The organism is Flavobacterium terrigena, from assembly GCF_900108955.1.
Classification (GTDB): Bacteria; Bacteroidota; Bacteroidia; order Flavobacteriales; family Flavobacteriaceae; genus Flavobacterium; species Flavobacterium terrigena.
In genome coordinates, this window is the sequence record NZ_FNYA01000005.1 from 57,672 (window position 1) to 173,014 (window position 115,343).

At 31.6% G+C, this 115,343-nt stretch carries 110 protein-coding genes and 2 tRNA genes (2 of these 112 cut by a window edge); 50 read left to right on the forward strand and 62 right to left on the reverse strand.

The genetic code is table 11. The features are described 5' to 3' along the window. The 9 genes from BMX42_RS09320 to BMX42_RS09360 form a co-directional block, all read right to left on the reverse strand. A protein-coding gene (locus BMX42_RS09320; protein ID WP_091312804.1) for a cupin domain-containing protein crosses the window boundary here: on the reverse strand, positions 1-535 show its start. The gene continues 572 nt to the left of window position 1, outside the view; the window shows 535 of its 1,107 coding nt (coding positions 1-535); the start codon lies at positions 533-535; its stop codon lies off the left edge, out of view. A gap of 12 nt (positions 536-547) precedes the next feature. Continuing rightward, positions 548-1,528 carry a carbon-nitrogen hydrolase family protein gene (locus BMX42_RS09325; protein ID WP_091312807.1) on the reverse strand — a complete coding sequence of 327 codons (981 nt, stop codon included), beginning with the start codon at positions 1,526-1,528 and terminating at the stop codon, positions 548-550. Positions 1,529-1,576: 48 nt separating this feature from the next. Beyond that, complete coding sequence (locus BMX42_RS09330) at positions 1,577-2,011, reverse strand: acyl-CoA thioesterase (RefSeq protein WP_091312810.1); 435 nt, start codon at positions 2,009-2,011, stop codon at positions 1,577-1,579. 242 nt (positions 2,012-2,253) lie between these two features. After that, positions 2,254-3,837: an FMN-binding glutamate synthase family protein gene (locus BMX42_RS09335; protein WP_091312814.1), complete on the reverse strand. Its 1,584-nt coding sequence runs from the start codon at positions 3,835-3,837 to the stop codon at positions 2,254-2,256. Between the two features lie 4 nt (positions 3,838-3,841). Then, the gene (locus BMX42_RS09340; RefSeq protein ID WP_091312816.1) at positions 3,842-5,431 is read right to left on the reverse strand and encodes an AMP-binding protein; all 1,590 of its coding nucleotides are present in this window, start codon (positions 5,429-5,431) and stop codon (positions 3,842-3,844) included. Further along, positions 5,428-6,330: an alpha/beta fold hydrolase gene (locus BMX42_RS09345; RefSeq protein ID WP_091312819.1), complete on the reverse strand. Its 903-nt coding sequence runs from the start codon at positions 6,328-6,330 to the stop codon at positions 5,428-5,430. The genes BMX42_RS09340 and BMX42_RS09345 overlap by 4 nt, the downstream gene beginning before the upstream one ends. Next, complete coding sequence (locus BMX42_RS09350) at positions 6,331-8,622, reverse strand: oxidoreductase (protein ID WP_091312823.1); 2,292 nt, start codon at positions 8,620-8,622, stop codon at positions 6,331-6,333. 50 nt (positions 8,623-8,672) lie between these two features. Continuing rightward, positions 8,673-9,122 carry an SRPBCC domain-containing protein gene (locus tag BMX42_RS09355; protein WP_091312826.1) on the reverse strand — a complete coding sequence of 150 codons (450 nt, stop codon included), beginning with the start codon at positions 9,120-9,122 and terminating at the stop codon, positions 8,673-8,675. 6 nt (positions 9,123-9,128) lie between these two features. After that, positions 9,129-9,731 (reverse strand): flavin reductase family protein, encoded by a 603-nt coding sequence (locus tag BMX42_RS09360; RefSeq protein ID WP_091312829.1) that lies wholly within the window; start codon positions 9,729-9,731, stop codon positions 9,129-9,131. Positions 9,732-10,128: 397 nt separating this feature from the next. Here BMX42_RS09360 and BMX42_RS09365 point away from each other — a divergent pair, with 397 nt between their 5' ends. After that, on the forward strand, positions 10,129-11,604 hold the full coding sequence (locus BMX42_RS09365; RefSeq protein ID WP_245748282.1) for a hypothetical protein: 1,476 nt from the start codon (positions 10,129-10,131) through the stop codon (positions 11,602-11,604). On the opposite strand, the gene BMX42_RS09370 is transcribed toward BMX42_RS09365, so the two are convergent. The 4 genes from BMX42_RS09370 to rimP form a co-directional block, all read right to left on the reverse strand. Continuing rightward, positions 11,601-12,200, reverse strand: coding sequence for a murein L,D-transpeptidase catalytic domain-containing protein (locus BMX42_RS09370; RefSeq protein WP_091312838.1), 600 nt, complete (start codon positions 12,198-12,200; stop codon positions 11,601-11,603). The two genes, BMX42_RS09365 and BMX42_RS09370, sit on opposite strands and share 4 nt — an antisense overlap. Positions 12,201-12,303: 103 nt before the next feature. After that, positions 12,304-15,174, reverse strand: a complete 2,871-nt coding sequence (gene infB, locus BMX42_RS09375) for a translation initiation factor IF-2 (RefSeq protein WP_091312841.1) — start codon at positions 15,172-15,174, stop codon at positions 12,304-12,306. Positions 15,175-15,228: 54 nt separating this feature from the next. After that, positions 15,229-16,470, reverse strand: a complete 1,242-nt coding sequence (gene nusA / locus BMX42_RS09380; protein ID WP_091312844.1) for a transcription termination factor NusA — start codon at positions 16,468-16,470, stop codon at positions 15,229-15,231. A gap of 15 nt (positions 16,471-16,485) precedes the next feature. Then, positions 16,486-16,953, reverse strand: coding sequence for a ribosome assembly cofactor RimP (rimP, locus tag BMX42_RS09385; protein WP_091312848.1), 468 nt, complete (start codon positions 16,951-16,953; stop codon positions 16,486-16,488). A 182-nt stretch (positions 16,954-17,135) separates the two neighbouring features. On the opposite strand from rimP, the gene BMX42_RS09395 reads away from it, so the two are divergent. Continuing rightward, complete coding sequence (locus BMX42_RS09395; protein ID WP_091312855.1) at positions 17,136-17,960, forward strand: universal stress protein; 825 nt, start codon at positions 17,136-17,138, stop codon at positions 17,958-17,960. A gap of 118 nt (positions 17,961-18,078) precedes the next feature. Here BMX42_RS09395 and BMX42_RS09400 read toward each other — a convergent pair. Next, positions 18,079-18,149, reverse strand: a tRNA-Gln gene (locus BMX42_RS09400). 140 nt (positions 18,150-18,289) lie between these two features. Between BMX42_RS09400 and BMX42_RS09405 the strand changes: the two genes are divergently transcribed. The 3 genes from BMX42_RS09405 (at position 18,290) to BMX42_RS09415 (ending at position 22,602) form a co-directional block, all read left to right on the forward strand. Next, positions 18,290-21,517 (forward strand): DUF2723 domain-containing protein, encoded by a 3,228-nt coding sequence (locus BMX42_RS09405; protein WP_091312858.1) that lies wholly within the window; start codon positions 18,290-18,292, stop codon positions 21,515-21,517. A 191-nt stretch (positions 21,518-21,708) separates the two neighbouring features. After that, entirely contained in the window at positions 21,709-21,903 is a 195-nt protein-coding gene (locus BMX42_RS09410) for a hypothetical protein (protein WP_091312862.1), read from the forward strand. 69 nt (positions 21,904-21,972) lie between these two features. After that, positions 21,973-22,602: a polysaccharide deacetylase family protein gene (locus BMX42_RS09415; protein WP_091312865.1), complete on the forward strand. Its 630-nt coding sequence runs from the start codon at positions 21,973-21,975 to the stop codon at positions 22,600-22,602. On the opposite strand, the gene BMX42_RS09420 is transcribed toward BMX42_RS09415, so the two are convergent. Both BMX42_RS09420 and BMX42_RS09425 read right to left on the reverse strand, forming a co-directional pair. Next, positions 22,599-22,895: a thioredoxin family protein gene (locus BMX42_RS09420; protein ID WP_091312869.1), complete on the reverse strand. Its 297-nt coding sequence runs from the start codon at positions 22,893-22,895 to the stop codon at positions 22,599-22,601. The genes BMX42_RS09415 and BMX42_RS09420 overlap by 4 nt on opposite strands. A 74-nt stretch (positions 22,896-22,969) precedes the next feature. Further along, entirely contained in the window at positions 22,970-24,199 is a 1,230-nt protein-coding gene (locus BMX42_RS09425; RefSeq protein ID WP_091312872.1) for a metallophosphoesterase, read from the reverse strand. Between the two features lie 124 nt (positions 24,200-24,323). Between BMX42_RS09425 and polA the strand changes: the two genes are divergently transcribed. Continuing rightward, positions 24,324-27,158, forward strand: a complete 2,835-nt coding sequence (polA, locus tag BMX42_RS09430; RefSeq protein ID WP_091312875.1) for a DNA polymerase I — start codon at positions 24,324-24,326, stop codon at positions 27,156-27,158. Positions 27,159-27,258: 100 nt separating this feature from the next. Here polA and BMX42_RS09435 read toward each other — a convergent pair whose 3' ends face one another. The 3 genes from BMX42_RS09435 to BMX42_RS09445 are packed head-to-tail and all read right to left on the reverse strand — an operon-like array spanning position 27,259 to position 32,127. Beyond that, a complete protein-coding gene (locus BMX42_RS09435) occupies positions 27,259-28,680 on the reverse strand; it encodes a DUF5689 domain-containing protein (RefSeq protein WP_091313389.1) in 1,422 nt (473 codons plus the stop codon). A gap of 9 nt (positions 28,681-28,689) precedes the next feature. After that, positions 28,690-29,334: a choice-of-anchor J domain-containing protein gene (locus tag BMX42_RS09440; RefSeq protein WP_091312878.1), complete on the reverse strand. Its 645-nt coding sequence runs from the start codon at positions 29,332-29,334 to the stop codon at positions 28,690-28,692. A 9-nt stretch (positions 29,335-29,343) separates the two neighbouring features. After that, entirely contained in the window at positions 29,344-32,127 is a 2,784-nt protein-coding gene (locus BMX42_RS09445; RefSeq protein ID WP_091312880.1) for a TonB-dependent receptor, read from the reverse strand. 137 nt (positions 32,128-32,264) lie between these two features. Between BMX42_RS09445 and BMX42_RS09450 the strand changes: the two genes are divergently transcribed. From BMX42_RS09450 to amaB, 4 genes are all read left to right on the forward strand, one after another. Beyond that, complete coding sequence (locus BMX42_RS09450; RefSeq protein ID WP_091312882.1) at positions 32,265-33,362, forward strand: endonuclease/exonuclease/phosphatase family protein; 1,098 nt, start codon at positions 32,265-32,267, stop codon at positions 33,360-33,362. Between the two features lie 112 nt (positions 33,363-33,474). Next, positions 33,475-34,005: a 3-hydroxyanthranilate 3,4-dioxygenase gene (locus BMX42_RS09455; RefSeq protein WP_091312884.1), complete on the forward strand. Its 531-nt coding sequence runs from the start codon at positions 33,475-33,477 to the stop codon at positions 34,003-34,005. 139 nt (positions 34,006-34,144) lie between these two features. Continuing rightward, positions 34,145-35,071, forward strand: coding sequence for a magnesium transporter CorA family protein (locus BMX42_RS09460; RefSeq protein ID WP_091312887.1), 927 nt, complete (start codon positions 34,145-34,147; stop codon positions 35,069-35,071). A 77-nt stretch (positions 35,072-35,148) separates the two neighbouring features. Continuing rightward, complete coding sequence (gene amaB / locus BMX42_RS09465; protein WP_091312890.1) at positions 35,149-36,702, forward strand: L-piperidine-6-carboxylate dehydrogenase; 1,554 nt, start codon at positions 35,149-35,151, stop codon at positions 36,700-36,702. Between the two features lie 240 nt (positions 36,703-36,942). Here amaB and BMX42_RS09470 read toward each other — a convergent pair whose 3' ends face one another. From BMX42_RS09470 to BMX42_RS09490, 5 genes are all read right to left on the reverse strand, one after another. Further along, positions 36,943-37,317 (reverse strand): hypothetical protein, encoded by a 375-nt coding sequence (locus BMX42_RS09470; RefSeq protein ID WP_091312893.1) that lies wholly within the window; start codon positions 37,315-37,317, stop codon positions 36,943-36,945. Positions 37,318-37,372: 55 nt separating this feature from the next. Then, a complete protein-coding gene (locus BMX42_RS09475; RefSeq protein WP_091312896.1) occupies positions 37,373-37,834 on the reverse strand; it encodes a hypothetical protein in 462 nt (153 codons plus the stop codon). Between the two features lie 5 nt (positions 37,835-37,839). Then, positions 37,840-39,114 carry a hypothetical protein gene (locus tag BMX42_RS09480; protein WP_177169154.1) on the reverse strand — a complete coding sequence of 425 codons (1,275 nt, stop codon included), beginning with the start codon at positions 39,112-39,114 and terminating at the stop codon, positions 37,840-37,842. A gap of 354 nt (positions 39,115-39,468) precedes the next feature. Beyond that, positions 39,469-40,044 carry a PhnA domain-containing protein gene (locus tag BMX42_RS09485; protein ID WP_091312902.1) on the reverse strand — a complete coding sequence of 192 codons (576 nt, stop codon included), beginning with the start codon at positions 40,042-40,044 and terminating at the stop codon, positions 39,469-39,471. A 4-nt stretch (positions 40,045-40,048) separates the two neighbouring features. Then, positions 40,049-40,573: a DUF6646 family protein gene (locus tag BMX42_RS09490; protein ID WP_091312905.1), complete on the reverse strand. Its 525-nt coding sequence runs from the start codon at positions 40,571-40,573 to the stop codon at positions 40,049-40,051. Between the two features lie 167 nt (positions 40,574-40,740). Here BMX42_RS09490 and BMX42_RS09495 point away from each other — a divergent pair, with 167 nt between their 5' ends. From BMX42_RS09495 to BMX42_RS09510, 4 genes are all read left to right on the forward strand, one after another. Further along, positions 40,741-40,950 carry a hypothetical protein gene (locus BMX42_RS09495; RefSeq protein ID WP_091312909.1) on the forward strand — a complete coding sequence of 70 codons (210 nt, stop codon included), beginning with the start codon at positions 40,741-40,743 and terminating at the stop codon, positions 40,948-40,950. 43 nt (positions 40,951-40,993) lie between these two features. Beyond that, complete coding sequence (locus BMX42_RS09500) at positions 40,994-43,000, forward strand: ATP-binding protein (RefSeq protein ID WP_091312912.1); 2,007 nt, start codon at positions 40,994-40,996, stop codon at positions 42,998-43,000. Between the two features lie 30 nt (positions 43,001-43,030). Further along, on the forward strand, positions 43,031-43,693 hold the full coding sequence (locus tag BMX42_RS09505) for a LuxR C-terminal-related transcriptional regulator (protein WP_091312915.1): 663 nt from the start codon (positions 43,031-43,033) through the stop codon (positions 43,691-43,693). A gap of 872 nt (positions 43,694-44,565) precedes the next feature. Then, on the forward strand, positions 44,566-44,856 hold the full coding sequence (locus tag BMX42_RS09510) for a hypothetical protein (RefSeq protein WP_091312918.1): 291 nt from the start codon (positions 44,566-44,568) through the stop codon (positions 44,854-44,856). A gap of 25 nt (positions 44,857-44,881) precedes the next feature. Here the strand turns inward: BMX42_RS09510 and BMX42_RS09515 are convergent, their stop codons facing one another. Beyond that, positions 44,882-45,619 carry a metallophosphoesterase family protein gene (locus BMX42_RS09515; RefSeq protein ID WP_091312920.1) on the reverse strand — a complete coding sequence of 246 codons (738 nt, stop codon included), beginning with the start codon at positions 45,617-45,619 and terminating at the stop codon, positions 44,882-44,884. Positions 45,620-45,764: 145 nt separating this feature from the next. On the opposite strand from BMX42_RS09515, the gene BMX42_RS09520 reads away from it, so the two are divergent. Genes BMX42_RS09520 through BMX42_RS09535 form a run of 4 tightly spaced genes read left to right on the forward strand, consistent with a single transcriptional unit; the run spans position 45,765 to position 49,082 of the window. Continuing rightward, positions 45,765-45,983, forward strand: coding sequence for a FeoA family protein (locus BMX42_RS09520; RefSeq protein ID WP_091313393.1), 219 nt, complete (start codon positions 45,765-45,767; stop codon positions 45,981-45,983). After that, the gene (feoB, locus tag BMX42_RS09525) at positions 45,984-48,077 is read left to right on the forward strand and encodes a ferrous iron transport protein B (RefSeq protein WP_091312923.1); all 2,094 of its coding nucleotides are present in this window, start codon (positions 45,984-45,986) and stop codon (positions 48,075-48,077) included. A gap of 1 nt (position 48,078) precedes the next feature. Then, entirely contained in the window at positions 48,079-48,198 is a 120-nt protein-coding gene (locus BMX42_RS09530; RefSeq protein ID WP_091312926.1) for a FeoB-associated Cys-rich membrane protein, read from the forward strand. 41 nt (positions 48,199-48,239) lie between these two features. After that, positions 48,240-49,082: a hypothetical protein gene (locus BMX42_RS09535; RefSeq protein ID WP_091312930.1), complete on the forward strand. Its 843-nt coding sequence runs from the start codon at positions 48,240-48,242 to the stop codon at positions 49,080-49,082. On the opposite strand, the gene BMX42_RS09540 is transcribed toward BMX42_RS09535, so the two are convergent. The 3 genes from BMX42_RS09540 to BMX42_RS09550 are packed head-to-tail and all read right to left on the reverse strand — an operon-like array spanning position 49,083 to position 52,016. After that, complete coding sequence (locus BMX42_RS09540) at positions 49,083-49,484, reverse strand: hypothetical protein (RefSeq protein ID WP_091312933.1); 402 nt, start codon at positions 49,482-49,484, stop codon at positions 49,083-49,085. Positions 49,485-49,487: 3 nt separating this feature from the next. Beyond that, positions 49,488-51,359 (reverse strand): Nramp family divalent metal transporter, encoded by a 1,872-nt coding sequence (locus tag BMX42_RS09545; protein WP_091312937.1) that lies wholly within the window; start codon positions 51,357-51,359, stop codon positions 49,488-49,490. Positions 51,360-51,362: 3 nt separating this feature from the next. Next, a complete protein-coding gene (locus BMX42_RS09550; RefSeq protein ID WP_091312942.1) occupies positions 51,363-52,016 on the reverse strand; it encodes a metal-dependent transcriptional regulator in 654 nt (217 codons plus the stop codon). A gap of 86 nt (positions 52,017-52,102) precedes the next feature. Here BMX42_RS09550 and BMX42_RS09555 point away from each other — a divergent pair, with 86 nt between their 5' ends. Continuing rightward, positions 52,103-54,346 (forward strand): TonB-dependent receptor, encoded by a 2,244-nt coding sequence (locus BMX42_RS09555; protein WP_091312945.1) that lies wholly within the window; start codon positions 52,103-52,105, stop codon positions 54,344-54,346. 52 nt (positions 54,347-54,398) lie between these two features. Here BMX42_RS09555 and BMX42_RS09560 read toward each other — a convergent pair whose 3' ends face one another. Together BMX42_RS09560 and BMX42_RS09565 are read right to left on the reverse strand one after the other, a co-directional pair. Beyond that, positions 54,399-54,749, reverse strand: a complete 351-nt coding sequence (locus BMX42_RS09560; protein ID WP_091312949.1) for a DUF6686 family protein — start codon at positions 54,747-54,749, stop codon at positions 54,399-54,401. 7 nt (positions 54,750-54,756) lie between these two features. Beyond that, entirely contained in the window at positions 54,757-55,668 is a 912-nt protein-coding gene (locus BMX42_RS09565; RefSeq protein WP_091312952.1) for a DUF6607 family protein, read from the reverse strand. 114 nt (positions 55,669-55,782) lie between these two features. On the opposite strand from BMX42_RS09565, the gene BMX42_RS09570 reads away from it, so the two are divergent. The 4 genes from BMX42_RS09570 to BMX42_RS09585 all read left to right on the forward strand — a co-directional run bounded on the left by BMX42_RS09570 (position 55,783) and on the right by BMX42_RS09585 (position 60,239). Beyond that, positions 55,783-57,894: a TonB-dependent receptor plug domain-containing protein gene (locus BMX42_RS09570; RefSeq protein ID WP_091312955.1), complete on the forward strand. Its 2,112-nt coding sequence runs from the start codon at positions 55,783-55,785 to the stop codon at positions 57,892-57,894. An 18-nt stretch (positions 57,895-57,912) separates the two neighbouring features. Beyond that, positions 57,913-59,001 (forward strand): HmuY family protein, encoded by a 1,089-nt coding sequence (locus tag BMX42_RS09575; protein ID WP_091312958.1) that lies wholly within the window; start codon positions 57,913-57,915, stop codon positions 58,999-59,001. A gap of 348 nt (positions 59,002-59,349) precedes the next feature. Further along, on the forward strand, positions 59,350-59,832 hold the full coding sequence (locus BMX42_RS09580) for a PAS domain-containing protein (RefSeq protein ID WP_091312961.1): 483 nt from the start codon (positions 59,350-59,352) through the stop codon (positions 59,830-59,832). Between the two features lie 20 nt (positions 59,833-59,852). After that, complete coding sequence (locus tag BMX42_RS09585; RefSeq protein WP_091312964.1) at positions 59,853-60,239, forward strand: acyl-CoA thioesterase; 387 nt, start codon at positions 59,853-59,855, stop codon at positions 60,237-60,239. Between the two features lie 10 nt (positions 60,240-60,249). On the opposite strand, the gene BMX42_RS09590 is transcribed toward BMX42_RS09585, so the two are convergent. From BMX42_RS09590 to BMX42_RS09610, 6 genes are all read right to left on the reverse strand, one after another. Beyond that, positions 60,250-60,906: a hypothetical protein gene (locus tag BMX42_RS09590; protein WP_143055627.1), complete on the reverse strand. Its 657-nt coding sequence runs from the start codon at positions 60,904-60,906 to the stop codon at positions 60,250-60,252. A 180-nt stretch (positions 60,907-61,086) separates the two neighbouring features. Further along, positions 61,087-61,308 carry a YtxH domain-containing protein gene (locus tag BMX42_RS09595; protein WP_091312970.1) on the reverse strand — a complete coding sequence of 74 codons (222 nt, stop codon included), beginning with the start codon at positions 61,306-61,308 and terminating at the stop codon, positions 61,087-61,089. 4 nt (positions 61,309-61,312) lie between these two features. Continuing rightward, positions 61,313-61,465 (reverse strand): lmo0937 family membrane protein, encoded by a 153-nt coding sequence (locus BMX42_RS14470; protein ID WP_143055628.1) that lies wholly within the window; start codon positions 61,463-61,465, stop codon positions 61,313-61,315. 267 nt (positions 61,466-61,732) lie between these two features. Further along, complete coding sequence (locus BMX42_RS09600) at positions 61,733-63,445, reverse strand: ATP-binding protein (protein WP_177169155.1); 1,713 nt, start codon at positions 63,443-63,445, stop codon at positions 61,733-61,735. Between the two features lie 71 nt (positions 63,446-63,516). Then, on the reverse strand, positions 63,517-63,963 hold the full coding sequence (locus tag BMX42_RS09605) for a response regulator (RefSeq protein WP_091312977.1): 447 nt from the start codon (positions 63,961-63,963) through the stop codon (positions 63,517-63,519). A 21-nt stretch (positions 63,964-63,984) separates the two neighbouring features. Continuing rightward, positions 63,985-64,536 (reverse strand): helix-turn-helix domain-containing protein, encoded by a 552-nt coding sequence (locus BMX42_RS09610; RefSeq protein WP_091312980.1) that lies wholly within the window; start codon positions 64,534-64,536, stop codon positions 63,985-63,987. Positions 64,537-64,754: 218 nt separating this feature from the next. Here BMX42_RS09610 and BMX42_RS09615 point away from each other — a divergent pair, with 218 nt between their 5' ends. Next, positions 64,755-65,891: a lycopene cyclase family protein gene (locus BMX42_RS09615; protein WP_091313397.1), complete on the forward strand. Its 1,137-nt coding sequence runs from the start codon at positions 64,755-64,757 to the stop codon at positions 65,889-65,891. Positions 65,892-65,897: 6 nt separating this feature from the next. On the opposite strand, the gene BMX42_RS09620 is transcribed toward BMX42_RS09615, so the two are convergent. Continuing rightward, positions 65,898-66,725, reverse strand: coding sequence for a hypothetical protein (locus BMX42_RS09620; protein WP_091312983.1), 828 nt, complete (start codon positions 66,723-66,725; stop codon positions 65,898-65,900). Between the two features lie 140 nt (positions 66,726-66,865). Between BMX42_RS09620 and BMX42_RS09625 the strand changes: the two genes are divergently transcribed. From BMX42_RS09625 to BMX42_RS09640, 4 genes are all read left to right on the forward strand, one after another. Further along, entirely contained in the window at positions 66,866-67,276 is a 411-nt protein-coding gene (locus BMX42_RS09625) for a BrxA/BrxB family bacilliredoxin (protein ID WP_091312985.1), read from the forward strand. A 95-nt stretch (positions 67,277-67,371) separates the two neighbouring features. After that, positions 67,372-68,106 carry a lysophospholipid acyltransferase family protein gene (locus BMX42_RS09630; RefSeq protein WP_091312989.1) on the forward strand — a complete coding sequence of 245 codons (735 nt, stop codon included), beginning with the start codon at positions 67,372-67,374 and terminating at the stop codon, positions 68,104-68,106. A 5-nt stretch (positions 68,107-68,111) separates the two neighbouring features. After that, positions 68,112-69,101: an acyl-ACP desaturase gene (locus BMX42_RS09635; RefSeq protein WP_091312990.1), complete on the forward strand. Its 990-nt coding sequence runs from the start codon at positions 68,112-68,114 to the stop codon at positions 69,099-69,101. A gap of 75 nt (positions 69,102-69,176) precedes the next feature. Next, positions 69,177-69,821 carry an HD domain-containing protein gene (locus BMX42_RS09640; RefSeq protein WP_091312993.1) on the forward strand — a complete coding sequence of 215 codons (645 nt, stop codon included), beginning with the start codon at positions 69,177-69,179 and terminating at the stop codon, positions 69,819-69,821. Positions 69,822-69,917: 96 nt separating this feature from the next. Here BMX42_RS09640 and gdhA read toward each other — a convergent pair whose 3' ends face one another. After that, positions 69,918-71,261, reverse strand: coding sequence for an NADP-specific glutamate dehydrogenase (gdhA, locus tag BMX42_RS09645; protein ID WP_091313400.1), 1,344 nt, complete (start codon positions 71,259-71,261; stop codon positions 69,918-69,920). A gap of 219 nt (positions 71,262-71,480) precedes the next feature. Here gdhA and BMX42_RS09650 point away from each other — a divergent pair, with 219 nt between their 5' ends. From BMX42_RS09650 to BMX42_RS09695, 10 genes are all read left to right on the forward strand, one after another. After that, the gene (locus BMX42_RS09650; RefSeq protein WP_091312995.1) at positions 71,481-72,272 is read left to right on the forward strand and encodes a THC0290_0291 family protein; all 792 of its coding nucleotides are present in this window, start codon (positions 71,481-71,483) and stop codon (positions 72,270-72,272) included. 120 nt (positions 72,273-72,392) lie between these two features. After that, on the forward strand, positions 72,393-72,731 hold the full coding sequence (locus BMX42_RS09655) for a T9SS type A sorting domain-containing protein (protein ID WP_091312997.1): 339 nt from the start codon (positions 72,393-72,395) through the stop codon (positions 72,729-72,731). Between the two features lie 86 nt (positions 72,732-72,817). Continuing rightward, positions 72,818-74,500 (forward strand): T9SS type A sorting domain-containing protein, encoded by a 1,683-nt coding sequence (locus BMX42_RS09660; RefSeq protein ID WP_177169156.1) that lies wholly within the window; start codon positions 72,818-72,820, stop codon positions 74,498-74,500. Positions 74,501-74,602: 102 nt separating this feature from the next. After that, on the forward strand, positions 74,603-76,327 hold the full coding sequence (locus tag BMX42_RS09665; protein WP_091313003.1) for a T9SS type A sorting domain-containing protein: 1,725 nt from the start codon (positions 74,603-74,605) through the stop codon (positions 76,325-76,327). Between the two features lie 106 nt (positions 76,328-76,433). Then, positions 76,434-77,414 (forward strand): LuxE/PaaK family acyltransferase, encoded by a 981-nt coding sequence (locus tag BMX42_RS09670; RefSeq protein WP_091313006.1) that lies wholly within the window; start codon positions 76,434-76,436, stop codon positions 77,412-77,414. A gap of 33 nt (positions 77,415-77,447) precedes the next feature. Further along, positions 77,448-78,215 (forward strand): TatD family hydrolase, encoded by a 768-nt coding sequence (locus BMX42_RS09675; RefSeq protein WP_091313007.1) that lies wholly within the window; start codon positions 77,448-77,450, stop codon positions 78,213-78,215. Between the two features lie 57 nt (positions 78,216-78,272). Then, positions 78,273-79,418 (forward strand): 1-acyl-sn-glycerol-3-phosphate acyltransferase, encoded by a 1,146-nt coding sequence (locus tag BMX42_RS09680; RefSeq protein WP_091313009.1) that lies wholly within the window; start codon positions 78,273-78,275, stop codon positions 79,416-79,418. After that, on the forward strand, positions 79,402-80,439 hold the full coding sequence (locus BMX42_RS09685; RefSeq protein ID WP_091313012.1) for an asparaginase: 1,038 nt from the start codon (positions 79,402-79,404) through the stop codon (positions 80,437-80,439). The genes BMX42_RS09680 and BMX42_RS09685 overlap by 17 nt, the downstream gene beginning before the upstream one ends. A gap of 5 nt (positions 80,440-80,444) precedes the next feature. Beyond that, positions 80,445-80,529 (forward strand) — tRNA-Ser (locus BMX42_RS09690). 14 nt (positions 80,530-80,543) lie between these two features. Beyond that, a complete protein-coding gene (locus BMX42_RS09695) occupies positions 80,544-81,203 on the forward strand; it encodes a porin family protein (RefSeq protein WP_091313015.1) in 660 nt (219 codons plus the stop codon). On the opposite strand, the gene BMX42_RS09700 is transcribed toward BMX42_RS09695, so the two are convergent. The 3 genes from BMX42_RS09700 to asnS form a co-directional block, all read right to left on the reverse strand. Continuing rightward, positions 81,191-81,802, reverse strand: coding sequence for a hypothetical protein (locus BMX42_RS09700; RefSeq protein WP_143055629.1), 612 nt, complete (start codon positions 81,800-81,802; stop codon positions 81,191-81,193). The genes BMX42_RS09695 and BMX42_RS09700 overlap by 13 nt on opposite strands. A gap of 32 nt (positions 81,803-81,834) precedes the next feature. Then, positions 81,835-83,307 carry an RNA polymerase factor sigma-54 gene (rpoN, locus tag BMX42_RS09705; RefSeq protein WP_091313404.1) on the reverse strand — a complete coding sequence of 491 codons (1,473 nt, stop codon included), beginning with the start codon at positions 83,305-83,307 and terminating at the stop codon, positions 81,835-81,837. Positions 83,308-83,390: 83 nt separating this feature from the next. Further along, entirely contained in the window at positions 83,391-84,842 is a 1,452-nt protein-coding gene (gene asnS, locus BMX42_RS09710) for an asparagine--tRNA ligase (RefSeq protein ID WP_091313021.1), read from the reverse strand. 194 nt (positions 84,843-85,036) lie between these two features. Between asnS and BMX42_RS09715 the strand changes: the two genes are divergently transcribed. After that, a complete protein-coding gene (locus BMX42_RS09715; RefSeq protein ID WP_091313024.1) occupies positions 85,037-87,445 on the forward strand; it encodes a DUF7619 domain-containing protein in 2,409 nt (802 codons plus the stop codon). Positions 87,446-87,520: 75 nt separating this feature from the next. Beyond that, a complete protein-coding gene (locus BMX42_RS09720) occupies positions 87,521-88,534 on the forward strand; it encodes an NAD-dependent epimerase/dehydratase family protein (protein WP_091313027.1) in 1,014 nt (337 codons plus the stop codon). Positions 88,535-88,607: 73 nt separating this feature from the next. Here BMX42_RS09720 and frr read toward each other — a convergent pair whose 3' ends face one another. The 3 genes from frr to BMX42_RS09735 all read right to left on the reverse strand — a co-directional run bounded on the left by frr (position 88,608) and on the right by BMX42_RS09735 (position 90,875). Further along, positions 88,608-89,171, reverse strand: coding sequence for a ribosome recycling factor (gene frr, locus BMX42_RS09725; protein WP_091313030.1), 564 nt, complete (start codon positions 89,169-89,171; stop codon positions 88,608-88,610). 115 nt (positions 89,172-89,286) lie between these two features. Next, complete coding sequence (gene pyrH, locus BMX42_RS09730) at positions 89,287-89,994, reverse strand: UMP kinase (protein ID WP_091313032.1); 708 nt, start codon at positions 89,992-89,994, stop codon at positions 89,287-89,289. 101 nt (positions 89,995-90,095) lie between these two features. Beyond that, positions 90,096-90,875 (reverse strand): patatin-like phospholipase family protein, encoded by a 780-nt coding sequence (locus BMX42_RS09735; RefSeq protein ID WP_091313035.1) that lies wholly within the window; start codon positions 90,873-90,875, stop codon positions 90,096-90,098. A 116-nt stretch (positions 90,876-90,991) separates the two neighbouring features. Here BMX42_RS09735 and BMX42_RS09740 point away from each other — a divergent pair, with 116 nt between their 5' ends. Next, on the forward strand, positions 90,992-91,585 hold the full coding sequence (locus BMX42_RS09740; RefSeq protein WP_091313038.1) for a thioredoxin family protein: 594 nt from the start codon (positions 90,992-90,994) through the stop codon (positions 91,583-91,585). 16 nt (positions 91,586-91,601) lie between these two features. On the opposite strand, the gene BMX42_RS09745 is transcribed toward BMX42_RS09740, so the two are convergent. The 7 genes from BMX42_RS09745 to BMX42_RS09775 all read right to left on the reverse strand — a co-directional run bounded on the left by BMX42_RS09745 (position 91,602) and on the right by BMX42_RS09775 (position 96,293). Further along, on the reverse strand, positions 91,602-92,111 hold the full coding sequence (locus BMX42_RS09745; RefSeq protein ID WP_091313041.1) for a DUF6438 domain-containing protein: 510 nt from the start codon (positions 92,109-92,111) through the stop codon (positions 91,602-91,604). A 4-nt stretch (positions 92,112-92,115) separates the two neighbouring features. Further along, the gene (gene truB / locus BMX42_RS09750) at positions 92,116-92,811 is read right to left on the reverse strand and encodes a tRNA pseudouridine(55) synthase TruB (protein WP_091313045.1); all 696 of its coding nucleotides are present in this window, start codon (positions 92,809-92,811) and stop codon (positions 92,116-92,118) included. Beyond that, positions 92,811-93,620, reverse strand: a complete 810-nt coding sequence (locus BMX42_RS09755; RefSeq protein ID WP_091313048.1) for an undecaprenyl-diphosphate phosphatase — start codon at positions 93,618-93,620, stop codon at positions 92,811-92,813. Before BMX42_RS09755 ends, truB begins: the two co-directional genes overlap by 1 nt. Continuing rightward, on the reverse strand, positions 93,621-94,010 hold the full coding sequence (locus BMX42_RS09760) for a hypothetical protein (RefSeq protein ID WP_091313051.1): 390 nt from the start codon (positions 94,008-94,010) through the stop codon (positions 93,621-93,623). 99 nt (positions 94,011-94,109) lie between these two features. After that, the gene (locus BMX42_RS09765; protein WP_091313055.1) at positions 94,110-94,355 is read right to left on the reverse strand and encodes a DUF3098 domain-containing protein; all 246 of its coding nucleotides are present in this window, start codon (positions 94,353-94,355) and stop codon (positions 94,110-94,112) included. 11 nt (positions 94,356-94,366) lie between these two features. Then, on the reverse strand, positions 94,367-95,389 hold the full coding sequence (locus BMX42_RS09770; protein ID WP_091313058.1) for a hypothetical protein: 1,023 nt from the start codon (positions 95,387-95,389) through the stop codon (positions 94,367-94,369). Between the two features lie 28 nt (positions 95,390-95,417). After that, positions 95,418-96,293 (reverse strand): cell division protein FtsX, encoded by an 876-nt coding sequence (locus tag BMX42_RS09775; RefSeq protein WP_091313061.1) that lies wholly within the window; start codon positions 96,291-96,293, stop codon positions 95,418-95,420. A 187-nt stretch (positions 96,294-96,480) separates the two neighbouring features. Here BMX42_RS09775 and BMX42_RS09780 point away from each other — a divergent pair, with 187 nt between their 5' ends. The 3 genes from BMX42_RS09780 to BMX42_RS09790 all read left to right on the forward strand — a co-directional run bounded on the left by BMX42_RS09780 (position 96,481) and on the right by BMX42_RS09790 (position 100,701). Next, complete coding sequence (locus tag BMX42_RS09780; RefSeq protein ID WP_091313064.1) at positions 96,481-99,582, forward strand: leucine--tRNA ligase; 3,102 nt, start codon at positions 96,481-96,483, stop codon at positions 99,580-99,582. 137 nt (positions 99,583-99,719) lie between these two features. Beyond that, complete coding sequence (locus tag BMX42_RS09785; RefSeq protein ID WP_091313068.1) at positions 99,720-99,905, forward strand: hypothetical protein; 186 nt, start codon at positions 99,720-99,722, stop codon at positions 99,903-99,905. A 94-nt stretch (positions 99,906-99,999) separates the two neighbouring features. Beyond that, entirely contained in the window at positions 100,000-100,701 is a 702-nt protein-coding gene (locus BMX42_RS09790; protein WP_091313070.1) for a zinc metallopeptidase, read from the forward strand. A 63-nt stretch (positions 100,702-100,764) separates the two neighbouring features. On the opposite strand, the gene BMX42_RS09795 is transcribed toward BMX42_RS09790, so the two are convergent. The 6 genes from BMX42_RS09795 to BMX42_RS09820 all read right to left on the reverse strand — a co-directional run bounded on the left by BMX42_RS09795 (position 100,765) and on the right by BMX42_RS09820 (position 106,726). Beyond that, the gene (locus BMX42_RS09795) at positions 100,765-101,139 is read right to left on the reverse strand and encodes a hypothetical protein (protein ID WP_143055630.1); all 375 of its coding nucleotides are present in this window, start codon (positions 101,137-101,139) and stop codon (positions 100,765-100,767) included. A 20-nt stretch (positions 101,140-101,159) separates the two neighbouring features. Further along, the gene (locus BMX42_RS09800) at positions 101,160-101,984 is read right to left on the reverse strand and encodes an N-acetylmuramidase domain-containing protein (RefSeq protein ID WP_091313077.1); all 825 of its coding nucleotides are present in this window, start codon (positions 101,982-101,984) and stop codon (positions 101,160-101,162) included. A 21-nt stretch (positions 101,985-102,005) separates the two neighbouring features. Continuing rightward, positions 102,006-103,790 (reverse strand): hypothetical protein, encoded by a 1,785-nt coding sequence (locus BMX42_RS09805; RefSeq protein WP_143055631.1) that lies wholly within the window; start codon positions 103,788-103,790, stop codon positions 102,006-102,008. Positions 103,791-103,853: 63 nt separating this feature from the next. Further along, positions 103,854-105,401 (reverse strand): hypothetical protein, encoded by a 1,548-nt coding sequence (locus tag BMX42_RS09810; protein WP_143055632.1) that lies wholly within the window; start codon positions 105,399-105,401, stop codon positions 103,854-103,856. A 57-nt stretch (positions 105,402-105,458) separates the two neighbouring features. Next, on the reverse strand, positions 105,459-105,740 hold the full coding sequence (locus tag BMX42_RS09815; protein ID WP_091313086.1) for a protease inhibitor I42 family protein: 282 nt from the start codon (positions 105,738-105,740) through the stop codon (positions 105,459-105,461). 38 nt (positions 105,741-105,778) lie between these two features. After that, positions 105,779-106,726 carry a C1 family peptidase gene (locus tag BMX42_RS09820; protein WP_091313089.1) on the reverse strand — a complete coding sequence of 316 codons (948 nt, stop codon included), beginning with the start codon at positions 106,724-106,726 and terminating at the stop codon, positions 105,779-105,781. A 268-nt stretch (positions 106,727-106,994) separates the two neighbouring features. On the opposite strand from BMX42_RS09820, the gene BMX42_RS09825 reads away from it, so the two are divergent. From BMX42_RS09825 to BMX42_RS09840, 4 genes are read left to right on the forward strand one after another with little or no spacing between them, the layout of a single operon-like run. After that, complete coding sequence (locus BMX42_RS09825) at positions 106,995-107,432, forward strand: hypothetical protein (RefSeq protein WP_091313092.1); 438 nt, start codon at positions 106,995-106,997, stop codon at positions 107,430-107,432. Next, complete coding sequence (locus BMX42_RS09830; RefSeq protein ID WP_091313095.1) at positions 107,433-108,080, forward strand: hypothetical protein; 648 nt, start codon at positions 107,433-107,435, stop codon at positions 108,078-108,080. Beyond that, positions 108,053-108,865 carry a sensor histidine kinase gene (locus tag BMX42_RS09835; protein WP_091313098.1) on the forward strand — a complete coding sequence of 271 codons (813 nt, stop codon included), beginning with the start codon at positions 108,053-108,055 and terminating at the stop codon, positions 108,863-108,865. Before BMX42_RS09830 ends, BMX42_RS09835 begins: the two co-directional genes overlap by 28 nt. A gap of 4 nt (positions 108,866-108,869) precedes the next feature. Further along, on the forward strand, positions 108,870-109,511 hold the full coding sequence (locus BMX42_RS09840; protein WP_091313101.1) for a response regulator transcription factor: 642 nt from the start codon (positions 108,870-108,872) through the stop codon (positions 109,509-109,511). A 107-nt stretch (positions 109,512-109,618) separates the two neighbouring features. Here BMX42_RS09840 and BMX42_RS09845 read toward each other — a convergent pair whose 3' ends face one another. The 3 genes from BMX42_RS09845 to BMX42_RS09855 form a co-directional block, all read right to left on the reverse strand. Next, entirely contained in the window at positions 109,619-109,978 is a 360-nt protein-coding gene (locus tag BMX42_RS09845) for a hypothetical protein (RefSeq protein ID WP_091313104.1), read from the reverse strand. A gap of 18 nt (positions 109,979-109,996) precedes the next feature. Next, complete coding sequence (locus BMX42_RS09850; protein WP_091313107.1) at positions 109,997-110,467, reverse strand: Lrp/AsnC family transcriptional regulator; 471 nt, start codon at positions 110,465-110,467, stop codon at positions 109,997-109,999. 73 nt (positions 110,468-110,540) lie between these two features. Next, the gene (locus BMX42_RS09855) at positions 110,541-111,902 is read right to left on the reverse strand and encodes a saccharopine dehydrogenase family protein (protein WP_091313111.1); all 1,362 of its coding nucleotides are present in this window, start codon (positions 111,900-111,902) and stop codon (positions 110,541-110,543) included. Positions 111,903-112,022: 120 nt separating this feature from the next. Between BMX42_RS09855 and BMX42_RS09860 the strand changes: the two genes are divergently transcribed. Continuing rightward, positions 112,023-112,406 carry a DUF423 domain-containing protein gene (locus BMX42_RS09860; protein ID WP_091313114.1) on the forward strand — a complete coding sequence of 128 codons (384 nt, stop codon included), beginning with the start codon at positions 112,023-112,025 and terminating at the stop codon, positions 112,404-112,406. A gap of 73 nt (positions 112,407-112,479) precedes the next feature. After that, positions 112,480-114,105: a phosphoenolpyruvate carboxykinase (ATP) gene (gene pckA / locus BMX42_RS09865; protein ID WP_091313118.1), complete on the forward strand. Its 1,626-nt coding sequence runs from the start codon at positions 112,480-112,482 to the stop codon at positions 114,103-114,105. A 143-nt stretch (positions 114,106-114,248) separates the two neighbouring features. On the opposite strand, the gene BMX42_RS09870 is transcribed toward pckA, so the two are convergent. Continuing rightward, on the reverse strand, positions 114,249-114,998 hold the full coding sequence (locus BMX42_RS09870; RefSeq protein ID WP_091313406.1) for a uroporphyrinogen-III synthase: 750 nt from the start codon (positions 114,996-114,998) through the stop codon (positions 114,249-114,251). A 22-nt stretch (positions 114,999-115,020) separates the two neighbouring features. Continuing rightward, a protein-coding gene (locus tag BMX42_RS09875; RefSeq protein WP_317040034.1) for a DUF4271 domain-containing protein crosses the window boundary here: on the reverse strand, positions 115,021-115,343 show its end. It continues 337 nt past the right edge of the window; 323 of the gene's 660 nt are visible here — the last part of the coding sequence; the start codon falls outside the window, past its right edge; the stop codon is at positions 115,021-115,023.

The window sequence follows — 115,343 nt, forward strand, 5'->3', positions numbered from 1 at the left end:
CTAACGGAATATCTAATCCATCTTGCCAAATACAGGTTTTACCGCCTTCTTCTACACCATGTTCATGCCAAGTTGAATTTGGAGTAATGACAAAATCGTTGACTTCCAACATGATTTTATTTCCATCAACAACAGTATATCCTCTATCACCTTCCATAATGAAACGCAATGCAGAAGCTCGATGACGATGCGCTGATGTGCTTTCTCCAGGACGAGTCACTTGAATTCCAGTATACAACCAACCTACAGCTGCCGAAACATCTTTACGTTTGTCGTTTACCAGATATACTACACGTCTTCCAGCTTGTTCTGGTGTAACTAATTCTGATGATTTTAAAACTAATTCTCTTAAATCGTCATATTTCCAAAGCATTGGAACAGATGAACTTCTTGGCTCCCAAGGCTCAATATCGTTGGCAACTGTCCATAATGCACCAGCACCAAGCGTTTCTAATTCTTTATAATATGCGACTAATTCTGGCGAATCTTGTACTCTTGCACGACCAATTTGGTCATCTGAAAATTTATCTTCCATAGTATTTTAATGCTATCTTTTATTAAATTCCTCGTGATTGTCGATAAACGTTATTTTTCGAGTTGGCGCAATGTTTACACGTAAATCAAAAATATCAAATCTGTTATAATGTCCGAGAATATCGTGCATTTGTTTTGGTTGGATGCATTTTTCTAAATCGATATCAGCGTAAACCATTCCTTCATCGTCAATTAATGGTTCGCCAATTACAGCGCCGTTTGGACCAATAAATCCTGAAAAAGCTGAGTTTTTACGAGTTAGTAATTCTTCCACATTTGGAACATCTTCTTTTAACGCTTCCATAATTTCTTTAGAAACCGTTGAACACGAAACAATCGTAAACAATTTTCCTTCAAAAGAATGTGCTGCGGCACGAATTTTTATTGCTTCCGCCATGTTATAATCTGGTGGCGCCACTGGCAACGAAATGTAATTCGCAATATGAATTAGTTCACCTTGAGAAAGCAAAGTAAAACGCGCTAAAGTGTTGGTGTTTTCCCCACAAGCTAACGTTCCAATTGGACCAATTTCTGTATTATATACTTTTAATGAAGAACCGTCTCCAGAAGTCCACGTTAGTTTTTCAGCCCAAGTTGGTACTAACTTTCTGTGTTTTCCGATTAAGATTCCATTGTTATCGATAATTAAATTGGTGTTGTAAATTTCACCATACGAATCACCACGTTCGTTAATTCCGATTACGATGTGAATATTATGGTCTTTTGCAGCTTGAAACAACGGTTGCATCGCATCATCGTCCGTTTTTACAGAACATTTATATAGTTTTTCGTACCATTTACTACCTAGAACTGGCGTCATGATCCAATTCCAGTACGGATAACCCGCAACAAAAACTTCCGGAAAAGCAATCAATTGCGCGCCATTTTGACTCGCTTCTTTGATAAATGTAATTGCTTTTTCAACTGTTTTTTCTACGTTTAGAAAAACGGGTGACGTTTGCACGGTGGCTGCTTTGATTTTTTTAAAGTCCATATTTTAATTACGATTTTGGATTTACGATTTAAGAATAAATTACAATTGTTATTTCGTAATTTGTAATTCGTAAATCTTAATTTTTTGTTTCATTTCCTCGTTAAAAGGTTCTGCTTTGATATCGTTTTTATTTTCTTGAAAGGCAACGTTTACTAAAGTTACTTCACCTTCTAAACATGTTTTACCTTGTTCGTCTTCAAATGAAAATCCGCATACAATAGAAGCACTTCCCAAGTTTTTAACCCAAAGTTTTTTAGTTAGGATTTCTCCTAAACGAGCCGCTTTTTTAAACTGCACTTTCAAATCTACAGTTGGAATTCCGTTGGTTTCGTGCATTTTTGAAAACGGTCTGTCTAAAGCTTCTTCGAACCAATCTTCTACTAAGCCATTTAGCATTTCTAGAAATCTTGGATAGAATACAATTCCAGCATAATCAATATGTTGGAAACGGATTTTTTCTTGTTTTATAAAAGGTTGATTCATGTTTTTATTTTATGTCGCGATGTTTTCTTGTTGCCACGAAGACACTAAGACGCTAAGTTTTTTATTTGTTATTTTGTTTGTCTAAATATTTCTCTTTTGTACTTATTTTAGCCCCGATTACCTCACTTGACTACAATTTACAATTGTGTTCGGTGAACACTTCGTGTTTGTAGTGGAAATCCTTTGGTTTTTTTTCAAAAAGCAAAGATTGCAATGGATAGCGGGATTAGCTTCTAAAAAAATTAAAAACTTTCAGCTGTTGCTTTTTTCCAGAAAAACTGATATTCTTTTGGAACTGTATTTTCATCTAACAAGCAGCCTGGCTCAATTTCAGGATACATTTCGTAATAGGTTTCTATTTTCGTACTGCTAACACGTGCGCTGATAACCGTTCTGTCCACTTGATCTGGATGTTCTAAACCAGCTGAAGCCATTAATTCCATAGCACTTTTTACTGTTTCATGTTGGAATCGAGCAACACGTACACTTTTTTCTTCAGGAACTAACCCTTTTGTTAATCTTGGATCTTGAGTCGCAACTCCAGTTGGACAAGTATTCGCATGACATTCCAACGCTTGAATACAACCTAAAGCGAACATCATTCCACGAGCTGAATTACAAACATCGGCACCAATGGAAAGGCATTTAATAATATCAAAACCAGTGATTACTTTTCCACTGGCAATAATTTTAATTTCATTTTTGATTCCGAAACCGTTTAGCGCATCGTATACAAAAGCTAAAGCTTCGCGTAATGGCATTCCAACGTGATCAGAATATTCTTGTGGCGCTGCACCCGTTCCGCCTTCGCCACCATCAACCGTTATAAAATCGAAGTAAGTTTTAGTTTGAACCATCGCTTTACAGATGGATAAAAATTCTGATTTATTTCCGATACAGATTTTCATTCCAATTGGTTTCCCGCCTGAACCTTTTCTTAGCAATTTAACGAAATCCATTAATTCTAAAGGATTTGAAAACGCTGAATGTCTTGGTGGAGAAATAATATCGTTTCCTTTTTCTACTAATCGAATAGCCGCGATTTCATCTGTCACTTTTTGCTTTGGTAAAATTCCTCCATGACCAGGTTTTGCACCTTGAGAAAACTTAATTTCAATCATTTTTACGTTATCCAATGTCGCTCTTTTTACGAATTCGTCATAAGAAAACTTTCCATTACTATCACGACAACTAAAATATCCGGTTCCGATATTCCAAACTACATCTCCGCCAGGTTCTAGATGATATGGCGAAAGTCCACCTTCACCTGTATTATGGAAAAATCCACCTTGTTTTGCGCCTGAATTTAAGGCTAAAATGGCATTTTTACTTAATGATCCAAAACTCATGGCGCTAATATTGAATAAACTCGCATAGTATGGTTTTTCACATTGAGAAGAACCAATTTTAACTTTTGGATTGGAATTTACTTCCGAAAAAGGAATGGCTTTGATACTATGATTGATCCATTTATAACCTGGTTCGTAAACATTTAATTGCGTTCCGAAAGGCATAGAATCTGTTTCTTTTTTACTTCGTTGATACACCAAACTTCGTTGTAATCTATTGAAAGGTTTTCCTTCTGTATCATTTTCAATAAAATACTGACGAGCTCCTGGCCCGAGTGCTTCCAAAATGTAACGCATTCTTCCAACTAATGGAAAATTTCTACGAATGGTTTTTTTGGATTGCAACATATCGTATAATCCCATCATAATTAATGGAATAAATATCAAAAGTAGAAAACCGAATTTCCAATTGATATAAATTAGAATTCCTGTTAAAGAAAGGATTGTAATACTTATTATTAGAAAAACTTTTCTCATTTGCTTACTTCAATTTAAATCGTTGAATTTTTCCTGTTTCTGTTTTTGGTAAATTTTCAACAAAATTAATGATTCTTGGATATTTATATGGTGCTGCTGTATTTTTAAACCAATTTTGAATTTCAGTTTTCAAATCATCAGCCGCTTTTTCTTGTTCTCTTAAAACGATATGTGCACAAACTAGCATACCGCGTTCTTCATCAGGTAAACCGACTACGGCACATTCTAAAATGTCTTCGTGAGTTAAAAGTACGGATTCTACTTCAATTGCCGCAATATTATAACCAGAAGAAATAATCATATCATCGCCACGCGCTACAAAAAAGAAATAACCGTCTTCATCTTGACGGAAAACATCACCAGTAATATTCCAGCCGTTTTCAACATATTCACGTTGTTTTTCTTCTCTATTTAAATATTTACAACCCGTGATTCCTTTAACGGCTAATCTTCCAGGTTCATTTTTTGGTACTTCATTTCCGTTGGCATCAATAATTTTAGCTTCGTAACCTGTCACGGCTAAACCAGTTGCGCCAGGTTTCATGTTTTCTTCATTGGAGGAAATGAAAATATGTAACATTTCTGTTGCACCGATTCCATCAATGATTTTTAATCCCGTTGCCTCGTACCAATCTTGCCATACTTTTAATGGTAAGGTTTCACCAGCAGAAACACATTTTCTTAAACTTGAAACATCAAAATCGTTCACTTTTGTAGTGATGATTCTCCAAGCTGTTGGTGCGGTAAAACAAATCGTAATTTTATAATCTTGTATTGCTTTTAATAGTAAATCGGGGCTTGGTTTTTCGATTAAGAATGTTGAAGCGCCAAAATACATTGGAAACAAAACCAATCCGCCTAAACCGAATGTAAATCCAAGTGGCGGACTTCCAGTAAAAACATCTGTTGAAGTCGGTTGTAAAGCGTATTGTGGAAAAGCTTCGCAAATATTTAAAATATCTTTATGATAATGCGCAGTCATTTTTGGCAAACCTGTCGTTCCAGAAGTAAAACCAATTAAAGCTACTGAATCTGCTTTGGTATGAAAATTATGAAAGGTTTTTGGTTTGTTTTCCATTAACTTTTCTAAATCGGCATTTCTGTAGAAACTCACTTTTTTTAGAAAATCAGATTTCACTAAATTCATTTCTTCGGCTAAATCGCTATCGCAAAAAGCATGAGAAATTTCCGCACAATCAATTACTGTTGTTAATTCTTTAGAACGTAATAATGGCATTGTGGCTACTACAATTCCGCCCGCTTTTAACACGGCAAACCAACAAGCCACCATCATTGGATTATTTGCAGAACGAATCAATACTCTGTTTCCAGATTTCAATCCTAAATCGTCTACTAAAACATGTGCAATTTGATTGGCTTTTTCGAACAAATCATGATATGTCCAAGTTTCTTCAAAAGTTCTGATGCAAATATTATTTCCACGACCTTCAGCAATATGATTGTCGAGTAATTTCTCCACACAATTAAGCATTTCTGGTCGATTGAATTGTGGTAAATCCAAGAATTTATATTCTGGTTGAAGTTCCAGATTTGGTAAGTTTATGTGTGCGAAATTGTCTTCGTAATGTTTCATTCGGATTTCAAAAAATTATTAATCGAATTAAAATAGATTTCATTGGCATCTAACCAACCGTAATGTCCGCAATTATTCATCAAAATTAATTTAGAATTTGGAAATGCATTTGAAATTTCCGTTGCGGTTTCGGTTGTAATGATATCGTTTTTTCCTTGTAAAACCAAAACAGGTTGTTTGAAATTTTTAAACGAATTGGTACAATCAAATTTGATTTTTCGTAAACTTTCAAAAACTAATGAATTGATTTCAAATTTAGTTTGTGTTAATCGTTCAGCTATTATTGGTGCTTTCGATTTATCAAACACATAAGCGTTGGCTAAATATTTTGCTCTTAATTGTAAGGTTTCTTTTGAAGAGTCACCGCTATCTAATTTCTTTTGATAATAAGATAAACTATCTCTTTGCACTTTCGTTAAATTATTGTTCAAACGTTGTTGCACGTAAGAAGTGAACTTCATATTAAGTCCGCCAGAAGAAGAAAAAATTAGTTTTTCAATCCTTTCTGGATGTTTTGTTGCGTAATAAGAAGCCATAATTCCACCAAAAGAATGTCCGAGAAGTATCCATTTATCAATTTTAAGATGCTTTCTCAAGTTTTCCATATCTTCAACCATTACATCCATCGTAATAGTTTCATTATTTACTTTTTCTACATCCGATTTTCCCGTTCCTCTTTGATCGTAAATAATGGTTTGAAAATTCTGTTTTGCCAATTCTTTTGCCAGATAACTAAAACCATCACAATTCATTCCCGGCCCGCCATTAATAATAAGAATTGGTTTTCCAGCACCAAATGTTTTATAATGCAAATTAGAATTCCCACTACGGATGATTTCTTCAGTTTGAGCAAAACTAAAACTGAAAACAAAAAGCAGTATGAAGGAAACTAATTTCATTTACTTCTTATTACTTTTTGGTTTTAACGCTATTTTCATTCCTTCCGCTTGTTTTCTTTCCGAAGCTTTTAGCGGATACAAATGTGAAATTCCCATTTTGTATGGATTTGGAATATCGGTTGATTGGAATTGCTCGTAAGCTTGAGCGTTTCTTACAAAATTCGCATCTAATAATAATGGTCTTCCTAAAGCGACTAAATCAGCACGACCGTTTAGAATTATCGTATTAATTTGATCAATATCTTGAATGTAACCTGTAGTTATCGTTGGAATATGAACCGTATTTCTCACAGCATCTGAAAATGGTGTTTGCCACATTCTTCCCGTTTGTGGTTTTTGATTGGCTACTGTATTTCCTGTCGAAACATTGATAATATCCGCACCAGCGTTTTTGAAAGCCGTTGCGATTGTGATGACATCTTGTTCAGAAATTCCGTTTTGTGCCCAATCTGTTGCTGAAATTCGAACTGACATTGGTTTTTCTTTTGGGAACGTATTTCGCATTTCGGTAAAAACTCGTAATGGAAATTTCAATCGATTTTCGATGCTTCCTCCGAATTCATCTGTTCTAGTATTCGTTAATGGAGATAAGAAAGAAGCTAGTAAAAATCCGTGATGCGCTTGCAATTCAATCATGTCGAAATCGGCTTCATCTGCATTTTTTGTAGCTTGAACGAATTGAGAAGTTACTAAATCCATATCGGCTAAAGTCATTGCTTTTGGCGTTTTTGAATTTTCATTAAAAGGAATCGCAGAAGCGGAAAGTAATTCCCAACTTGTTCCTGTAAAACTTTCTTCCCAAGGTTTTTTCGTCGCACCTTTTCGACCAGAATGTCCTAATTGAATTCCGATTTTAGTTTGAGTATGTTGATGAATGAAATCGTTAATTCGTTTCCATTCTGATATTTGCTTTTCATTATAAATTCCGGCGCAACCTTCTGTGATTCTACCTGTTTCGGAAACCGCAGTCATTTCGGTTAAAATTAAACCTAAACCACCGATTGCTCTTGACGTGTAATGTTGAAAATGCCAATCGTTAACTATGCCATTTTCCGCAGAATATTGTCCCATTGGCGACATCACAATTCGGTTTTGTAATTCTAAATTTCTTAATTTGAAAGTTGAAAAAGCTGCAGGCACTTCGACAAGCTCAGTGTGATATTTCTCATTAAACTCTTTCAGAACTTTATCTGTAAATGATTTATCGCGCAAGCGTAAGTTTTCGAAAGTTACTTTTTTAGCGCGCGTCATACATCCGAAAGCGAATTGATAAAAAGGATGTTGGTTGTGACGATTCATGTTTTCGAACCAATCTAACGACACTAAAGCCGCGTATTGAATCATTTCAACTGTATTTCTACGAGTCTTATCATATTGTTGAAAAGCCGCTTGTACATCTGTTGGATTCGCGATTACTGCATCCGATAATCCGATAGCAGAATCCATGGCTAATTTCGTTCCAGAACCAATTGAATAATGCGCGGTAGCTTTCGCATCGCCTAATAAAACGATATTTTTATGATACCAATTTTCGTTAGTTACGTGAGGAAATTGTCGCCAATGAGATTTATTTGAAATTAGTGAATGACCGTCTAATTCTGCTGCGAATATTTCAGCTATTTTAGCAATAGTATCTTCTTCGTTAGTCACTTCAAAACCATGTTTTTGCCAGGTTTCATCTGAACATTCGAAAATCCACGTACTCATTCCTTCTTGATACTGGTAGGAATGCGCGACGATTAAACCGTGTTCTGTATTTCTGAAAAAATAAGTAAAAGCGTCTAATGGTTTTGTGGAACCCAACCAAACGAAACGGTTTTGTTTCATTACGATTTTAGTACCGAATTCCTTTTCATATTTGGTACGAACTCCACTTGCAATTCCGTCTGCGGCTATGATAATATCAGCATCCGCGAATTGTTCCATATCATCTACATTTTGTTCGAAATGCAAATTGACACCTTCTTCTCTACATCTTTGTTGTAATAATTGCAGTAAAGTTTTTCTTGAACAACCACAAAATCCATTTCCAGCAATACTGACTTCTTCACCATCACGAGCGATGATAATATCGTCCCAATAGGCAAATTTGCTACGAATTAACTCGTAAGATTGCATATCTCGTTTCAAGAATTCGCCTAAAGTTTCATCTGAAAAAACAACGCCAAAACCGAAACTATCATCTGGTTTGTTGCGTTCGTACACATCGATTTGACAATGCGGCATTGCTTTTTTGGTTAATATTGAAAAGTAAAGTCCGCCTGGACCACCACCAATTACTGCTATTTTCATATTTTAAATTTTAACCCTTCGAGGGTTTTAAACCCTCGAAGGGTTCTTGATTATTTTTTCATAAAATCAAATGCGCCTCTGCGTAAGTTGATATTGTATTCTAGATAAGCTTTTAGGCAAGTTAAAAAATTTGACCAACCGAAAGAATTTCCGGAAAGCCATTTTAAACCAGCTTCATTGTTTTCCATACTTTTTTCTGAAATAGAAACTAAAGTCGAATTGTTTTCCTTTTCTGAAAGTGTGATTTCTACTAATAAATCTGTACCAGAGTTTTCCCAATAAAACGAAATGTATTTGTCTTTTTCGACTTTTTGAACTTTAACTGGACATTCGAAATCGAATTCAGGAAATTTCCAAATTATGTTTTTTCCTTCTTCCATGATTCCAGTACTTTGAGAAATGAAATAATTTGTCATTTTTTCAGGAATGATAATCGCATCAAAAACTTCATGAATTGGTTTTTGAATTTGCATCGCACATTTTATTTCTAACTTTTCCATAAATAATTATCTTTTGATAGAGAAAATTTCCCCAAGTCTGGAATAATTGGAACCTGCTAAACGAGCTACAGGTTTGTAAGTATCTAAATTAATTCTGTGATTCTCTAGAAGAATAGAATCGTCAATATGCATGGTAATGATTTTTCCAATAATGATGCAAGCACCGCCATTTTTGTGGTTTTCGATAAAATAATGATGCACCATTTCGCATTCAAAATGCACTAAACTTTCTTTAACGCGTTTGGGTTTGATATAAACAGAATCAATTGGAGTCACTTTTGCCAATTCAAATTCATCAACATCAGAAGATACACTTTGCGAAGTCGTATTCATTTGTTCTACCACATCTTCTGTTACTAAATTGACTACAAATTGCTTGTTTAGAATAATATTATTTAACGTGTCTTTGTTTTTATTTCCTGTTCTAACGGTAGAAAACATAACGTGTGGTGGATCTTCGCTCACTACATTAAAAAATGAAAAAGGCGCTAAATTATTGGTCCCATTACTATCAACTGTAGAAATCCAGCCAATTGGGCGTGGAATAACTGTCCCTGTTAACAATTTGTATAAAGCCGAAGATTCTGTATTTTGAATATCGAATTGCATTTTTAAGTTTTTATTATCCTCAAAAATAAGTCAAAAAAATAATAAATATATTTTTTTCGAGCTTAAAATTATACGATTTTTTAACATTAATGTATTTCTATATAATTAACACAACAAAGCTAAGAAATGTTATTTTTTTTAACAGAAGATTTTAACAACAAAATAGACTAGAAAACATATTTTTCTTTGAAAAAACACTCAAAATATAGATGTTTTAACACACTATTACCAAACTTTGCTCAATTTTAAATCTTAAATAATTATAAATTACTAAAATATCAGTTTTAACATATTGTACGTAAAGTCCGTAATAGAAAAAGTCAAATAAAAACTACCTTTAAAGTAAGAAAACTCTTTTTTCTTACAAAAAATACTATTAATTAATTACGAATCAATTATGGAATTAAAAACTCAAAAAAAAATTATCACAACATGTTTGTTGATTTTTTTTATTACAACAGGTAATCTGTTTGGACAAGTTGGAATTGGAACTGTAACTCCAGATGCAAGTTCAATGTTAGATATAAGCTCAACTACTCAAGGAATGCTGACTCCTAGAATGACAACTTTACAAAGGACAGGTATTACCTCTCCTGCAAATGGATTACTTGTTTATGATACGGATGTAAAATCTTTTTATCATTATAATACAGTATCTGTTTCGTGGGTAAAAATCAGCAGTCAAGCAGATGGAAGATTAAAATATAAATTAATCAAATCAACTGATGTTTTAGCAACAGTTTTAGCAACAGAACTTACAGCAGGCGGTGGAAGTAAATATTTACTTGATTCAACCACATTGTATGAAATTAATGGCACAATTACTTTAAACTTCCCTTTAGAACTTAATAATGCCTATTTAACAGGTGGTGATTCTGGAGAAGATAAATTGATAAAAGGAACGGGCGATTTATTTACAGGCACAACAGGAGGAACATTAAGACTATTAACTCTTGTAGCGAGTTCAGGAAATATATTCAACATTGATGGAGGAAGCACTGCTAATCTTATTTTTAGAGATTGTATTGTAGCCAGTTCTGCAAATGTTGGACTAATTAAAAATTTTGCATTAGTTTTTGTTAGCGTAATTCAATACATAGGAAATACAACTGGAATTATTTATGAAAATGTATCTAAGTTACTACTAAGTAATACAGCATGGTTTAGTAACAATTTAGGTATTTATGAAAAATTAGTTGGAACATTTGGTCTAATAGATAAGCAAGGTGGTTTTAGTGAAGTTGTAGGTACAAATATTGGCTTTGACGTTTCTTCAAACCCAACCATTTCAAGTGACGCTGTTTTAGAAGGAACCGTCTTTACAGGCACACCTACAACAGGAAAATACATAAACGCTTATACAGTTGGTACCTTTGCTGGTTATAATTTCAACAACAAATGGAATGTTAGATGTGCTGGAATTCCGACAGAAAGTGATGCTGTTGCAACTGGCGATATTAACTTTGACTATCCAGTTGGTTCAGGAGCAACAACAACTTTAAGCCCAACAGGTACAAGTTTTAAATTAACTGGAACAACAACTTCTAACAATTTATTTAGATTCTCTAGAGGCTCAACTGATAACAGATTACAATATTTAGGTTCTAAGAAAAGATATTTTAGAGTGAGTGGAGCTGCTTCATTTCAAGCAAGTGCTACTAGTACGATTTATATATTCTTTATAGCTAAAAACGGAGTTGTCATCAACCAATCAAAAGTGTATTTAAACTCTAATTCAGTTAATGATATTTTAGCGCCATCTATAGAAACAACAGTAGAACTTTCAACAAATGACTACATTGAAGTTTTTGCACAACGCTTTTCTGGTACTGGAAACATTTTAACAGTATCTCTTAATGCCGTAGTAAATTAATTAATTACCCACATTAGCATCTTTTTATTTGCTTTTAAAATCACATCAATTTCATTCATGCTTTCATTTGAAACAGCTGGACAACCCCAACCTTCGGGTGTACCTTCGGGATACACTTCTTCCGTTGGGATTTTCTCCCAAGAATGTAAAACTATAGCGCGTTTAACGGCGTTTGAATTCGTTTTATCTTTACCGATTAATACGTAATTAACTTTAATTCCCCATTGACTTACACCACGAGAACTAATAATATATTTCCCAATAGAAGAACAATGCGAATCGGGTTCGTTTGAAATTGACGCTTCTTCTTTGCTTGAGGTCCAACTCCACATATGATCACCACAACCATGACTTACCATGTAAGAATTAGTCAGTTTATTATTCGTTAAATCGTAAACAAAAAAACGCTTTAAACCTGAATGTAAGTCTAAATCGATAAGTATGAATTTACTTTGATTAAGGTTGTTTTTCTTGCAGTAGGCTTTGGCTTCTTTCACATAAGAAGTATAATCTTTAGCTTTAATTTCTAATCTAGGCGTTTCTTTTTGACAAGAAAGAAATAAGATGGCTAATAAGAATATTTTTATATAATGCATTGAGGTTTTTATTTGAATAACGAAGAAATTTTGAGTTTATTGCTATTTCATAAAACAAAAAAAATCCCAATTTTCATTGGGATTTTTAATTTATCAAGATATATTATTTCAATTTCTTTTTGATTTCAATTTCGTGGAAACTTTCAATGATATCGTATTCTTTGATATCGTTGTATCCTTTAATTTGCATACCACAATCGTATCCTTTAGAAACTTCTTTTACATCGTCTTTGAAACGTTTTAAAGCAACTAATTCACCAGTGAAGATAACTACACCTTCTCTAATTAAACGAATTCTGTTGTTACGGATAATTTTACCATCAGTAACCATACATCCAGCAATTGTTCCAATTTTAGAAACTTTGAATAACTCTCTAATTTCTGCAGTTCCAGTAATTTCTTCTTTCAATTCTGGAGAAAGCATTCCTTCCATCGCGTCTTTTAAGTCGTCAATAGCAGCGTAAATAATAGAATAATTACGGATATCAATTTCTTCTTTATCTGCTAATGCTTTAGCATTTCCAGCAGGACGAACGTTAAATCCGATAATAATTGCATCTGAAGCAGAAGCTAATAATACGTCAGATTCTGTAATTGCTCCAACCCCTTTATGGATGATATTAATTTGAATTTCTTCAGTAGATAATTTAGAGAACGAATCAGATAAAGCTTCAACCGAACCATCCACATCTCCTTTAAGGATAATGTTTAATTCTTTAAATTGTCCTAAAGCAATACGACGACCAATTTCTGAAAGCGTAATATGCTTTTGCGTACGAACAGATTGCTCACGAGCTAATTGTGCACGTTTTGTAGCAATTTGTTTTGCTTCTCTTTCGTCTTCGTAAACATTAAATTTATCACCAGCTGTTGGCGCTCCGTCTAAACCTAATACTGATACTGGTGTTGATGGACCTGCTACTTTTATGTTATTACCTCTTTCATCAAACATAGCACGAATTTTACCATGATTTTTTCCAGCTAACATATAGTCACCGATTTTCAATGTTCCAGCTTGTACTAAGATTGTAGATACATAACCACGACCTTTGTCTAATTGTGCTTCTACAACGGTTCCTTGAGCCGGTTTATTTGGATTAGCTTTTAGCTCTAAAACTTCCGCTTCTAACAATACTTTTTCTAATAATTCTGGAACTCCTTGTCCGAATTTAGCCGAAATATCGTGAGATTGGTATTTTCCACCCCAATCTTCAACAAGTAAATTCATACCTGCTAATTGTTCTTTAATCTTTTCTGGATTAGCGTTTGGCTTATCCACTTTATTGATAGCGAAGATCATTGGAACTCCAGCTGCTTGAGCGTGAGAGATTGCTTCTTTCGTTTGTGGCATGATGTCATCATCAGCCGCAACAACGATAATAGCAATATCGGTAACTTGAGCACCACGAGCACGCATCGCTGTAAAGGCTTCGTGACCTGGTGTATCTAAGAAAGCGATTTTTTGACCACCATCTAAAGTTACTCCGTATGCTCCAATGTGTTGTGTAATTCCACCCGATTCTCCAGCAATAACGTTTGCTTTACGAATATAATCCAGTAAAGATGTTTTACCGTGATCTACGTGACCCATTACCGTAACAATTGGCGCTCTGAATTCTAATTCTTCGTCAGTATCTTCAACAATTACAGTATTTTCTTCAATATCTGTAGTGATAAATTGCATTTCGTAACCAAATTCGTCAGCAACAATAGTTAATGTTTCTGCATCCAAACGTTGGTTCATCGTAACCATGATTCCTAATGACATACATGTTCCGATTACTTTTGTAATTGGCACATCCATCATGATAGCAATTTCACCAACAGTAACAAATTCTGTTACTTTTAGGATTTTGCTTTCTAAATCTTGTTGAGCTAAATCGTCATCCGTACGTTGACGGTGTGTATCTCTTTTATCTCTTCTATATTTTGCCGCTTTAGATTTATTACCTTTTCCTTGTAATCTTTCTAAAGTTTCTTTAATTTGATTTTTTACTTCTTCTTCAGTTGGCTCGACTTTTACAATTGGAGTTGTTTTGTTGAAACCTGGTTTTTTGAAACCACCTCCGCCTTGTCCGCCTTGGTATGGTTTTTTTACGAAACCACCTTGACCACCGCCTTGTGTGTTTCCAGTACCTGTACCTCCAGCACCTGGAGTTCCTGGTTTTACGATTCTTTTACGTTTATTTGCTGCAGAACCGGCTGCACCTGGAGTTCCTGGCGTACCTGGTTTATTTGCAGCACCTGGTGAACCTGGTTTTTTAAACTCTTCTTTCTTTTTCTTAGGTTTGTTAAATTGAGATAAATCAATCGTTTGACCTGTGAAAGTAGCTCCTGAAAGTTTCGTGTATTGTGTATCTAACTTCACTTCAATTGGAGTTCCGTCAGGATTGAATTGTTGCGCTTGAATTGTAGGCTCCTCTGTTTTTGCAACTGGAGCTTTTTCTGCTTTTTCAAAAGATTTTTTCTCAGTTTCTGCAGGTTTGTCTGAAGTATTTTCTGCAACTACTGGTTTTTCTTCTTTTGCAACAGCATTATTTTCTTGAGCAACAACAGGTTTCTCTTGACCAACTGGAGCTGGTTTTTCAGCTTTAGGTTGTTCTTGTTTTTTAGGATTTAAATCGATTTTTCCTAAAGTAACAGGAGCAGTAACTACAGCTTTCGCTTTAATTACTTCTTGTCTTTGTCTTTCTTCTTCGGCAAGACGTTTAACTTCAAGTTCTTTTTCGATTTCACGTTTTAATGCTTCTTTCTCCTTTTTCTTTTCCTCGCCAACTTCTTTCGAAGCGACTTTGTTTCCCTTATCGGCCGAAAAAATATCGCACAAGACGTCGAATTCCACTTGAGAAACTTTTGCATTGGGACTGTGCTCAATGGTGTGACCCTTTTCTTTTAAGGTGTCAACAGCTCTATCTAGTGAAATGTTGAATTCTTTTAAAACTTTACTTATTCGTATTACTCTTTCTTCAGACATATTTGTATTTTGCTTAATTTTCTGTGTGTTGTGATGCTGTTAATATTGTATGAACTAGCTATCTAATTCTTGTTTTAAAATATTGATTACATCTAAAATGGTTTCTTCTTCTAAATCGGTTCTTTTTACTAAATCAGCTACATCTTGATCAACAATACTTCTTGCTGTATCTAAACCGATTTTTTCAAATTCTTCAATAATCCACTCTTCAATTTCATCGCTAAATTCTCTTAATTCTACATCATCTTCTTCTTGAACAACACCTTCACGAATTACATCTAATTCGTAACCAGTTAATTGACTTGCTAATTTAATGTTTTGTCCGTTTCTACCAATGGCTTTTGAAACTTCTTCAATTTTTAAGAAAACTTCTGCTTTTTTATTTTCTTCATCAATTTTTACTGTAGAAACTTTAGCTGGGCTTAAAGCTCTAGTAATAAACAATTGAATGTTTTGTGTATAATTAATAACGTCGATATTTTCGTTTCCTAATTCACGAACAATTCCGTGAATACGTGAACCTTTCATACCAACACATGCTCCTACTGGATCAATTCTGTCATCGTAAGAATCTACGGCAACTTTTGCTTTTTCACCAGGAATACGCACTACTTTTTTAATTGTAATTAAACCATCAAAAACTTCTGGAATTTCTTGTTCGAATAATTTCTCTAAGAAACTTGGTGCTGTTCTCGACATGATAATTTGAGGTTTGTTACCTTTAAGCTCTACACTTTCGATAATTCCTCTTACGTTTTCTCCTTTTTTGAAGAAATCGTTTGGTATTTGTTTTTCTTTTGGTAAAATAATTTCATTACCATCATCATCCATTAAAACTACCATTTTAGGTCTAACGTGATGTACTTCTGCTGTATAAATATCACCAATTAAATCTTTAAATTGCTTGTAAAGATTTGTATTGTCATGTTCATGAATTTTAGAAATTAAGTTTTGACGTAAAGCCAAAATTGCTCTTCTTCCTAAATCAATTAATTTAACTTCTTCAGATACTTCTTCACCGATTTCAAAATCTGGCTCAATTTTTCTTGCTTCTGTTAAAGTGATTTCTTCATTTTCAAAATCTAAATCTTCATCAGCTACAACCACACGGTTTCTCCAAATTTCCATATCTCCTTTATCAGGATTTATGATAATATCGAAATTGTCATCTGAACCATATTTCTTTTTCAACGCATTTCTAAACACATCTTCCAAAATTGCCATTAAGGTAACTCTGTCGATTAGTTTGTCGTCTTTAAATTCTGAAAATGAATCTATTAATGCAATATTCTCCATGTTATGCTTTATTTTTTAAAATGATATTATTACTACTGCTTCTTTTATATCTGTATAAGAAATCTTTAAAGTTTTCTCTACTGTAACTTTTCCTTTTCCGATTTCTTTAGGTTCTCTCGCATTCCAAGTTAAGGTTGCGCCATCCTCATCTGCTTCAGTTAAAGTTCCTTCAAAATCCCCTTGAGAAATTGTTTTTACCTTTAACGTTCTACCAATGTTTTTCTTGTATTGTCTTACCAATTTTAACGGTGTAGACAAACCTGCCGAAGCCACTTCAATAGAAAATTCTACTTCTTCTCCTTCTAATCCGTTGTCTAAAAACTTGTTCACGTTAATGCAATCTTGCAAATTAACACCTGAATCTCCATCTAAAACAACAGATATCTTATTTGTTTCTGAGAAATCTAAATCTATCAAAAACAATTGTGGGTTTTCTTCTAATGCCTTGCCAAGCAAGTCTTTTACTTTTTCTTTAAATGTCATCTTTATAAAAAGAGGCACGCAATGCGTGCCTCATTATTTGGTTCATTACGAAATAACTGCGCAAATATACAACATTTTTTTTGAAATGTACAAATATTTCATTTTTCAAAAAAAGTTCAACAATTCCAAAATAATTTTGTAATTTTATATTTGTTAACAAACCGTAATTAAATTTAAACACAATGAAAACAATTTTAGTACCTACCGACTTTTCTAAACATGCCGAAAATGCTCTAAAAGTAGCCGCACAGATTGCCAAAAAAAATGATGGCGAAATTATATTATTACACATGTTAGAATTATCTACATCTGGAAATGATGCACTTCACACATCACATGATATTCCCGAATTAATGTTTTTTAAAAACAGTGCATTAGAAAAATTAGAAGAATTGGAGAATGCTAGTTTTTTAGACGATGTAAAAGTTTCAAGTTTAGTACAATTCAACAAGGCTTTTGACGGAATTATGGATAATGCAAAAAAACATAATGTAGATTTAGTTGTTATGGGTTCTCATGGCGCTAGTGGTTTCCACGAAATGTTTGTAGGTTCTAATGCAGAAAAAGTTGCTAGAAATTCTGAAATTCCAGTATTAGTAATCAAAAAAGAAGAAGAAGACTTCAAAGTAGACAAACTTACATTCGCGTCTGATTTTTCTAAAGAAATTAAAAAACCATTTGAAAAAGTAGTTGAATTTGCAAAAAGCTTTGGTTCTCATATCAACTTATTACATGTGATAACACCAAATAATTTTAGCACAACAAGAGCTGCTGAAGAAAAAGTTAAAAGTTTTATTGAAGAATTCCATTTTTCAGACTACTCAACTCATATTTACAATGACATTAATGTAGAAAAAGGAATTTTACATTTTGCCAAAGATTCAAATACTGACATTATTGGAGTTTGTACTCATGGTAGAAAAGGTTTATCTCACTTTTTAAACGGAAGTATTTCTGAAGATTTAGTAAATCATGCAAAAAGACCGGTTGTAGCTTTTAAAATATAAGCTCAACATAATAGAAATAAAAATCCCGTTCCGAATTAATCAGAACGGGATTTTTTATACAAGAAATCTAAACTTTATAAAAATAAAAAATCCCGCTTTTTTCAAAGCGGGATTTTTGTTGGTCCACAAGGACTCGAACCTTGAATGACTGCACCAAAAACAGTAGTGTTACCATTACACCATGGACCAATTATTTTGTAATTGCGAGTGCAAATGTAATATATATTTTTTTTCCTGCAAACATTTCTACAAAAATTTTTAAGAAAAATTTAATTGGTAATCTCTTCAATAAATAGTTTCTTTGTAATCTAAATTAATTTAGCATAAATATGACTTCATTTAATTACAGCAAATGGAATACCTACACAGGTTGGTTTGCTTTTATAATTGCATTAGTTACTTACACTTTAACAGTTGAGCCTACAATGAGTTTTTGGGATTGTGGTGAATATATTGCTACTGCCGCAAAACTAGAAGTTGGTCACCCACCAGGAGCACCTTTATACCAAATGATGGGTGCGTTTTTCGCAATGTTTGCAACAGACAATACACAAATCGCATTAATGATTAACATGATGTCGGTTTTTTCTAGTGCGTTTACAATTCTGTTTATGTACTGGTCACTTTCTAAAATTATTAGAAAAGTGGTAAAAGCAACTTCTGAATGGAATGACGAAACTTCAAAACTTACTTTAGGCGCTTCATTAGTAGCAGCTTTATCCTATACTTTTACAGATAGTTTTTGGTTTAATGCCGTAGAAGCTGAAGTATATTCAATGGCTTCTCTATTTATTGCTTTATTATTTTGGCTTGGATTAAAATGGGAAGAAGAACTAGAAACGGAAAGAGGAAACAAATGGTTAATCTTAATTTCTTTGGTAATTGGACTTTCATTTGGAGTACACTTTATGGCATTGTTAACCTTGCCTTCAATTGGAATGTTATACTTTTTCAAAAAGCAAAAAAATGTAACTACTAAAAATTTCATTATTGCCAATGTAGTAATTCTGGCAATTTTAATGTTCATTTTTAAATTTTTACTTCCATACACTTTATCATTTTTCGCGAAAACGGAAATTTTCGCAGTTAACTCAATGGGATTGCCTTTTAATTCAGGAACTATCATTGCATTTATATTAATTGTTACTGGATTTTATTTCGGATTATCATACACTAAGAAAAAAGGTTTAGTAGAGTATAACACCTTATTATTGTGCGTGTTATTTATTTTAATTGGATTTTCAACTTGGATCATGTTACCAGTTAGAGCCAATTCTAACATTAACATTAACGAAAACAAACCAAGTGATGCTGCCGAGGTTTTAGCATACTACAACAGAGAGCAATACGGTGAAACGAAATTATTCTATGGTCCGCAATTTTCAAATGTTTATGCTGGTGCAGATGAAGAAGATCCGTATTCTGATGACAAACCAAACTACGAAAGAGACGAAAAAACAGGTAAATATATAATTACAAATAACTATAAAGACGCCAATCATAATCCGAACTCGAAACACAATGCTTTCTTACCAAGACTTTGGAGTGAAGAACACGCAAAAAACTACATGACTTTTACAAAGCCATTAGAATTCAGCATTAATCACGATGCTTTTTATGATGAAGAAACAGGTGAAACAAATGAAGATAAATTAGGACAATTTACAGAAATTGTTTCCGATTTCAGAAGTCAATTTGCTTCAAACAAATTAGGATTAGACGAATATGAAGAATTCTTAAAAACATATGGCGATTATTTAACTATTGAAAAACCTTCGTTTTCAGACAACATGAAATTCATGTTTGAATATCAGTTTGGCTACATGTATTTCCGTTATTTAATGTGGAATTTCGTTGGAAGACAAAATGATTTACAAGGAAATTATGAAAGTTTAGAAGGAAACTGGTTAAGCGGAATTGGTTTTATTGATAATTTACACTTAGACAATCAGAGTGAATTATCTACCGACATGAAAAACAATAAAGGTAGAAACACGTATTTCTTTTTACCTTTTATTTTAGCTGTTATCGGAATGGTGTATCACGCTAAAAAAGAATGGAAATCGTTTTATGTTTTATTACTACTGTTTTTATTCACTGGTTTAGTCTTAAAAGTTTATCTTAACGAAAGACCTTTTGAACCAAGAGAAAGAGATTATGCTTTAGTTGGTTCATTCTATATTTTTGCGATGTGGATTGGTGTTGGAATTTATGCCATTTATCAATATATTTTAAAATATGTAAATCCGAAAGTGGCCTTACCAGTCGTTTTGGCAACAACGTTATTGGCTTCGCCAGTCGTTTTAGCTTCTCAAAACTGGGATGACCATGACAGAAGCTGTAAACATACAGCAGTTGCTATGGCAAGAGCATATTTAGATTCTTGTGAACCGAATGCGATTTTATTTACTATTGGTGATAATGACACCTTCCCAATGTGGTATTTACAAGAAATTGAAGGTTATAGAACCGATGTTAGAATTGTAAACACGAGTTTATTGGCTACAGATTGGTATATTGATGAAATGAAGGTGAAATCGAACAAATCTGATGCATTGCCAATTTCATTTACTCACGATCAATATGTGGGTGACAAGAGAAATTATTGCTTATTTGACGAAAGAACAACAGATACATTAGATTTAGGTTTAACGTTAGATTTCTTAAAAGACGATCGTTCTAAAAGAGAAATGAAAAACGGTCAATTTGTACATTTTTACCCAAGTGAGCATTTGAAAATTAAAGTTGACAAACAAAATATTATCAAAAATAAAGTCGTTTCTCCGAAATATTACGATTCTATTGTGCCACAAATAAATTTAAAATTAAAAGGTGGTGCGATTTATAAAAACAGAATATTAATGTTAGATATTTTTAACGAAAACAACTGGAAAAGACCAATTTACTTTTCTCCAGGAAGTTTTGGATCTGACGATTATATTTGGATGAAAGAATACCTTCAATTAGACGGAATGGTTTATAAATTGGTCCCAATTAGAACCAAATTACAAGAAGGAAACTCTTATGATATGGGCTATATTGACACAGACAAAATGTACAATATTATCAACAAATGGACTTGGGGTAACGCAGGAAGCGATAAAATTTATCACGATCCAGAAACGCGTAAAAATGCTTTATCATACAGAAACAATCTTTCTCGTTTAATGACGGCATTAATTGAAGAAAAGAAATTTGACAAAGCGGAAAAAGTGATTCAAATTGCTATGAAAAACATGCCAATTGATTACTTTGAATATTACACTACAGTAAATCCATTTGCAGAAGGATATTATAAAATTGGTAAACCAGCTGAAGCAAGAAAAATAATAACTCAGCTGATTAAAAAACACCAAGAAAAAATTACATTCTTTGATTCACAATCTGAAAAACAAAAAGCGTTTTACGGAAGAGAAATTAATGACGAAATTAAAAGATACTATATGCTGATGCTAATTGCAGAGGAAAATAACGATTTAGAATTTTACAATCAACAAATTATTAAATTCAAAAATTATAATAAGATGATGGGTGATTATGGAATCAGTATCGAATAAAAAATAATAAAAACAAACACTAAAGCCATTCATTTGAATGGCTTTTTTTATTTAATTTCACTTTGAAAACAGAATACAATTCTAATTCAACTAGTCTCTAAAGTAGCAATTTTACAATTTGTTATCATAATTCTATAACAAAGCAAAATAGTTTAAATTTTACCTTTGAATACATTTCAAAATTTAAAATCATGAACATTAAAAGACTCTTTGGGGCATTATTAACAATTCTAGGAGTTGTTGGCCTAATTTATACCGCATTTGTATTTACTGATACTTCTGGAAGCGAACGCGATATTAAATCCTTAATTATATATGGTATTTTAGGAATCGTATTTTTTATGGCTGGTATTGGACTCGTAAAAACCACAAAAGACGAATCTTAAGATTAATTGAAAATAAAAAACTACTTAAGACGATAAGGAACTCAAAACTTTATTACTTTTGGGTGATAAATGACAAAGGTTCCTAAAATACTAAAACTCCTATTTTTCAATCAGGTTTGGAACATTCCGAATACTGACAATACTATTTATTTAACTTTTGACGATGGACCAACGCCTGAAATCACAGAAAAAGTTTTAGAAATTCTAGAAAAACATCAAATTAAAGCTACATTTTTCTGTATTGGAGATAACGTAAGGAAATATCCAGAAATCGTACAGAAAATCATTTCTAAGCATCATTCTGTAGGCAACCACACCTATAGCCATTTAAAAGGTTGGAAAACAAATACAAAAACGTACATAAGCAATACTCAAGCTTGTGAAATCAAACTGAACTCGTTATTTAAAATTCGAAATTCGAAGTTATTTCGTCCGCCTTATGGCAAAATTACGCCTTGGCAATCTTATAAATTACGAAAACTGGGCTATAAAATAATTATGTGGGATGTGTTGAGTAAAGATTATGACATCAATCTTTCTCCAGAAACCTGCTATGAAAATGTAGTTTACAATGTTACTTCAGGAAGTATTGTTGTGTTTCACGATAGCGTTAAAGCACAAAAAAACATACTCAATAGTTTAGAAAAAACTATTGAAACTTTAAAAAGTAAAGGGTTTAATTTTGAAAAAATCGCCTAAGCTTGTTCTTGAATAAGAGAAATTAAAGTATTCGCATCAAATTCACCGCTTTGTCTCCAAACCATTTGACCATCTTTATAAATCATAAAAGTTGGCAAACCTTTAATACGCAGTGCTTCTGCTAATTCTTTATTTTTATCTACATCAATTTTAATCACTTTTGCTTTATCGCCTAAGGCAGCAGCAACGTGACGAATTGTTTCATTCATAGTAATAGATTGCTCATGCCATTCCGTAAAAAAATCAATTAATACGGGTACTTGTGCATCTATAAGTTCTCCAAATTTCGACATAGACCGAAGTGTTTATTAAACAAATGTAAATATTTTTTTAATATATCAAACAAATATGCAGACTTTTTAAGTGATTACGCCACTTTTTTGGTTTTTTTTAACTCTATTACCGTGATTTCTGGCATAATTCCAACTCTTCCTGGATAGGCATGAAATCCAAAACCGCGATTTACATAAATGTATCTTCCTGCATTTTCATATAAACCAGCCCATTGTTTGTAAATATATTGCACCGGACTCCATTTGAAGAAACCTGGAATTTCAATTCCAAATTGCAAACCATGTGTATGACCAGATAATGTCAAATGATAATGGTCTTCATCATGTTGCACCACTTCATCCCAATGACTAGGATCGTGACTCATTAAAATTTTGAAATCTTCAGGCTTAACATCTGTCGTAGCTTTTTTCAAATCGCCTTTTTTTCCAAACTTTCTTCCCCAATTCTCCACTCCAACTAAAACAATTTCGCTAGCACCTTTTTTAAGTTTGACGTTTTCATTCAGCATTAATTTGAAATCTATTTTTTCGTGAATCGCTTTAATATTTTCAAAATTTTGATTTTCATCTTTCTCAGAACCCCAATCAAAATAAGTCCCATAATCATGATTTCCTAATATAGAATATTTTCCTAATTTCGGGTTATATAAGCCTTTGAAAGTATCAATCCACGGATCCATTTCTTTCGCATGTGTATTCACAATATCACCTGTAAACAATAGCAAATCGGAATTTTGTTCATTAATTAAATCAACCGCATATTTAATTTTATCGGTATCTTCATCAAAACTACCACTGTGAATGTCTGAAATTTGTGTAATCGTAGTTCCATCAAATTCTTCTGGTAAATCATCAAAAAACAATTGTTGTCTAATCACTTTGAAATTATACTTTCCAATCGTCATTCCGTAAAGCAACGAACTAAAAGGGATCGCTGCAATTCCTAAAGCAATCTGACTTACGAATCTTCTTCTCGGAATAAAAAATTGTTCTCTATCATTATCTACAAAACTCATCACACAAGCTTCAACCAAACGTGAAATATCTTCAATAAATAAAACTAAAAAGACTAAAATTTTAGGAATATAAGTAATCAAAGCTAAACCAATTACAAATAATGTACCTCTGGTTTGACCTTTACCTCTATCGAAATTCATAAATGAATATACTATAAAAAGCATCAAGGCTAATGAAACAACTAAGTAAATCATCAACGCCCATTTGTTTTTCGTAATGGTTTTAATTGCTTGAAACGAATAGAATTCAACAATTAACAATATAATTAACGGTATTAAACCTTTCATGTTTTATTATTTTTTACAAATTAACTAACTAGTTCACAATTAACATAAACATTAATTCAATTTTAACAAAGATTTTTTATTTAAAGAATTGTATTTTTACCATCGAATAAATAAAAAACCATTTATGTCACAAAAACGCTTATTTCTTTTAGACGCTTACGCACTTATTTTTCGAGGGTATTATGCCTTTATAAAAAATCCAAGAATCAACTCAAAAGGTATGGACACTTCAGCCATTATGGGATTTATGAATGCCCTAATGGATGTAATCAAACGTGAAAAACCAGATCATTTAGCTGTTGCTTTTGATAAAGGCGGAAGTACGTTTCGTTTGGAAATGTTCGAACAATATAAAGCCAACCGTGATGCTACGCCAGAAGCGATAAAAATTGCCGTTCCTTATATTCAAGATTTATTACGTGCGATGCATATTCCGATTGTAGAAGTTGCCGGTTTTGAAGCAGATGATTTAATTGGAACTATCGCAAAACAAGCCGAAAAAGAAAATTATCAAGTTTTTATGGTAACGCCAGATAAGGATTTTGCACAATTGGTTTCTGAAAATATTTTTATGTATCGTCCAGCTCGAATGGGGAATGATATTGAAATTTGGGGGATTCCAGAAGTACAAGCGAAATTTGAAGTGGAACATCCATTACAAGTCATCGACTATTTAGGAATGATGGGCGATGCCGTGGATAACATTCCAGGTTTACCAGGTGTTGGAGAAAAAACAGCGAAGAAATTATTAGCTGAATTTGGTTCGATGGAAAACCTTTTAGACAATACGGATAAACTGAAAGGTGCTTTAAAAGAAAAAATTGAAGCCAATAAAGAAAAAGGAATTTTATCTAAAAAGTTAGCGACTATTCTTTTGGATTGTCCTGTAACTTTTGACGAAAAAGATTACGAATTAAATACGCCAGATGTAGAAAAAACAGATGCGTTGTTTATGGAATTAGAATTCCGTCAAATGAAAGCGCAGTTTGATAAATTATACAATCCAGCAGCAACTACTGAAGAACCAAATTCAGAAAAAACTGTTTTAAAGAAAGCGCCAGTTAAGAAAACGAATGATGAACAATATGATTTATTCGGTTTTTCTGATGCGGAAGAAACAACAGAAACACACACTTCTTATTACGCGACATTAGAAAATACAGAACATTTTTACCAAAACGTACAAGGCGATTTACCTACAAAAATGTTTATTCAGAATTTAATGAATCAGACTTCGGTTTGTTTTGATACGGAAACGACTTGTTTAGATGCTTTAAATTCAGAATTAGTTGGAATGGCATTTTCTTGGGAAAAAGGAAAAGGATTTTATGTGCCGTTTCCAGAAAATCAGGAAGAAGCACAGATCTTAGTAGATAAATTCAAGCCGTTTTTCGAAAATGAAAACATCGAAAAAGTCGGACAAAATATCAAATACGATATCAAAATATTAGCGAATTACGGAATTGAAGTCAAAGGAAACTTATTCGATACGATGATTGCACATTATTTGATTAATCCAGATATGCGTCATAATATGGATGTGTTGAGTGAAACCTATTTGAAATATTCTCCGAAATCTATTACTGAATTAATTGGTAAAAAAGGGAAAAATCAAGGTAATATGCGTGATATTCCTTTAGACGACATCAAAGAATATGCGGTGGAAGATGCTGATGTGACGATTCAATTGAAAAATCATTTCTTACCGATTTTAGAAAAAGTGGGTACGAAAAAATTATACGATGAAATTGAAATTCCGTTAGTACCCGTTTTAGCGGCGATGGAAACGGAAGGAATCAACTTAGATGTCGATTTCTTGAAGAAAATGTCAGTTGAAATGACGGCTGAAAGTAAAGCTTTAGAACAAAAAATATATGAAACCGCTGGTGAAACTTTCAATTTAGCTTCTCCAAAACAATTGGGTGATGTGTTATTTGAAAAAATGAAAATTGGTGGCGCAAAACAAAAGAAAACCAAAACGGGTCAATATGCGACTGGCGAGGAAATTCTGAGTTATTTAGCCAACGACAATCCGATTGTAAAAGACATTTTAGAATGGCGTCAAATGGTGAAATTGCAAAGTACTTACATTGATGCTTTACCAAATCAGGTTGACCCGAAAACAGGTCGTGTTCATACCGATTATATGCAAACGGTTGCGGCGACTGGTCGTTTGAGTTCTAACAATCCGAATTTACAAAATATTCCAATTCGTACCGAAAGAGGAAGACAAATTAGAAAAGCTTTTATTGCTAGAGATGAAAATCACACCTTAGTTTCTGCCGATTATTCTCAAATTGAATTGCGAATTATCGCGGCTTTATGTGGCGAAGAAAACATGATTGAAGCGTTTAAAAACAACGAAGACATTCATAAAAGTACGGCTGCGAAAGTCTTTAATGTGCCTTTAGAAGAAGTGACTAAAGAACAAAGAAGTCATGCTAAAACAGTCAACTTCGGAATTATTTATGGGGTTTCTGCATTTGGATTGAGTAATCAAACGAATTTATCTCGTAAAGAAAGTGCCGAATTGATTGATGCGTATTACAAAACCTATCCAAAGTTGAAATCGTTTATTTCTGATCAAGTGGATTTCGCAAGAGAAAATGGCTACGTAGAAACAATTTCAGGCAGAAGACGTTATTTAAAAGACATAAACTCGGCAAACGCTATAGTTCGTGGTGGCGCAGAAAGAAATGCCGTAAACGCACCAATTCAAGGTTCAGCTGCAGATATTATTAAAATTGCGATGATTAACATTCATAAAAAACTAAAATCGGAAAACTGGCAATCAAAAATGTTGTTACAAGTGCATGATGAGCTAGTTTTTGATGTACATAACAGTGAATTAGAGAAAATTCAACCGATGATTAAACACGAAATGGAAAACGCCTTTAAAATGATTGTTCCTTTAGATGTGGAAATTGGAATGGGTAAAAACTGGTTGGAAGCACATTAAAAAAGTATTCAATGTTCAGTTTTTAGTTATCAGTTAATTTCTAAAAACAAAAAAACCTTCTTAAAATTAAGAAGGTTTTTTTTATGTGTTTTATTTTTGATTAACCGATAGTTATATCATCAATTTGAACAGTAGTTGTTTGAGTATCTGTTCCGATATATTCGAAAACAAAATAACCATTACCTGTTAAACTTGCAGGAATATTAAAAGTTCCTGGTGAAGTAAACGAATTCTCTGAAGCACCAATTGCCGGATAAAGAATATTAAAACCAGATCCAGATGTGATATCAGTTAATTTTGTTCTATCAACTGCACTTCCAGGTACATAATCAGCGCTTTTAATGTAATATACTTTTAAAGCAACTTCACCTCTAAAGAATCTCATTTCTTTTTTAAAAGTCATTGTACTAGCTGCAGTAAAATTCACAGGAACCATAAAAAATGTTTTACATGGAACTCCAGGATTTCCGTTACCTGCAAAAGAAGACATTTCAATATATTTATTTCCTGTACCAGTAGGGAATTGTTTTATTTGCCAATATCTTGGTCCAAAATCTGCATCATTGATGTATTTTGGGAAATTTGCTAAGTTTAAAGCGTATGATGTAAATGGCTCATTTAATGTAGCATCAAAAACATTAGCATTTCCAACAATTGGAGGAGCGCTATCAATTCTTGTGTTCGTTAACATAATATCATTTTCTGTACGAACCATAAATTGGTATCCACCTAAATACTTCGTTAAAACTCCTCTAATCTTTCCATTTAAAGAAGAAACTGGTTTTGCAGCAAAAGTTGCAAACTCAGAAATTCTAACAATTAATGTATTTCCTAAAGCATCAGAAACGATGTTATTAGTAGCACCACCAATTTGGTTGTTACTATCATAATAAGTTTTACCAACATTTGCATCAGAGAACTGAACTCCTGAAATTTCAATCAATTTATTTAAATTGGCATCATTTAACATTGCTGGAATAGTCATAGTATTAACTAAAGTGTTTTCATCAACTTTAGTACAACTTCTTTTAACGATATCTTGATATTCAACAATTTCTAATCTTCCAACTTCATCAGCTAAAGGCTCACCATTATCGAATAAATTACCAATTTCTAATCCATTAGTTAATGGATTATTATAAAAGTATCTATTTTTCATTCTAATATATACTTTTCTTCCTGGCTCAAACTTAGTGTATAAATTATAATCATCTACAGGAACAGAAAATCCTTTAGTTCCATCCAATGAAACCATTGAAATTGATTTATAAAAATTACCGCCTTCATCACTTGAAGTTACATACGCTTCGATGATATCATCTGCACTAACTCCAGGAGGAACAGTACTATTATAAGATTTAACGGTTCCAGTTGCAAGTGTTGCTATATTTTGTACAGTCTTTGTAGCAGTTAAATCACCACATTCTCCTGATAAATCTGGATCAGCATAATTGTCATTATTAACACAACCAAATAAAGTTGCGAAAATAGCAGTTGTTAAAACTAATTTAATATTTTTCATAGTCATTTATTATAAAGTTTTATCAAATATTTTAATATCGTCTACTCTTAAAGATCCATCTAATGCAGCATTTGTACTAGATCCTTTAGCCTTAAAAGCAATATAAATATTTCCAGTGTAAGATGATAAATCAACTTGTCCAGAATTCACATTTAAAACACCATCAGCACTTCCATTTGGTAAGTTAGTTGCTAATCCTGCAATATTAGCAGTAATTGGAGTCCAAGTTGCTGCTAAAACATCTGTTCCGTCAAAATCAGTAGAAATAAGAACTTCTAAGTTGTTATTTGCATCAGTTATAAATTCTGCAGCCGTTTTAAATGTTAAAACTTCATTTGAAGAATTGTCCATATTGATAACAGGTGATATTGCCCAAGCAATGTTAGTTACATCACCAGTTGTACTACCAAAAGTAGTGAATTGGATATATCCGTTATTATCATCATTTTGTTCTGTCCATTTTACTGTACCCGTTTGAGCAAAGCTAGTCCAATCACCAAAATTTAAATACTCATCTTCATTAACAGTAAATGAATCAAAAACTTCCTTAAAAACAACAGGTTTAAATGTTGGGATTTCTGTATCTGGTTCATTACAACCTACTAATGAAATTGTAAAAGCAACCAAAACTATTTTTAAATATATATTTTTCATAGCGATTAATTAAAAGTTAACATACAAATTTACAAAATATGTTCTTCCATATCCGTAAAAATATTTTGAACCAAAAGAAGGTGTTCCGTTTGCATTATCCGTTTGAAGATCAGTAAAAGTAGCTTTTCTTGATTGTTCAAAACCACCTGTTTTATATGTTGTATCTAAAACATTATTTACAGAAGCAAAGAAACCAATTGTAGTATTGTCAATTCTCCAAGATTTTCCTCCTGTTACATTTAACAAATTAAAATCAGCAAATTTTTCTTGTTTTAATAATTTTTCAACACTTTCTTGTGTAGCACCTGGATAACCGTAACCATCACTATCTACTGCAAAATTTTCAGTTCTAGTAATGTTTGAAATATCTACGTAAGAATTAGCTAAATAGTTAATATTTGCTCCAATCCACCAGAAATGTGGATCTCTATATTCTAAACCAAATGAAGCAGCTGTTTGTGGCATACCTGCAATTCTGTAATTTTTTAAATTCGCTTTACCAAAGTCAACTACTGGTTGAGTATTTGTTAAAGACGCTTGTCCGTCATCATTTATTTTTAAATTCGGATTGTTTCCGTATAAATACTGACCATAAGAAGCTGCAACTGTTGCTTTAATTGTAGAAGTAATTTGGTATTCCATACCTAATTCAGCACCAAAATTTCTTTTTTCAATTCCTGTTAAAATTTCAGAAATAAAAGAATCTTCATCATTTCCATCTGCATCTTCACCTACATTTTCAGCATAGAAGAATGAAATTTCTGTTGCATTTTTTACTCTAGAAGCAAAACCAGTTAAACGTGCTTTGAATTTAGGTGTTCTTACTACATAAGAAGCATCTAAACTAGTTACAGTTTCACTATCTAATTCAGGAGTAATATTATTGTTGATACGTGCATTAGCAAAAGTATTTCTCATATTTGGTGCTTTTGTCATATATACACCATTGAAATCTAATAAATGCTGACCTGTAATTTTGTATGTAAATCCTCCTTTGAAACCAAAGTTTTCAAAAATTTGCTTACCGCTTTTTCCAAAAGAAGTATTAGCATAAATTCCGTTTCTATATAAACCTTCTCTTTCGTATTGACTTCTAGAGAATGATTGTGCTAAATAGAAATCTGTTTTTTTGTAAGAGAATTTAAATTGCGTAAATGCATCCATAACAATAGCATTTAAATTATAGTTATAACCGTATTGGTCACCAACTTTAACTTGTCTGTTTGGATTGTTTAAATCTGATTGTGTTTGATCACCTGAATAAAAAGGATCTACATCAGAAAAATATTGACCTCCTAATAAATCCAACATGTTTTGGAAATTATGAGATTTTAATTTTTTGAAACTAGCTCCTGCATTTAATTTTATGTTATCAGATAAATCTGAGAATAAAATTGAATTAGCAGAAATTTGTTTGTCATCTGTTCTGTCTTCGTATAAAGCATAAACACTTTTCCCTGCATTTACACTATTTTGATTTGCAGTATAAATAGCATTCCAGTCAATTTGTCCATCAGCAAGAAAATTAGCTTTTGCTTTTTCAGCTAATGGATTTGATCCATCACCCATATAGTTTGTTGGGTCATTATAAAAATAACTTGGTAAATTTTTATAGTATGTAGGATCAGGATTATTAGCACCTTGATAATCAAATCTGCTATTTCCAATAGAACCTGTTTGATAAGCTACACTCGTATTTAATGTAGTTTTCTCTGACATTTTCCAGTAGTGAGTTAACATTAAAATTGGCTCTTCTACATCTTTATCTCTAGAATTACGTTTTTTTCCGTTTTGGTATCCCCAATACGAATTGTATTTAATTCCTTTTAAGTCGTTTACTTCGTTTGTATTAGGAGAATTTTTACCTCTGCTGTTTTGAGCGTAAATACTAGTAAAGTTTAAACTATGATTTTTGTTGAATCTTTTTTCAACACTTGCAAAAAATGAATTTGCTGAATAATCTGTTCCTTCAAAATAACCTTCTTTTGCCCATCTTCTTGAACCAGAAATACTGTATGCCCAACCATTTTCCATTAATCCAGAGTTATGAGTAATCATAGATCTCCAAGAATAGTTAGTATTTGTACCCGATTGAGAAATTCTAGTTCCTTTTCTGTATAAAGAAGCTCTTGTATTTATTTCTTGAGTTCCTAAAATTCCACCAAATGTATAATCTGATGGCGCAGAACCTAAAGTAAATTCTTGATTTCTTGTGGCGTCATTTAAACCTCCCCAGTTACTCCATTGTGGTCTTCCGTCGTAGATTTTGTTCATAGAAATACCATTAATCATAGTAACTCCATACTCATTATCTAAACCTCTCATTCTAAAACGAGCTTGCCCCCAATTGAAAGCCGCAGCTTGCTGGTATGCATCTCTAGAAGATTGTAACAATCCCGCAGTACTTTCAGAACCACTGTTGTCATCACCTAAATCGTTTTCTGTAATAGTTATTAAACTTAATTGTTGTTCTGAAGTAATGTCTTCTTCCAAAAACATCATTCCAACATCTAAAGTTTGATCTGCAACTACTTCAATAGCGAAGTTTTGTGTGTTGTATCCATCTATCGAAACAACCAAAATTTGATTTCCTGCTGCAATACCTTTAATTAAGAATTCTCCTAAATTATTAGTTGTAACAAATTGTTCGTTAGATTGAATCATTACCTTTACGCTACCCAATGGGTTTTGCGATTTAGAATCAACTACTTTTCCTTTAACAGTTGATTGATTTTGAGCCATCATTATAACGGCCTGAAATAGAAATAAAAGACTTAATGCAAGTTTTTTCATACTTAATTATAAATTAATACTTTAACTAACATTTAATTTACAAAAACTAAATGCGGGCAAATGTACAACATTTAATAATATTATTTACCTTTGGCATCGATTTTGCTTTAATATTTAATCATAATTTAACCTTAGACATGAAAATTAAACCATTTTACAGCACTTTAGCAGTTATTTTGTTTGTAGCAACGAGTTTTGCACAAGAGAAAAAAAACTATATGGTTAACACAATAGCTTTCTATAATTTAGAAAACTTATTTGACACTATTAACGATCCAAAAATTAATGATGAGGATTTTATTTATACACCAGCAGACTATAAAGATAAATTACAAAAATTAGAAAGAGTAATTTCTCAAATTGGAGTAAGTGCAGAACAAAAAAATTCTCCAGTTGTATTAGGTGTTGCCGAAATTGAAAACAGACAAGTGTTAGAAGATTTATGCAAACAACCTTTATTAGCAGCAAAAGGGTATGCGATAATTCATTTTGATTCACCAGACAAAAGAGGTATTGATACGGGTTTTTTATACCAAAAAGGGCATTTTACTCCAACAAGTTACAAAAACTATCCTTTAATTGTAACAGAAGATCTTACAGACAAAAAAGCAAAAGACAAAGAAAAAATTGAAGACACAGATGATAATGTTGTGGACACAAAAACTAACAGAATTTACACACGTGATCAAATTTTGATGACTGGTATGTTAGATGGTGAAGAAATGCACTTTATTGTAAGTCACTGGCCATCACGTAGAGGTGGAGAAAAAAGAAGTAGTCCATTACGTGAAGCCGCTGCCGCTTTAAACAAAAAAATCATCGATTCATTACAAACAATCAACCCAAATGCAAAAATTTTTACAATGGGTGATTTGAATGACGGTCCTTTTAACAAAAGTGTAAAACAAGTTTTAGGCGCTAAAGGTGATGAAAAGGAAGTACAACCATTAGGCTTATACAATCCGGCTGAAAAATTAATGAACAAAGGAATTGGAACATTAGCATTCAGAGATTCTTGGGATTTTTTCGATCAAATTATTATTTCGGAATCTTTATTAAGTAAAAATAAATTATACGCAACTTGGAAATATTGGAAAGCAGGTGTTTTTAACGCACCTTTCATGATCCAACAAACTGGACAATATAAAGGTTATGCTTTAAGAAACGGAGCAACTGGCCCAGGGTATTCGGATCACTTCCCTTCTTACATTTACTTATTAAAAGAAAAAAAATAAATTCAAATTACTCATATATAAAAACCGTCTCAACAAAATTGGGGCGGTTTTTTTATTTTTTGTCTGTTTGAAAAAATCGGTGTAAATTCGTGAAACATAAAATTTCTACAACATGTCAATAGCCAAACCTTTCAACCTGAATAAATGGATAAAAGAAAATCGTTATCTTTTAGTTCCACCAGTTGCTAATAAAAACTTATATGTAGATTCTGGTGATTATATTGTTATGGTTGTGGCTGGACCAAATGCCCGAAAAGACTATCACTACAACGAAACGGAAGAATTATTTTATCAGTTAGAAGGAGAAATTACGATTTACATTCAAGAAGACGGCAAAAAGAAAGCCATGAAATTATCTGCTGGCGACATGTTTTTATTACCTGGAAAAACGCCACATTCTCCAAATAGAACAGAAAATTCTATTGGATTAGTAATTGAAAGAAAAAGAACCGAAGGCAAAGATGGTTTACTATGGTTTTGCGACAATTGCAATCATAAGCTTCATGAAGTGTATTTCGGATTAAATGATATCGAAAAAGATTTTCTTCAACATTTCGAAGATTTCTATTCTTCAGAAGAAAAAAGAACTTGTGATAAATGCGGGACAGTTATGGAAGTCAATCCGAATTTTATTAAGAAATAATTGGGAATGTTTGTATTTAAAAGTTATACTTTCGCAAAAAATTAAATCATCCACATGGATACTTATTCGAGGAAAACAGAAATTTTAACCGAGTAGCATTTGTATAATACAAACGCTATCTCAAAACGCGCTTTGTATTATGATAACTTTTTACAAAAACAACAACGGATTATTTCAAACAGATAATCAAGAAAAAAACTGCTGGACAAGTGTAGTTTGCCCAACAAAAGAAGAAACCCAATATTTACTTGAAGAATTACAAATTCCCGAAGCGTTTTATAACGATATTGAAGATATTGACGAACGTCCACGTATTGAAATTGAAAACGGTTGGTGCTTAATCATTATCCGAATTCCATTTAAAAGTAATGACGAAAAATTACCTTTTAATACGGCGCCTTTAGGATTAATTTTTAAAGATGATACTTTCGTTTCACTTTGTTTTCAACAAACTGATATATTATCTGACTTTGTTATTTATTCACAACGTAAAAAAATAGCAATAAAAGATCATTTCGATTTAGTCCTGAAATTACTTTTATCATCAAGCGTTTGGTTTCAAAAATATTTAAAGCAAATTAATCAACGTATCAAACTTGCCGAGCAAAATTTAGAAAAATCAATTAAAAACGAAGAACTACAAGCTTTATTACAAATTGAAAAATGTTTGGTTTTTTTCATCACTTCTTTAAAAGGAAACGATATTTTATTCCATAGAATGAGAAATTTAAAAAATCATAAAGACAGTTTTGATTTAGATTTACTTGAAGATGTAGAAATTGAACTACGTCAGGCGGAAGAAACCACCAATATTTACAGCAACATTTTAACCGGAATGATGGATGCTTATGCTTCGGTAATTTCAAATAATTTGAATATTATTATGAAACGACTAACTTCAATTTCCATAATTTTAATGATTCCAACACTTGTAGCTAGTTTATATGGTATGAATGTGCCGAATAATCTTCAAGAAAACAAAAATGGTTTTTTAATTATTATAGTAATTTCAATAGTCATTTCTATTCTTGGTGTTTTCTTTTTCAAGAAGAAAAAAATGTTTTAATACATTGAACTTAATTATATAAAGTAAAAAATATTACCTTTGCATAAAAATAACAAAAACACATAATAAAGTTACATATGTCAACAATAGCATCACAATTCGGAATGCAAGAAGCATTGCAAGCATTAGGAATTAAAGAAGTAAACGATGGAACTTCTACAGGTTCAAACAGTTTTTCTTCAGGAGAAATAATCGAAAGTTATTCACCAGTTGATGGTCAATTAATCGGTAAAGTAAAAACAACAACTGCAGCAGACTACGAAAAAGTAATGCAAAGTGCAACGGAAGCATTCAAAATGTTTCGCGCTATGCCAGCACCTCAACGTGGAGAAATTGTTCGTCAGTTTGGAAATAAATTAAGAGAATTAAAAGAACCTCTTGGAAAATTAGTTTCTTACGAAATGGGGAAATCTTTACAAGAAGGTTATGGTGAAGTTCAAGAAATGATTGATATTTGCGATTTCGCAGTAGGTTTATCACGTCAATTGAACGGACAAACTATTCCATCTGAACGTCCTGGTCACGTAATGAGAGAACAATGGCATTCAATTGGTGTTGTTGGTATTATTTCTGCATTCAACTTTCCAGTAGCCGTTTGGGCTTGGAATACTGCATTAGCATGGATTTGTGGAGACGTTTGTGTATGGAAAGGTTCTGAAAAAGCGCCAATTTGTACTATCGCTTGCCAGAATATTATTGCTGATGTATTAAAAGCAAATAATTTACCAGAAGGAATTTCTTGTATTATTAATGGAGATTACAAAGTAGGTGAAATGATGACTACAGATGTTAGAATTCCATTGGTATCTGCAACAGGTTCAACAAGAATGGGAAGAATTGTTGGCGCAACTGTAGCACAACGTTTCGGAAAATCATTATTAGAATTAGGTGGAAACAACGCAATCATTATCACTCCAACTGCTGATTTAAAAGTAGTAGTTCCTGGAGCGGTTTTCGGAGCGGTTGGAACAGCTGGACAAAGATGTACGTCTACTCGTAGATTAATCATTCATGAATCAGTTTACGATAAAGTAAGAGACGCAATTGTTGGTGCTTACGGACAATTAACGATTGGAAATCCATTAGATCAAAAAAATCATATCGGTCCACTTATCGATACTGATGCGGTAAACACTTATTTAGCAGCAATTGAAAAAGCTAAAGCTGAAGGTGGAAAAGTATTAGTTGAAGGTGGTGTTTTATCTGGAGAAGGTTACGAATCTGGATGTTACGTGAAACCAGCTATTATTGAAGCGGAAAATCATTTCGAAATTGTTCAACATGAAACTTTTGCTCCAATTTTATATTTAATGAAATATGAAGGTGAAGTAGAAAACGCGATTGACAAACAAAATGGTGTTGCTCAAGGATTATCTTCTGCAATTATGACAAACAGCATGAAAGAAGCAGAAAAATTCTTATCATTCGCAGGTTCTGACTGTGGAATTGCTAACGTAAACATCGGAACTTCTGGTGCGGAAATTGGTGGTGCTTTCGGTGGAGAAAAAGAAACTGGTGGTGGAAGAGAATCTGGTTCAGATGCTTGGAAAGTATACATGAGAAGACAAACAAACACAGTAAACTACTCTGATCAATTGCCTTTAGCACAAGGAATTAAATTTGATCTTTAATTTAGTGAATAGTAAAAAGTGATTAGTGAATAGTCGCTTTTAAACATAGAAAAACCCTGCAAATTATATTTGCAGGGTTTTTTGTTTGTATTTAGATTTATTTCCTATCTAAGTATTTCATTAGTTTTTTATACAATTTAATGATAAAATAAATAGCTCCAATTACTAAAACAAACAACAATGTTTGCATAATGAACAGTCCAAAACTAAATTCATTAACGATTTTTCCCATAAAATAAATTACTCTTGTTTTGTAACACTAGTCTTAGTTATTTCATCATCTTTTACATAAATGATTTCGTTACTATTACTGACATAGCTCCAATCATAAACACAATATGCAACATTATGTTCTTTATTATCTTTATATATTTTCATAAAATATTGCCCTTCTCCGTTATCAACTGGATCAATACATGGAAGTATAAATTTTAATTCTTTATTTGGAAGAATTTTGTCATTAATACTAATTTTTTCTTTCACACCATCAATAACAACTATAGAATCTATTGAAACAGTTGCCTTATTAATGATGGTTATCTCTTTGTTTGTTATTTTCTCTTGACAAAAAACAAACAATGGTATTAGTGCGAAAAATTTAATTGATTTTTTCATTATTGATTGGTTGGTAATTTCTTAAATCCCAAAGATTACTTTTAATTTTCCTTTATTACTTTAAACTATCAGTTGGAATTTCAAAAGTATCCCAATTCATATATTTAGGATATTTTGCTTTCATTATAGACCAATATAAATAATAAGGCTTACTTTCTCCTCTTTTTGTTTGTAAATATTCATTTTTTAGAACTTTATAACTTTTATTATCAAATGTTGTACAATAATCAATACCAGATTTATAATTTACTAAAACAACTTGAATTTTATCACTCTCTTCTAATATAAATAAAGAATAAAAACTTTCGTCTTTCTCTAACAACAATTTTTTAGTTGACAATAGCTTAAAAAAATTATTACTTTTTAATTTTTCATTATTGTTTGTTTTATGAATAATTAAAGGCGTTTTCAATTTATTTATTTTTATGGATTTCATCACCAAATCATTATAATTTATTTTATGATGATTACATGAAAACATAATTAAAATGACTAAGGTAGCTACTAAATATTTCATAATAATTATTTAAATTGAGTATAAAAATGACCAGCGTTTGATTTTGTAATTAAAACACCAAAAGATCCAATTTCAAACATGTTCCCCATTTCATTACCATTTGTATCAAAATCTGTAAGGTGATTTCCATAATGAACAAATTCATGTAGAATTGTTATAGCCATTAGAAAACCAGTAGCTTGAACTGTACTATCTAATTGAGCAACTTCCATTCCTAAAGCAAAATTTGCATTAATATTGATTATATTCGGAGTGTCATGATCAAAATTTCCATAATTAGGTCCGGATGGACCTGTTAAATTTGGTACAAATTTAATTAATGGACCTTGTCCAAAAGTCAATTTTTCTAGTACTTGGTTTTGAGTTAAACCTGAATATAATATAAGTTTATTGAGAATTATCGGGTTATTTTGTACGTTTGACTTAAGATTTTTTAACATTTTTGTAAACTCTGGATACTTTATTTGATCACTTTTCCGCATTTTAAAATTTGGAGATGCTATAACATAGTCATCCATACTTAAAGGATTTAAGTATGCTTCATTCATGAATTCGTTAACAAAATTCCTACTTGTTGTATTATATCCATTTTGATTTAAATAATAAACAATATTCGCTTGAAGATCTTCAAGTTGATTATAAAACCATTCTTGAATATTGAATAACAAACTTGAAAAAAACAAATTATACGGACTCGGGCTTCCTGCTCCGCCGCCTCCAGTTGGTGAGGTTACAACTCCAGTACCTAAATCACCTCCGCCTCCACCATCATCACATGGAACAGAAATTATTGCTGAAACAAATGAACCTGACTGTGCTTGTTGACCAATTGGTAATTTACAACCGCTATCACCATATGCATGCAAACCAGTAGCACATGGATGTTCTTCAAAAACAAAAACATTATCATAACAACTTTCTCCATCATATTTACCCATAACATCAGTAATTAAATTTGGGTCGTCAATGTTTATAACATTTAGTTTACCATTAACATCAACAGCTGTACCAGAAAGTAAAGCCGTTTTTTCACTTTCCGTTAAAGTATATTGTAATAATTTTGCTGTATATGTACTATCAACTTGTTGTGTAATTAATAAATTTTCAAACAATCCATTATCAATGGTTCTGTTTACTTTAAATGTAAAAGTTTTTATATTATTAATTTCCAACATTTTTACATCATTTGCTTCAACTGAAAAATCGTAAATACTACTCACTTCTGTTCTTTCTGTTGTTTTAAATTTTGTAAACGCCTTAAAACCCTCAACTTTTTTCAAAACCTTTTCGTGTTTTTTTATCGTTCTAGAATTTAAAGTCGTCAATTTCATGGAACTTGCTTCTTTTTTTTATGATAAATCATCATAATTATCTTTACTACAACTCACTATTGAAAGAATTGCAAATAAAAACAATAATGGTTTAATTTTTCTTAGGTTGTTTTTCATAAATTTTGTTTAAAACTAGTAATACTTTAATAATTCGCAAACTTAACTGAATGAAAAGACTAAACTTTACGGCTTTGCCATAAAAAAACACAAAAAAATCCTGTCGGGTTTTAAAAACCTAACAGGATTAATTTATTTTCAGAATCTGAAACAATCCCGAAGTTTCGGGACAGATTGACAAAACTCTTACTTTGTTTTCTTCACGTATTGCGTTAAAATAACAATATGTTGATTTTCTACTCTACCTTCAATTTGATTAGCATTGTCCCAAACCAATTTAATATTGTGAACGGCAGCACCACGTTTTGCGGTGAAAGTCGCACCTTTTACATCTAAATCTTTAATTAAAACAACAGAATCACCATCTAATAAAATATTTCCGTTAGAATCTTTATGGATAATTTTTCCATCTTCGTCTTCATCTTCACCTGTGGCTTTTGCCCATTCTAACGCATCTTCATCTAAATACATCATTTCTAATAAATCATGATTTTTTAAACGAGCCAACATTCTCCAAGAAACAATTTGTACAGGTAAATTTTCATTCCACATACTATCTGATAAACCTCTCCAATCGTTGGCGTTCATCAAATCTTTGTTTTCAATTTGATCTCTTAATGATTTCGTAATTAAAATACAGTTTTCAGGAATCGCATCTGTTTTAGGTTCTACGATGTAAACCACTAAGTTTTCATCGCTTCCGCTAATTTCGCAAACCGAACCACTTCTGTCTTTTAATCTTTTTTCAGTAACTATACTCATATTGCTATAAATTAAAAGATGCTCCAATTTGAAAAACAAATTGATTATTATAATGTCCGAAAGTACCTGGAGTTGAATCATATTCAGCAATTGGTAAACTCATTTCAGAATACACGCCAAAACCATCAGTAAAGAAATATCTAAAACCTAAATGACCACCGAAATTTCTTGTTCCAATGTTTAAACCTGGATAAATATCCATATTGTCTTCCAAACCGATAACGCTACCCAAATTAGCATTAAAACGAGCTTTTACATCTACTCTGTCTTGAAATTTTGGTTTAACACTTTCTGGCAAAAGTGTAGTTCCATTTATTTGGACACCGTTATCTGCACTTAACATATAACTTGCTGAAAAACCGAACGACATATTTTCACCAATTCCGTAATCATTAGTTAAAGCGATACCTGTTCCACCGTTTTGAATGGTAGCACCAATTTGTAATTTTAAGTCTTCTTTTCCTTTATATGCTTGTGCATTAGCTAAAAACCCCATTCCTAGGCATACGATAAATACTATTCTTCTCATTTTTACGTTATTAAATTATTCAGCAAAAGTAATAAAATTTAACATTTTTTACGGATATGCCGTAATAAAAATAACCGATGTGTCAATAATTTTACACTTGTATTTTACACCAAATAAATTTCAATTTATTTGGTGTAAAATTTATAAAATCACTAATTTGTTAAATTATGAAAAAAATTATTCTTTTATCAGCATTTGTTATCTCAACATTAGTTTCTTGTTCAACAGAAGATGCTCCAGTTTATAATAAAAATTCAAGCAAAACAAGTTTGAACAATAATGACCTAACAAATTTTTACATGACATTAAGAGATACTACGAGTAGAGAAACGGACTCTCTTGTTGAATCTGTAAATCCAAAACCAATAAAACCATAAACTAAGGGTATTAATTCCTCATTTTTCATATTTTTGTAATATTATGGGGAGATTAATAATTACAGTCATTTCAATATTCTTAATTTTTTCTTGTCAGGACCGGAAAAAATCAGAAAAAACAAAAGCTGATAATTTAATTTATAAAATTAAATTATCAGCAAGTTATAATGATTTAAGGTTAATTGAAGATGAAACAAATAGTTTCAAATACGATACTGTAATCAGAAATAATCTTGATGCTATTTCTGATAAATATTACGACTTAGAAAAATTTGAAGATTACCATAGAGTAAGTAATACTATTTTAGAAGAATCAAAAAAAATTGAAGACACGGTAGGTATTATTGAAGGTCTTTGTAAAAAAGGTGCATATTATTCTAATATATACAAATTAGATAGTATGTATTTTTATTATACAAAAGCCGAAAATTACTCTATAAAAACCAAAAGCAAATACCTTTTAGGAACTATATTTTTAAATAAAGCCGTAATAAATCAAAACCTAAACGATTATTATAATTCTGAGAAAAATTCATTTGAAGCCTTAAAAATTTTAAAAAACAAAAATGATTATTATCTCTTATACAATACCTATTTAAATATTGGATATGCATCATTTAATCAAAATGACGATAGAGAAGCATTAAAATATTTCCAAAAAGCATTAAATACTACTGATAAAATTAAAAACAACACAACTGTTTTATCATTAAAAGGCCAAGCTTATTATTATTACTGTTTGGTTTATAATAAAAACAACAATTACAAAGCTTCTTATATTTCTGCAGCAAAAGGATTAAGTCTAGATGATTTTAAAACAAAAGACCCTCATGTATTTTGCAATTTAAATAACTGTTTGGGGTATTCAAAATTCAAGTTAAACGATAGTAATGCAAAAACTCACTTTATAGAATCGTTAGCCATCGCCAAAAAGGCAAATAATATTTTTGCAATAAACACCTCAAATCTGTATTTAAGTGAATATTATTTGAAATATAATGATACCTCAAAAGCATTTTTACATGCCAATGAAGTTTTGCAAGCGGCAAATGAAAACAAACTATACGATGACAAACTAAAAGCATTGCTTCTTTTAGCAAAAGCTAGTCCAAATGCAGCGACAAATTATTTTGAAACTTACAAAACACTATCGGACAGCATTATAAATAACGAAAGACAAACAAGAGACAAATTTGCCAAAATCGATTATCAAACCAATGAAATTATTTCGGAAAAAGAAACCATTGAAAAACAAAAAGAATCTATATTACAACAATTATGGTCCGTTTCTACGATAGCCATATTTATAATATTAGCCGTACTTTTATTTTATTTTATAAAATCTAGAAACTTAAAAAATAAAGAACTTATTTTCATTCAAGAACAACAAAATGCGAAAGAAGAAATTTATGAATTAATGTTAAACCAACAACATCGCATTGAAGAAGGAAAATATTCTGAAAAAAACAGAATTTCTCAAGAATTGCATGATGGAGTTATGGGGAAATTAATGGGCATCAGGCTAAATTTATTTATTTTAAAGAAAAGACAAGATCCAGATACTATTGAAAAATGTTTACCGTTTATAGATGATATTCAAAATGTAGAAAAAGAAATCAGACAAATTGCACACGACTTAAATCAAAATTTATTTGACGACAATGTTACTTTTATTTCCATTGTTGAAAATTTATTTACGATGATAAAAAGCCATTCTGATATTGAATTTATTTTACAAGTTGACGAAAGAATTGATTGGGATCTGATAAACAACAACATCAAAATAAATATTTATAGAATCATTCAAGAAACATTACAAAACATTGATAAATACGCACAAGCTTCAAAGGTGAATCTTACAATGAATAAAAAAGAAAATGAAATTCATATTACTATTGCCGATAATGGAATTGGTTTTAAACCCGACACGAGTAAAAAAGGAATCGGCTTAAGCAACATGAAAAAACGTATGGAAGAAATTAATGGTAAATTCATTTTAGAATCAATTATTAATAAAGGCACCAAAATAAATTTAATATTTCAAATATAATTATTACTTATTCTGATAAATAACAAAAACATGACTTCAAACATATTATTGGTCGATGATCATCCCGCAATCTTAAACGGATACTTATCTGTTTTAGGCTTTAATGATAAAGACATTGAGCTTGTTCCTACATTTTGTTATACTTGTGAAGACGCTTATAATGCTATCACAAATCCAGAACAACAAGAATTTTTCGATTTCATTTTCTTAGATAGAAGTTTGCCTCCTTACCCAGAAATGAAAATCAGGTTTGGTGAAGATTTAGCTATCCTAGCAAGAGAACACCATAGCAAAGCCAAAATTATTATGCTAACAGCACATGCGGAGTCTTTTATTATTTACGATATTTTACACAAAGCCAGACCAAATGGATTAATTATAAAAAGTGATGCCACTGGCGATGTATTACTTGATGCATTTCATGATGTTATTGACGGCAAAACCTACTATAGCCCGACTGTAAGTGATAGCATGAAAGATTTATTAGTAAGAGAAGATTATTTAGACAGTATTAATAGACAAATAATAGTTTTATTAGCTCAAGGTTTCAAAAACAAAACCATTGCCACACAATTAGGCTTAAGCGACAGTACAGTTGAAAAAAGAAAATCAAAGATTAAAGATTTCTTTCTAATCAATAAAAGCACTGATGAAGAGCTTATCAATGAGGCTAAAAAACTAGGTTTTATTTGATTTTAACTTTTTTTACGGCAAAGCCGTAATTCAGAATACAATCAAACCCTTAATTTTGACTTATAATTATTATTTCATTGAACAAATTTGGGGTTGTTAAGTGAATTAAATCCGTCTGAAGCCTTTCAGACGGATTTTTCTTTTTATACCAAACTCAAAACAATTTTAACATTTTTTACGCTAAAGCCGTAACCTAAAGCATCAATAAATCATTTACTTTGTTTTAATAATTTTTCATTAAACAAGGGGTTGTTAAGTGAATTTAAAATCCGCCTGGCACTTTCAGGCGGATTTTTTTATTCAAAAACAATAAGTCTTTAACATTTTTTACGGCAAAGCCGTAATTCAAAATACAAACAAACCCTTAATTTTGACTTATAATTATTATTTCATTGAACAAATTTGGGGTTGTTAAGTGAATTAAATCCGTCTGAAGTCTTCAGGCGGATTTTTCTTTTTATACCAAACTCAAAACAATTTTAACATTTTTTACGCTAAAACCGTAACCCAAAGCATCAATAAATCATTTACTTTGTTTTAATAATTTTTCATTAAGCAAGGGGTTGTTAAGTGAATTTATAATCCGTCTGACACTTTCAGACGGATTTTTTTGTATCAAATCAAAGTTCGTTTTTAACATTTTTTACGAAAAATCCGTAACAAAAAAACGCTATTCAAAAGTAATTTTACACTTGAAAAAAATTAGAAATCATGATAAAATTAATTATCACAACAATTGCTTTTTTAACAGCTTTATTCGCTAGTAACTTACTACTAAAATAAAAAGCTCCCGGTTGATTTCAACAAATCAAAGAGCAATATCATTTTTTAGATTTTGTACTAAAAGATGTATTACCAACAAATAAAATAATATGCGAAAATTTAATTATACAAAAATTACTTCTACGGATTTAATTTTGGAAGTTGACATTAATAATTTATCAAAAGATGAGCAAATTTCAATGTTTGGAAAAGTTTACTCGCCTGAAACCGAAACAGAAAATGCTGCATTTGTTCAGGAAGAAGATTTTATTTTTGAAATAAATATTATGTTATACCTCGAGTTAGATCCGGCTTATAGCTTATTAAAAAAAGGAACTTATCCTTTGCGATTTAGAGAAGAAAAAGTTCAGGTTTTACTTTCGTTATCACCTCTTGAGTAATTTATATTTTACTTTATTAAACCAATTAAATTCTACCTATTTCATTTGGATATAATTCAGGTAACACATCACTTTGCCAAAATTCTTTCGTATCAATATCCATAATAGTTAATGCGCCTTTAAAAGCCGCACCTGTGTCTAAATTCCATACCGTATTTTTCAAAAGCGGCACTACTTTTTCTGTCTTCGAAACTGGTGTATGCCCAATATATATTTCAGAATAAATTTTTAATCTTTTAGGATAAAAATCTGAAGCTTTGTCCATCGTTTCATCTAAACACAAAGCCATTTCCCAAAGCGTTCTGTCCCAATACATCATTCTTGAAAAATACTCCAAAGTAACACCGTTCAAATTGGTAAATCCGGCATGTACAAACAATCTGTTTTGTGTGTCTAAATGATAATTTTGTAAGGATTTTAGAAACAGAACATGCTGTTGTTTTACTTCATCAGAAACATTTACATATGCGTCAACCGTAGCTTTTCCACCATGTTTAAACCACATTTCTTCATTCAAACTTTCATGGCGATATTCCAACCAATCCAAAAGCAATTCATCATGATTTCCTCTGATAAAAATGCAATTTTGTTTTTGAGATAAACCAATTAAAAAGTCTAATACTTCTGGCGATTGACTCCAACCATCTACATAATCTCCTAAAAAAATTAAAGTATCGTTCGTGTTTATATTGGCTCTTTCTAAAACTTGAATAACTGCTTTTAATCCTCCGTGTATGTCGCCAATAACTAATGTTCTGCTCATTTATATATCGTAAAATAGAAGTACCAATGTACAAATAAAACTTCAATTGCAAAACATGACATTTGTTAGGTTTATATTTTAAGAATTACTTATCTTTGTATTTTAATTCAATCTAAATAAGTTCGTGAGCGATTCTAATGCTTCCATGCTGAAAAAAGGGCAAAGCGCCCAAATTACCGATATTAATATTGACGAAATTCCATTGAAACTAATTGAAATGGGATGTTTGCCTGGTAATGACATTGAATTAATTCAAATTGCTCCAATGGGCGATCCTCTATTTTTTAACGTTAATGATTCGAAAGTGGCTATTAGAATAAAAACCGCGCGAGCAATCTATATCAGTCTAGAATCTATTAAATAAATGACTCCAAAAATCATAAAAGTTGCACTAATTGGTAATCCAAATGTTGGAAAGACTTCTGTATTCAACCAATTGACAGGTTTAAATCAGCAAGTTGGAAACTATCCTGGAATTACCGTTGATAAAAAAACTGGTATTTCGAAATTAAATCAGATTACCAAAGCAAAAATTATTGATTTACCTGGAACATATAGTTTAAACGCAAATTCTATTGACGAAAATGTTGTGATTGAATTGCTTTTAAACAAAAACGATGAAGATTTTCCAGATGTTGCCGTTGTAGTAACCGAAGTGGAAAACCTAAAACGAAATTTATTACTTTTTACTCAAATAAAAGACCTTGAAATTCCTACGTTACTTGTGATTAACATGAGTGACCGAATGAAACAAAAAGGGATTGAATTAGATATTCCGTTACTGGAAACTGCTTTAAAAACTAAAATCGCTTTAATTAGTTCTCGAAAAAATATCGGAATTGATACGATTAAAGAATTGATTATAAATTACAAAAAACTTTCAACAGAACCTTGTTTAAATGCGAGTTCAATTGATGAAGAATATTTCAACAGATTACGAAAAGCGTTTCCAAATCAGTTGCTTTACAAACTTTGGTTGGTAATTACACAAGACGTTAATTTCTTGAACTTACAACGTAATGAAATTGAAAATACGTTTACACGTTCGCATACCGAATTAAAAAAACTTCAACAAAAAGAAACCATAAAACGCTATCAATTTATTAATGATACGTTGAAAGTGGCTCAAAAAATTGACAAAACTAAAGCTACCGATTTTCAAAGTAGATTAGATAATATTTTAACGCATAAAGTTTTTGGTTACCTAATTTTCTTCGGAGTTTTAATGCTTATTTTTCAATCTATTTTCGATTGGAGTAGTATTCCAATGGATTTTATAGACACTACTTTTTCAAAACTAAGTGCACTTACCAAAGACAATCTTCCGCAAGGAAAATTCACCGATTTACTATCAGACGGAATCATTCCTGGAATTGGTGGAATTGTAATTTTCATTCCGCAAATCGCCTTTCTTTTCTTATTTATTTCGGTATTAGAAGAAAGCGGTTATATGAGTCGAGTTGTGTTTTTGATGGATAAAATCATGCGTAAATTCGGATTGTCAGGAAAAAGTATTGTGCCATTAATTTCTGGAACAGCTTGTGCAATTCCAGCCATTATGAGCACGAGAAATATCGAAAACTGGAAAGAACGTTTAATTACCATATTAATTACGCCTTTCATCACATGTTCGGCACGATTACCTGTTTATGCGATTTTAATTTCCTTAATCATACCGGAAAAACGCTTTTTAGGTTTTAGTTTACAAGGTTTAACCTTAATGGCTTTGTATTTATTGGCGTTTGTTGTAGCAATTGCTTCGGCTTATATTTTAAACAAATTGTTAAAACTAAAATGCAAATCGTATTTTGTAGTTGAAATGCCGAGTTATAAAGTCCCAATGTTCAAAAATGTAGCCTTAAATGTATTAGAAAAAACTAAGGCTTTCGTAACTGGTGCTGGAAAAATAATTTTAGCCATTTCAATTGTATTGTGGTTTTTAGGTTCACATGGCTCATCGAACTTTGATAATGCAGAAAAAATTATCGCAGAAAAAAACACGAACTCTCGTTTAGAAAAAGGAGTTTTTGAAAATCAGGTTAGCGCTTACAAATTAGAAAATTCGTATATGGGAATTATGGGTAAAACCATAGAACCTGTTATCAAACCTTTGGGTTACGATTGGAAAATTGGAATTGCGGTGGTGAGTTCATTTGCTGCTCGTGAAGTATTTGTAGGAACATTAGCCACCATTTATAGTGTAGGAAATCAAAGCGATGAAGAATCGACCATAAAAATGAAAATGGCAGAAGATATTGATGCAAATGGCAACAGAATTTTCAATTTTGCAACAGGAATTTCACTACTTTTATTCTACGCTTTTGCGATGCAATGTGTAAGTACGCTTGCCATTGTGAAAAAAGAAACAAACTCTTGGAAATGGCCTATAATTCAATTGGTTTTCATGAGTGGATTTGCTTATGTTGTGGCTTTAATTGCTTATCAAACACTAAAATAAAATGCAAGAAATTTTAACATACATCTGTTTAGGTTTGGCTTTAGGGTTTTTAATTAAAAAATTCTTTTGGAAGAAAAAATCCAACAAAAAAGGTTGTGGAGACAATTGCGATTGTAAATAATTTCACGGCACCATTTTTGATTGAAAAGAGAAAACCATTCTATGCTAAAAAATACTTTACTACTTATCCTTTTTACACTTTCGAGTAGTCTTTATGCTCAAAAAATTGACAAATCTAAAAACGAATTAAAATCCGCAAAAGAAGATACACGTCCGCCTTTGCCAACAGAACCTGTCAATCAGAATGCTCCTTCAGCCTTAGCTGATGACGATGACGATGATAGTCCTGGTATTGGCGCTTTTTTTGGCCGAATTATTTTTTTTGCAGCATTTTATACGACAATAGGCGATTATAAAAATGAAGATCAGTTGTATAACAAACTTTCACCTTATCCATATTTCGATAAAAAAACAGGAAATTTCATTAAACTAAATGAAGATTCAATTGCAAAAAGTCGAGTACGTTTTGATGTAGAAAATCATATTTTATACAGCAATAATGCTTCTTTTGGAAATCATTTTAAAGGAAAATTTCGTTTGTTTCAATATGTATTTGTGCAAGCAGATTATAGAGAATTAATGGAACGTGATAAATTCACAAAAACCAATTCTAGCTTATCTTTGTTTCAATTTAACTTGGGTTCAGACCGACTACGTTATGAAAAATTCAATTTAGGCTGGACGCTTGGCGCAACTTATATTGCTAACGACATCAACGAGGCAGGTTTCTCTTACGGATTAAATACCGATATTTTTGCTTTTAAAAATGTGAGTTTCCATAGTGCGATGATTTGGAGTAAAATAAACGGATTACCAGTAAATTCATTTGAATTCAGAGGAAAATACCACCGAAAAAATCACTTTTTTTCTATGGGTTATGAAAATTTAAGAATTGCTTCTCCAAGTTATAATTATGCCACTTTTGGAGCAGGTTTTTATTTTTAATTATTCTAAAATCAATTGAATTTTATAGTCCTTTAACTCAATTCGATTTTCAGTCTTAATTGGTGAAACCTTATAACTTTTTAGCTTTTTGTTTTGAGGAATATACTTTACAAACCAAGCCAAATTTTCATCTCTAGTACTTGGAGAAAAAGCTATCTGAGTGGTTTCTTTTAACACCTCATTTTGCCAAACACTTAGTTTCACAACTAACTCACCAGCCCAAACGCAAGTAACACCTTCAGGACATCTAGAATCGGAAATGATTTTATCAATTACAATTGTATAGTCGTTCACCGCTACTTCTTTTTTTGAAGTAATTGTAATTTCATTTGGATTTTCTCTTACAGATTTACAAGCTGCTAAAGAAAATAAAATAACCATAACATAAATTACATTTTTCATATCTTAATTTTTTACGATAAATAAAGGTATGGAAATTTCGTGACGTAGCTTATCAACTGTGGTTCCAAAAAGTAAATCTTTTAAACCAGTATGGCCATGAGTTCCCATTACTAAAATATCAAAGTTTCCTTCATTTACAATTTTAGGAATGGCTTTGTTTGGTTTTCCAAATCCTAATTTAATGTCGACTTTAAATCCGATTTTAGATAGCATTTCTTGATATTCTAATAATAATTTTTCGTCTATTCTGGTTTCATTATCATCCGTATTTTCGCCATACATAATAGCTCCAACCGTTTCTACAACGTGAATTAAAGTATAATTTGCAGCCTTTCCACCCAATTCAAAAGCACTATTTATGGCAATTTGATCGGCTTGAGAAAAATCTACAGAAATGGCAATATTTTTTTTATTATAAGCTAAAGATTCTGAAAAATTCAATACAAAATTATGAGGCAAATGATTTTCTGTTTGGTGTTTCATTTTTGTAACAAAAGGTTTGAAAACAATATAAAGCAACAATATCAAAAATCCGAATGCTAACGGAACAACCGTAAGCCAAAGCACAATTGGATCTTCAGATTCTTGCAACCAACCTTGAATTTCATCAAAAACTAATTTCGCATTTAAGGAAACTATAATTGAAGCGACAATCCAAGAAGCAATTTGCGTGATTTTACTAATTTCGAAACCTTTCATTTTCGATTTATCACTCACAAAATGTATCAATGGAATGATGGCAAAACCTAACTGTAAACTCAGAATTACTTGAGAAAAAATCAGCATTTTTCCCGTGACACTTTCGCCATAAACTAAGATGACAATTACTGCTGGAACAATGGCAATTAATCTGGTAATGATTCTTCGAACCCATGGTTGAATTCTTAAATTCAAATAGCCTTCCATAATAATTTGACCTGCTAAAGTTCCGGTAATTGTAGAACTTTGTCCAGCTGCAATTAAGGCAACTGCAAATAAAATAGGCGCCCATTTCGTTCCTAACATCGGTGCTAAAAGTTGGTGTGCATCCTGAATTTCGGCAACTTCAAATAATCCGTTTTTATAAAATGTAGCGGCTGCTAATATCAAAATTGCGGCATTTACGAAGAAAGCTAAGTTTAAAGCGATGGTCGAATCGATAAAATTATATTTCAAGGCTTGTTTAATTCCAGCTTTACTTCTATCAAATTTTCGGGTTTGCACCAATGATGAATGCAAGTATAAATTATGTGGCATTACGGTTGCTCCGATAATTCCGATAGCGATGTACAACGCCGCTTCATTTGGAACACTTGGAATTAATCCCGTTAAAACTTTACCCATTTCTGGTTGAGCGAAAATCATTTCGAACACAAAAGAAAAACCAATAATTGCCACTAAAGCAATAATAAAAGCTTCCATTTTTCGCATCCCTTTATTGATAAGAAAAAGCAATAAGAATGTATCTAAAACGGTAATCATTACACCTTCAATAAGTGAAATATCGAAAAGCAAATTCAACCCAATGGCCATTCCTAAAACCTCGGCTAAATCACAGGCTGCAATCGCAACTTCGGCTAAAAAATAAAGGATATAATTGATAAAAGGTGAATAGGTTTCTCTTGATGCTTGTGCTAAATCGCGCTGTGTTACAATTCCTAATCTGGCGCTTAAACTCTGCAAAAGTAACGCCATAATGTTACTCATTAATAACACCCAAAGTAGCGAATAACCAAACTGACTTCCTCCAGCCAAATCAGTTGCCCAATTTCCTGGATCCATATAGCCCACACTAATTAAATAAGCTGGTCCAAGAAATGCTAATATTTTTCTGAAACCTGTTTTTTTACCTTCTGTGGCTATCGATTGATTTACTTCTTCAAGTGATTTACTCATAACTTAATGTGTTTTTACATACAAATTGTTAGCAATTTTATCTGATATCACTAAAATGCTGCTGTTAATTTCTATTTTAATAGTTCCATCAAAAGCTTCTTTTTCTAAAACTTTAATTTTTGTACCTAACGAAATTTGTTGTTTGTTTAAATATTGTAAAAAATCTACCGAAGTATCTTTTACACCAATACAAGTAATGGTTTTATTGACATCAATTTCCGATAACAATTGCTTGTCGATATTTTGAATTTCTCCTTTTGCATTCGGAATTGGATCACCATGCGGATCAAAACTTGGATAATTTAAAAACTTATCTAACTGATTGATTAATTTTTCAGAACGAATATGTTCTAATTCTTCCGCCACTTCATGTACTTCATCCCAAGCGAAACCTAATTTTTCTACTAAAAAAACTTCCCATAAACGGTGATTTCTCACAATCATTTTGGCATTTAATTTTCCTTTTTCTGTTAAAAAAACACCTTGGTACTTTTGATAATCTACCAATTCTTTGTCCGATAATTTTTTCAGCATATCCGTTACAGATGAAGCTTTTGTATCTAACATTCCAGCAATAGCATTCGTATTCACACCTTTTGGAGATAGGTTGGACAAATGATAAATTACTTTTAAATAGTTTTCTTCGGAAGTAGTCATAAAATATATTTCAACAAAAATAGTGAATAATATTTCATTACTACAAATAATATTTTTAGTTTTGCCTAAAAATTTAATTAAACAAAGTGAAAAATATATTTTCAATATTCATTATTCTGATTTCAATTGTAGGATATTCGCAATCAAAAATTACAGGAAAAATAAAACCTTTTCAAAATAAAGCAACAACAGTTACGTTAATTGAATTGGGTAAAATAGCTACGCCCGATTCGTTAGGAACGTTTGTGTTTGACAGTATTCCGAATGGAAAACATACGATTGAAGTTGCTTTTGAAGAATACAATCAAAAGAAACAAATCAACTTAAACAATGAAACGAAAGAAATTGTTTTTAACGTTAGAACTTCAGAAAACAACATTGAACAAGTTGTAGTAACAGGAACATTAAAAGCCGTTTCAAGATTAGAAACTCCGGTTCCTGTGGAAATTTACACGTCAACTTTCTTAAAGAAAAACCCAACATCCAATATTTTTGAAGCTTTGCAAAATGTAAATGGTGTGCGACCGCAATTAAATTGCAACATTTGCAATACGGGCGACATTCACATTAATGGTTTGGAAGGTCCGTATACGATGGTTACGATTGACGGAATGCCAATTGTGAGTTCACTTTCTACAGTTTATGGTTTATCTGGAATTCCGAATTCGTTAATTGATAGAATCGAAATTGTAAAAGGTCCAGCTTCTTCTTTATATGGAAGTGAAGCCGTTGGTGGATTAATAAATATTATCACTAAAAATGCGACTCAAGCTCCGATTTTTTCTGCCGATTTTTTCTCAACTTCTTGGTTAGAAAACAATTTAGATTTGGGTTTCAAAAAAAACATAAAAGACAAAGCAAATACGTTAATTGGTTTGAATTACTTCAACTACAATTCGCCAATAGATAACAATCATGATAATTTTACAGATGTTACCTTACAAGAACGAATTTCGATTTTCAACAAATGGAATTTCATTCGAAAAGACAATAAATTATTCACTTTAGCCGGGCGTTTCTTTTATGAAGATCGTTGGGGTGGCGAAATGAATTGGAACAAATCGTATCGAGGAACCAATCAGGTTTATGGTGAAAGTATTTACACATCTCGTCAAGAATTAATTGGAAAATACCAATTGCCAGTTTCAGAAAAAATATATTTTTCTTTTTCGGCAACAAATCACGACCAGGATTCGTTTTATGGAACCACAAAATATGCTGCACAACAGCAAATTGGATTCGGACAATTAACTTGGGATAAAAAACTCGGTAGTCACGATTTATTAATTGGTGGCGCCTATCGTTATCAGTTTTATAATGACAATACAACTGGTACAATTGAGCCAGAAAGAACACATATTTTCAGTGTTTTTGGTCAAGATGAAATTAAGTTGGCGAAAATGCACAGTGTATTATTAGGAAGTCGATTGGATTATAACAACAATCACGGTTACATTTATACGCCAAGAATAGCTTACAAATGGAAGTTTACAGATTCAGATATTTTAAGAATTAATGCGGGTACAGGCTTTAGAGTAGTGAATTTATTTACAGAAGAACATGCCGCTCTAACTGGTTCTAGAGATGTAATCGTTGAAGAAAATTTGAAACCTGAAAAATCATTTAATGTGAATTTGAATTATTTAAAAAAGATACGATTTGAAAATGCTTCCTTTTTAGGTTTTGACATTTCTGCTTGGTATACGCATTTTTCAAATCAAATTATTCCAGATTATGAAACCAATCCAAACCAAATTATTTATAAAAACTTAAATGGTTTTGCGGAAACAAAAGGGGTGAGTATGAATATCGATTATATGTCGAATTTCGGATTAAAAGCCATTTTGGGTGCTAGTATTTTAAATAGTGAAAACACAAAGGACGGTGTAACGGCAACGCCAATGTTAACAGAGAAATATAGTGCCAATTGGGCCATTTCGTATGAAATATTAGAATGGAATTTATCTTTTGATTATACTGGAAATTTATATGGACCAATGCGTTTACCAGTATTAGGTAAATTAGATCCAAGAGCAGATACATCGCCAGTTTGGAGTATTCAAAACATTCAAACAACTTATAAATGGAATGATAAATTCGAAATTTATGGTGGAATTAAGAACTTATTAAATTGGACACCTAACAAAAAGAATGCTTTTTTAATTGCAAGACCAAATGATCCATTTGATGAAAATGTGGAATATTATCCCAACGGAGATGTAAAACCCACAGCTGAAAATCCATATGCTTTAACTTTTGATCCAGCGTATGTTTATGCACCAAACCAAGGAATTAGAGCTTTCTTAGGATTGCGATTTACTATAAAATAAATAAAAAAGCCTGTTTGAGAAAACAGGCTTTTTTGTACTTAACTCTAAAAAATTAATTGAAATTGATATTGTTATCAAAATCTTTAAAGGTTAAAAACCCTTTCTTTTCTGTATCAAAATCAAGTAAACTTAGAAGTTCAAACAATTCGTATCTATCAATTAGAATAATAAAGTTTTTCTGTAAAGTGGGTATGGGAATTTTTTTATTGTAAACCGAATTTTCATATTCCTTTTCCCAATAACCGATATCTACTTTTCGTAAGAAATCTTTAAACGCTTCTAATTCAAGAATATCTAAACTAAAATGTAAATTATTAAAACTCAATTGGAATTTTTTGCAATTATTCATGTAAATCAAACTTCCGTTTTTTGTTTCTTTAACTTTTGTGAAATTGCAACACATAACTCGTTTATTTAGTAATGTAACTTTCTATAATTTTAGCAACTTCTTCTTTTGAAGCATCTGGTTTTAAACCGAACAACTTCATATATAACGGCTGATTATCAACTTTTTTCTCTAAAGTAATGTCTTTCTTTTTTAAGAAAACTACTTCCCATTGCTCTCTAACTTTTTTCCAAACTGAATTGTTCTTTTTCCACCAGTCTTGAGCAATTTTACATTTAGAATCGTCCACTTTTGTATACACATCATGTCCTTTTTCTTCCGCTAACAAAGTGTTATTCCCTTTATCTTTTCTAATAATTTTAGAATTATCTTGATCGTGAATCCAACCTGTTGCGGTTATTTCGTGGAAATTAGTTCGTTGTAAAACGTTATAATCGTTACGAATAGTATGTTCTCTTCTTGGTAAAGGCGCATCTGTTGTGTTTTCCCAATAATGTCTTCCATCTGTGTGAACCCAACTTGCAGTTCCTTCATATCTTGGACTGTCATCCACTTGATAGACTTTTTGAGTCCATTGTCCTTTTACTTCTTTTGGCGATAACTGATTAAAATTCCAAGTCGTTTCTTTATTGAACGTATAAAAATTAGTGTTTTCAAACAACCAATCTTGACGCCAATGTTTCACAATTGATTCTTCCGTTTTTCCAGTAATTAATAAATGTTGTAAAGAAATTTTATTCGGTTGGTCTTCAATTAATTCTACCCATTCTAATGCAGTTTCATGCTTTACAGGCGATTTTTTATACAAACTATCTTTAGAATAGCTGAAAGTTTCCGCAAAATTGAACTGTACTTCGTAGCATCCGCACATCGATTTTATGGCTTTTACATCTTCTTTCTTTTTTAAATCTTGACTTTTTCCTGAAAAACCAACTAGCAATAATGCTGTTGAAAAAATGAATGAATTGATTTTCATAATGTTATGTTTTAAAATTAAATTTCTGATGCAAATATATTTATTTTTATTCATTCTAAATAAAAATAATATATATATTTGTCGAAATATTTTTATTAAGTCTAATTTAATATAATGCAAAATTTAAGATTTATCCTGTTTTTACTGGTGTTTAAATCCTTTTCTCAAAACGAAAAAAAAGACACGATTCAAGCAGCTTCAATTAAGGAAGTTGTAATAACCGGTCAATTTGCTCCACAAGCAATTAAAAAATCTATTTTTAATGTGCGACTAATTTCTGCAAAAGACATTCAGAATTTAGCAGCAAATAACTTATCAGATGTATTGAGTCAGTATTTGAATATTACGGTTAGACCGAGCGGAACAAATGGTCGTTCTACGGTATCTTTATTTGGATTGGATGCGCAATATTTTAAGATTTTGGTGGATAATGTTCCTTTAGTTAACGAAGCGGGATTAGGAAACAATACCGATTTATCCCAAATCAATTTAAACGATATTGAGCAAATAGAAATTGTGGAAGGTTCGATGGGCGTGACTCACGGAGCTAATGCGGTGAGTGGTGTTTTGAATATTGTAACCAAAAAGTCTTCACAAAATAAATGGAATATTTCTGCAACTGCTCAAGAAGAAACGATTAAAGATGAATATTCACTTTTTGAACGTGGAAAACACATTCAAGCTTTAAAAGTTTCTCATAATATCAATGACAATTGGTTTGTGAGTTTAGGTGCGAACAGAAATGATTTTCAAGGTTTTCTAGATGATAAAAAAGGGGAAAATTACAGCGAAAACGACAAAATGCGCGGTTTCAGATGGCTTCCAAAAGAACAACTCAATTCTACCGCATTACTCTCATACCATAAAAATAATTTCAATTTTTTCTACAAATTTGAATATTTAGATGAAACGATTGACTTCTATAATAGCACCGTGCAATCGGGTTATAACACGCAATTAGGTTCTTATCGTTATGCAAGTGACAAAAGGTATTTGGTTAACCGATATTTTCATAATTTGAATGCTACTGGGAAAATTTTATCAAAACTGAATTATAATGTTTCGCTTTCACACCAGAAACAAACTAGAAATGTAGAAGATTTTAGATATTATTTACAAAACAAATCGGAAGCAAATAATGTGATTGAAAAAGATCAATCGATGGAAGTTTTATATTCTACGGGAACTTTGAGTAATTTCTTCTCGGACAAAAAAGTCGATTTACAATTGGGTTATGAAATCGTCAACAACAAAGGATTTTCTTTGGTTCAAGAAGCAAATAACATCATCATTCCCATTCGAAAAACGCTTGAAAATTATGATTTCTTTATTTCTTCTGAAATTAAGGCTACGGAAAAATTCTCTATTCGACCTGGAATGCGATTTTCAACACAATCAAAATTTAAAGATCAATATGCTTCTTCTTTAGGATTAAGATATTTGTTCGAAAAAGGAATGGAACTTCGAGGCTCGTATGGAAATTCATTCAGAACTCCATCTTTTGAAGAATTATATTCGAAACAAATTTTTGATGGCCACTTTTTTGCTGGAAACGAAAACCTGATTCCAGAAACCAGCACTTCGTATGAAATGAGTCTGAAAAAAACCTCTTTTTTAGCCTCAGAATTGCAAATTTCAAACACTTTTTCGGGAAGTTTTTTAGATGTGAATGACAGAATTGACATGGCTTTGGTGCGATTTAATGCAGATACTGGAAATCCAGAATACGAATACATCAATATTAGTAAATACAGAATGTGGAATTTTTCTACGATGAACCAATTCAAAAAAGACAATTGGTCATTTACTATTGGCGCTTCTGTAATTGGAATTTCTCAAAAAATAGAAAATCAGGTTTTTGCATCCAATGAAAAGTATTTGTATTCGATGAATTTGAATTCAAGCGTTTCTTATTCCGTACCAAAATGGAAAACCACTTTTTCTACTTATTACAAACTAAACGGAAAATCACAACAATTTATAGAAGGCACTTCGGAATATATCATTTCAACTGTTGATTCAAGCAGTTGGTTGGATGCTTCTATCAGAAAAACATTTTTCAAAGACAAATTAGAAACGACAATTGGTGCAAGAAACTTACTAAATGTGACAAGCATCAATCAAACCAAAACCAATGAAGGAGCAGGACACGCAACCTCATCACAAATTATGCTGGCTTATGGTCGCTCCTATTTTTTAAAACTCACGTATAACCTTAATTTTTAATATTTATAATTTAATACTATGAAATCAACAATTTTAACTTTAGGCTTTGCCTTGCTAACTTTAGCATCATGTTCAAAAGATGACGAAACTGCTCCAATAGCAGGAACACCCGCTTCAACTGGAGCGATTAAACAACCTGAAGTTGGTGGAGCCAATCAACCCAATCAAGTATATTTAGATTTAAGTACAGAAACTTCAACTCCTGTTAACAGAGCTTCTTGGGATTTCGGATTTTCATCTGGTGCTGACTTTAGAGTTGCAATTAACGGAGCTGTGAAAATGGCTGTAAAACAATTAGCAACTACTGATATGTCTATCACGCAAACTTCAGATGCAAGTGTAGCAGTTGGTGCGGGTACAAATCCTGCAAGCAACGGATATTGCGATAATCCAACTGGAATTTTAGTTGGTGCTGGTGCTGGAATTGGAACAGCTATTGCAGAAGTTTCAGCAAATGATGCTGACAACAAAGTGTATTTAGTCAACTTAGGATTTGCAGTTTCAACAACTACTCCAAACGTAGGTTCTGTTAGTATTGATGGTGATGCCAGAGGTTGGAAAAAAGTTAGATTTTTAAGAAATGGTAACGGATACAAAATTCAATATGCCGATTTAGATTCAGCAACTTTTACTGAAAAAACTATTTCTAAAGATGCAGAATTCAACTTTACTTTTTTTAGCATGGCATCTGGAACTACAGTAGCTGTAGAACCACAAAAAACAAAATGGGATGTGTGTTTTACCACTTTTACAAACTATTTAAATGCGGGCACAGAAGTAACATACGGATATTCTGACTTTATTACAACAAACATGAAAGGCGGAACAAAAGCATATCAAGTTTTAACTTCTGAATTTACTTATGATGCTTTTACAAAATCAAAAATTGTGGAAGCCAACTTTACAACTTCAGCAACTGACCAAAGAATTATTGGTTCAAACTGGAGAAATGGCGGTGGTCCATCAACTTTACCAAGTGTAAAAACAGATCGTTTTTATGTGGTGAAAGATGTAGCTGGAAATTATTACAAAATTAAATTCTTAGCAATGACAAATGATGCGGGAGTTAGAGGAAATCCAACTATTCAATATGCTATCTTAAATTAATAGAAATTTCTATTTTAAAGGAAAAATCGGAGTTTCCAAATAAACTTTGAATTTTGTTTGTGTTTTGATTAAAGGCTGCTCACATTTGGGCAGTCTTTAATTTTTAAATTCATAACTTTACCAAAATATTAAAATCAATTTCGGAAAGTAAAATCACTTTCCATATGGAATCAAGTTAAATTCTTGAACTGTCGTGCAACTGTAATTTCCTTTAGGAATAAGTCAGATACATAAAATTGATTTTTGTTTACGCATCACGAAAGTGCATAAGCTACAATTCTTCGTTTCCCTATAATGAAGAAAAGTTCTGTTTTATTCGCTTTCATTAATTTTAAAAAGGAATAAAACATGTTTGACAAATACGACCAAGCCTGGGCAAAATATCAAAAAAAATTAAGAATATTGCCTTTACCATTAATTTCATGGGATGTTTTTAGCACGACAAATTTGGAAGCTTCCAATTTCAATTCGCTTCAAAAAAAATGGGTCAACAAAGAAGATTATCACAATCATATTGTCAAAAAATCTGTAGTTATTACTGATAAAAATCTCACTATATTATTCGCTACAAAAGAAATTTCAGAATTAACAGGATATCATTCTTCTGAAATTATTGGAAAATCGCCAAGAATGTTTCAAGGTATTTTGACATCGGAAAGCACAAAAAACAGCATTCGAGAAGCGATCAGCAAAAAGCATCCATTTAAAGAAGTTTTACTAAACTACAGAAAAGACGGCTCTACTTATTGGTGCGAAATTGAAGCCTATCCAAAATTTGACAAGAAAAACAACTTAGTTCACTTTATCGCATTCGAAAGAATTGCCTCATAATAATCTATATAAACCTACACATGAAAACACAAGAAGAAAAAATTAACGATTCTACCACAAGAGTTTTTAAAGCCGTATTTCCTAATACAACCAATCATTACGACACTTTATTTGGAGGAACGGCGATGCAATTTATGGATGAAGTCGCTTTTATTACAGCAACAAGATATAGTCGCCAAAAAATGGTGACAGTTAGCAGCGATCGCATTGATTTTAAAAGACCAATTCCGCATGGAACTATTATTGAATTGATAGGAAAAGTAACGTATTTAGGCACAACCAGTTTGAAAGTTAGAGTCGATATTTTTATTGAAGAAATGTATTCCAATTCTAGAGAAAAAGCCATTACAGGTGAATTTACTTTCGTAGCTATTGACGAAAATAAAAAAGCGGTTAAAGTGGAATAAAATTATTATTCTATTTAACGTTTTTATCTGATTTTGCGCCCAATCTATACATCGCGTACATTGGGCCAAATTTCATTTTTAGTAAGGCAATTTTATTATTTTTAGAATTTGATAATCCCTCTTTCTCCACCTCATTTTTTCGAGAATCTAAAGCTTCATATAATGCTTTAATTTCGTCCCAATCTTCTCTAGAATAAGAATATTTATTTTCTTGAATAGTTTCAATGAAGTCTTCATAAACAGTAAGAATATTTCTTTTGTTTACCCATTCAAACTTCATGTCATTGGTTAGAGATGCTTCTCCGAATAATGCAGTACGAATTGTATTTTTTCTTCTTAAAGCCTTTTCTTTTTGTTTTTGTGCTAAGAGATGGTTTTTATAAGCATCATACTTTGTAGAAACTTTATCTACTGATGATTGAAGTGCCTTTTTATCTGAAACTCTTTCAAGCGAAACCTCTGCTTTAGCTTTGGCTTTATCCAAATCAATCTGAATGCTTTCCCAGTTAGCCAAAGCTTCTGAATCTGCAATTCTACTAATAGAATCTACATATTTATTATACTCTTCTACTGCTCTTTTGGCATGCTCCTGCTCTTCGTTTTTACAACTTACGAAGGTTGTGCTTACAAAAGCTACTGTAAAAATTAATTTGATGTAGTTGCTCATAATTTTATTCATTATATTATTGCTAAAATAATAATTTCAAACCATAAGCCACTCTAAAAGTTATGTATCCGAATTACTCGTTTGTAGATTGCTTTTGAGTAAAGGGTTGTCAAAAAAACATTTGTACAGAACCAAACATAGGGTTTCTTGACAATATAACCAAATTCAGATTCTCTTTATTTATTGATTACCCTCAATTGTTTCTTTTGTTTCCTTTATTTTATTTGAAATTTTATTGGTCAAATAATCTAATTGTGATTTTACACCTTTCTCTAAATTACTACCTTTTTTAGCAATTTTTTTTCTCGTATTTGTACCTTTATCAGGCGCAAATAACACACCAAGTACAGCACCAATTGCCATACCACTAATTATCCCGAGAATTACTTTGTTTGTTTTCATAATTTTATAAAGTTTTTCCTTTTATCAATCTTAATAGTATTGCTATTACAGCAATCACTAATAAAATGTGAATTAAGTATCCTGCGTCGTACATAAAAAATCCAAGAGCCCAAAGTATTACCAATACTAATGCGATTGTATAAAGTAAATTTTCCATTTCATTTAGAGTTAAAAATTAATTATTATTGAATTTGAGCGCAACATAAAAGCTCACCGCTCGTTTTTATATTTGGGAATGTTTAAGCTGTTTCTAATAAAGAGTATAACATTATCTACCTTTATTAGTACAAATTTGCAAAGATTTTATATCCTAAGTATTACATTATTTTTTGAAGTTGTTACACAATTTCAACTCATTCTGTTGTAGTTAAAACGAAAAAAACGTTTCAACAAGAAACGTTTCACTTTATAATTATTGAAGTATTTAGTCTTGTGGTAAATAGATCGTAAAAGTGGCACCTTTATTTATTTCTCCATCAGCAAAAATAAATCCTTTATGATTTTCTACTATCTTTTTACAAATGGCTAAACCAATTCCAGTACCGCTGTATTCGTCTTTATTGTGAAGCCTATTAAAAAGTAAAAATATTTTTTCAGAATACTCAGAATCAAAACCAATTCCGTTGTCTTTGAAAATTATTTTATAGTATTTGTTTTTTTCATTTACTGGAATGCTATCTTCTTCTGAAGCATCAACTTTACTAATATTTATAGCAATAATTGGGGCAACATTTTCTTGGCTATATTTAAGTGAATTACTAATTAAGTTCGTAAACAATTGTTGCACTTGAAACGGAATCACATTCAAGTTTGGCAATTTATCATTAATTATTTTCGCCTTTTTTTCTTCAATTATTTGTGCCAATTCTAGTTTCGAATTATCTAATACTTCATTCAAATCCGTTTTTTCAAATATTTGTTCTGTTTTATTGGCTCTTGAAAATTTCAATAAGTCATCAATAAGCACACGCATTCTTTGTGAAGAATCTTGAATTCTCAACAAATATTGTTTCCCATTTTCTGAAAGAGAATCCAAATCTTTGTCGACTAATCTTGAAATAAAGGTTTGTATTTTTCGAAGTGGTTCTTGTAAATCGTGACTCGCGACATAATTGAACGTTTGTAATTCTTTGTTATTGGCTTCTAATTCTCTATTTCGTTCTTCAATTGCCTGATTGGTTAATACTTCATCCGTTACATCACTTGTTGTTCCAATTAATATTTTTTCTCCAGATTTGTTGGCTACTATTTTTCCATTTCCTCTTAAATATCTTAAACTACCATCGGCTCGTATCACTCTATACGTAAAAGGAACAACTTTGTCTTTGGTAATCATTTTGAGAATAATATCTTTCACATACGATAAATCATCTGGATGAATGTATTTTAAAAACCCTTCCAAAGAAGCTTCAAATGCATACGGTTTTAAACCAAGTAGTCGGTATTCATTTTCAGAGAACGTATATTCATTGGTTTCTAAATTTAAATACCACGTTCCAAAATCACCAATTTGCTCCGTTAAGTGATTCGATTCGTTGTTTAGTGCCAATTGTTCATTTTTCTGACGCATTTCCTCCAAATCTCTACTAATTTTCACAAATGCCATAGTAATTATAGCTATTGTACTAAATAAAGTAATATAAATAATTGCTGGAGTCGTATCGGTAATGTTGCTGTTTTTTGCTGTCCTTTCTGTCAATAATTTTTTTTCGTTTGCTAACATGATTCTGATAAAAATTTTAATTTTATCCATAACCATTTTACCACTGAGTAGATTCCCTTCTATATCATCAACTGTTAAAGGAACATCATGGTTGACAGTTTCATCAACAATTTTAAATTTTTCATTTACTAATACTTCTAATTTTTTTAAAAGCAACTTTTGTTTCAGATTGTCTTTAGTAAGGAATTCAATTCTAATTATATTTTTAGTAATCTCTTTTTTTAAATCTGCAATATTTTGAATTAAATTTTTATTTTTTACTAACAAATAATTTCTTCTTTCAAGTTCTAAATCTTTGATATTTGTGTAAAGTTGTTCAATTTCCACAGTAACTTTATAACTATGTGCTACTGATTTTGAAGATGAAATTAACAAATCAACATGTCTGTAAGTCAATGCTGAAACGAAAATCATAATGAAAACAGCTATTACAAATACAATTCTCAAAAAGAGCGGCGATTTATGTATTGAAAAAATTTGCATAATTACATTCTAAATAAAAAATTATCTTTATTTAAACCAGAAGTGTGATATTGCCAATTAAGTGTAACAACGTAAGACAAAACTCTTTTCAATTCATTAAAATCGCTAGGTTTTTTTATATAAATATTCGCACCGCAAATAAAAGTTTCCTCTATATGTTCTTCAGATGAAGAAGTGGAATAAATTGCAATAACAATATCGTCAAATCGTCTGTCGGCTTTTATTTCATGAAGACATTCAATCCCATTTTTCATAGGCATATTCAAATCTAGGAAAAGAACATTTGGGAGAATACTATCTTCTTTGTTTAGATAATTCATCAATTCCACACCATCATTACAGGTTTGAACTTTGGTGCTAATTTTTAATTCATCAAAAGCATCTGTGAAAAACATTCTATCGTCTTCATCATCATCAGCAAGGATAATGTGCATATACTCTTTTTCCATATTGAATTATTTTTGTTACAGTTATAAATTTCTTTCTCTTCGTGAGGCAATAATTCTAAGAAAAGCGGAAGGCGTAATTCCAGTTGTGTTTTTAAACTGTTTACTTAAATGCGCAACGCTCGAGTAGTTTAATCGGAAAGCAATTTCTGTTAATGATAATTTATCGTTCAGAAAAAGTTGTTTGGCGAATTCAATTTTCTGAAGAATCACATAATTTTCAATTGAAGTATAGGTCACATCAGAAAACAAATTAGAAAGATACCCATAACTATGATTTAGTTTTTCAGCCAAATAAACCGATACTTTTACATTCGGAACTTCTTCAGCATAAATCATTTCATGAATGATATCTTTAATTTTTTGAACTAAAACCGTTTTCTGGTTCTCAATTATAGTAATTCCATATTCATCAAAAATGTATCGCAACTCTTCCAATTTTGCTTCCGGTACTTTTTCATGAAATTCTATTTCACCAAAGCCTTGAATGGTATATTTATATCCAAAATCAGACAACTTATCTTCAAGAATCTTTTTCGTTAACAGATTATAATCAAATTTCAAAAATGCTCTCATAGAATAAAGTTTACTTGTAAATATAAGAATTATTAGAAAACTATCCTTTTTTAAAGTGTTTATTTTTCTAATTTTAGTAGGTTATTTCACAAATTTCGGAACAACTAATTCAATTTGATTATACAATTTTTGACAATTGTTATACTATTTCAATGGAAGCAAAACTGGAATTTAAAAATGACTTTTTTTTAAACTCCAAAATAGTTACTTTTGAGAACATGAACCACTATCATTATATTTTTACCGGAAACGGATTATCGGCTTTATTAACCCTTTTTGAAATGATAAAAACGGGCCGATTTTCTGATAAAAAGATATTGTTGATAGATTCCGATTCGAAAAACAAAAACGATAGAACCTGGTGCTTTTGGGATTCCGAAAAGTTGTTTGATGAAATTATTTTCAAAAAGTGGCAACACGCTTGGTTTAAAAACGAAAACTTCACCAATCAGTTAAATTTGAATCCGTATGAATATAAAATGATTCGCAGCACCGATTTTTATAAACTGATTTTTGATGAAATTGCCAAACATCCGAACATTGAGATATTAAAAGAAGAAGTTGTAGATTTTTCAGAATTAGGGAATCATTGTGTGGTGAAAATCAAAACCAAATCATTTACGTGTAATAAGGTTTTCAATAGCATTTATAATCCAGAAATTGTAAAATCGCAAAGCAAATTTCCATTAGTTCAACAACATTTTATTGGTTGGTTTATCAAAAGTAAGGAAGCAGTTTTTACAGAAAATTGTCCGACTTTCATGGATTTTTCTGTCGAACAAAAAGGAAACACGAGGTTTATGTATGTTTTACCAACTTCTCCAAATGAAGCTTTATTTGAATATACGTTGTTTTCGAAAGATTTGTTATCAAAACAAGAATACGAAACCGAGATTGAAAACTACATTCAAAAATTAGGAATCACAGCATACGAAATCATAGAAAAAGAGCAAGGAAACATTCCAATGACTTGTTTTCCGTTTTGGAAAAACAACAGTAAAAACATTACAAATATCGGTTCGGCTGGTGGTTGGAGTAAAGCCAGCACGGGTTATACTTTTAAAAATTCAGTAAAAAAATCGAAAGAATTAGTACAATTTTTACGAACTGAAAGCGACTTTACCAAATTTCATAAAACCAATAAATTTTGGTTCTACGATTTGTTGCTAATTGATATTTTGTATCAAACCAATCAACACGGAAGTGCTATTTTTTCGAGCATGTTTAAATCGGGAAAAGCGGCTTTGATTTTTAAATTTTTAGATGAAGAAACTTCTTTTTGGGAAGACTTGCAAGTGATCTGGATGTGTCCGAAAGGTTTTTTTATTAAAGCTTTTTTGAAGAGACTTTTTTAGTTTTTACTATTCTTCTTCAACAAACTTCTTATTCACCAGTTTTATATTAGTATAAAAATTATTCACATCGGTGAAAACAGCACCTTTTTCATCAAAACGTTTAAAGGTAAAATCGCGTAGTTTTTCTTCTATACTTAACGATTTCAAAACCATTTTATTTTTCACTATTTCAAAACTCATGGCTACTTTTTCTCTTTGGTAAATCCAATTGGAAGTAAATTTATGGTTTTTACCAATACTTGCTTCACTCGTATAAAAAAAAGGATAAGGTTCTTGCGTTTCGTAATTCAGTTGTAATAAATTATAATTTTTATCCACAATAAAACTTCCTTTATAAAAACCTTTCGATTCAAAAGTGACTAATAATTCATCGTTATCTAACCATTCTCTAGTAAAAACGTAACCATTTGGATGACTAAAAAAATCAAGGTCAGTCGTAGTTAAGTTTTTACGAATCGGAAAACCAGAAAGCCAGCCAATTGGCGATTCCTCTGCAGAATAGTTTTTGAAAATCTCTTTAAAATTAGTAAACCAATTGTCTTTATTTTCAATCACATTTTTTTTCGAAAACGTATTATTGAAATTGGTGATTTTTATAATTTGATCTTCTTTTCTATTGATAATTGTATCGGAATTTTTCAAGTTGACTTGACGCAAATCGAAAACAAAACTTGTAGTATCGGCTTTTTTAAGCAATTGCTTGTTTAATCTTTTTAAAATCGTAGCCACTTTTGGTTTGCTTTTCACATTTACAACCTCAATTTCTGCATCTTTGAGTTCTTGAGCAAAACTGAATGTGGTAAGACTAAAAAAAAGTAGAATATAATATCGCATAACTTATATAATTGCGGCAAATATAAATAGGATTTGAAGAAATTTATAGAACGATAACAAATCTTTATGATAAGTTTATATGTCTAAACCTAAAAACTTTGTAAATTTGTCCTTTATAAACGAATATTAAATACAAAAATATGTATCCAGAAGAAATGGTAAAACCAATGCGTGCAGAATTATCTGATGCTGGTTTTCAAGATTTATATTCAGCTGAAACAGTTGAACAAGCAATAAGCAAATCAGGAACAACGTTAGTAGTAGTAAATTCAGTTTGTGGTTGTGCAGCAAGAAATGCTCGTCCAGGCGCAAAAATGAGTTTAGAAAACGCAAAAAAACCAAGTAATTTAGTTACGGTTTTTGCTGGTGTAGACAAAGAAGCAGTTGACAAAGCAAGAGAACACATGTTTCCTTTTCCTCCATCTTCGCCATGTATGGCATTATTCAAAGATGGTGAGTTGGTTCATATGTTAGAACGTCACCATATTGAAGGTCGTCCAGCGGAACTTATTGCTGAAAACTTAAAAGACGCGTATAACGAATTTTGCTAACTACTATGCTAGCATATTATAAAAACCGCCTGTTTGGTGGTTTTTTTTATTTATAACTAGTATCTTTGGCAACGTAAAAAACAGAATAAAAAGGTATGCAAAAAATTATTTCGTATCCATTATCGGTACTTTATGCGCTAGTTTTTTTAATGTGGTTACTTATTTTTCATCCCATTCAGTTGGTATGTTATCACGTATTTGGTTACAATGCACACAGATTATCGGTCGCTTACTTAAATTTTTTCCTTTTAAGAACGTCTCATATTTTAGGCACAACGTATAACATAATTGGAAGAGAAAAATTATTAGAAAACAAACCTTTAGTTTTGGTTTGCAATCATCAAAGTATGCACGACATTATTCCAATTATTTGGTTTTTACGAAAAGTGCATCCGAAATTTATCAGTAAAAAAGAATTAGGAAAAGGCATACCAAGTGTATCATTAAATTTAAGAATTGGCGGCTCGGCTTTAATTGACAGAAAAGACGGAAAACAATCGCTAGCAGAAATAAAAAAAGTAGGAGAATTTATCAATACCAATAATTATTCGGTTGTTATTTTTCCTGAAGGAACCAGAAGTAAAACTGGCGAACCTAAAGAATTTGCAGTCAATGGATTAAAAATGTTGTACAAATTTGCGCCAGATGCGTATTTTGTACCCATTAGCATCAATAATTCATGGAAAATGAATAAATTTGGTAAATTCCCGTTAGGATTAGGCACCAATATTTCATTAGAAATTCATGAACCATTAAAAGTTTCTGATTATTCGTTTGATGAAATTTTCGAAAAAACAGAACAAGTTATAAAAAAACATATAAAAAAGTAAGCCCCATGTCATTACATAACATCAGACTTGAAGTCATGCAATTATTGGAAAGAAAAATTGATTCTTTTATGGATGAATTTTTAATTCCAGTAGAAAAGATTTGGCAACCAACCGATTTGTTACCAGATTCTAACAATGAAAATTTCTTAGAAGAAGTTAAGGAATTAAGAGAAATCTCTAAAGATTTACCATACGATTTTTGGGTAACTTTAGTAGGTGATACTATTACTGAAGAAGCACTTCCAACCTACGAATCGTGGTTAATGGATGTGGAAGGTATTGATAATGTTGAAAGAAATGGTTGGAGCAAATGGGTACGTCATTGGACAGGTGAAGAAAACCGTCATGGTGATGTGCTGAACAAATATTTATATCTTTCTGGAAGAGTAAATATGCGTGAAATTGAACAAACAACACAACATTTAATTAGTGATGGCTTTGATATTGGAACAGGAAGAGATCCTTATAAAAACTTTGTGTATACGAGTTTTCAAGAATTAGCAACTTTCGTTTCACACAATAGAGTCGCATTAATCGCTAAGAAATATGGCGAGAAAAAGCTTTTCAAAATGTGTAATCTTATTGCTGGAGACGAAATGCGTCATCACTTAGCATACAGCGAATTTGTGAATCAAATTTTCAAAGTAGATCCAAGTGAAATGATGTTGGCTTTCCAATACATGATGAAGCAAAAAATTACGATGCCAGCGCTTTTCTTACGTGAATCTGGTGATAAAATAGGAAGTGCTTTTGAAGCATTCTCCGATTCTGCACAAAGAATTGGTGTGTATACCGCTTCTGATTATGTAGATATCTTACAGAAATTAAATGAAAAATGGGACATTGGAAATATCAATGGTTTAACAGCTGAAGCTGAAAAAGCTAGAGATTATCTGATGAAATTACCAGAAAGAATGAGAAAAATTTCTGAAAGAATCATCATCCCAGAAGAAGGTCATATTTTTAAATGGGTAGAACCTGCTTTAATTAGATAAATTAAAAATTTCAATAACACAAACTCCAAATTCTAAAACTAATCTTTTGAATTTGGAGTTTTTATTTCAACACCTATGTCAGTAATAGATAACACCATAAACTTCGTAAAAAAACAATTAGAAAATGCAGAAAGCGGACACAACTGGTTTCATATGGAACGTGTGTACAACAACGCTTTATTAATTGCGAAAGATGAAGAATGCGATTTAGAAGTAGTTCAATTAGCCGCTTTATTACACGATATTGCCGATAGCAAATTCCATGATGGCGATGAAACGGTTGGCCCGAAAGTCGCTAGAGATTTCTTAACGTCTGAAAATGTTTCGGAAGCAACCATTAGTCATGTAGTGGCAATTATTGAAAATATTTCGTTTAAAGGTGGAAACTTCGAAAAGAAATTTACTTCTAAAGAATTAGAAATTGTTCAAGATGCGGACAGATTAGACGCGATTGGTGCAGTAGGAATTGCTCGTACCTTTAATTATGGTGGATTTAAAAATAGAGAAATTTACAATCCAGAAATCGCACCTAATTTAAATATGAGTAAAGAAGAATATAAAAATTCTACAGCACCAACAATTAATCATTTTTACGAAAAGTTATTACTTCTAAAAGATAAAATGAATACGGAAACCGGAAAGAAAATCGCACAACAACGTCATGATTTTATGGAAACGTTTTTGGAGCAATTTTATAACGAGTGGAACGGGAAAGTTTAGTAATCAGTTTTCAGTCTCAGTATTCAGACCAATATATTACAAACAAAAACGGCTTTCAATTTCTTGAAAGCCGTTTTTTATATTTAAGAATGTAAATTATACTACACCTTGACCTAACATAGCGTCTGCTACTTTTACGAAACCTGCAATGTTTGCGCCTTTAACGTAATCAACATAACCATTTCCGTCAGAACCATATTGTACACATGCTTCGTGAATGTCTTTCATAATTACTTTTAATCTGTCGTCAACTTCTTCAGAAGTCCAGCTTAAACGTAAAGAGTTTTGAGACATTTCTAAACCTGAAGTTGCAACACCACCAGCATTAGATGCTTTTCCTGGAGCAAATAAGATTTTTGCGTTTGTGAAAACAGTAACTGCTTCTGGAGTTGAAGGCATATTTGCTCCTTCAGCCACACAGATACATCCGTTTGCTACTAAAGTTTTAGCTTCAGCTTCGTCTAATTCATTTTGAGTTGCACATGGTAATGCGATATCACATTTAACTTCCCATGGACGTTTCCCTTCAACAAATTTTGCAGATGGATATTTTTTAACGTAATCAGAAATTCTTCCGTAGTTTACGTTTTTAATTTCCATAACGTAAGCTAATTTTTCAGCATCAATACCAGCTTCGTCATAAATATATCCAGAAGAATCTGACATAGTTACTACTTTTCCACCTAATTGAGTTGCTTTTTGAGTAGCATATTGTGCCACGTTTCCAGATCCAGAAACAACAACAGTTTGTCCGTCGAAACTTTTTCCTCTAGTTTGTAACATACTATGAGCGAAATACACATCTCCGTAACCTGTAGCTTCAGGACGAATTAATGATCCACCAAAAGAAATTCCTTTACCAGTTAATACACCTGTAAATTCGTTTCTTAATCTTTTATATTGACCAAACATGTAACCAACTTCACGTCCACCAACACCGATATCTCCGGCTGGAACGTCAGTGTTTCCACCAATATGTTTAGATAATTCAGTCATAAATGCTTGACAGAATCTCATGATTTCAATATCAGATTTTCCTTTTGGATCAAAATCAGCTCCACCTTTTCCACCACCCATTGGTAATGTAGTTAAAGAGTTTTTGAAAGTTTGCTCAAAAGCTAAGAATTTTAAAATACTTAAGTTTACAGAAGGATGGAAACGAATTCCTCCTTTGTATGGTCCAATTGCAGAGTTCATTTGAATTCTGTAACCTCTGTTCACTTGAGTAATACCTTTATCATCTATCCAAACTACTCTGAACATAATTACTCTTTCAGGCTCCACCATTCTTTCCAATAACATTTTGCCTTGGTATTTAGGGTTTTCCTCGATAAACGGAATAACTGTTTCTGCAACTTCTCTTACGGCTTGCATAAACTCTGGTTCATTTGCATTTCTTTTAGCTACTTCGCCTAAAAATGCTGTAACACTTTGACTCATAATTATGTTTTTAAAAAAATTTTCTGATGGCAAATATACACCTATTAAAAAAAATTTCGAAGAATATCTTAAAAAAAATAACCTTTTTTTAAGAAAATCAAAAACCACATCAGTCTTAACACCAAAACTTAAAAAAATCATCAATTTTTGAATAAAACAAAAAAAACATTTTAATATGAAATATGTTTTTTTATATTTGTCGGATAAAATTTCCCAGTAATGACTAAAAAAATAATTTATAGCCTATTAATTGCATTTGGAATCTCCCAATTTTCAAGCGCTCAGTTTGGTTTCTCACATGAAGTTGGTGCTTTTGTTGGACCAGTTGCGTTTCAATCTGATTTTGGAGAAAGACATGATTTAACAACAAATGCTGGAAACACAGGTTTTGGTGTTGGTCTAGTACATTACATGAACTTCTCATACAGAGCAGAATGTAACTGTTATACTCCAGAAACATACTTTAATGATCACTTCAAATTACGTACAGAACTTTCATACACAAAAACAAAGTTAGACCATTTTGGAGAATGGGCTGAAAAGCAATCTGTTGGTGGTGCGCAATTAAGAGCCATGGATGGTGAAGCTAAAGTTACTGATATTGGTATGCAATTAGAATTTTTTCCTTGGAGTATTCGTCAATTTACTGCTACAGATGGTGCTTGGGGTCCTTTCATTGGTTTAGGAGCTCACTACAACTTTTATAAACCTAACGTTCATTCATCATTAGGAAAAATTTCTCCATTAACAACAGGAGCAATAGATGATGGTCAAAAGTTTTTAAACGGAGCAGTTAATAATAACGGAGGAAGCACTTGGAGTATTGTATCAAGTGTAGGTTCAAGATATAAATTAAATGAAATGTCAGATTTATTTGTAGAATTAAGATGGCAATATTATTTTTCAAACTATGTAGATGGTTTAAGTCCAGATCAACAAAAATATCCAGAAAACAAAGTAAACGACTGGAATGTATGGTTAAACTTCGGATATATCTATTATTTAGATTAATCTACGAAACAAAAATAAATCCAAAAAAACTCGTCTAATTATTAAAATTAGACGAGTTTTTTTAGCTAATGGCACGGTAATTGATTTTTATTTTATAACTTTACCTCACAAATAGAAATTATGGCAAAAAATTACATTTATATTATACTTTTATTCTTAACATTTAGTTTAAGCGCCCAAGCCCAAGAAGGCAAGAATGGTAATGTTTCTAAATCACAAGAACCAACTATTGAAGGATTGAGTTTATACCCAAACCCTAACAATACAGGAAAAGTATATATTACTTCTCGATTAAACCTTGACAAAAAAGTAGAGGTTTTTGATGTATTAGGTAAAAAAGTAATTGATGTTACTTTATACACTAAAGAACTTAATATCTCTAATTTAAACCCTGGTGTTTATATCATCAAAATTAAAGAAGGAGACGCGTCTGCAACTAGAAAGTTAATAATCAACTAATTAAAAATAAATATATTCTTAGGTTCGTAACAAAGGATGTTATGAACCTAAGAATACTTATGTCTATTAATCCCAAAAATTCAAAAATGAAAAAAATTTACTCTTTATTACTATTCGTAATGCCTTTTATTGCCTTATCGCAAGGAACAATTAATTTTGACGACAATACTAAATGGACGCAAGGTGCGCTTGCATTTAATAGTTATTCAAACCACAGTTATGCAGATGGTGTATTTACTTTGACTAGTACAGATATTATCAGAAATGGAGTTACAACACAAGACGGATTTGCTGGTGCATTTGGAACAAATTCTTTAAGATTACAGCAAGACAACACTACAGATATAACTATGAATATAGCTAGTGGTGGTGTTGGCAATTTCACTTTTAAAGCTAGACGTTGGGCTGGAACATCTGTTGTTGACTTTGCAGTTGAATATTCTACAGATGGTGGTACCATTTGGATTCCTTCTTCTACAATTAATGCTTCAGTAACTACCGATTCAGATTGGAAAGTAATCAATGGCGTAATTAATAGCACTAACGCTAACATTAAAGTTAGAGTAAAAGCTAATACTGCTAATACTCAAAGAATTCTTATAGATGATTTTTCTTGGACAGCAGCTAGCACAAGTCCATTAGTAACTATCAACACACCTACAAACGGAACTATCTATTCTCCACTTACTACTTCTGCAACTATCGGCTTAACAGTTAGTAATTTCAACGTTGCAAACGGAACAGGCGATGGTCATATTCACTATACAGTTAACGGAGGTTCGGTAGTAATGAAATACGATACAGCTCCAATTTCTTTAACAAGTTTAACACCTGGAACTTACGTAGTTTACGTTGAATTAGTAGATAATTCTCATACGCCTATCGTACCAGCAGTAAACACAACTGTAACTTTCACAATTGCATCTTACAATGTTGTTGCCAATTTAACAGCTTTAAGAGCGGATGTAATTGCAAATGGTCCTAATAGATATTACCAAGTTTCTAGCAATCCAGTTATTACTTATGCAAGAACTACAAGAAATCAAAAATACATTCAAGATGCTACAGCAGGAATTTTAATTGACGATTTACCTGTTACTATTTCAACTCCAATGGTTGCTGGTGACGCAATTTCTGGATTAAAAGGACAAGCTTCTATATTTAGTGGTGTATTACAATTTTTACCTTTAGAAAATGCAACAGTTGCATCATCTGGAAACACAGTTACACCAGAAATTGTTACTGCTGCTGACCTTACAAATAATGTTGAAAATTACGAAAGTGAATTAGTTCAACTTAATAACGCAACATTCACTGCAGCTGACGGAATAATCACATTTGCTGTAAATACAAGTTACACTTTAAATGATGGTACAAATATAGTTTTCAGAACAATGTTTGCAGAATCAGATTATATCACACAAGTTATTCCTACTGGAGCTGGAAATAGAGCTGTTTTAGTTGCTGAATTTAATGGAGCTGTTCAAGTTGTATCAAGAAGCGCAGCTGAAGTTACTTTATCTTCTTCATCATTCTCTCAAATTGATGGATTAAAAATGTATCCAAACCCAACTAAAAACAATTTATTTATTGAAACGGCTTTAAATAGTGATATCAATGTATCAATTGTAAACATGTTAGGTAAAGAAATAATAAATACTAAAGTAACTAACAATACTGTAAATGTGTCAAACTTAACTTCTGGAATTTACATTGTAAAAATTACTGAAGAAGGTAAAATATCAACTAAAAAATTGATTATTAACTAGTTATTAAAAAACCCACATTAAGAAAACATTAATTTCCTTACAAAAAATAGTTTGGAGATTAATGTTTTTCTTATCTTTGTACTCAATTAAAAATTTAAAAACATGAAAAAAATTTACTTTTTATCATTGACACTTCTAATGTCAATCTTTTCTTTTGGTCAGGCAACTGATTTATACTTTGGCATGTATTCCGAAGGTTCTAGTAATAATAAATTTATACAAATTTACAACGGAACAAATCTTGCAGTTGACTTAAGTAATTATTCAGTTGAATTATATGCGAACGGTGCAGTTACTGCTACAAATACACAAACTTTCACTGCAGGAACAATGTTAGCTGCGGGTGATGTTTATGTTTTATATAACAGTAGTTCAAACGCAGCAATTATCGCAGCTGGTGATGCATCTTCAAGCGCTTGTAACTTTAATGGAGACGATGCAATCGCATTAAAAAAACTAGGGACTGTTATTGATGTTATTGGAAGTATTGGAGTTGACCCAGGAACAGCATGGGCTGTTGGAAGTACTGCAGACGGAACACTAAATCATACAATAATTAGAAAATTAAATGTTTGTAACCCAAACCCTGTAAACTTAAGTTCTTTCGGTACAGATGACGCAACATCTGAATGGACAGTTTATGCAATTGATGCGGAATGGGGACAAATTGGCACTCATGTTGGATGCTCAACTACTCCAAGTTTATCAGTTTCTTCACCTGCAAACAACTTAACTTTTAGCCCAGAAACAAATTCAATGTCTATATCTTTAGTAGTAAACAATTTTACAGTTGCTAACGGAACAGGTAACGGACACATACACTATACAGTTAATGGTGGTTCAGTTGTAATGAAATATGACACAACACCAATTTCATTAACAAGTTTAACTCCTGGGGTTTATACAGTTTATTTAGAATTAGTAGATAATTCACATGTTGCCGTAGTTCCTGCCGTAAACACTTCTGTTACATTCACAATTGCTTCTTACAATGTTGTAGCTGACTTAGCTGCTTTAAGAGCGGATGTAATTGCAAATGGTGCAAATAAATATTATCAAGTTTCAAGTAGCCCAGTTATTACTTACGCAAGAGCTACAAGAAATCAAAAATATGTTCAAGACGCTTCTGCGGCTATCTTAATTGACGACTTACCTGGAACAATTGCAACAGCAATGGTTGCTGGTGATGCTGTTTCTGGATTAAAAGGACAAGCATCTTTATTTAGTGGCGTATTACAATTTTTACCATCTACAAATGCAACAATTGCATCTTCTGGAAATACTGTTACGCCTCAAGTAGTAACTGCTGCAGACATTACAGCAAATATTGAAACTTATGAAAGTGAATTAGTTCAAATCAACAATTCAACATTTACAACGGCTGATGGAATAATAACTTTTACAGCTAATACAAATTACAACTTAAATGATGGTTCAGATATCGCATTTAGATCTTTATTTGCCGAAGCCAACTATATCGGACAAATTGTTCCTACTGGAGCTGCAAATAGAGGAGTTTTAGTTGCTGAATTCAATGGTGTAGCACAAGTTGTATCAAGAAGCACTGCTGATGTATTATCTTCATCTTCTTTCTCTCAAATTGATGGATTGAAAATGTATCCAAACCCAACAAAAAACAATTTATTCATTGAAACAGCTTTAAACGGTGACATCAATGTATCAATTGTAAACATGTTAGGTAAAGAAGTAGTAAATGCTAATGTAGTTAACAATACAGTTAATGTTTCTAACTTAACTTCTGGTATTTACATCGTAAAAATTACTGAAGAAGGAAAAACTTCAACTAAAAAATTAATTATTGAGTAATTAGTTTTTCAAAATATCTTAAAAGCACCACTTAGTTGGTGCTTTTTTTATGTTCAAAAATCAGAAAAGCCACCCACAACTAATAATCTTTTTCTACTTTTGCAATATGATTTCACAAGAAGACATATTCTCTATTGCCTCAAAAAAAGAATTTGAAAAAATTACTTTAAAAGTGTTTCGTTTCCAATACGAAAACAATAAAGTATACCAATCTTTTTGTAATCATTTAGGAAAAAGTCCGAGTAACGTAAAGCAAATTCCAGACATTCCATTTTTACCGATTCAGTTTTTTAAATCGGATAAAATTGTAAGTTCTACTGATGAAGCTAAAGTCATTTTTACAAGCAGTGGCACAACTGGTATGATAATGAGTAAGCATTTCGTAACAGATGTTTCACTTTACGAAAACAGTTACAACAAAGCCTTTGCTCAGTTTTACGGCAACATCGAAGATTATTGTGTCTTAGCCTTACTTCCATCCTATTTAGAACGCGATGGTTCGTCTTTGATTTACATGGTGGAAGATTTAATCAAAAGCAGTAATCATCCAGACAGTGGTTTTTACTTGAATAATTTAGAAGAACTTTCTAATAAAATTATTGAACTAGAAAACGAAGGTCAGAATATCATTTTAATTGGAGTTACTTATGCTTTATTGGATTTAATCGAATACAAAAAATTTCAATTGAAAAACACCATCATTATGGAAACTGGCGGTATGAAAGGCAAAAGAAAAGAAATCATCCGAGAAGAATTACACCAAACACTATGCGATGGATTTGGCGTTACCGCGATTCATTCAGAATATGGTATGACCGAATTATTATCGCAAGCCTATTCTTTAGGAAATGGAATTTTCGAATGCCCAATCTGGATGGATATTTTAATTCGTGACACAGAAGACGCTTTAAGTTATATTGAAAACGGAAAAACTGGTGGCATTAACGTAATTGATTTGGCCAACATCAACTCATGTTCTTTTATAGCTACACAAGATTTAGGAAAAAAATACGAAAACAAAACATTTGAAGTTTTAGGACGATTTGACAATTCCGACATTAGAGGTTGCAACTTAATGGTTTACTAATCTCGACTTCAAAAACCTTATAAAAAACAAACAATGATTTTCACAGATACTCACACGCATTTATATTCAGAAGAATTTTCAGAAGACAGAGAAATTATGCTGCAACGCGCTTTTGATGCTGGTGTTTCACGTCTTTTCGTACCAGCAATTGACAGCAGTTATACGCAAAAAATGTACGAATTGGAAGCGCAATATCCTGAAAATGTATTTCTAATGATGGGTTTACATCCATGTTATGTGAAAGAAAATTATTTGGAAGAATTAGCACACGTTGAAACCGAATTATCGAAACGAAAATTTGCCGCTATTGGCGAAATTGGTATCGATTTGTTTTGGGACAAATCATTCTTAAAACAACAACAAGAAGTCTTTACGAGACAAATTCAATTAGCCAAACACTATAAATTACCAATAAATATTCATTGTCGTGATGCTTTTGACGAAGTTTTAGAAATTTTAGAACAAGAAAAATCTCCAGAACTTTGGGGAATTTTTCATTGTTTCACGGGCGATTTCAACCAAGCTAATCAAGCTATTTCTTGCGGAATGAAATTAGGAATTGGTGGTGTGGCGACATTTAAAAACGGAAAAATAGACCAGTTTTTAAACGAAATTGACATCAAAAATATCGTTTTAGAAACCGATTCTCCGTATTTAGCACCTGTTCCATTTCGAGGAAAACGCAACGAAAGTAGTTATGTAAAATTAGTTGCCGAAAAGTTATCGGAAATTTATAACTTGCCTTTAGAGGAAATTGCTGCAATTACCACAAAAAACAGCAAAGATGTTTTCGGATTTTAATATTTGATAACGTTTAATTCCTATTTTTTTCGTTTTTTTGTAGATATAAAATAAAGTATGTCAAAATTTGATAAAATACGTCCTTATTATGATGCGGAAGTCAACGATGCTATTCGTTCTTCTATAAATCATCCTATGATGAAAGCACTGATGGATTTTGCTTATCCGAATGTTGAAGAAGCCGTTTGGAAAGAACAATTGCTTCGCACACATTCTATTAGAGATTTTCAAATCAATTTTGCCTATCATGCCATAAAAAAGATTTTAGAGAAAAGTTCTGATGGGCTTACTACATCTGGTTTTGAAAAATTAGACCCAAATACGTCATACTTTTTCATCTCGAATCATAGAGATATCATTTTAGATACTTCGTTATTAAATGTATGTTTACACGAACATGGTTTAGTAATGACAGCTTCTGCTATTGGAGATAATTTAGTAAAGAAAGATTTTTTATTGAAACTTTCGAAACTAAACAGAAACTTTTTGGTGCAAAGAAATTTGTCACCAAGAGAATTATTAGTAAGTTCGAAATTACTTTCGGAATATATGTACAGTTTGATTTCTAAAGAAAACCGTTCAGTTTGGATTGCACAACGCGAAGGAAGAACAAAGGACGGAAATGACGCTACGCATTCTGGTGTTTTAAAGATGATGGCGATGGCTTCGGACGAAAAAAACAGCATGGATTTCTTTAAGAAAGTACGAATTGTGCCTGTTTCTATTTCGTATGAATATGATCCAACAGATGCTTTGAAAATGCCACAATTAATGGCTGAAGCAAATGACCAAATTTATTTAAAAGAAAAAAACGAAGATTTTATTACACTTTTAAGTGGAATTATTGGTCAGAAAAAACGCATTCACATTCATGTCGGTGATATTTTAGAAGACGAATTAGATGCTATTTCAGCAGAAACAACCAATTCTAACAAGCAAATGTTGGCATTAGCCCAAGTTATTGACGATTCTATTTTACAATCGTATAAACTTTGGCCAACCAATTATATTGCTTACGATATGATGAATAACACTACTATTTATTCTGAAAAATATACGGAAGAAGAAAAACAACTTTTCAAACGTAGATTAGAACTAAGAATTAATGCTGGTGACGCTAAAATGAAAGAAAGTTTCCTAGCTATGTATGCCAATCCGGTAACTAACAAATTAAAATATCAGAAAATTGAAAGCAATTCATAAGCCAAATATTTTACTTATTTATACTGGCGGAACTATTGGTATGATTAAAGATGCCGATACAGGTGCGCTAAAAGCATTCAATTTTAAAAAACTAATAAAAGGTATTCCAGAACTAAAGTTATTGGATTGTAATATTGAAACTGTTTCGTTTGAAAACCCAATTGATTCTTCAAACATGCAAATTACAGATTGGCAAAAAATTGCTGTAATCATTGAAGAAAAATACAACGATTTTGACGGTTTTGTGGTGCTTCATGGTTCGGACACGATGTCTTATAGCGCTTCTGCTTTAAGCTTTATGTTTGAAAACTTAGACAAACCTGTCGTTTTTACTGGCTCACAGTTACCAATTGGAGATTTACGTACGGATGCGAAAGAAAACCTAATTACAGCTATTCAAATTGCTTCCTTACAAGACAATGGAAAGCCCGTGATTCAAGAAGTTTCCTTATACTTCGAATATAAATTATACAGAGGAAATAGAACGACAAAAATAAGTGCTGAACATTTTAATGCATTTACTTCGCCTAACTTTCCAGAATTAGTAGAATCTGGCGTACATTTGAAAGTGAACAATGCGATTTTACTAAAACAAAAAACGACTAAGAAACTAAAAGTTAATACTAGTTTTGACGATAATGTTTTAATATTAAAATTATTTCCAGGTATTAATAAAACTATTTTGCATTCGCTTTTAAACACGCCAAATTTAAAAGGTGTAATTTTAGAAACCTATGGTTCAGGAAATGCGCCAATGGAAAATTGGTTTATTAGTGAAATTGAAAATGCGATTCAACGCGGATTACACATTATAAATGTCACGCAATGCAGCGGAGGAAGTGTTTTGATGGGAACATATGAAACGAGCACACAATTGAAGGAAATTGGTTTAATATCTGGTAAAAATATTACTACAGAAGCCGCTATTGCGAAATTGATGTATTTATTAGGGCAAAACATGTCGAAATCTGAATTTAAGACTGCTTTTGAAACTCCATTACGTGGAGAAATGAACGATTAAAAACTAGAAAGGTGGCCGAGTGGCTGAAGGCGCACGCTTGGAAAGCGTGTATATGGCAACATATCGAGGGTTCGAATCCCTTCCTTTCTGCTAAAAATTAAGTGATGAAAATATTGTTTTTTATATGGATTCCGTTTTTTTGTTTCTCACAAGAAATCAAACCAACAGACACAAATCTAACCGAAATAGATTCACTTTATAGAGAAGATCAATTTTATGCGTCTTTAAGCTATAATTTAGTTCAAAACAGACCAACAGGTTTTAAGCAATTTTCTTTTTCTCCTGGAATTACTGTTGGGTTTTTAAGAGATTTTCCTATTTCTAAAAACAGACATTGGGCCATTGCTCCAGGTATAGGTTATTCTTATAACAATATCAAACAATTTATTAATTCTGACGAACTACTTGGTGATAATGCTATAGTTCCTGCCGAAAATATTAGAACGGTGATTACCACACATGGTCTTGAAATTCCGTTAGAAATTAGATGGCGAAATTCTAACCCAATAAGTCATAGTTTTTGGAGAATTTATACTGGTTTTAAAGCAACTTATATTTTCAATTCTAAATTAAAAATCGAATCTTCTTCAGGAAGCACGAAAGAATCTATTTCAGACGAAATTAATCGTTGGCAATACGGAGCTTATATTTCGGTCGGATTCAATACTTGGAATCCTTATATCTATTATGGTTTGAACCCAATTTTTAAAGGCGGCTCGAAGATGAGTAATTTTAATATTGGATTTCAGTTTTATATCTTATAAAACCAAATTAGTATTTGTGGCATTCCGCCGATAATCATTCCTACAATCAATTCTATTGGCGAATGTGCTTTCATGTATAAACGTGAAGACGCTACAAAACCCATACACATAATTAAATAAGCTAAAGTATAAGTCGCTTCGATTTCTAAATAACTGGTTAACATCATTGTAAAAACAAATAATGATGTAATTCCAATCATATGCAAACTCGCTTTAAATCGCATCATAACAGAAACAAACACCAAAAAAGAACTGATAAAACCTGCTTGAAAAAATTTATATAATTCAGGAAAATGACTTTCTAAAATTGTAAAATTCAACAAACAATATAATAATAATACTTGAATGAAAATTGGCAATCTTCTTTCTTCAATGGTCGCTTCGGTAAAAGATTTAACTTTTTTTAAAGTTTTCAACAACATGAAAAAACACAAAGGTAAAAGTATGGTAAGAATGAATATTTGAATGAATGACAAATACACTTCCGCTAATAAAGTTATGTTTTTAGTAAATAAAAAGTATAAAATTGCTCCATAAATAGAAATAAATATGGGATGAAAAATATATGAAAACGGTTTTAAAAGGTATTTTGTTTTCAAATTGAAAAGGTTTTAGGAAATTAACTCTAAAGCTACATTTTTTTTCTCAATCGAGCTACTGGAATATCTAATTGTTCTCTGTATTTCGCAATAGTTCTTCTTGCAATTGGAAAACCTTTTTCTTTTAAAATTGCAGCTAAATCCTCGTCTGGCAAAGGCTTACTTTTGTCTTCTTCAGCAATAACGCGCTCTAAAATATTTTTGATTTCGATGGTAGAAACATCTTCACCTTGGTCGTTTTTCATTGCTTCAGAAAAGAATTCTTTAATCAATTTTGTTCCGTAAGGTGTATCCACATATTTACTATTTGCGACACGAGAAATCGTAGAAATGTCTAAACCAATCAAATCTGCAATATCTTTTAGAATCATCGGTTTTAACTTCGATTCTTCGCCATCTAAGAAGTATTCCTGTTGAAAAAACATAATCGCATTCATCGTTACAAATAACGTTTCTTGGCGTTGCTTAATCGCATCAATAAACCATTTCGCTGAATCTAATTTTTGTTTGATAAATTGAACCGCATCTTTTTGAGAATTCGATTTATCGTTAGATACTTTATAGGTTTGCAACATTTCTTGATAATCTTTAGAAACGTGCAATTCTGGAGCATTTCTTCCGTTCAGAAGTAATTCTAATTCGCCATCCACAATACGAATCGTAAAATCGGGAACCACGTGTTCCACCATTCTACTATTGCTATCGTAACTTCCTCCTGGTTTTGGATTTAGTTTTTCAATTTCGTCTATGGCTTTTTTCAATTGTTCTTTCGTACAATCGAATTTTTGTAATAATTTATCGTAATGCTTCTTAGTAAAAGCATCAAATTGTTTTTCAATAATTGCAATTGCTAAATTTACCGAATCCGTTGGTGTTTTGTGCTTCAATTGAATTAACAAACATTCTTGTAAATCTCTTGCACCAACTCCAGAAGGCTCTAATTGTTGTACGATGTGTAAGATTCTGTCTACCGTTTTTTCATCGGTATACACACCTTGTGTAAAAGCCATATCGTCCACAATATCCTGAATCGTTCTTCGGATATAACCTGAATCTTCAATACTTCCCACTAAAAACTCAGCAATTTCTCTGTCATCTTCCGTAAGGATAAAAGTATTTAACTGATTAATTAAATCTTGATGAAAACTAACTTGCGCCTGCATTGGCATCGTTCTGTCTTCGTCATCATCACTATAATTATTGCTTTGATATTTGTAATCAGGCGTTTCGTCGTTGCTTAAATATTCGTCGATGTTGATATCGCCAGTATCAATTTGGTCGTTGTCGTAATCATCATAACTATCCTCGTCATTTGAGTTATCATTATAATCATCTAACGATTCATTATTGTCATCTAAACTTCCTTCTAAAGCTGGATTTTCAACCATTTCTTCTTGCAAACGTTGCTCAAAAGCTTGCGTAGGCAATTGAATTAACTTCATCAACTGAATTTGTTGAGGAGATAATTTTTGCGATAATTTGAAATTTAAACTGTGCTTAAGCATTGGTTTTTTGTTTAAAAGTAAGGTTTCAAGTCTCAAGTTATTGCGAATACAACAACTTGAAACTTTAAACTTGAAACAAATTTTTAGAATTCTGCGTTATCTGGTGTTCTTGGGAAAGGAATTACGTCACGGATATTTGTCATACCAGTTACGAATAATACCAATCTTTCGAAACCTAATCCGAAACCTGAATGTACTGCTGAACCGAATCTACGAGTATCTAAATACCACCATAATTCTTCTTCATCAATACCTAAAGCTTTCATTTTTTCGATTAAAACGTCTAAACGTTCTTCACGTTGAGAACCTCCAACAATTTCTCCAATTCCAGGGAATAAAATATCCATGGCTCTTACTGTTTCTTTTCCTGGTTCTGTTCCGTCATTTAAACGCATGTAAAATGCTTTAATTTTCGCAGGATAATCGAATAAAATTACTGGACATTTGAAATGTTTTTCCACTAAGAAACGCTCGTGTTCCGATTGTAAGTCGGCACCCCATTCGTCAATTAAATATTGGAATTTTTTATTTTTGTTTGGTTTTGAATTCTTTAAAATATCAATAGCTTCTGTATATGAAACACGTTTGAAATTGTTTTCTAAAACGAAATTCAACTTCTCTAATAACGCCATTTCGCTACGTTCCGCTTGTGGTTTGTTTTTTTCTTCTTCGATTAAACGATTTTCTAAGAACTTCAAATCTTCAGAACAATTATCCATTGTGTATTTAATCACATTTTGAATAAAATCTTCAGCTAAATCCATGTTCGCAGCTAAATCATTAAATGCCACTTCTGGCTCAATCATCCAAAATTCAGCCAAGTGACGAGAAGTATTAGAATTCTCCGCACGGAAAGTTGGTCCGAAAGTATATACTTGACCTAAAGACATCGCATACGTTTCAGCTTCTAACTGTCCAGAAACCGTAAGATTAGTTTGTTTTCCGAAAAAGTCTTCTTTGTAGTTTACTTTTCCATCTTCAGTTCTTGGTGTATTGTCAAATGGCAAAGCCGAAACTTGGAACATTTCTCCTGCTCCTTCTGCATCTGAACCCGTAATAATTGGCGTATTTACATACACAAATCCTTTTTCTTGAAAATATTTATGCACCGCGAAAGACAACTTAGAACGTACACGCATAATCGCACCAAACATATTTGTTCTTGTACGTAAATGTGCATTTTCTCTAAGGAAGTCTAAACTTGGTTTGTTTTTTGGTTGTATTGGGAATTTTTCCGCATCAGAATCTCCTAAAATTTCTAGTTTAGTCACTTGAATTTCTACTTTCTGTCCAGCACCTTGACTTTCCACTAAAGTTCCGATAACAGAAATTGCAGCACCAGTTGTGATACGCTTTAACGTTTCTTCAGGCGTGTTTTCAAAATCCACCACACACTGAATATTATTAAGCGTTGAACCATCATTTAGCGCAACAAACTGATTGTTTCTAAAAGTTCTTACCCAACCTTTTGCGTTTACTTCTTGTAACGTTTTTGTGTTTTCTAATAAATCTATAATTCTTATGTGCTTCTTCATCTTTTGCTAATATTCATTTAAAGTGCAAATATAGTGCGAATTATTGAGTTTTAGAAATGTGATTTTGTAGTTTATTTGAAGAAATTTTATGAATTAAAATTCTATTATTAATCGTAATTTTCTAATCATTAAGATTTTGCTAAAAAAACTATTATCTTTGAAAATTATTTTTTAGTACTAAACTACTTACAACTATGAAAAAAATTTACTTTTTAGTTACTTTTTTAGCAACATTTTTCACGCAAGCACAAATTGTAAACATACCAAACTCATTATTCAAAGCTTATTTGATAGGAGCTAACACAACAAATTCCAGAGCATCAATTCAAATACCTAATTCTTATGATGGAACTGTAACTAGTTATAATAAAATTGACACTAATAGCGATGGTGAAATACAAGTTAGCGAAGCTATTTTAATTAAATATTTAGATTTATCAAGCACATTCAATGATTTTTCTAGTATAGAAGGGATAAATAGTTTTTCAAATTTACAATTTTTCAATTGTGAATTACATGCATTAACAAGTATGGATATTAGTGGCTTAACAAATTTAAAATGGCTGAAATGTCGAGCCAACTTACTAACAAGTTTAAACATATCAAACTTAACGAATTTAACATATTTACAATGTAACGGTAATCCGCTAACAAGTTTAAATATTAATACCCTAACCAATTTAAAAGATTTAAGCTGTACTAATACTCAACTAACTAGTTTAAACATTAGTGCATTAACCAATTTAAACAGTTTAAATTGTTCATATAACCAACTTACAAACTTAGACCTTAGCACTTTAACAAATTTAAAATCATTGTGGTGTTACAATAACCAACTAACTAGTTTAGATGTTAGTAATTCACCTCTTCTACAAAATTTAGAATGCAATGACAACCTACTAACTAATTTAAATGTTAATGGAATAACGACTTCTATGCAATATTTTAAATGTAATAATAATCAACTAACCAATTTAAACCTTAGTACTATAAATAATATACAATATATATATTGTGACAACAATCAATTGACAAATTTAGATGTAAGTGATTTTACTTTTCTTTATTTCAATTGTAGTAATAACCAATTAATAACACTTTTTTTAAATAATACCGGCTCATCATTAACATTTAACAACAATCCTAATTTGGCTTATGTTTGTGTAAGTGAAAATTATATTTCACAAGTTACATCAATAGTAAATGATTACGGGTATTCTGCCACTTGTAATGTGGGTAGCTACTGCAAATTCACTCCTTTTGGGATTTATTACACAATTAACGGAACTAACAAAATAGACGTAAACAATAATGGCTGTGATACAATTTATCCAAATTTAAAATATACAATTACTGATGGCTCAATAACAAGTAATTTAATATCAAATAATTCTGGTAATTATTTGATTCCAGTTTCTGCAGGCACACATACTATCACACCACAACTTGAAAATCCAAGCTATTTTACTGTTTTTCCAACAAGTGCTTCAGTAACGTTTCCTGCAACTCCAAGCCCATTTGTTCAAAATTTTTGTATTACTCCAAATGGCACACATCACGATTTAGAAGTGGTTATTATTCCTTTGACACCAGCACGTCCAGGGTTTGATGCTACCTATAAAATTAAGTATAAAAACAAAGGAAACTTAAGCGAAACAGCTACTTTAGTTTTTAATTATAACGATTCGGTTTTAGATTTTGTTTCTTCAACTTTAGCACCAAATTCTCAATCAACAGGAAGTCTTTCATGGAATATTGGGACAATAACTCCTTCTCAAAACGGTGAATTTATTGTAACTTTAAACGTGAATTCTCCAACAGAAACTCCTGCAGTTAATCCTGGTTATGTTTTAAATTATTCTGCAGTTATTAATGGTTTAAATACTGACGATACACCAATAGACAATACATTTTCATTAAATCAAACCGTTGTAAACTCTTTTGATCCTAATGATAAAACTTGTTTAGAAGGAAACACTATTAACCCAAGTATGATTGGCGAATATGTACATTATAAAATTCGATTTGAAAATACAGGAACTTTTCCAGCAGAAAACATTGTAGTGAAAGACATGATTGACACGGCAAAGTTTGATATTTCAACTTTACAAATGACAGATGCTTCTCATGCTTGTGTAACAAGAATTAGTAATCCAAATAAAGTAGAATTTATCTTTGAGAACATTAATTTACCTTTTGATGACGCTACAAATGATGGTTATGTTGCTTTTAAAATCAAAACAAAAAACACTTTAGTAGTTGGAAGTACAATTAGTAATTTAGCGAACATTTACTTTGATTATAATTTCCCGATTGTAACCAATACAGCCACATCAACATTTCAAGTTTTACAAAATGATTCTTTTGTGTTTGATAACTATTTTTCGGTTTATCCAAATCCTGCAAAAGAAGTATTGAATTTGAAAACAAAACAAGATGTAACTGTTTATAGTTTATCCATTTACTCTATTCTTGGTCAACAATTACAAACGATAACAAATCCGGAACAAACAATTGATGTTTCTAATTTAAAAACAGGTAATTATTTCATAAAAATAGTAACTGACAAAGGAATTTCAAGTAGTAAATTCATTAAAGAATAAGTATAACAAACAATAACAATAAGCCTCTCAGAAATGGGAGGTTTTTTTGTTCCAAATTTTTAGTATTTTTACGAAATGATTTTAGTTACAGGCGGAACAGGTTTAGTCGGTTTTCATTTATTGTTGCAACTTTCTTTAGAAAAGGAGGCAATTCGGGCAATATATAGATCGGAGAAAAAACTACAACACGTTAAAAATTTATTCCAAAAAGAAAATAAGCTTGCTGAATTTGAAAAAATCGATTGGGTGCAAGCCGATATTTTAGATATTCCTGCACTTGAAACTGCTTTTACAGATGTTTCTTATGTGTATCATTGTGCCGCAAAAGTTTCTTTTGACCCGAAAGACGAAGACAAACTCTACCAAAATAATATTGTTGGAACCGCAAACGTGGTCAATATTTCCCTATCTACAACTGTAAAAAAATTGTGTTATGTGAGTTCGATTTCAGCTTTAGGAAATGGAACGGAGCATAATTTAATTCTCAACGAAGAAACCGAAAGAAATAACGAAGCTGTTAGAAGCGATTATTCGATTTCGAAATTTGGCGCGGAGATGGAAGTTTGGCGCGGATTTCAAGAAGGTTTAGACGTGGTAATTGTCAACCCAGGTGTGATTTTTGGAAACGGATTTCCAAAAGAAGGCAGTAGTTTATTCATTCAAAACATCAAAGAAGGACAATCGTTTTATACTTTAGGCAAACTCGGGATTGTAGCTGTGGAAGATGTAGTAAAAGCCATGACAACTCTAATGAAAAGCACCATTTCTGGCGAACGCTTTATTTTAGTTGCAGAAGATGTTACTTATAAAGAATTATTTGATAGAATTGCGGATTGCTTGGCTTCGAGTGCCTCTGCCACCAAAGTCAAAAAACCGAAATATTTAGTCAAAAAGTGGCAAACACAAACTGCAAGTGTTTTGGAATTTGTGTTTGCTAAACTATTTTTCAGAAAAAGAATGTTAACAAAATCAACTATAAATTCTTTATACAATTTAGAAATTCACGATACAAGCAAAATCAAAAAAACGATTGATTTTGAGTTTTTAGATATGAAAGTGTATTTGAAAGAGTTGATTGAGAAAAGATAGAATTATTACACAAAAAACCCTGCAAACTAAATATTTGCAGGGTTTTCTTTAATCTATTTTCTAAAAAGAAAACTTATACCTTCATAATTTCTGCTTCTTTAACCGCTAAAACTTCTTCAATTTTTTTGATGTATGAATCTGTTATTTTTTGAACTGATTCTTCTGCAGTTTTACAAATATCTTCAGAAGTTCCATTTTTTTCTTCTTTTTTAATGTCGTTGTTGGCGTCTTTTCTAGCATTTCTCACACCAACTTTTGCATCTTCCGCTTCAGCTTTAGCTTGTTTCACTAATTCTTTACGTCTATCTTCTGTTAAAGCAGGAATACTAATGATAATATTATCACCATTGTTCATCGGGTTTAAACCTAAATTAGCAATCATAATTGCCTTTTCAATAGGTTGCAACATCGCTTTTTCCCAAGGCGTAACTGTTAAAGTTCTTGCGTCAGCAGCCACCACATTCGCCACTTGTGACAAAGCCGTTTGCGCACCATAATAATCTACAAAAACACTTCCTAACATTTGAGGAGAAGCTTTTCCAGCTCTGATGTTTAAAAATTCTTTTTCTAAATGCGCTACAGATCCATTCATAGATTCTTTCGCACTGTCGATAATAAAATTAATTTCTTCTGTCATAACATTTTTGTTTCAAGTTTCAAGTTTCAGGTTAAAAAATGCATTTTCTAAATCCTATCTAACTTTCACTAACTTTATATTTCTAAATTCGTAAATCCTAATTCTAAATTCGTAATTAAATAGTTACCGTAGTTCCTACTGTTTCGCCTTTACAAATTTTAAGTAAGTTACCTTTTTTGTTCATATCAAAAACAATAATTGGCAATTTATTTTCTTGACTTAACGTAAATGCAGTCGTATCCATTACATTTAATCCTTTCGCTAATACATCATCAAACGTAATTGTGTCGTATTTTGTTGCGTTAGCATCTTTTTCTGGATCGGCAGTATAAACTCCATCAACGCGAGTTCCTTTTAAAATCACATCACAACCCACTTCAATTCCTCTTAAAACTGCTGCTGTATCTGTTGTGAAATATGGATTTCCTGTTCCAGCTCCGAAAATTACAATTCTTCCTTTTTCTAAGTGACGCGTTGCTCTTCTTTTGATATATGGTTCGGCAATGGCTTCAATTTTTAAAGCGGTTTGTAAACGAGTTGGCATTCCAGCATCTTCTAAAGCACCTTGTAACGCCATTCCGTTAATCACAGTTGCTAACATTCCCATATAATCGCCTTGAACACGATCCATACCATTACTAGCACCAGCCACACCTCTAAAAATATTTCCTCCACCAATTACAATGGCAATTTCTACGCCTTGGTCATGAATTTGCTTAATTTCTGAAGCATATTCTGCTAAAGTTTTAGGATCAATTCCGTATTGTCTCTCGCCCATTAAGGCTTCTCCGCTTAATTTAAGAAGGATTCTTTTGTAACTCATTGTGTTGGATTGTTTATTTTTTGTTTACAGAATTACTAATTCTGAAATTCTGATGCAAATATAGTTAAATAGCTCTTTTTTAAAAAATATGTTTTTAAGATTTATGATACTAAATTTTCAAAACTTTTTTTGGCTTCTTCATAACCAATTTTATAAATCAAATCCATTTTCAATTTATTGGTTTCAAACGTACTAAAATTAGCTAGTTCTTTAGGTTCGATAATTAAATCGCAATAATTAAATTTTTGAAAACTCGAATTGGCCGTCAACAATTCCAATGCTCTATACGTAACCGATTTTATAGAATTTAGATGAATCGCTTCCATATTTTGCAAAGGACTCACATAAACACCAATAATGGATTCACATTTTCCGACTAATAAATCGGCAGGAAAATGATTTAAAATACCGCCATCACTAAACAATTCTCCATTTATAACATAAGGTGAAATCATCCCGGGAACAGCTGTTGAAGCCAAAATCGCATCTACAACTTTGGTCTCCGGACTAAAGATTTTCAATTTTCCTTTCACCATATCGGTTGCGGTAATGTACATTGGAATTTCTAATTCACCCAAAGTGATATCACCAAATATTCCTTTAAAATAATGTTTAAACGAATCTGAATCTACGATTCCAGCTTTTTTAAAAGTAAAATGTCTCCAATGAAAAAAGTAAATCGATTTGAAAAATTCTAAAATTTCTTCCGGTTTTTTTCCGAAAGCATACATTGCACCCACAATTGCTCCAGCACTTGAACCAGCCATACAAGAAGGTTTTATGTTTTGCTCATATAAATATTGCAACACGCCTGCATGTGCAATTCCTTTAGAACCGCCACCAGAAAAAACGAAACCTTTATTTTTTGAATTATTTTTCATTATTATCAGATTATCCACACAAAAGTAACGAATAATATACTCGAATTATTATATGTAACTAATATTACACTACTACCGTTTATTATTTTTAATTTTGTATAATCAATTCATCTACTATGTTATCTATTATCAAATCGGCTATTCAAAAAAGTATTTCTTATAGCGAATACAGAACTTTAGTTTCAAAATTAATTAGCGAAGGAAAATCGACAGGAAAAGAACAAAGTGCCGATTTACTGCACTATTCTGAACTGAATGAAGTACGCATGAACCGTTTAGAAAAAACCCTGAAAATGGATTCGGAAGTATTGGAAAAATTACAAAATTTGAAAGCGAAACAAACTTGGTTAGTCATTTCAGAAGGTTGGTGTGGCGATGCCGCTCAGATTTTACCTATTATAAAATTAATGGCAGAATCTTCAGAAAATATAAATTTGAAAATTGTGTTGCGTGATGAGAATGACGATTTAATGGCACAATTTTTAACTAATGGCGCAAGATCGATTCCGAAATTGATTGTTTTAGATGAAAACTTAGAAGTCATCAATCATTGGGGACCACGACCTGAAGCTGCAAAAAATTTAATCCTAGATTATAAAGCGAAACACGGAATTGTAGATGAACCAGCGAAAATTGCGTTGCAAAAATGGTATTTAGAGGATAAAGGAATTTCTACAATGAAGGAGATTGTTGGGATAATTCACGAGTAATTGTAGAACTTTAGTTTTAATCGAATTTCTCAATATCTAATTCTTCATTAGTTTTAGTCAAGCTTTTATCTTCAGCAATTTTATAAAGAAAAGCCATTATCTTTTGCCAATGACCTGCTGGATAAATATAAATAATAGGCTTTCTTAACTTATCATTATACAAAATTAAATATAATTGCGAAGTTTCTCTTAAAACTACTGTATTTGGTTCTCGTTCAGGTTCAATTATTCCAGATTTATCCAAATCCATTTTCCCTAGTAATTCAAGAAATTCCGCATAAGTCTTATTATCAAGTTTTCCTTTATAATAACCTATCCTTGAAGTGTCAAGTATTCTTTTTTGATAGGCTTTTTCAATATAAAGCTTGATTTCTTGATTTTTATTGAGTTCTAAATGATATTCTGGGCAAGTTCCAAAACATTTAGTGGTATGGAATATTATTTTTTCAAACCTATCTTCATTTTTTTTTGTAGCACAACTAATGATTAAATGCGAAGTTATAATTAAATAAAGATATTTTTTCATGAAATTAAACCGTTTTCAACCCTTCAATAAAAGCTTCAGGTTCTACAGCATTTTCCACAGAATAATCACCAATTTTTGTTCTGCGAAGTGCCGTTAAATGTCCGCCAGAATTTAAAGCTAAACCAAAATCGTAAGCAATTGAACGAATATAAGTTCCTTTGCTACATACAATTCTGAAATCTATTTCTGGTAAGGCAATTCGGGTAATTTCGAATTCTGAAACGGTTACTTTTCTAGTTTTAATTTCGACTTCAATTCCAGCACGAGCCGATTCGTACAAACGTTTTCCGTCTTTTTTAATAGCAGAAAAAACGGGTGGTTTTTGATCGATTTCACCAATAAATTGCGGTAAAGTTTCTTGAATTAAAGCTTCTGTAATATGTTCAGTTGGAAAAGTCTCGTTGATTTCTGTTTCTAAATCGTAAGATGGTGTAGTCGCTCCAACTGTAATTGTTCCCGTATATTCTTTAGCTTGACCTTGTAATTCTTCAATTCTTTTGGTGAATTTTCCGGTACAAATAATCAATAAGCCAGAAGCCAATGGATCTAATGTTCCAGCATGACCAATTTTGAATTTTTTTGGTAATTTTAATTCTTTAATTAAACCAAACTTTAATTTATTTACTGCTTGAAAAGACGACCATTTTAGTGGTTTATCAATAAGTAAAATTTGTCCTTCTAAGTAATCTTCTGGAGTCATTATTTATATAAATTAAAGTAAGCTAATAAAAGAATTCCTGCGATAATTCTATACCAACCCCAAGGTTTAAATCCGTATTTTTTGATAATTTCTATGAAAAATTTAATCGCTAAAACCGCAACCACAAATGCTACTACATTTCCAATAATAAACATTTTAGTGTTTTCTTCTGATTTTAGAATCAATTCGAAACCTTTTAAACCACTTTTATCATAGGTTTTTAAAAATACTGAATAACATGTAACCGCTAACATAGTTGGAACTGCTAAAAAGAACGAAAACTCAGCAGCCGCTTGGCGAGTTAGACCTTGTTGCATTCCTCCAATTATACTTGCAGCACTACGACTAGTTCCTGGCATCATGGCTAAACATTGCCAAAAACCAATAGTAACTGCCTTTTTAATCGTAATATCTTCTTCTTTGTGAACGGTTGGACTTTGAAAAAACCTGTCGATAAATAATAATACAATTCCACCAACAATTAGCACAATTGCAATTGGAGTTGGATGTTCTAAAACGGCTTCGATTTTATCATCGAATAATTTTCCTAAGATTAAAGCTGGAACAACTGCACAAGCTAATTTGATAAAGAATTGTAATTTCGAGAAATCGAAAAACTTTTTCCAATACAACACCACAACCGCTAAAATGGCTCCGAATTGTATAGAAACTTGAAATAATTTCACAAATTCTTCTTTTTCAATTCCGAAATAAGAACTCGTAAAAATCATATGACCTGTTGAAGAAACTGGTAAATATTCGGTTAAACCTTCAACAATAGCGATGATTATGGCTTGTAGTAAATCCATTTATAATTTATTTATTCTATCTAATTCAGATCTTCTTTCTGCATCTTCAACAAATTTTCTAGACTTTTCAAGTCTCTCAATTCTTTCAGGCTCACATTCTACTTTCATAGTTGTTGAATCTCCCTTTTTATATTCAACACCAAAATCCCTATAAACTTGTCTTCTTTTTTCTTCCGTTGGACTTAATTTTTCATTAAAAAACCATTGTTCAGATTTAATAAATGCAATAAATATAGTTACAAACTGAAATATTAAAAGCCAATATGTAAATATTTGTAATATTGAAAAAATTACAATTAAGGTAACTGCTACGTTTCTAGAGTTTTTGCCAAAAAATGCCGCAATTTGAATAGCTAAGAAAATACCAATTTGGTAAAATAATATTAACATAATTATTTGTAATTAGTAAACAATTAAACTTTAACTGATTAAATCAAATAAAAATATCTGACTTAGATTCTTAGAAACTCAGAATCTTAAAAATATAGATTAGTTTTCAGATTTAGATTTCTTTAAAATCGAGTAAATTGTAATTCCAAAACCGATTAACACAACTGTTGGCGCTAATCTAATTCTTCTGAAACTAAATACTTCCTCATTGAAAACATTTGGATTTTCGTTCGCACCACCGCTCATTAAAATGAAACCTAAGGCAATCACGACTAATCCAATGATTAATATTTTATAATTTTCTTTTCCGAATAGAAATTCAGATTTGTTTGTATCTTCTTTCATATAGTTTTATATTAAAACACTAAAATTGAACGTAAATATACATTATTTACTCCCTCTAGTGAGTATATTTCATTTCCATTTTTCCATACTTTACCAATAAATTTTGAATTATTTAATTCTCTACCTACTATATAAGTATCTGCTCCGTTAACATAAATATTTTGAGCATATGATGTTTTTGTGTTGTCAGTTATTGTAGTGGCAATTCCGTTTTTCCATAATCGTGCTACTTGAAAAGCACCATTGTACTCTGAGCCAACTACATAAACATCATTATTTTTAATAAAAATAGCATTTGCAAATGAATCTTGTGAATGGTTGACTAATGAATTGGTAATTCCATTTTTCCAATATGTTGCAATAAACTTAGCGCCGTCATTGTCATAACCTGATACATAAACATCTCCATTTGAGACAAATATTGAATTTGCTATAGAAAAATTATTCGCACTTGTTAATACTGTTGAAATTCCGTTTTTCCAAATTGTTGCAATTGAAATAATTGCTCCGTTAGAAGTTTTTCCAGCAATATAAACATCACTATTATAAACAAATATTGACAATCCTTCTGCATTTTGAGTCCCATCAGTTAAAGTAGTTGCAATTCCATTCTTCCAATATTTTGCAACTTGAATATTACCAATTCTCTCATATCCAGTTGCATATACATCATTGTTATATACATAAACTGAATAAGCACAAGCGTCATTAGTACCGTCTGTTAAAGATGTTGCGATTCCATTTTTCCAAATTTTTGCTACATTATTTTCTTTACCAGCAATATAAATATCATTTCCATTTTTAAAAACAGACGTAGAAATAGAATTATTAACTCCATTCCCTATTGTTGAAGCTATACCATTTTGCCAAAGTTTAGCTTTAGAAATTGAATAATTACTATTTGATTCATGACCAGTTATTAGAATTGTACTATTACTCAGTACTTCTTGTGTTTGTGGATTTTCATTATCACTACAAGAATATAACAATATAAATGCTAAAGTAAATAAAAAATAATTTATACTTTTTCTCATGTTTTTTTGATTTTTTTACTTGACTCTTCTAGTATAAATCGTCAGTTCTTAAATTTAAGAAACGTGTAGTAGCAAAATACGTACTCAACCAAGTAATAATTATTCCTACTAACAATACGCCAGCGGCAACAATTCCTAAAGAAACGTAATCTTTTGCAATTCCTAAAGTTGGGAACATGCCATCAATGTAAAACGCTAAAACAACTAAACCGATAATCGCTAAAACCGCACCAATAATCCCTAATAAAATACTCGTTTTGATAAATGGTTTTCTAATGAATGATTTCGTAGCACCAACCATTTGCATGGTTTTGATTGTAAATCGGTGAGAATAAATAGACAAACGAATCGAACCATTAATTAACAACATCGCCACAAAAGCTAAAATTCCGCTGATAATTAAAATCCAAAAACTGATTTCGGTTACGTTTTCATTTACTAATTCTACTAATTCTTTATCATAAATGACATCTGAAATGTTTGGATTTCTTTTGATATCATTTTCAATTTTTTTGATTTCTGCTTTGTTTACATATTCACTTTTTAAATGAATATCGAATGAGTTTAATAATGGATTAAATCCTAAAAACTCCATAAAATCTTTACCAACAATATCTGGATTATTTTTAGCAGCTTCGTCTTTCGTTACAAAATCGTAAGATTTAATGAATTTAGCGTTTTTCAATTCGGTATCAAAAGCATTCAAAATACTGTCGTTGGCTTCGTCTTTAAAGTACACACTCATAGGAATGTTTTCTTTAAAATCATTCGAAATTTTTTCAGAATTAATCACAAATAATCCTAAAGCGCCTAATAAAAACAGCACTAAAAAAATACTAAAAACTACCGAAAAATAAGAAGAAATTAATCTTCTACGTTGATATTGCTCAAACGATTGTGCCATAAATTTTATAATTATGCTGTAAAAATAGTAAAGAAATTTTGTTTACACAGAATATAACAACAAAGTTTTAACTTTAGTATATAAAAATGTAAATTTGCAACCGAATTTTTGTTTCAAGTTTAAGGTTTCAAGTTTTATATAACTCAATCACTTTTAACTTGAAACCTGAAACCTGAAACCTTGAACAATGAAATACCATCACGAAAAAATCGAAGCCAAATGGCAACAATATTGGGCAGAAAATCAAACTTTTGCAGCAAGTAACGCAACAGATAAACCAAAATATTTTGTATTAGATATGTTTCCTTATCCTTCGGGAGCGGGCTTACACGTTGGACATCCGCTAGGTTATATTGCTTCAGATATTGTCGCAAGATATAAAAGACATCAAGGTTTTAATGTCTTGCATCCGCAAGGTTACGATTCATTTGGATTGCCTGCAGAACAATATGCGATTCAAACTGGGCAACACCCAGCAGATACAACACGTATGAATATTGAAGGTGGAATTGATAAATCGGGAAACACGATTCAAGGTTACAGACATCAGTTAGACCGAATTGGTTTTTCTTTCGATTGGAGTCGTGAAGTTCGTACGTCGAATCCAGATTATTACAAACACACACAGTGGATTTTCATTCAATTATACAATTCTTGGTACAATAAAAATTCAGATAAAGCAGAAGATATTTCGACTTTAGTTGCGATTTTCGCTTCGGAAGGAAATGCGAATGTAAATGCGGTTTGTGATGATAATATCGCGCCTTTTACAGCAGCAGAATGGAATGCTTTTTCATCTGAAGAACAACAAAAAATATTATTACAATATAGATTAACGTATTTAGCCGAAACTGAAGTCAACTGGTGTGCGGCTTTAGGTACAGTTTTAGCGAATGACGAAATTGTTAACGGCGTTTCAGAACGTGGTGGACATCCAGTAGTTCGTAAGAAAATGACACAATGGAGTATGCGGATTTCTGCTTACGCGGAAAGATTATTACAAGGTTTAAACGATATTGACTGGAGTGAATCAATCAAAGAATCACAACGTAACTGGATTGGAAAATCAGTTGGAGCCATGGTTTCTTTCCATGTGAATAATCACGATGCAAAAATTGATGTGTTTACGACGCGACCTGATACGATTTTCGGAGTAACGTTTATGACATTAGCCCCAGAGCACGATTTGGTTGCTCAAATTACAACTCCAGAACAAAAAGCTGCGGTTGAAGCTTATGTAGAAGCGACTGCAAAACGTTCGGAACGTGAAAGAATGGCAGATGTTAAAACTATTTCAGGGGTTTTCACTGGTGCTTATGCAGAACATCCTTTCACCAAAGAACCTATTCCGGTTTGGATTGGCGATTACGTGTTAGCGGGTTACGGAACTGGAGCTGTTATGGCCGTTCCTTGTGGTGATGAGCGTGATTATGCTTTCGCGAATTTCTTCAAAGGGACCAACGGAATGCCAGAAATTAAGAACATTTTCAACCAAGATATTTCAGAAACTGCTTTTGGAGAAAAAAGTGGTTTCGAATTAGTAAATTCTGATTTCTTAAACGGATTAGATTACAAATCAGGAACAAAGAAAATCATCGAAGAATTAGAAAAAATCGGAGCAGGAAATGCAAAAGTAAATTACCGTTTACGTGATGCTGTTTTCTCTCGCCAAAGATATTGGGGTGAACCTTTTCCAGTGTATTATGTGAATGGTTTACCACAAATGATTGACAAAAAACACTTGCCAATTGTGTTACCAGAAGTAGAAAAATACTTACCAACTGAAGACGGACAACCACCATTAGGTAACGCAACCGTTTGGGCTTGGGACAGTGTTCAGTGTTCAGTGGTTAGTAATCAGTTGATTGACGATGTCACTATTTTTCCTTTAGAATTGAACACGATGCCAGGTTGGGCGGGTTCTTCTTGGTATTGGATGCGTTATATGGATGCCCACAACACTGAAGAGTTTGCAAACGAAGAAGCTTTAAAATATTGGGAAAGTGTAGATTTATATATTGGTGGAAGCGAGCACGCAACCGGACATTTATTGTACTCACGTTTTTGGAATAAATTCTTAAAAGACAGAGGTTACGCACCAACCGAAGAACCTTTCAAAAAACTGATTAATCAGGGAATGATTTTGGGAATGAGTGCTTTTGTTTATAGATTAAAAATAACAAGTGTTTCAGGAGGAAGAGATAGTTTTGGTAATGATACTGTTGGAGATGGTATTTATGGAGAATCAATATTTGTTAGTTCAAAATATTATAAAGAATTTGTTCGATGTAAAAAAATATATGATTTGACTGACTTTGGACTTTCTTTAAGTAGAGGACAAGATGTTTTTATTGGTGGAGAAAAGAATGAAATTTTCACTGAATTATCAGCACGTTTGTTTGAAATGACAACCAACAATACTACTAGAATTACGATTTATGATGATTCTTTCGTTGAATTGGATATGAATGAGTTACATACAGATGTTTCAATTGTAAATTCTTCAGAAGAATTGAATATTGAAGCTTTCAAAAACTGGAGAGAAGATTATGCCAATGCGGAATTCGTTTTAGAAAACGGAAAATACATCGTTGGTCGTGAAGTAGAAAAAATGTCGAAATCGAAATACAATGTGGTTTCGCCAGATGATATTTGTGAAGAATACGGAGCAGATACGTTACGTTTATATGAAATGTTTTTAGGACCATTAGAGCAATCTAAACCTTGGAATACGGCAGGAATTACAGGAGTTTCTGGTTTCTTGAAAAAATTATGGCGTTTGTATTTTGATGATAATGGTTTGGTTATTGTAAACGACGAACCAACGGCAGAAATGTATAAGTCATTACATAAAACCATCAAAAAAGTAACGGAAGACATTGAGAATTTCTCATTCAACACGTCTGTTTCTCAATTTATGATTTGCGTGAACGAATTGCAGCAATTAAAATGTAATCATAAAGCGATTTTAGAACCATTAGCGATTTTAGTTTCGCCATACGCTCCACATATTGCTGAAGAATTATGGAGTGGTTTAGGTCACGAAGGTTCGATTTCAACAGTTGCTTTTCCAAAATTTGAAGAAAAGTATTTAGTCGAATCTGAAAAAGAATATCCAGTTTCATTCAACGGAAAAATGCGTTTCACCATTAAGTTGCCGTTAGATTTAACGGCTGCTCAAATTGAAGAAATCGTAATGGCTGACGAAAGAACACAAGCTCAATTACAAGGCAGAACGCCAAATAAAGTGATTATCGTTCCTGGTAAAATTATTAATTTGGTTGGGTAACATTCTGAAATTGTCACACTGAGCTTGTCGAAGTGTCTTTATAAATTAACCGCAGATTCGCAGATTATTTTCTGTAAATCTGCGGTTTTTTCTTGTAACAATATTTGGTTCCATTCTACTAATTAAATAAAAAAAAGATGAAAAAATACGAAGTGATTACGCTGAAAAAAGCAATGAGTTTTGGCAGTATGAAAGAAGAATTGTCTAAAGAAGTAGAACAATTTTTGAATAAGAAAGTAAACGAAGGCTATGAAATAGTTGATGTTTCGTTTACTTATTATGAAGCTCAAGAATTAATTGCTTTTATAACTATTTGTAAATAAGAAATGTCAACTTGTCATTATTTTTCTGAAAATTTGAAACTGGCTTGTAATTTGATGCTTATTTTGTAACTTTAAATTTTTAAAATTAAAAACTATGTTTGATTTACCTTACATGATAATAATTGGAGTGATTGCTCTATTTAGTTGGTTAGTAAGTTCGCGCTTAAAAAGTAAGTTTGAACATTATTCGAAACTAACACTAAGAAACGGAATGTCTGGTGCTGAAATTGCAGAAAAAATGCTAGCAGACCACGGAATTCGTGATGTTAGAGTGATTTCTACACCTGGAAGATTAACCGATCATTATAATCCTGCTGATAAAACCGTAAACTTATCAGAAGCGGTTTACAACCAAAGAAATGCAGCAGCAGCAGCAGTTGCGGCTCACGAATGTGGACACGCAGTTCAACACGCTCAAGCGTATGAATGGTTAACAATGCGTTCTAAAATGGTACCAATGGTTAACGTTTCTTCAAGTATGTCGCAATGGTTAATTATGGGTGGAATTATTTTAGGTTTTGCCTCAAAATCTTCAATTGGATTTTATGTGGCTGTGGCTGGTTTAGCTTTAATGGCTGTGGCAACGGCTTTCAGTTTCATTACTTTACCAGTAGAATACGATGCAAGTAACCGTGCTTTAGCTTGGTTGAAAAATAAAAACATGCTAGGTCAAGAAGAATATGCTGGCGCAGAAGACTCTTTAAAATGGGCTGCCAGAACGTATTTAGTTGCCGCTTTAGGTGCTTTAGCTTCCTTATTATATTGGGCTTATAGAATTTTAGGCTCGAGAGATTAAGACTTAAATTCAGAAAAATACAATCCAAATTCCAAAGATACTTTCAATGGAATTTGGATTTTTTTATTCTATCAAATACCTGTTCCATGTTTGATAATTCAGTTGTTGCAAACCTGTACCTAAATTTCTAGTTTGTAATTTTTCTTGTGAACCATTTTCATAATACAGCATTAAATACAAAGTAGCATTTTCTTCAATAACATCCCAATTTCCAAAATACTCCTTTCTGCCTTGAGATGGCATAGAAAATCCGCCAGAAGAAACACTCGAAAAGGATTCTATAATAAAGGCAAAACTTTTATCGGAGCATAGAAAAAGGGATTCCGTTTTTTCATCAAACCAACCTCCACCAGAATAATCTCTGTCGCTATTTACGCTTTCTTTTTTTAGTTTTTTGTGAGATAGAACACCTATCATTTGTTGGGCTAGATAACTCATAATCTTAAATTTATGTTATACTATTTTGAATATTTCGCGTAAGCATTAGCCAATTTTGTGTCGTATTTATTGACCTTATAGCCCGCCCCATTATACCTTCTAGCAAATTCTGACCAATCTTTATTTTGTAAAAATGGTATTAAATGATTTGTACTTAAAAATCTTCCAAAAGCATTAAGATGTTCGTCTTCGTTGACATACATTTTCTGAACAAAATCATCAATACTTGTGTAGCCTAAAGGCAGAGCATGAAAACCCATAATTTGAAAGCAACCCCAAGATGCAGAAGCATTTGCGGCATCAATAAATTTTTGATCGGAGCCAAGTTGCATGGCTTTTTGTAATCTAACATGTTCGCCTTCACCACCAACATAATGTTGTTTTGTCCAACTTTTATATAACACATCCGTTGTATTACTATTACAGTAATTATTAGGATTAATACCTCTTTTTTCTAATTCCTTCCAAAAAATATGACCTTCAAATAAAATTTTAGGTTTTCCACTTAACAAAAACCCTTTTCCACTACTTTCAATTTCATTTACTGCTTTTACAGTTGCGAGTTCTAACTGGAATGTATTGGCAAAATTCATCAAATCTTGTTCCGACAAAAACTTATCATTATGATTGGTAAATTGTGCATTCAATTCGTATAATTTCGACCAACTTTTCATACCAACAATTCCATCAACAACCAAATTGTTTTTAGCTTGAAAATTTTTAACTGCTTCATCAACTGCCAAAGTAAACGAATTTGAAACCACAAGATTGTAGCCTAAATTATTAAGCATTTCACAAAGCGTAACCACTTCAGGAGTTTTGACATTGTATTTTATTGTTTTCATGATGAATAATTTTAATTAAAACTAGTTTGGGATTTTAGGGAGCTTTTCGCAAACCATACCAATTAGGAAGAAACTATCGTAGTTAACCGATTCTGGATTTAAACTATATTCTTTTGAAATCGTATTTTGATTTTCAATTTTCAACTCTTCTTCAAAAACGCTATATCCATCTTTAACAATTATAACTTTATAATTACCTACTGGAAGTTTTATTTCGGTTGAACCTTCTTTATTAGATTCAATTTCTTTAAAAAAAGAATTATTAATTCCGATTATTGATATCTCCGATTTATAAATCGCTTGTTTGGTTATCGAATCTTTAATGTTAACCACAATTGTTGTTAGATTTCCTATATTAATAGTTGTAATAATAACAGGTTTAAACAAAGCCGGATTTCCTAAAACTGCTGATTTCATGGCAGTTCTTGAAACATCCATAGTTCTTGCTGCCATCACTGGTTTAGCACTCATTATTGGTCTGGCCATTCTTATTGGTGTGACTGCAATATGTGGTGAGGCGGTAACTGGTGTTGCTACTGGTGCTGCAACAGGATTTGTCGTTTCTACTTTATTAATTTCTGCCTTATCACTATAATATTTTACATTATTTGATCTCAACGTTTCTTTATTTCTAACTGCTTTTATGAAACTAACATTGTTATTTGAGTTTACAAAAAGTTGGCTTTTCATAATAATTGGTCCGAATGAAATTAACTGATTTATATCACTAACCACATTTGCAGAAACCGTTGGATCGATATTAATTTTAAGATTTTGAATCAAAAACATTTTCTTTGGAAATGCAGGAAGCAGAAAATCGTTACTTATGGTTTCTCCATCTGAAATAGATTTTGCTTCTGTCCATTTGAAAAAACTAGAAACTAAAGAAGACAAGGAGAACCAACTTCTTTGTAAAGTCACAATTGAGAATTCTAATTCTATACCTAAGATGTTTTTCTCATCATAATCAATAGTAATAATTTCTTTTGGAAAATCGTCTTTTTGAACTTTAGCTCTTTCATACAACTCATCTAGTTCTTTTTTATCGATAGTTAATTTGATCCAACCGTTTTTATTAGACATAAAATCATAAGGAATAAAGTTGATATCGTGAAAAGTCTCCAACGACTGTAAGCCAGTTTTTGCAGAATTTTCCATAATATTTCTAGAATTCATAAGATTTGCCAAAAAAAGATCGAGACCATCAAGCTTGTTGATTTTGCTCATTGCGTTTTCAATAAGTTCTTTATGTCCTAACAACTTATGATCTACAATTAATTTTTCTTTTCTTAATAAAATATTGTTCAACTTGGTCAACCAAACTTGTTTTTCATCATCGGTTGTTAAACCATTATATTTAGCAACATGTTCTTCCCATTCAGTTATTAGTTTGTCAAATAAGGGCAAATATTTATCGTAAGCTTTTTTCTCTTTTGTAGGTTTTCCTTTGTCGTCATATAATATTTTATTGGCGTCAAGGTGTTCCGTTTCTTTGATTTGTTCTGCTTCAACTTGTTTCACCTCGATAATTTTACCATAAGCGTCAAACAAGGTATTACTTGGGTTAACATCCCAATATTTATCGGAAGAAGGAATAGAATTTAATTGAAAAGATATGTCTTGTTTTTTAAGAAATGCTTCGCCTTTAAGCGTTTCATCTATTAGCATTTGAGGCAATAGTAGATTCATTTCCTCATTATTATAAACTCGTAGTGAAGGGCAAATTAAGGGTATTTCAGATTCATTTGTACTTTGAGTTTTATAATATTCTTTTATTTTCTGGAATAATGAGATATAGTATTTCATGATTTCTTTTAGTTTAAAAAATCCAAATACCATTAATAGGCATTTGGATTTTTATAGTTAGAATTAATTAACCTCTACCCATTCGTCATCTTTAATTGATGGAAGTGGGTTTGGCGATAAGTCGATAATATTACATTTTCTTCCTAAAAGTAAAATTCCTCCAGAAGACATACCTTGACTTTCTCTTGATCCTGTTCTGTTTACTCTTTCGTCATCATATCCATAACTACCTCCAAGAACAAAAGGTCCAATAGCTAAAGCGCCACCAGCTTTTACCTCATCTTCAGTTTTTTTGTACGAATCAGATCCTTTTTTGAAACCAATTTTTAAATCAGTAATGAAGTAAAACTCTGTTGCTACAGCTGGTAACAAACCTTTACCATTTCCGTCACTAATCATTTGATTATTTAAAATATCTGCTCCGTTTTTAGAATATTTCCAATAACGTGATTTAAGGAAAGTAGTTCCTAACCAAGGACTTGAAACATAACATTTTCCAATTTTAAAAGACATTTCGAAATCGTTAAAATTAAAATTAGAATTTATTCTTTTATGTTTACCTGCTGCGCCTACACTGAAAAGCCCTGCAAAACTTGCCGCTGCACTCCAACTATGAGATGTACTTTGGTAGTTAGATTCGTAGTCGCTTTTACTAAATTTATACTCTAACCATTTAGTTGAATTTGCTAAAGTACTTGCAGGAACTGGTTGTGAGAAAAAATAAGTATTCATTCCTCCAAGACCAGTTCTTTTAGCAGCTAAAAGTTCCGATTCGTATCTTTTTTTAATGGTAATGAAATTACTGCTTTCGATTTCGTCGATATAGTTTAAAGATTTTTCAATTTTACCTTTATAACCAATACCTTCCCAACGTTTTAAAGCATCATCTCTTCTTTTGATATAGTTTCTACCATTGATAGCCATTTCTGACATAGCATCTCCTTCTCCATCAGCAACTCTTTTTTGCAAATCAGTTAATTTGTCTTCTGCTTCATAATACAACGCTTCATATTCTAAATACTTAACGTATTGTGGAGATGGGAAAGATTGAAAAATAAATTTCGGATTGTCTTCTGGATGCTCAACAAGTGAATCATCGTAATCCGGGTTTTTCAATTTTTTAACGGTTACAATATCTTTTCTTAAAGTTTCTAATTTCTTTTCCACTTTAGGATCGATTTTCGTGTTTTTAACCACACAATATTCCATTACATCTTGGTAAACATTCGATTTTGTATGATCTGGATGTGGACTAAAAATGGTAAATTTTCTAGCTCCATTACCGTCTAATTCTGGAATCATACTTGGAATTTGATCCGCTAAACGCGCAAATTCTTCAGCATGAGCATATTTGCTATACTTTTTTGAATTACGAGCTTCAGTATACTCTTCATCAGTCATTCCTTCAATTTTTGGAGTAGCTCCAAAAAAGCCTTTCAAAGCATAATCAAATGCTTCTGGGTCAATTACTACAGGAACAGGTTCCCATGCAATAAAATTGTTTGGTCCTAACATTTTTGGATCTCCTCCATTAGTTAGTTTCTTAAATACGTCGCCTAATATGTAACTCATGAAGTCACTTTCGTTTGGCATTGGTGAAAAAGTTGGCATAATATTATATTTTAATTGTTTCCTACTCTATTTTAAGGCTTTTCGGATTTCGCCATTTTAAACTATTTTTACGGTCATTGTTTTGGTTAAAGCAGGAACAATATCTTTTTCCCATACTTTATGATAATTAAAAGCAACTTCTACAATTCCTTTTTTAAGTCCTTTTATTTCGAAAATTACTTTGTGGTTTACCCCAATCATTTTTGGGTCTACTTCCTCAAAAAACTCAGAGATTGAAATTATTTTAGGTTTTGATATTGTGTATGTCCAGCTATATCCTGTAGATGGATTACTATTTAATTCTAATGAAGAAACTTCTCCTACTTTTAAACTAATCATGACGTAATTATTTATTTTAATAAAATTTCAATAACCTGTTAAAAGTTATTCGTGTTAAAAAAACTAGCGTTAACCATAGACCAAAAATCTTTAGCTAAACCTTTTAAAACATATTCATAAGGTAAATACCCATATCCAGAACTACCCCAAGATGTTCCCCAAGAATTTCTTATAAGTAAAGCACCAGTGGTTTTAGGCCCTCCAACTCCATTTTGTATTACAATATTATCATCATAACCTACAACCACAACTGCATGCCCGCCTAATACACTGTCTCCGTATTTTGGATAAGGTATTTTACCTCCATTAGAGCCTGCTTGAGAAATAGAATTATAAACTGTAAAACCAAACATAGAAGGTAAACCTGCCGCCGCATATGTTTTTACGTTGTTTAAAATAGTTGCAGGAGTTGCGCCTACAGGATCTAATCTGTAATAAGTTGTTGCTTTGTAGTTAGATGCAAACTGATAATTAAAACCAGATGGTTCTCTTTCAAAAGGATCAGTAGGTACACCATTAGCCCCTGTTTTCACATCGCTATATGGCCAATACTCTTCAGGACAAATTCCAAATCCAGCCATTGCTTTCATTGTTGTTCTTAAATAAGCACCCGTATCGCCTGTCCATTTCAATAAATTTCTTGTAACTTTATACAAGAATAGTCTAGATGCTTCAAGATGAATCCCGTAAGCTCTTCTTTGATAATATTCAAGAAGACCAACACCTGCATTTGCAGTACAAGAACCAAGTTGACCTTGATTTTCAATTGGCGAACACCAACTTCTTAAATCAACACTAGTTGCTAATGTTAAAGGAGTTTCTGCTTTTTTTGTTTTGCTTTTCGTTTTACTTTCTCCCATTACAGGATTAAATTTCATCGTTACAGCAGAAAAGATTTCTTGAACTGAAGAAGATTCAGTTGTTAAATCTCTAAAATCTGGTAGATCAGGCATCCAGCCTAATCCGTTTTCAATTGAATTTGACATAATTTATGTTTTTAGTTTATTAATAATTAAAAAAGTACTTTTATACCTTCCTGTTTTATCAAATTTGATTTTGTAAAATTGTAACTAATTGAATTCTTGGGGTAGAGCGGATTTCCTGTTTTTTGATACGGTAATTCGCAGAGGGTTTTTTAGGGGTTAATTCTATAAAATATTCAATTCTTACCTAGGCAAAAAAGGGGGTTTTTCCCCTTGTGTAGGATAAGCCTTATAAATACATTTGTACCTATAAACTAAAACAAACAAAAACATGGAACAATTTGATGAACCAACTCAATTAATAACAAAAGAATTGGCTACTGATTTAAATAACAGATATATTGAAAAAAGATCAGGGTTAATTTTATCGAATATTGGTAAAGAAGATGCTAATGCAGTTTGGTATTCTATTGAGGAATTAGAGAATTACATTAATTATGTAAAAACCAAAGGAATTGAAAATGGAATTGAAGTTAATGGAATTAGATTTTATATTGGAGTTTATCCAGAAGATGGTGTAAAATATAAAGAAAAAGCGGGTTTAACGACTATATTTCTTTCACCAACCAAAAAAAGAACATTGAATATTTTAGAAAGAAGTTTAGCTGATGATCCATTATTAGAAGTAAATGTAGATGTTACTGAAATTGAACCATTAAATTATGGCGGGATAGGTCATCCTCCAAAAATAACATATCCACAAGAATAAATGTTAGAAAATTTAAATCTATATATTGTTTATTTAGCTTTATTATCAGCAATTCCAGGAATATTTTTCTATTTCAAATTGCCTTCTAATAAAGCTAAATCGATATTATTTTTTATATGGATAGCCTTTTTTATAGATTTTATTGGTGAAAATTTTACGAAATGGACAGGGTTAGTAAGATTTCCAATCTATAATTTATACATACTTATTAGCTTTTCATATTATATATTTTTATTAAAATCATTATTAGCCAAAATCAAAAATCAAAAAATAGCATTATCTTTTCTTGTAGTATTTATAGGTGTTTATTTTATAAACATTATATTTATTCAAAACAATCTTGTCACAACATTTACTAATGTTTTTGCTATTGGTGTGATTATGATTTTATTCTTATCGTGCTTATATTTATTCGAAATATTTAGTTCTGAAAATATTTTAAATTTTAAAAAATCAATATATTTTTGGTTTATTCTTGGTATATTGGCTTTTCATGTTCCAATTTTGCCATATATGTTGGCCATAGACTTTTTCTTAATTGAAAATAACAATACCATATTCAATTTTGTTTTATTTATATTAAATTTGTTAATGCACAGTTGTTTTTTAATTGGATTTATATGCAGCGAGAAGAAATACAATTATTAATAATATCATTTAGTATAGTTTTATTTACGCTATTATTAACTGTGTTTATTTTATTCTTTTTTTTCCAGAAAAAGAAAACAAAATTTTTAACGGATAAGTTAGAAGCCGAACTGCTTTTTCAATCGGAATTAACAAAATCTAAAATTGAAATTAAAGAACAAACGCTAACTAATGTTAGTAGAGAATTACACGATAATATCGGACAAATTCTTTCCGTTGCGCTCATGCAAATGAACATTCTGATAGAAAACAATGATAGTTACACCATATCTGAATTATCAAAAATTAAGGATTTAGTTACCAAATCATTAAATGAAATTAGACTGTTATCCAAAGTAATGAATGGCGATGTGTTTTTAAAGACCAATTTTATAGCTGCAATTTCTGAAGATTTAGATAGGATTAAAGCACTTAAAAAAATAAAATGCAAAATCAATATTAACGGAGAAGTTAAAAAAATAAACACCGAACACGAGACTATAATTTATAGAATTTTACAAGAATCTATTTCAAATATATTGAGACATTCTCACAGCGATTCCATAACAATTAATATTTTATTCACTAAAAACAACTGCCAAATTGATATAATCGATACCGGAAAAGGTTTTGATTTAAAAGAGAGCACTAAAGGCTCAGGCCTTTCAAATATTAAAACTAGAGCCGACTTAATTGGAGCAAATTTTGATATTTATTCAGATGAAACTGGAACTGTATTAATGATTAACTACCCCTTAAAAAATTTAATGATTGACGACCCCATAAAAAAAGAAAATTACATTTAAAATTATGGAAAAAATTAAAATAATGATCGTTGACGATCATTTATTATTCTCTCAATCACTTTCTTTTTTAATAAGTACTTTTAAAGAATTTGAAGTATGTGGAAGTTATATTAATGGAAAAGAATTTACGAATGCCGTAGAAGCAGAAAATTTTGAAAAGCCTAATATAATTCTACTTGATGTAAACATGCCAATTATGGATGGCATTGAAACTATGAAATGGCTTAAACAAAATCATCCAGATTTAAAAGTTTTAGCACTTTCAGTAAATGATGATGAAGAAACTATAATGAAAATGATTACTAATGGAGCAAAAGGATATTTATTAAAAGATACCGATCCAAAAACATTTAAAGAAGCTTTACTTGAAGTATATAACAAAGGGTTTTATTACACGGAAATAGTTTCAGGGTTTTTGATAAACAAATTAAACCAAACCGAGAATAAAATTATTCTAAAAGAACGTGAAGTAGAGTTTATTAAATTAGCATGTACCGAAAAAACATACAAAGAAATTGCTGATGGAATGTGTTTAAGTCCGAAGACTATTGATGGTTATCGTGAAAATTTATTTCAAAAATTAGAACTAAAAACAAGAATTGGTTTAGTACTGTATGCTATAAAACACAAAATTGTTTGCATATAATCTTCCAAAAAAGTAGAAAACCTAAACTAATCCTTCTATTTTTTATTTCAATGAAAAACAAGTTTCAGTTTAAGAAACACTGTTTTTCATTGAATTTTTTATATTAATTATTCTGGCATACTTTGTTTTTCCCATCTCTCTAAAACAGCAATTAAACTATCATTTAAAGCTGGTTTCTTATTTTTAAATGGCATAAATTGAGCGTGATCTTTAGGTAATTTGACTCTCGCAATAATATCTTTTATATTTTCTTTTACATGTACATAATTATCCAATGGTTTTTTTCTTCCTTCAGGCGGAAAATGACAAGGCGTACAACTGTTTTGCATAATTGGTAAAATATCTGCATTAAAACTGACTGGTTTTTCTTTTGGAATGTTTTCAACTCCACTTGTTTTCACAGTATTACATTTAATTGAAATTACTACTATTGCAACTAAAGGAAGTAAAAATTTAATTTTTTTCATAACTTTCTGTATTAAAATTTATAACTGGATTTGTCTTTCTATTTGTTGCTCCAATGAAATATAAGTTTCCGTACGAGATACGCCATTGATACTTTGAATTTTCTTGTTTAGTAATTGCATTAAATGCTCGTTATCTCTACAAATAATTTTAGTTAAAATACTCCAATTTCCTGTGGTATAATGACATTCCAATACTTCCGGAATTTTTCTTAATTCTTTTACGGTTTCAGTATTATTTGAAGCTTTATCTAAATAAATTCCGATAAATGCCATTGTTTTATAACCTAAAACTTTATTGTCTACCACATATTTGGAACCCGAAATCACTCCAGCTTGTTCTAATTTTTTTAAACGTTGATGAATAGCTGCTCCTGAAATTCCTAGTTTATTCGCAATTTGAAGAATCGGTTTTCTAGCGTCTTCCATTAAATTACGAAGGATTTCTTTATCAATTCCGTCAATTTCAATTTGTAAGTGATTTATCTTCATAGCTTGTAGTTTTAAATAAAAAATCCGAAATAAGTTACTATTTCGGATTAAAGTTATGAAAATTATTTAAATTTTAAACAGAAAAATCATAGCCAAAATAAGGCACTTCAAATTCTTTAAATAAAACACCGTAATCTTCTAATTCTTTTAAAATAGGTTCGTACACTTCTTTAGAAATTGGCAATTGCACACCAGCTATAGTAATTTCACCATTTAAAATTTTTAAAGCCGCAATAGCAACTGGTAAACCAACCGTTTTTGCCATAGCTGTGTATGTTTGATCGTCACCTAAACAAACCATAGTGGAATCCATTTGTCTTTCTTCACCATTGATTTCATATCCAATCTTATGATACATCACAATCATGTCTTTATCATTTGGTTGTAAGGTCCATTTATCAGCTAATATTTTTTCTAACATTTGAGCTGGAGTCGCATTCTTTAAACCAGAAATACTTGTTTTACTAAACAAATCTAATTCTAGCAATTTATCCCAAATGACATCGTCTTGATCAATTTTTAATTGATGTCTGAATTTAATTTCGATTGAATCTGTTGGATGATAAGGTAAAAATAAATTTACAAAATCTCTATTGCTCATGTGTTCCGAATCGTCCACAATATAGGTATCGTCTGTCATACCCAATTGCACAAAAACGTCCCAAGCTTTAGAAAAACCAACTCTTCTTATGGTTCCACGATAACATGTTTTTACATCTTCCAAACCATAAATTTCTCTGTATTTTAAAGAATCTCTATTCGCGTAAGCTTCAAATCTTCCGAAATCTTCTACCTCTAAAAATTCTGTTCTTCTAAATAATTTATTATAGGGAATATATTTATAAGTGCCTTCTTGAATGAATTTTGCAGCACCACCTTGTCCGGCTAAAACGACATTTCTCGGATTCCAAGTAAATTTATAGTTCCATAAATTATCATCACTTTCTGGAGCTACTAATCCACCACAAAACGATTCGAAAAGAATAATTTTTCCACCTTCGCTTCTAATTTCGTCCATAATTTTCATGGCGCTCATGTGGTCAATTCCTGGATCTAGACCAATTTCATTCATTAAAACGATATCATTTTCTTTCGCCACAGCATCTAAAGCTTGCATTTCTGGACTAATATAAGATGCTGTAACCATATGTTTTTTATATGCAACACAATCCTTAGCCACTTCAATATGCATGTGTGCTGGCAACATAGAAATTACCACATCTGCTTGTTGAATTTCTTGTTTACGTTGGTCGTCATTAAAAACATCAAAAGTAATAGCTCTTGAATTTTTATGATTCCCCGTTTTCTTTTTGGCTAAATCTTCAGACAAATCGCCAATGGTAACAAATAAATTTTCTGCTTCCGACTTGTCTAATAAATATTTTATAAGTGAAGAAGCAGATCTACCTGCTCCAATAATTAAAATCTTTCTCATTATTTCTAAAATATCACACGAAGGTAATAAAATGTTGTATTTCTAAAAAATAAAACCATAATAATATAAAAAAAATTGCGTTTAAGTTTAATATATTTGTACTGAATTTAAAACGAATCCATGGAAAAGAAGATTTTATTAGCCGCTTGTATATTAGGGTTTTTAGCCATTATTTTTGGCGCATTTGGCGCTCACGCCTTAAAGAAAACACTAACTCCCGAGCAATTAAATTCTTTTGAAACAGGTGTCAAATACCAAATGTATCATGCTTTATTTCTGTTGTTTATAGGAATGACACAAGTGATATCACTAAAAGAAAAAGCTGTTTTGTTTTATTTAGTTTTGGTTGGCGTGCTGTTTTTTTCAGGTTCGATTTACATTTTAACGACAAGTGCAATTACTGGAATTAAATCTAAAATATTTGGTCCGATAACGCCTCTTGGGGGATTATTTTTAATCTTTTCTTGGGGATATTTATTTTACGCTATTTTAACGAAAAAATAACAGAAATCGCTAATTTGTCAAATTATTGTTTAATTTTGCACTTTAAATAAAAGCAACATAACTTATTTATTTTATGAATACATACGATCAATCTACGAAATCGATTTCGTTAGAAAAATATGGAATCAAAAATGTTAAAGAAATCGTTTATAATCCGTCATACGATTTATTATATGACGAAGAGTTAAGCGACAACCTACAAGGCTTTGAAAAAGGGCAATTAACTGAACTTGGCGCGGTTAATGTAATGACAGGTGAATTTACTGGTCGTTCTCCAAAAGATAAATATATTGTTAAAGATGCTACAACTGAAAACACAATTTGGTGGAATTCTGAAAAAGCAGTAAATGATAATAAACCTATCTCAACTGAAACTTGGAATGCTTTAAAAGAAACTACTGTTTCGCAATTATCTGAAAAAAGATTATTTGTAGTAGATGCTTTTTGTGGCGCAAACGAAAACACGCGTTTAAAAGTTCGTTTCATTATGGAAGTGGCTTGGCAAGCACACTTTGTAACTAATATGTTTATTAGACCAACTGCTGAAGAATTAGTAACTTTTGGTGAGCCAGATTTCGTAGTTATGAATGGCTCAAAAACTTCTTTCAAAGATTACGCCGCTCATAATTTAAATTCTGAAGTATACGTTGCCTTCAACTTAACTGAAAAAATTCAGTTAATTGGTGGGACTTGGTATGGTGGTGAAATGAAAAAAGGTCTGTTTTCATTAATGAACTATTACTTACCACTACAAGGAATTGCTTCAATGCACTGTTCTGCAAATAAAGGAAAAAATGGTGATGTCGCTGTTTTCTTTGGATTATCAGGAACAGGAAAAACTACCTTATCTACAGATCCAAAACGTGAATTAATCGGTGATGACGAGCACGGATGGGATAATGATGGTGTTTTCAACTTCGAAGGTGGATGTTATGCAAAAACTATCGATTTAAGTAAAGAAAACGAACCAGATATTTTCAATGCTATTCGTAAAGATGCGCTATTAGAAAACGTTACTGTTGACGCCAACGGAAAAATCGACTTCAAAGACGGTTCAGTTACACAAAACACGCGTGTTTCTTACCCAATTTATCATATTGACAATATCGTAAAACCGGTTTCTAAAGCAGGTCACGCGAATAAAGTTATCTTTTTAACTGCTGATGCTTTCGGAGTTATGCCTCCAGTATCTAAGTTAACTCCAGAACAAACTAAATATTATTTCTTATCAGGATTTACAGCTAAGTTGGCTGGAACTGAAAGAGGTGTTACACAACCAGAACCAACATTTTCTGCTTGTTTCGGAAAAGCCTTTTTATCTTTACACCCAACTAAATACGGTCAGGAATTGGTAAAGAAAATGGAAGAACATAAAGCAACTGCTTATATGGTTAACACAGGTTGGAATGGAACTGGAAAACGTATTTCTATTAAAGACACTCGCGCTATTATCGATGCGATTTTAGATGGTTCTATTGAAAATGCTGAAACTACAGTTGTACCAACATTCAATTTCGTAGTTCCTACATCATTAAACAATGTAGATTCAAACATTTTAGATCCAAGAAATACATATGCAGATGCTTCTGAATGGACAACTAAAGCGGAAGATTTAGCTGGAAGATTCATTAAAAACTTCGTACAATACACAGACAATGAAGAAGGTGCTGCTTTGGTTAATGCAGGTCCAAAGTTATAATTAATACAACCAAAATACTACTGAAAAAACGCCTTGAAAATTCAAGGCGTTTTTTTGTGAGTTAAAGTCAGAAAAGAAAGAAGACAAATAAAAAAAAGCGCTCATTTCTGAACGCTTTATATATTTAATAATAAAGTAATTTTTTATTTTCCTTTATTCACTTCTGCTACATATTTTTCTAATGCACCTGTCATCGATGGTGTTCCTGGTGCTGGCGCCATGATATCCACTCTTAAACCGTGATCTAAAGCTTCTTTTTGAGTGGTTGTACCAAATACCGCAATACGCGTATTATTTTGCTCAAAATCAGGGAAATTTTTAAATAACGATTTGATTCCTGTTGGACTAAAAAATGCTAATACATCGTAATACACATCTTTCAAGTCTGTTAAATCACTCATTACTGTTTTGTAGAAAATTCCTTGTTTCCATTCCACTTTTAAACCATCAAGTGTTTGTGGCACATCATGATTTAATTGATCTGTATTTGGCAATAAAAACTTTTCGTCTTTATATTTTTTAATAAGCGGCGCTAAGTCAGCGAAGTCTTTTTGACCGACATAAATTTTACGTTTTCTGTACACCACATATTTTTGCAAATAAAACGCAACAGCTTCCGATTGACAAAAATATTTCAAATCCTCAGGAATTTTATATCTCATTTCTTCAGCTACTCTGAAAAAATGATCTACTGAGTTTTTACTTGTAAATATAATTGCAGTAAAATTATTTAAATCGATTTTCTGTACCCTAACTTCTTTAGCCGGAACTCCTTCTACATGAATAAAAGGTCTAAAATCAATTTTTACCTTAAATTTATTTTGCAGATCATAATATGGAGAATTTTCCACTTTCGGCTCTGGTTGTGAAACCAAAATCGTTTTCACTTTCAAATTTGACATATCTAACAAATTCCTAATTTTTCGTTACCCAATAATACATGAAATAATACGGTGCTATTTCAAGCGTGCAAAGATACAAAATAAAATAAAACAATTTACCAACTATCATCTTTTGATAAGTTTTTACTAAAAAATAATACGTAAATACATTATAAAGTAAGAAAATACCCAGTATTACATAGAAAACTTCTTTAATAGGAATTGCATTATAATACAAAACAATGTTGACTGGCAACAAAATAAATCCTAAAAAAGCTCTATAATTGGTTTTTATCAAGTTAAATTGATCCACAACACTTTCAGAATCAATAGCTGTACCGACAATTTTTTCTATTA

Excerpts from the sequence above, each read along its gene's own strand:
- BMX42_RS09765 (WP_091313055.1), bottom strand. The coding sequence starts at position 94,355 with ATGAAAGAAGATACAAACAAATCTGAATTTCTATTCGGAAAAGAAAAT.
- BMX42_RS09450 (WP_091312882.1), top strand. The coding sequence starts at position 32,265 with ATGAAAATTAAACCATTTTACAGCACTTTAGCAGTTATTTTGTTTGTA.
- BMX42_RS09545 (WP_091312937.1), bottom strand. The coding sequence starts at position 51,359 with ATGAGTAAATCACTTGAAGAAGTAAATCAATCGATAGCCACAGAAGGT.
- BMX42_RS09475 (WP_091312896.1), bottom strand. The coding sequence starts at position 37,834 with ATGAAATATTTAGTAGCTACCTTAGTCATTTTAATTATGTTTTCATGT.
- BMX42_RS09820 (WP_091313089.1), bottom strand. The coding sequence starts at position 106,726 with ATGTCAAATTCAATTGAAAACGGATTAGGCTGGATGCCTGATCTACCA.
- BMX42_RS09745 (WP_091313041.1), bottom strand. The coding sequence starts at position 92,111 with ATGAAAAAATATCTTTATTTAATTATAACTTCGCATTTAATCATTAGT.
- BMX42_RS09715 (WP_091313024.1), top strand. The coding sequence starts at position 85,037 with ATGAAAAAAATTTACTTTTTAGTTACTTTTTTAGCAACATTTTTCACG.
- polA (WP_091312875.1), top strand. The coding sequence starts at position 24,324 with ATGTCACAAAAACGCTTATTTCTTTTAGACGCTTACGCACTTATTTTT.
- BMX42_RS14470 (WP_143055628.1), bottom strand. The coding sequence starts at position 61,465 with ATGGAAAATTTACTTTATACAATCGCATTAGTATTGGTAATACTTTGG.
- BMX42_RS09825 (WP_091313092.1), top strand. The coding sequence starts at position 106,995 with ATGGAACAATTTGATGAACCAACTCAATTAATAACAAAAGAATTGGCT.
- BMX42_RS09800 (WP_091313077.1), bottom strand. The coding sequence starts at position 101,984 with ATGAAAACAATAAAATACAATGTCAAAACTCCTGAAGTGGTTACGCTT.
- BMX42_RS09860 (WP_091313114.1), top strand. The coding sequence starts at position 112,023 with ATGGAAAAGAAGATTTTATTAGCCGCTTGTATATTAGGGTTTTTAGCC.
- BMX42_RS09575 (WP_091312958.1), top strand. The coding sequence starts at position 57,913 with ATGAAATCAACAATTTTAACTTTAGGCTTTGCCTTGCTAACTTTAGCA.
- BMX42_RS09500 (WP_091312912.1), top strand. The coding sequence starts at position 40,994 with ATGGGGAGATTAATAATTACAGTCATTTCAATATTCTTAATTTTTTCT.
- BMX42_RS09370 (WP_091312838.1), bottom strand. The coding sequence starts at position 12,200 with ATGCATTATATAAAAATATTCTTATTAGCCATCTTATTTCTTTCTTGT.
- BMX42_RS09405 (WP_091312858.1), top strand. The coding sequence starts at position 18,290 with ATGACTTCATTTAATTACAGCAAATGGAATACCTACACAGGTTGGTTT.
- BMX42_RS09460 (WP_091312887.1), top strand. The coding sequence starts at position 34,145 with ATGATAACTTTTTACAAAAACAACAACGGATTATTTCAAACAGATAAT.
- BMX42_RS09835 (WP_091313098.1), top strand. The coding sequence starts at position 108,053 with ATGCAGCGAGAAGAAATACAATTATTAATAATATCATTTAGTATAGTT.
- frr (WP_091313030.1), bottom strand. The coding sequence starts at position 89,171 with ATGACAGAAGAAATTAATTTTATTATCGACAGTGCGAAAGAATCTATG.
- BMX42_RS09585 (WP_091312964.1), top strand. The coding sequence starts at position 59,853 with ATGAAAACACAAGAAGAAAAAATTAACGATTCTACCACAAGAGTTTTT.
- BMX42_RS09630 (WP_091312989.1), top strand. The coding sequence starts at position 67,372 with ATGCAAAAAATTATTTCGTATCCATTATCGGTACTTTATGCGCTAGTT.
- BMX42_RS09780 (WP_091313064.1), top strand. The coding sequence starts at position 96,481 with ATGAAATACCATCACGAAAAAATCGAAGCCAAATGGCAACAATATTGG.
- BMX42_RS09720 (WP_091313027.1), top strand. The coding sequence starts at position 87,521 with ATGATTTTAGTTACAGGCGGAACAGGTTTAGTCGGTTTTCATTTATTG.
- BMX42_RS09335 (WP_091312814.1), bottom strand. The coding sequence starts at position 3,837 with ATGAGAAAAGTTTTTCTAATAATAAGTATTACAATCCTTTCTTTAACA.
- BMX42_RS09850 (WP_091313107.1), bottom strand. The coding sequence starts at position 110,467 with ATGAAGATAAATCACTTACAAATTGAAATTGACGGAATTGATAAAGAA.
- BMX42_RS09520 (WP_091313393.1), top strand. The coding sequence starts at position 45,765 with ATGCTGAAAAAAGGGCAAAGCGCCCAAATTACCGATATTAATATTGAC.
- BMX42_RS09540 (WP_091312933.1), bottom strand. The coding sequence starts at position 49,484 with ATGAAAAATGTAATTTATGTTATGGTTATTTTATTTTCTTTAGCAGCT.
- BMX42_RS09330 (WP_091312810.1), bottom strand. The coding sequence starts at position 2,011 with ATGAATCAACCTTTTATAAAACAAGAAAAAATCCGTTTCCAACATATT.
- BMX42_RS09635 (WP_091312990.1), top strand. The coding sequence starts at position 68,112 with ATGTCATTACATAACATCAGACTTGAAGTCATGCAATTATTGGAAAGA.
- BMX42_RS09355 (WP_091312826.1), bottom strand. The coding sequence starts at position 9,122 with ATGGAAAAGTTAGAAATAAAATGTGCGATGCAAATTCAAAAACCAATT.
- BMX42_RS09840 (WP_091313101.1), top strand. The coding sequence starts at position 108,870 with ATGGAAAAAATTAAAATAATGATCGTTGACGATCATTTATTATTCTCT.
- BMX42_RS09550 (WP_091312942.1), bottom strand. The coding sequence starts at position 52,016 with ATGACTACTTCCGAAGAAAACTATTTAAAAGTAATTTATCATTTGTCC.
- BMX42_RS09410 (WP_091312862.1), top strand. The coding sequence starts at position 21,709 with ATGAACATTAAAAGACTCTTTGGGGCATTATTAACAATTCTAGGAGTT.
- BMX42_RS09770 (WP_091313058.1), bottom strand. The coding sequence starts at position 95,389 with ATGAGAAAAAGTATAAATTATTTTTTATTTACTTTAGCATTTATATTG.
- BMX42_RS09510 (WP_091312918.1), top strand. The coding sequence starts at position 44,566 with ATGCGAAAATTTAATTATACAAAAATTACTTCTACGGATTTAATTTTG.
- pyrH (WP_091313032.1), bottom strand. The coding sequence starts at position 89,994 with ATGAGTTACAAAAGAATCCTTCTTAAATTAAGCGGAGAAGCCTTAATG.
- BMX42_RS09620 (WP_091312983.1), bottom strand. The coding sequence starts at position 66,725 with ATGCGATATTATATTCTACTTTTTTTTAGTCTTACCACATTCAGTTTT.
- BMX42_RS09360 (WP_091312829.1), bottom strand. The coding sequence starts at position 9,731 with ATGCAATTCGATATTCAAAATACAGAATCTTCGGCTTTATACAAATTG.
- BMX42_RS09855 (WP_091313111.1), bottom strand. The coding sequence starts at position 111,902 with ATGAGAAAGATTTTAATTATTGGAGCAGGTAGATCTGCTTCTTCACTT.
- BMX42_RS09530 (WP_091312926.1), top strand. The coding sequence starts at position 48,079 with ATGCAAGAAATTTTAACATACATCTGTTTAGGTTTGGCTTTAGGGTTT.
- BMX42_RS09420 (WP_091312869.1), bottom strand. The coding sequence starts at position 22,895 with ATGTCGAAATTTGGAGAACTTATAGATGCACAAGTACCCGTATTAATT.
- BMX42_RS09655 (WP_091312997.1), top strand. The coding sequence starts at position 72,393 with ATGGCAAAAAATTACATTTATATTATACTTTTATTCTTAACATTTAGT.
- BMX42_RS09625 (WP_091312985.1), top strand. The coding sequence starts at position 66,866 with ATGTATCCAGAAGAAATGGTAAAACCAATGCGTGCAGAATTATCTGAT.
- BMX42_RS09790 (WP_091313070.1), top strand. The coding sequence starts at position 100,000 with ATGTTTGATTTACCTTACATGATAATAATTGGAGTGATTGCTCTATTT.
- BMX42_RS09485 (WP_091312902.1), bottom strand. The coding sequence starts at position 40,044 with ATGAGTATAGTTACTGAAAAAAGATTAAAAGACAGAAGTGGTTCGGTT.
- BMX42_RS09415 (WP_091312865.1), top strand. The coding sequence starts at position 21,973 with ATGACAAAGGTTCCTAAAATACTAAAACTCCTATTTTTCAATCAGGTT.
- BMX42_RS09365 (WP_245748282.1), top strand. The coding sequence starts at position 10,129 with ATGGAATTAAAAACTCAAAAAAAAATTATCACAACATGTTTGTTGATT.
- BMX42_RS09455 (WP_091312884.1), top strand. The coding sequence starts at position 33,475 with ATGTCAATAGCCAAACCTTTCAACCTGAATAAATGGATAAAAGAAAAT.
- BMX42_RS09490 (WP_091312905.1), bottom strand. The coding sequence starts at position 40,573 with ATGAGAAGAATAGTATTTATCGTATGCCTAGGAATGGGGTTTTTAGCT.
- asnS (WP_091313021.1), bottom strand. The coding sequence starts at position 84,842 with ATGAAGAAGCACATAAGAATTATAGATTTATTAGAAAACACAAAAACG.
- BMX42_RS09440 (WP_091312878.1), bottom strand. The coding sequence starts at position 29,334 with ATGAAAAATATATATTTAAAAATAGTTTTGGTTGCTTTTACAATTTCA.
- BMX42_RS09470 (WP_091312893.1), bottom strand. The coding sequence starts at position 37,317 with ATGAAAAAATCAATTAAATTTTTCGCACTAATACCATTGTTTGTTTTT.
- BMX42_RS09445 (WP_091312880.1), bottom strand. The coding sequence starts at position 32,127 with ATGAAAAAACTTGCATTAAGTCTTTTATTTCTATTTCAGGCCGTTATA.
- BMX42_RS09755 (WP_091313048.1), bottom strand. The coding sequence starts at position 93,620 with ATGGATTTACTACAAGCCATAATCATCGCTATTGTTGAAGGTTTAACC.
- BMX42_RS09680 (WP_091313009.1), top strand. The coding sequence starts at position 78,273 with ATGTCAAAATTTGATAAAATACGTCCTTATTATGATGCGGAAGTCAAC.
- BMX42_RS09810 (WP_143055632.1), bottom strand. The coding sequence starts at position 105,401 with ATGCCAACTTTTTCACCAATGCCAAACGAAAGTGACTTCATGAGTTAC.
- BMX42_RS09610 (WP_091312980.1), bottom strand. The coding sequence starts at position 64,536 with ATGAGAGCATTTTTGAAATTTGATTATAATCTGTTAACGAAAAAGATT.
- BMX42_RS09325 (WP_091312807.1), bottom strand. The coding sequence starts at position 1,528 with ATGGACTTTAAAAAAATCAAAGCAGCCACCGTGCAAACGTCACCCGTT.
- BMX42_RS09845 (WP_091313104.1), bottom strand. The coding sequence starts at position 109,978 with ATGAAAAAAATTAAATTTTTACTTCCTTTAGTTGCAATAGTAGTAATT.
- infB (WP_091312841.1), bottom strand. The coding sequence starts at position 15,174 with ATGTCTGAAGAAAGAGTAATACGAATAAGTAAAGTTTTAAAAGAATTC.
- BMX42_RS09495 (WP_091312909.1), top strand. The coding sequence starts at position 40,741 with ATGAAAAAAATTATTCTTTTATCAGCATTTGTTATCTCAACATTAGTT.
- BMX42_RS09760 (WP_091313051.1), bottom strand. The coding sequence starts at position 94,010 with ATGTTAATATTATTTTACCAAATTGGTATTTTCTTAGCTATTCAAATT.
- BMX42_RS09425 (WP_091312872.1), bottom strand. The coding sequence starts at position 24,199 with ATGAAAGGTTTAATACCGTTAATTATATTGTTAATTGTTGAATTCTAT.
- BMX42_RS09670 (WP_091313006.1), top strand. The coding sequence starts at position 76,434 with ATGATTTCACAAGAAGACATATTCTCTATTGCCTCAAAAAAAGAATTT.
- truB (WP_091313045.1), bottom strand. The coding sequence starts at position 92,811 with ATGACTCCAGAAGATTACTTAGAAGGACAAATTTTACTTATTGATAAA.
- BMX42_RS09600 (WP_177169155.1), bottom strand. The coding sequence starts at position 63,445 with ATGATTTTCGTTTCAGCATTGACTTACAGACATGTTGATTTGTTAATT.
- BMX42_RS09615 (WP_091313397.1), top strand. The coding sequence starts at position 64,755 with ATGAACCACTATCATTATATTTTTACCGGAAACGGATTATCGGCTTTA.
- BMX42_RS09570 (WP_091312955.1), top strand. The coding sequence starts at position 55,783 with ATGCAAAATTTAAGATTTATCCTGTTTTTACTGGTGTTTAAATCCTTT.
- BMX42_RS09815 (WP_091313086.1), bottom strand. The coding sequence starts at position 105,740 with ATGATTAGTTTAAAAGTAGGAGAAGTTTCTTCATTAGAATTAAATAGT.
- BMX42_RS09340 (WP_091312816.1), bottom strand. The coding sequence starts at position 5,431 with ATGAAACATTACGAAGACAATTTCGCACACATAAACTTACCAAATCTG.
- feoB (WP_091312923.1), top strand. The coding sequence starts at position 45,984 with ATGACTCCAAAAATCATAAAAGTTGCACTAATTGGTAATCCAAATGTT.
- BMX42_RS09515 (WP_091312920.1), bottom strand. The coding sequence starts at position 45,619 with ATGAGCAGAACATTAGTTATTGGCGACATACACGGAGGATTAAAAGCA.
- BMX42_RS09830 (WP_091313095.1), top strand. The coding sequence starts at position 107,433 with ATGTTAGAAAATTTAAATCTATATATTGTTTATTTAGCTTTATTATCA.
- BMX42_RS09395 (WP_091312855.1), top strand. The coding sequence starts at position 17,136 with ATGAAAACAATTTTAGTACCTACCGACTTTTCTAAACATGCCGAAAAT.
- BMX42_RS09590 (WP_143055627.1), bottom strand. The coding sequence starts at position 60,906 with ATGAGCAACTACATCAAATTAATTTTTACAGTAGCTTTTGTAAGCACA.
- pckA (WP_091313118.1), top strand. The coding sequence starts at position 112,480 with ATGAATACATACGATCAATCTACGAAATCGATTTCGTTAGAAAAATAT.
- BMX42_RS09805 (WP_143055631.1), bottom strand. The coding sequence starts at position 103,790 with ATGAAATACTATATCTCATTATTCCAGAAAATAAAAGAATATTATAAA.
- rimP (WP_091312848.1), bottom strand. The coding sequence starts at position 16,953 with ATGACATTTAAAGAAAAAGTAAAAGACTTGCTTGGCAAGGCATTAGAA.
- BMX42_RS09595 (WP_091312970.1), bottom strand. The coding sequence starts at position 61,308 with ATGAAAACAAACAAAGTAATTCTCGGGATAATTAGTGGTATGGCAATT.
- BMX42_RS09350 (WP_091312823.1), bottom strand. The coding sequence starts at position 8,622 with ATGAAAATAGCAGTAATTGGTGGTGGTCCAGGCGGACTTTACTTTTCA.
- amaB (WP_091312890.1), top strand. The coding sequence starts at position 35,149 with ATGTCAACAATAGCATCACAATTCGGAATGCAAGAAGCATTGCAAGCA.
- BMX42_RS09605 (WP_091312977.1), bottom strand. The coding sequence starts at position 63,963 with ATGGAAAAAGAGTATATGCACATTATCCTTGCTGATGATGATGAAGAC.
- nusA (WP_091312844.1), bottom strand. The coding sequence starts at position 16,470 with ATGGAGAATATTGCATTAATAGATTCATTTTCAGAATTTAAAGACGAC.
- BMX42_RS09505 (WP_091312915.1), top strand. The coding sequence starts at position 43,031 with ATGACTTCAAACATATTATTGGTCGATGATCATCCCGCAATCTTAAAC.
- BMX42_RS09660 (WP_177169156.1), top strand. The coding sequence starts at position 72,818 with ATGAAAAAAATTTACTCTTTATTACTATTCGTAATGCCTTTTATTGCC.
- BMX42_RS09560 (WP_091312949.1), bottom strand. The coding sequence starts at position 54,749 with ATGTGTTGCAATTTCACAAAAGTTAAAGAAACAAAAAACGGAAGTTTG.
- BMX42_RS09665 (WP_091313003.1), top strand. The coding sequence starts at position 74,603 with ATGAAAAAAATTTACTTTTTATCATTGACACTTCTAATGTCAATCTTT.
- BMX42_RS09650 (WP_091312995.1), top strand. The coding sequence starts at position 71,481 with ATGACTAAAAAAATAATTTATAGCCTATTAATTGCATTTGGAATCTCC.
- BMX42_RS09435 (WP_091313389.1), bottom strand. The coding sequence starts at position 28,680 with ATGAAAAATATTAAATTAGTTTTAACAACTGCTATTTTCGCAACTTTA.
- gdhA (WP_091313400.1), bottom strand. The coding sequence starts at position 71,261 with ATGAGTCAAAGTGTTACAGCATTTTTAGGCGAAGTAGCTAAAAGAAAT.
- BMX42_RS09675 (WP_091313007.1), top strand. The coding sequence starts at position 77,448 with ATGATTTTCACAGATACTCACACGCATTTATATTCAGAAGAATTTTCA.
- BMX42_RS09775 (WP_091313061.1), bottom strand. The coding sequence starts at position 96,293 with ATGGCACAATCGTTTGAGCAATATCAACGTAGAAGATTAATTTCTTCT.
- BMX42_RS09535 (WP_091312930.1), top strand. The coding sequence starts at position 48,240 with ATGCTAAAAAATACTTTACTACTTATCCTTTTTACACTTTCGAGTAGT.
- BMX42_RS09740 (WP_091313038.1), top strand. The coding sequence starts at position 90,992 with ATGTTATCTATTATCAAATCGGCTATTCAAAAAAGTATTTCTTATAGC.
- rpoN (WP_091313404.1), bottom strand. The coding sequence starts at position 83,307 with ATGCTTAAGCACAGTTTAAATTTCAAATTATCGCAAAAATTATCTCCT.
- BMX42_RS09640 (WP_091312993.1), top strand. The coding sequence starts at position 69,177 with ATGTCAGTAATAGATAACACCATAAACTTCGTAAAAAAACAATTAGAA.
- BMX42_RS09345 (WP_091312819.1), bottom strand. The coding sequence starts at position 6,330 with ATGAAATTAGTTTCCTTCATACTGCTTTTTGTTTTCAGTTTTAGTTTT.
- BMX42_RS09785 (WP_091313068.1), top strand. The coding sequence starts at position 99,720 with ATGAAAAAATACGAAGTGATTACGCTGAAAAAAGCAATGAGTTTTGGC.
- BMX42_RS09735 (WP_091313035.1), bottom strand. The coding sequence starts at position 90,875 with ATGAAAAATAATTCAAAAAATAAAGGTTTCGTTTTTTCTGGTGGCGGT.
- BMX42_RS09795 (WP_143055630.1), bottom strand. The coding sequence starts at position 101,139 with ATGAGTTATCTAGCCCAACAAATGATAGGTGTTCTATCTCACAAAAAA.
- BMX42_RS09580 (WP_091312961.1), top strand. The coding sequence starts at position 59,350 with ATGTTTGACAAATACGACCAAGCCTGGGCAAAATATCAAAAAAAATTA.
- BMX42_RS09565 (WP_091312952.1), bottom strand. The coding sequence starts at position 55,668 with ATGAAAATCAATTCATTCATTTTTTCAACAGCATTATTGCTAGTTGGT.
- BMX42_RS09695 (WP_091313015.1), top strand. The coding sequence starts at position 80,544 with ATGAAAATATTGTTTTTTATATGGATTCCGTTTTTTTGTTTCTCACAA.